Origin of the sequence: Actinomadura gamaensis (assembly GCF_042652125.1) — a bacterium.
Taxonomy (GTDB): domain Bacteria; phylum Actinomycetota; class Actinomycetes; order Streptosporangiales; family Streptosporangiaceae; genus Spirillospora; species Spirillospora gamaensis.
This window is the reverse complement of sequence record NZ_JBHSIT010000008.1, coordinates 226,766-340,420: the sequence shown is the minus strand read 5'-3', so window position 1 is coordinate 340,420 and position 113,655 is coordinate 226,766. Positions and strand designations below refer to the sequence as shown.

Genomic DNA, 113,655 nt, shown 5'->3' with positions numbered 1-113,655 from the left:
CGCGTCGCTGGACCGGCCGTCCGCCGGGACGATCGACACGGCCGGGCGGAGCGTCGCGCTGATGTTCCAGGAGCCCGCGCTGTTCCCGTGGCTGACGGTCACCGCGAACATCGAGCTGGCGCTGAAGACGCGCGGCGTCCCGCGCGCCGAGCGGCGCGAGCGGGCCGCCGAGCTGCTCGCGTCGGTGCACCTGGCGGGGTTCGAGAAGAAGCGCCCCCACCAGCTCTCCGGCGGGATGCGGCAGCGCGTCGCGCTCGCCCGCGCGCTGGCGCTGACCATCGACACCGTCCCCGCGGAGAAGCAGGGCACCGGCACCCTCTTGCTGATGGACGAGCCGTTCGGCGCGCTCGACGCGATGACCCGCGACCTCCTGCACGACGAGATCGAGCGGATCTGGCGGGAGCGGAACCTGAGCGTGCTGTTCGTCACGCACAACGTCCGCGAGGCCGTCCGGCTGGGCGACCGCGTGGTGCTGCTGTCGAGCCGTCCGGGCCGGGTCGTCGAGGAGTTCCCCGTCCCGATGGACCGTCCGCGCCGCATCGACTCCACCGAGGTCGCCGCGCTCGCCGGGACCATCACCGACCGTTTGCGCGAGGAGGTCGGCCGCCATGGCGCTTGAGATCAACGCGAAGCCGGAGGCCGCGGAGGCCGACGGAACACGGACCGGCGGAACCAAGAACGACGGAAGCTCGACCGGCGGGACGAAGCCGGAGCTGAGCCGCCAGATCTCCGGTCTGGACGCGCTGGAACTGGCCGCCGGGACGCGCCGGAACCCCCTCTCCCGGGCCTGGTCGTCGGTCTGGCCGATGGCGAGCGCCGTGCTGATCGCGCTGCTGGCCTGGCAGATCGTCGTGTGGTCGGGATGGAAGCCGTCCTACGTGCTGCCCGGGCCGGGCGACACGCTGCCCGAGCTGGGCCGCCAGCTCACCAAGGGCTCGTTCTGGGGCGCGGTCGGGCTGACCATGCAGCGCGCCGTGATCGGGTTCGCGGTCTCGGTCGTCGTCGGGACGCTCGTGGGCGCGCTGGTGACGCAGTCGTCGGTGCTGCGCCGCGCGGTCGGATCGCTGATCACCGGGCTCCAGACGATGCCGTCCATCGCCTGGTTCCCGCTCGCGATCCTGCTGTTCCAGCTCAGCGAGCAGGCGATCCTGTTCGTGGTGGTGCTGGGCGCGGCGCCGTCCATCGCGAACGGGCTGATCGCGGGCGTGGACTACACGCCGCCGATCCTGCTGCGCGCGGGGAAGGTGATGGGGCTGCGAGGGCTGAACCTGTACCGGCACCTGATCCTGCCCGCCTCGCTGCCGTCCTTCGTGGCGGGGCTCAAGCAGGGCTGGGCGTTCGCGTGGCGGTCGCTGATGGCGGGCGAGCTGCTGGTGGTGATCTCCTCGCACACCTCGCTCGGCGTGCTGCTGTCGCAGGCCCGCGAGTTCTCCCAGACCGACGCGATGATCTCCTACATGATCGTGATCCTGATCATCGGGATCGTGATGGACCGGCTGTTCGGCCTGGTGGACGGCGCGATCCGGACCCGCTGGGGCCTGGACGGCGACTGACCGCCTCCGCGCCGGGGGCGCCGCGTGCGCCAGGGTTTTCCGGCGCCGGATAACGGATCCTTGCCGGGGGCGGCGGGTCGCGTTTACCCGGGTCCGGGAAGCTTTGGGAGCGTGGGCGCTCCGTCGGTGCGGCTGTGGCACCGGGTGCTGCGCGACCCGTCGATCCGGACGAGGGTGACGGTCCGGGCCGTGCTGTTCGCGCTGCTCCTGGTGATCCCGCTGTACCTGGTGGCGATGCTGCTGGTCACCGTCGAGGCGCGGCACTCGCTGGAGAGCCGGGTCGCGCGGCGGGCGCGGATGGTGGCCGAGATGGCCCGCGCGGGACAGCTCGACCCGCGCATCGTCACCCGTCCGGGGGCACTCGTGCAGGTCGTGGACCTGACCGGGCGCGTGGTCGCGGTGAGCGACGCGATGAGGGGCCGTCCGCCGGTGCGGTTCGCCGTCCCGAGGGGCCTGGACAACCGCGTGGACGGGATCAGCTGCCACGTCAGCGCGCCCGGCGGGCGGTGCTTCCAGGTGGTGGCGCTGCGGGTGCACGACGGCCGCCGCGAGCTGGTCGTCTACGCGCTGCAGAGGACCCGTCCGTGGCTGCCGACACCCGGCCTGGCCGCGCTCACCGCGCTGATGATCCCGCTGGCGGCGGGCCTCATCGGCCTCGGCGCGTGGCGGGCGACCGGCCGCGCGCTGCGCCCGGTGGACGCGATCCGCCGCGACCTCGACGAGATCACCGCGACCGACCTGGAACGGCGCGTGCCCGAACCGTCCCGGGAGGACGAGATCCACGCGCTGGCCCGCAGCATCAACCAGACGCTCGACCGGCTGGAGCGGGCCGTCGCGCGGCAGCGCGCGTTCATCTCCGACATCTCGCACGAGCTGCGCAGCCCGCTCACCGGCCTGCGGACGGAGCTGGAGCTCGCCCGCTACGACCCGCACGGCGCGGACCTGGGCGAGACGACCGACGCGATGCTGCACAACGCCGACCGGCTGGAGCAGGTGCTCAACGACCTGCTCGCGCTCGCCCGCCTGGAGTCCGACCAGGGCCTGCGCACCGAGCCGCTCGACCTGCACGAGATCGCCGACCAGGAGGTGCTGCGCCGCCCCCGCCGGACGAAGGTGTCGGTCGTCGGCGACGCCCCGGTCGTGGTGCGCGCCGGACGGCTGGAGCTCGCCCGCGTGCTGACCAACCTGATCGACAACGCCGACCGGCACGCCGCGTCCGAGGTCACGGTGAAGGTCGGCGAGCACGAGGACCACGCGGTCGTCGAGGTCGTGGACGACGGCGGCGGCATCCTGCCCGAGGACCGCGAGCGCGTCTTCGACCGCTTCACCCGCCTCGCCGAGGCCCGGCACAAGGACGCCGGGGGAACCGGCCTCGGCCTCGCGATCTCCCGCGACATCATCGAGGCCCACGGCGGCACCCTGACCATCACCGACCGCTCGGACGGCGAGGAGGGCGCCTGCTTCGTCCTGCGCCTCCCGAAGGGCGACCCCAAGGACGGCGCGGGCCCCTAGACGCGAGCCCCAAGACGTGAGCCCCAAGACGTGAGCCCCAAGACGTGAGCCCCAAGGCGCGGGCGCCTAGTTCTCCAGGAACTCCACGATCGCCTCGGCCAGCTCGGGCCGGGTCACGGCGCTCATGTGGTTGCCGGGGATCTCGGTGTAGCGGCCGTTCGGCAGCGCTGCCGCCAGGTCCTTGGCGGAGCCGTTGTCGTGGTCGTCCGCGCCCGCCACGACCAGCGACGGCAGCGCGAGCCTCTCCAGCTCGGCGCGCGGCGTGTTCACGAACGTGTCGAGCACCCTCAGCAGCGCGACCCGGTCGCCGCCGACCGTCTTCAGGAACGCCTCGGCGCGCCACTCGGCGGTGCCGCGCTCGAACGTCCCCGGATTGCTGAGGACGTTCCGGAAGTGCTCCCCGCGCCCCTCGGTCTCGGTGATCCCGGTGAGCCCCATGCCCCCGAAGACGGCCCGCACCGGGTTCGCGCCGCGCGCGAGCATCCGCGCGGTCGTCCGCGCCCCGAGCGAGTAGCCGCCGAGGACGTAGTCGGTCAGGTCGAGGTGCTCCAGCAGCGCGAACCCGTCGTCGGCGAGCACGTCGGGCGGGTAGTTCGCCGGGTCGTGCGGCTTCCCGCTGTCCCCGTGCCCGCGCAGGTCCGGCATGATCACCCGGTAGCCGAGGTCGGCGAGCGCCTCCGCGTGCCCGTACCGGATCCAGTTCACCGTCGCGGTGGAGAAGTACCCGTGGATCAGCACGAGCGGCCGTCCCTCCCCCAGCTCCCGGAAGGCCAGCCGCACGCCGTCCCGCGCCGCGAAGTACTGAACAGGCACGTCGATCATGCCGTCCAACCTACCGCCGGCCGGACGCGCCGAAGACGTGATCCCCATCCCGCCGACCCACCCCCCGACGCGTCCGGCGGGCGTCCGGCGGGCGTCCGGCGGGGCGTCCGACGTCAGGGGGCGTGCTGGGCGGTGACGAGGGTGTCGCCGGCTCGGGTGCGGTAGTAGAGGACGGAGCGGCCCGAGCGGCGGCGGTCGGCGAGGCGGGCGTCCACGAGGATCTTCAGGTGGCGGCCGACCGAGCCGAGCGGGAGGCCGGTGAGGGCGACGAGCTGGGTGGTGCTCTTCGGGTCGTCCAGGAGGGTGAGCACGGCGGCGCGGCCCTCGCCGAGGAGACGGGCGAGGGCGCGCGGGGCGCGGACGGGCGCGGGGTCGGCGAGCTCGCCCGCGCAGGGGTAGATCATCGCGTAGCGGGCGTCGCGCTCCCAGGTCACCCAGCCGCGCGGGGACGTGACGGGCACGAGGAACAGCTGCGCGCCGGAGATCTCGCAGGGCGGGTAGTCGGCGGCGTTGACGCGCAGCCTCCCGTCGCCGAGCCAGCGGACGCCGGGTCGCAGTCCCTCCAGGGCGGCGGCCCAGCCGTCCCGGCCGAGCTGGCGGGTGCGGGCGATGATGTCCGCCTCCAGGACGCGGCGGCGGCGCGGCCAGTACGGTTCGACGGCCTCGCGCCAGACGCGGGTGAGGGTGTCGGCGGCGATGTCGGGGAGGTCGTCGCGGCGCAGGATCTCCGGCAGCGGCCCGCCCGAGGAGACCTCCATGTCGGCGCGCGCCTGGTCGGGCGCGGTGGCGCGGACGACGGCGACCTCGTCCTCGAAGGACGGCTCGAACTCGCCCGACGGCGGCGGCGTGAGGAAGTCGGCGTTCCAGCGGGTCTTCAGGGCGATGAGCCCCTCCCGGACGAGCCGGTGCGCGACCGGGTTCTCCCGCATGTGCGCGCGATGGCCGGGAAGCTCGGCCTCCAGCCACGCCCGGCGGCCGGGGTGCTCGGCCCGCTCCAGCTCCAGGTCGCGCAGGCAGCCGATCGTCTCGGCCAGCGGTGACAGGACGAACCGTCCGGTCGCCAGGGAATCCGCGTTGATCAGCCACAGGCCCATGACGTTTCGCCTCCCGGCGAAACTGTAACGCGCATCGGCCGACTCCCCGGACACTCCCGAACCATGCGCACCTATCGGGATCTGTTCCGTACGCCGGAGTACACCCCGCTGTTCGCGGTCGCTTCGGCGCACTCGGCGGGGATGGCGATGACCGGCCTCGCGCTCGGCACCCTCGTGTTCGAGGCGACGCGGTCCCCGCTGCTGTCGTCGCTGGCGATGTTCGGGCCGTCGTTCGCCCAGCTCGTCGGGGCGACGACGCTGCTCAGCGCGGCGGACCGGCTCCCGCCGCGCGCCGCGCTCACCATGACCGGCCTGGTGTTCGCGCTGGTCACGGCGCTGGTGGCGATCCCCGGGCTGCCGATGGCGGCGCTGTTCGCGCTGCTGGCCGTGCAGGGCCTCGCCGGGTCGGTCAGCGGCGGCGTCCGGTACGGGATGCTCACCGACATCCTGCCGAAGGACGGCTATGTCCTCGGACGGTCGGTGCTCAACATGTCGACCGGTCTGACGCAGATCGCCGGATTCGGGATCGGCGGAGTGCTGGTCGCGTTCCTGTCGCCGCGCGGCGCGGTGCTGGTCGGCGCGGGCCTGTACCTGGCGTCGGCGCTCGCGGCGCGGTTCGGGCTGACGGCGCGTCCGGCGCGGGGCGAGGGACGGCCGTCGATCGCCGCGACCTGGCGGATCAACGCGCGGCTGCTGACGTCCCCGGCCCGCCGCTGCGTGTTCGTCGCGCTGTGGGTGCCGAACGGGCTGATCGTCGGGTGCGAGTCGCTGTTCGTCCCGTACTCGCCGTCGCACGCGGGCCTGCTGCTCGCCGTCGCGGCGTTCGGGATGCTCGCCGGGGACGTCCTCGCCGGACGGTTCGTCCCGCCGGACTGGCGCGAGCGCCTCGGACCGTTCCTGCGGCTGCTGCTCGCCGCGCCCTACCTGGTGTTCGCGCTGGACCCGGCGCTGCCCGTCGCGGTCGTCGCGATCACGGCGGCGTCGGTCGGGTACTGCGCGACGCTGCTGCTCCAGGAGCGGCTGATGACCCTCACGCCGGACGAGATGCACGGGCAGGCGCTCGGCCTGTTCTCGTCCGGGATGCTCGCGATGCAGGCGGTCGGCGCGGCGATCGCGGGCGGGGTCGCGCAGGTCACCGGGCCTGCGGCGGCGATGGCGGTGATGGCGGCCGGCTCGGTGGCGGTCACCCTCGCGGTCGCGCCGGGCCTGCGCCCGCCCGTCCCCGCCGAGGCCGGCTGACCGCGCCACGTCGGCCCTGATCTGCTGCGCCGACCGGGCGCAGGTCGGGTGATCTCCAAGTCGCGGCCATGTTTTCCACAGGTCGGGTATCGGCCGGCGGACGCGCGGAGATCACCGTACGGTGACCGAGCAGAGCAGCGACCCGTACGACGAGCGGCTGTGGAACCGGGGCGACGTGGTCCTCCGGTTCCCGGGCGACCGCTCGGTGGGCGAGATCCAGATCGTCGCCGTCGGCGACGAGGACGACGACGTCGAGCTCCGCGAGGCGCGCGGCGAGGTGACCGTCCCGGCCGGGCACATGGCGTCGCTGGAGATGCCGGACGACACTCCGGCGGGTGACCTCGACTTCCTGGACGGCCTGCCCGAGCACGCGCTCGCAGGCTTCGCGGCGTCCGGGGTGAGCGCCGCGGGCCTCGGACGGCTCGCCCGGCAGAAGGAGCTGTTCCAGGTCGTCCTGGAGGAGCCCGCCCCGGACGACCACGCGCTCGCGCGCCTGTCGGACCTGACCGAGCTGGAGATCCTCGGCGTCGAGGACGACCGGAGCCCCGGCCGCTGGTTCGAGCGCTTCGCGGGCACCGGGCTGATGAACCTGGAGGTCACGCGGCAGCGGACCGGCGCGGAGGCGCTCGCCGGCATCGGCTCGATCGACGGCCTCTACTCGCTGCGCCTGATCACCGACGAGCTGGACGCGGACGGCCTCCGGGCGTTCGGCGCGCTCGACGGACTGGAGTCCCTCACGATCTGGACCGACACCCCGCTCGGACCGTCCCATCTCACGTTCGCCACCGAGATGCCGGAGCTGGAGGTCCTGGAGGTCAAGTCGGTCGACGGCGCGGATCTCCTCTCGCCCGAGCAGACCCTCGACGTCCTCCGGATGCTGCCGGACGTCGAGCTGAACGGCCTCTGGTTCACCGCGGAGAAGCTGCCGACCCTCACCCCGCAGGACATCGCGCACGCCGGCGACCGGGACGTCGTCGCCATCGAGGACCCGGACGCCTTCGACCACCTGGTCGCCCGCTCCGGCGACAGGCCCGTCCTCGCGTACTTCACCGCGAAGTGGTGCGGACCGTGCAAGCAGTTCGGCCCGCTCGTCGAGCGGTTCGCCACCGACAACGCCGACAAGGTCGCGACCGCCCGCATCGACATCGACGCCGCTCCCGAGCTGGCCGAACGCTACGAGATCCTCGGCGTCCCGACGCTGCTGGTGATCCGGCGCGGCGAGATCGTCGCGAGCCACGGCGGCTCGCTGCCGCGCCGCGACCTCGACCACTTCGTCAGGCACGCCCTGGCGGGTTAGGCACGTACACCTCGACGTTGCCCGCGTTCCGCCGGACGGCCAGTCGCGGCAGCGGCGCGAGCGGGCGCTTGAAGTGCTGCCGCAGGACGCGCCCGTCCAGGGCGAACAGCGACTCGTGGCACGGGCAGCGCAGCCCGTCGCCCTGGTGGTACAGCTCGCAGCCCTGATGCGTGCAGATCCCGGACACCGCCTGGAACCTTCCATCCCGCCTGGTCAGGAAGCCGGGCATCCCGCCCGCCTCGAACGCCTGCACGCCGCCCTCGGGCAGGGCGTCGGCCGCGACGACCGGATGCCAGACGCCGTGCAGCGGGGTGAGGTCGCCGTCCGGGGGCGCGGACGCGACGCCCCCGGACAGCGTGTGGTCGGCGACCGCGCCGACGGCGGCGCCTCCCACGGCCAGCGCTCCGCCCGCCAGCAGGGCCCGTCTGACCGGCGACCGGGGCGCGGGCGCTTCTTCGCCGCGCGCGGCGTGCGCGAGCTTGCGGTGCAGTTGCGTCACGAACTCCTCGCGCGGGGCGTCCGCTCCCGGACGCGCCGCCCGCAGCTCGATCGCGGCGCGCAGTTCCTCGGCCTCCGCCTCCGTCGGGCGGAACCGGCGCGGACGGCGGCCCCGCAGGAGGTCCCGCACGTGCCGGGTCAGGCCGTCGCTCATCGGTCCTCCCCGGGGCGCTCGCGGGCGGCGTCGGCCGCCAGCCGCAGCGCGCGATGCTGCATGACCTTCGCGTTCCCGGTGCTCACGCCCAGCTCGGCGGCCGTCTCACGGACCGAGTAGCCGTTCAGGAACCGCAGTTCGAGGACGCGACGATACCGCTCCGGCAGCGCCCCGAGGATGCGCCGCACCCGGTCGGCCGCGCCGCCGCCGGGACGCTCCGGCTCGTCCCGCGGCGGCTCGGCGATGTCGTCGTCCTCGATGCGGGTGATCTCGCGGCCGAGCGTCCGCCGCCAGTGCGCCGCGAGGACGGTCCGGGCCGTCGCCGCGAGGTAGGCGCGCACCTCCTCGGCCGCCGCGTTGAGCCGCAGCGGGCCGAGCGCGGCGAGGAACACCTCGGCGGTCAGGTCCTCGGCGTCCGGGCGGTTGCCGACCTTGGCGAACATCAGCCGGTACACCCACCGGACGTTGTCGTGGTACACGGCCTCCCAGTCGGGATACGCGCCGTCGCGCACCACGTGCAGGCGCGGGCAGGCATCGGCCTCGGCGCCGGCCTCGGCCGACGCGGCGTCCGGCGGCGGGTCGGCGCCGCCGCCGCGGAGCCTGCGGCGCATGGCGGATCCTCTCTCCGACGCCACGGTACGCCCGGCTCTCAGGCGAGCGTCTGGTCGCGGACGGCGAGGCCCGGCCGACCCCGGACATAACCGACCTCCCGGATGCCGAGCGCGTCGTGCAGCTTCCCGGCGGGCAGCGTCACCGGGGCGGGCGCGGGCCCCTGCCCCGGCTTCGGCAGCGGATAGGCCGTGGTCGTGGCGCTGTGGAACGTCACGTTGCCCTCGGTCTTCGTGAAGAGCTGGTGGATGTGCCCGTTCAGGCACGTCACCGACGAGAACCGCGCCAGCATCCGCAGGACGCGCGCCGCGTCGTCCGTCCCCCAGCCCCACGCCGGATACAGCGCGAACAGCGGGATGTGGCTGAACACCACGATCGGCGTGTCCGAATGCAGGCCCGCGATGTCGCGCTGCACCCACGCGATCTGGTCCTCGCCGAGATGACCGAGCTTCTTCAGGTTGAGCGTGTTCACCAGCCCGATGAAGTGGACGCCCTGGAGGTCGAAGCTGTACCAGCCGTCCCCCTGCGTCCCCTTGCCGAACGCCGCGCGGTACTTCTGCCCCGCGTCGTCGATCGAGTCGTGCTCCCCGGGGACGAACACGACCCGTCCCGCCTTGAGTTCGGAGGTCATCTGCTTGACCTGGTCGAACTGCGCGGGCGTCGCGAGATGCGTGAGGTCCCCGCTGTGCAGGACGAAGTCGGGCCGGTGCTTCAGCGCGTTGACCTGCTTGACCGCCCGGTGGAACGACCCGCTGACGTCGGTGTTCGCCGGGCCGGTGAACCCGATGTGGCTGTCGCTCACCTGGACGAACCGCAGCGTCGCGTCCTTCGGGAACGGGTCGGGCGCGTCGGCGTCGACGACCCGGCTGATCACCTCGCCGCCCGTCACGGCGAGCGCCACGGCCGCCCCGAACCACGCCCCGTGCTTGATCAGCTGCCGCCGGTTCATCTCGATCACGGCGTCACCACCACCGTCCCGTGCATGAACGGGTGGATGGTGCAGATGTAGGCGTAGGTGCCGGGCTTGGTGAAGGTGAACCGGAACGAAGCGCCCGCCACCAGAGCGGGGGACCGTGGACCGCCTCCTCCGGGAACGGTCACGGTGTGGGGGTCTTCGTCCCGGTTCGTCCATGTGACGGTAGTCCCGCGCTTCACCGTCAGCTTCGCGGGCGCGAACGCGAACCCGCTGATCGTCACCGCATCGGGCCCCGCCGCGGGCGGTTTCGCCGCCGACGAGTTCGACGGCATGCTCATGCCGCCCATCGGCGACGCCGCGGGAGTGCCCTTCCCGCCACCCCCGCAAGCCGCCGCCGACAAAAGGATCAGCGCGCCCCCGGCGGCCAACGCCGCCATCCGCGCACCAGACGCCGCGTCCATCAACGCCCCCTCCAGGAGATCCCGCCGTCTGCGGAACCCTCACGAGGAGATAGGCGAGGGGGTTACATCACCGCCGAGCGCGCCGAAGCACGTCCTCCCACGCGACCGCGCTCAACAGCAACTTGGGCCCATCTGGATCCTTGGAATCCCGAACCGCCACCGCAGCCGCAGCCCCCCGAACCTCAACACACGCCCCGCCGGTGTCCGTGCTGTGGCTGCTCTTCTGCCAGCCCACATCCCCAACCTCGACGCACTCGCCGCCGGTGTTCGTGCTGTGAGAACTCGTTCGCCAGTGAATATCAGCGACTTCAATACAGTTCCCGCCCGTACCGCCACTGTAGCTGCTCTTACGCCATCTCCTAGTCGACCAACCTGCTGCGTTCACTCGGCCTCCCAAGCTTCGCGCACGAGTTTCAGGGATTCACGGGCAGACAGGGCCACCCCCCTGATCAAGTCAAAGTTTAGTTGGTACTGCTGCACTGTGGGGCGATGCTCCGTGAGGTTCCCACCTACGTGACCCTCCGTATAGACCATGTGGGGTCGATCGGGGAAGCCGAGCAGATAGAAAGGGCCCATGATTCCTGGATAATATCCCGCATCAGCAGGCACGATATGCAGGGTCACATTGGGAAGCCCTGCGAGATCCAGCAAGTGCCGGTACTGGCCCCGCATTACCCCATCGTTCCCCAGACGCCGCCGCAGGGCGCTCTCATCGAGAACGACAATGACATTGGGCGGACTCTTCTGCAGCAACAGCTTTCCCCTGGCCATACGAGTAGCAACCAGCGCTTCCGCCTCGTCAGAGCTATAACCAGGCTTCACCGTTTCATAAGCGTACTCCGGCGTCTGAAGCAGGCCAGTAATCACATTGACCTCGAAGATGTGCCTGACCGTCGCCTTGGACTCCACTCTCAAGAATCTCTGGAAGCCGGGCGGGAGCAAGCTCAGGTCACGCTCTTCCCCTATCTCCTGCCAACGACGCACGAAAGTTCCCGGCGCATGGAAGAAAGAGTCGCAGTCTTCGGCGAAATCGCGCGAGGGGATGTTCTTGCACGCCTCGACCTGGCCGACGAGTGAAGCGTCGTAGCCGAGGCGGGCGGCCAGTTCGGACTTGGTGAGTCCCATCTGCTTGCGCCACGCGGTGAGGTCACTGGCGAAGCCCTTGATCGCCCGTCCCTCGTACGGCTCCCTACTAGCAGTCATCGCGTCTCCCTGTGGGGGTTTTGAGCACGCGGTCCAGGGGCGGTCCAGTCCGCTTCGAACCCGGTCCTGTCGCGGTCCGTTGCGGTCTGTAGCTGAGCGTAGCCGATGCTGCGAGGCTTGTGACGCACGCCACGCATGACTGACAAGGAACGCACGGCAGACAAGGCCGCATATGAGCACCCGAACCATTACCGAAGAGCAGGCGCTGGACGCCTTGCGTCGCGAGTACCCGGGCCACAACATCTGGCGGGCCCGCCGCAGGGACGGATCGCCGGGCGACTGGTGCGCCACTCTCCACGACGCGTCCGAGGGCATCGACCCGACCGTCATCCGCAGCTCCGCCGGCGACCTGTGGGACGAGTTGGCCCAGGAGCGCCGCCGCGCGCACAGCCGGGGCTCACTGTGATCACGCCTCTCCCGTCCCCCGGCCGCTTGCGCCGCCGCTGGATGCGCCATCGCCTGAACCGGATCCGCGCCTACCTACGCCACGAGGGCTGGATCGTGGACACGCGCTACGACTCCCCGATCCCGCTCATCCACGTGCGTTCGGCGTCGTCCCCGCACATCGGCGAAAGCGTCCTGGTCCTCCGGAGCCGGCGCGGCTGGCACTACCGCTCATCGAGCGGCGACTGCCTGGCGTCCCACCGCCGCCCCGACCTGGCCGCCGACCAGCTCAGCGCGATCCTCACCTACTGGACGGGCGCCGCGCCCCACCCCCACAACCACGAGAAGTGAACTGTCAGACACGAAAGGTAACGTCCCTCCCATGCCGAAATCCCCCCACGAGGCGCTCCACCAGATCTTCCGCGAAGATCGCGGACTCGCCTCCCGCCTGTTCGACCGGCTCTCCAAGGTGCCGCCGCCCGCGCTCGAGGACGCCATCGTCCTGAACACCGACCTCACCAGCATCAAGCTGGTGGAACGGCGCGCGGACACCGCGCTCATGCTCCGCGGGAGCCTTCGCGGTGAGGATCACATCCTCCTCTGCGAGGCTCAGCTCAACATCGACAAGGGCAAGCTCAAGAGCTGGCCTCACTATGTCTCCTACCTGCACGACAAGTACGACTGCGATGTCGATCTCCTGGTGATCTGCCAGAAGCCGAAGACGGCCGAATGGGCCAGGAAGATCATCAAGATCGGCCGCAACAAGAGGGCCCCGACCCTCTGGCTCAAAGCCCGGGTTCTCGGCCCGGACAACGCCCCCAAGATCACTGGCGTCGGCGAGGCCGTTCGCGACATCTACTTCGCGACGCTCTGCGCCATCACCCACGCCTACAGTCCGGCTCCAGAGGCCATACTGAAAGCGCTGGCCATGGCCTTCACCCGGATCGACGACGAGACCCGCGACGTGCTGTACCACTTCGTGACGTCCGGACTCGCCGACTCGCCCGCCCGCAACGTCTGGAGAGAACTCATGAAGGACACGGACACCTACGGCTACGCGAAGGAACTCGCCGACATGTACAGCCCCCTCGCCTACGAGGAAGGCGAGGCGAAGGGCGAGGCAAGGGGCGAAGCCAAGGGTGAGGTGAAGGGCGAGACGAAGGCCCTGCTCAGCGTCTTGGAGGCGCGCAACATCCCCCTGTCGGACGAGGTGACCGAAAAGATCGCCAACTGCCCCGACCCCGACACCCTGCTGACCTGGCTCCGCCGCGCCGCCCTCGCCACCAACGTCGAAGACGTCTTCCGCGACTGAGGAGCTTCAAAGCACCGCTCGAACGTGGCTGCGCCGCGCCCGCAGCCACGCCGCGGCCTTTCCCGCCGTCCGCTACGGCGGACACCGTTGTAACCCATCCTGGAAACCGGGAGCGCATCCGTGCCGGTGAAAGATCGCCGCTACGCCAACGAACTCCGCGAGGTCTTCGAGGGACCTGCCCGCAAGAAGGGCTTTGAGGAGGGCTTCGCGAGAGGAATGCGGAGCGCCACCATCGAACACATCCTCATGGTGCTCGGCTCGCGCTCCATCGCCGCGTGCCGGCATGACGTCGCGGAGATCGAGGAGTGCACAGAGCAGGCCACGCTTGACGTCTGGTTCGTCAGGTCCTTGTCCGCGGCCTCGGTCGAGGAGGTCTTTGGCGGCTGAGGTGGGGTGGGTGGGCCGGGTTTGTCGGGTTTGGGCGTGGTTGTTGCAAAGAGTTGTAATTGGGGTGCAAAGGGTTGTTTTTGGGGGTGTGAACGGGGCTGGAGCGGCGAGGCTTCGGACGCCGTGTGGGTTGTCCGAGGCGAGCTGGAGGAGCTATGTCCGCGCTAGGTGCCAGCCCTGTGCCCCTGGATCCGCTGTCGTCGCGGTCGTCGCTGACGATGGGGGTGGAGGAGGAGTTCCTTCTCGTCGACGCGCGCACGTTCGAGGCGGCGGCCGTGGCGCGGCGGGTGCTCGCCGACGCCGACGACGGCAGCGGGACGATGCACATGGAGGCCAGCCGTTACCAGGTGGAATCGGCTAGCCCGATCGCCTCTACTGCCGAGGAACTGCACGGTCAGTTGCTGCGGCTGCGGCGCGGGTTCGCCGAGGCGGCGGCGGCGCGTGGCTGCCGGCTGGTCGCCTGCGCCACGCCCGTGCTCCGACGCACCGGCGAGCCGCTTCTGGACGACATCTCGCGGCGGCACGAGCAGCGGGCGCGTTTCGGCGCGCTCACCGAGACGCTCGTGAACTGCGGCTGCCACGTCCATGTCGGCAGCCTCGACCTGGCCGAGGCCGTCAGCGCCGTCGATCACCTGCGACCCTGGCTGCCGACGCTGGTCGCGATCTCGGCCAACTCGCCGTTCCTGGACGGCACGGACACCGGCCATGCGAGCTGGCGGGCGGTCGCGGGGGCGGAGTGGCCCTGCGCCGGGATCCCGCCGCGGCTGGGCACGCCCGAGCGCTACCGGCGGCTCCTGGACACCCTGATCGCCTCCGGGACGATCATGGACGCCAAGATGGTCTACTGGGACGCCCGTCCGTCGATGACCTGGCCGACCGTCGAGATCCGCGCGTCCGACGTCTGCCCGACTGTCGAGGGAGCCGTGCTGCAGGCCGTCCTGACGCGGGCCCTGGTGCACGCCGCGCTGCGCGCCGGCCGGGAGGGACTGCCCGCTCCCGACGTCAGCGACGAGGTCCTGAAACTGGCGCGCTGGCGCGCCGCCCGGGACGGCCTGGAGGGGCAGGCCGTAGATCCCCGCACCGCCGAGCTCGTCCCCGCCCACGCCCTGGTCGACGACCTGATCATGCATGTGCAGGACGACCTGCGCGCGGCGGGCGACCTGGAGTACGTCGCGTCCGCCGTCGGACGGCTCCGGCGCGACGGCTCCGGCGCGTTCCGCCAGCGGAAGGTCTTCGAGCAGCGGCACCGGTTCACCGACGTGGTGCGCCACCTCGCCGACCTCACCGAGGCCCGGGAGACGTCATGAGCCGCTGGACGATGTCCGCGAACCTGGAGCTGAACCAGGCCGTGGAACGCCTGAACGCCGGTGGCGCGGACATCCTGAACCTGGCGTTCGGCGAATCGCGGCTGCCCGTCCTGGCGTCGCTGGCCGACCTGCTCGCCGCCGCGGCTCACGAGACCGCCTACGGGCCGGTCGCCGGGACGCCGGCGGTCCGCGACGCGGCGGCCGGGTTCTTCGGCCGCCGGGGGCTGCCCACCGACCCCGAGCAGGTGATCGTCACGCCGGGCAGCAAGCCCCTGCTCATGGCCGTCCAGCTCGTCGCCGGCGGGGACGTCCTGCTGCCGCAGCCCTGCTGGAACAGCTACGCGCCGCAGGCGCGGATGGCCGGCAGGACGCCGATCACGGTGCCGATCCCCCGCGAGTGCGGCGGCGTCCCCGACCCGGCCGCCCTGCGCGCGGCCATCCGGACCGCACGGGCGCGGGGCCTTGATCCCCGCCTGCTGATCTGCACCCTGCCCGACACCCCGACCGGCACCGTGGCCCCGCCCGACCTGGTGCGGGCGGTGTGCGAGATCGCCGAGGAGGCGGACCTGACCGTCCTGTCGGACGAGATCTACCGCGACACCCTCCACGACGTCCGCACCCCGCTGCTCAGCCCGGCCGAGGTCCTGCCGCACCGGACGGTGGTCACCACCGGCCTGTCCAAGAGCCTGGCGCTGGGAGGCTGGCGGATCGGCCTCGGCCGGTTCCCCGCCGGGGCGCTCGGGGAGCGGATCCGGGCCGGCGTGCTCGCGGTGGCCAGCGACCTGTGGTCCACGCTGGCCCGCCCGATGCAGGAGGCCGCGGGCTACGCGTTCGGCGACCCGCCCGAGATCCGGCACCGCCTGGCCGCGAGCGCGCGCCTGCACGGCGCGGTCGCCCGGACGCTGCACTCGATCATGGTCGCCGCGGGGGCGCGCTGCCGTCCGCCCACCGGGGCGTTCTACGTCTATCCCGACTTCGAGCCGCTGCGCGCGCCGCTGGCCGGGCTGGGCATCACCGATTCCCCCTCGCTCCAGCAGTACCTCCTGGACGAGTACGACATCTCCGTCCTGGCCGGTCACCAGCTCGGCGACGACGCCGGCGCGCTGCGTTTCAAGGCGGCCACGAGCATGCTCTACGGCCACACGGACGAGGAGCAGCACGCCGCGCTGGCCAGCACCGACCCGGTGTCGTTGCCCCACATCCGCAGGACCATGACGCGGATCGAGACCGCGCTGGCCGATCTCCACGCCCGCTGCCGCGCGGAACCGGTCGGCTGACCACGCCGACGGGGGCCGCGCGATGAGTTCCGCGCGTCGCGCCGGTCTGTCCGGGTGAGGTCCACTCGGAGAGGGAGACGGCATGGGCAAGATCATCGCGATGGAGCACGTGACGCTGGACGGCGTGATCCAGGCTCCGGCGCGTCCGGACGAGGACGCGCGCAACGGCTTCGCGCACGGCGGATGGGCTGCTCAGCGGCAGGACCCGGCCATGCAGCAGACCATGGGCGCGCGCATGTCGGACGCCTGGGCGCTGCTCGCCGGACGGATCACCTACGAAGATCTCTACGGCTACTGGCCGAAGCAGCCGTCCAACCCGATCAGCGACGCGTTCGAGCGCGTCCGGAAGTACGTGGTGTCGACGACGATGGGCGAGCCGCTGCCCTGGGAGGGATCGACGCTCCTCGGCGGCACGGACGACGTCGCGCGGGTCAAGCGGGAGCGGGACGAGAACCTGGTGGTCTTCGGTAGCGGCGTCCTCGTGCGGTCGCTGATCGCGGCCGGGCTGCTGGACGAGATGATCCTGATGATCCATCCGGTCGTGGTCGGCAGGGGCGAGCGGCTCTTCGCCGGCGAAGGGGACGAGCTGACCGGGTTCGATCTCGCCGAGTCCACCGTCACCGGAAACGGCGTCTTCATCGGGACGTACGTGCTCGCGAAAAGCTGAGAGCCCGTCCCCGGTGAGGGAGCGGGCTCTCGGACGGAGCGGTCAGGCGAGGTTGGCGGCGGTCACCGAGACCTCGATCTCCTCGGCCGCGGCCACGCCCATCGCGGCGGCCAGCTTGCGGTAGCGGGCGGCCTCGGCGGGACGGTTGCGGCGCTCCAGCGTGCGGGCCAGCGCCTCGTGCGCCCAGCCGTTGCAGGGGTCGAGGCCGATCAGGCGGCGGAAGGCGTCCTCGGCCCGGCCGAGCTGGGCGCTGTGGAAGTAGGCGCGGGCGAGCAGCTCGGCGACGGCGCCGTTGCCGGGCTCGGCCTCGGCGACCGGGGCCAGCAGGCGCGACGCCGAGATGTAGTCCTTCGCGTCGAAGAACATCTGGGCGCGCTGGAACTCGTCGTAGGTGTTCATCTGCTCCCTCCCCGGTTGTTGTTGAACCGTCAACCAGTTGGGGAGGTCGTTCATTCCACGCGGTTCGCTTACCGCGGTCCCTTCGACGCGGTTCACTCCACGGAGACGTCGTGGAACGAGAGCTGCGGGCCGTCGTGCCCGGCGTTGATCCGGCCGAGGTAGAGGTAGTGGCCCCGGTAGGACGTGTCGGACACCGTCACCCCCCGGGTGCCCGCGCGCTGGACGGTGATCGTCCACGGCGCGACGGTCACGGTCAGGGTCGCGGTGGTGCCGGCGCGGGTGATCGCCGGTGTGCGGACGGACGCCAGTTGCCGGTGGTCCTTGGTGAGGACGAGCCGTCCGTCCTCGCGCAGGGACAGGTCGTAGCCGGGCGTCCGGGCGCCGAACGGGTCGTCCGTGGGGGACGAGAAGTGGACGGCCGCGGCGTCCGAGCGGTGCGCGCCCAGCCGGTCGAAGCGGACGGTCGCGCGCAGCGTGTAGGAGCGGTCCAGGCGGGCCCAGCCCTGCCGGGTGTAGAGGTCGGCGCGGCCGTACGGGATCGTCCACCAGTCGGGGGCGGTGAAGCGTCCGCGCTGGTACTGGGTCATGGCGGCGGCGGTCTGCGTAGCGCCCATGTGCCCGGGCGCGTACGTGCCCGTGGCGAACGGGTCGGACGTCCGGCGGTAGCGGGTGCCGTGCAGGTAGACCGGATCGTCGGTGTCGATGCCGCGCACGCCGAGCCGGTACAGGTCGTCGCGGCGCGTCTGGGACTCGACGTTGAAGCAGGCGACGACCAGACCCGCGCGGACGTACTTCGCGATCAGCGAGTCCGGAAGCTGCGAGTTGATCGAGACGCGCTGGATCCCGGCGCGCCGGATCGTCTTCGGCGACACCGCCTCGCGCTCGGTGCCGATGAGGAACTGCGCGGTGATGCCCGCGCGCCTGGCCGCGACCGCGTCCGACAGCGTGTTCGTCTGCATCTGGACGTGCCCGGTGAGGTGCCGCGCGACGACGTGCCTGATGACGAGGCGCGCGGCGCGCGAGTCCTTCGGATGCGCGAGGAGCTGCTTGCGCTTGGCGTAGCTCGCGAGCACCTCGTCGAGGAGCAGCGGATGCGTGTCGCGCGCGGTGCCGCCGAACCAGGTGTGTGCGTCGATCCGCAGCCTCTTGAACTGCTTGCTCGTGCGCGCGTCCGCCCGTCCGGTCTCGGGCGTGATGCGGTTGACCGACAGGTCGTGCCAGACGCCGCCGACGCCGTCCCTGAGCACCTGGACGTCGAATTCGAGCAGGTCGGCGTCCGGGTCGCGGATGCCCGACTCGAACGCGGCGGCCGTGTTCTCCGGCGCGAGGAACGAGCCGGACGCCCGGTGCGCGATGAAGAACCGCTGCGGCAGCCGGAACCCGCCGTCCGCGCCGGCGGCGGGTGACCAGATCGGGACAAGGGCGGCCGCCGTGACGGCGGCGACGAGGGGGCGGCGCATGGCGACCTCGCAGGTGGGGGGAGCGTCGGCGGGAGCTTACTCACACCGGGTGATCCGGCGGCGACGGTCACGTGAACTCGGGCGTTCTGCCGGAATGCTCGTCTTTGTCCACGTCGGCCCCGACATTCAGTTAGATGTGCAGACTTCTGTTCACCGCACCGACACCTCACGAGGAGTTCGCTTGCTCAGGAAACTCGCCGTCACCGCCGCCGCCGGGCTCGTGGCCACCGGCATGGCCACCGCCCCCGCGAGCGCCGCGCCGTCGCCGACCGCGCCCGTCGCGCCGACCGTGTCCGCCGCGCGCTGCCACTCGCACAAGGTGCACCAGCACTGGGAGTGCATCACGCCGGGCTCCTACTGCCCGAAGGCCGCCCACCTGAAGTACGGCTACGCCTACAAGACCGGCAAGCGCTACCGCTGCGTCCGCTACACGAACGGCCAGTGGCGCTGGAAGCGCGGCTGACCCCGCGCTGACGCCCCACCCACCCGAGACGACCCACCGCCCCGCCCCGCCGGGGCGGTCCTCCTCCGCCTGCGGCGTCCGATGCCGGTTCGGTCTGGGACGCGGGCGGCGCGCGGCGGCCGGGGGACGGTGGATGGCGATCGCGTCCGCCCCACGGACGGGCGGCGCACCGGCATCCCGCCCGGGAGGAGCGTTGCGCACCCACCATCTCGCCGCCGTCGCCGCCGTAGCGGCCCTGGCGGGCGGCGTCTTCGGCTACCTCGCCCACCCCTCGACCGGCTCGGCGACGCCCGTCGCGTCCACCGCTACCACCGGCCGGTTGCACGTGGCGCTCAACATGCCCGCCGCCGACCGGACGCGCGCGGCGGCGCTCGGCTACAACCTGTTCGACGTCGGCCCTGACGAGATCGGGGCGCTGCCGAAGGACGGCCGCGCGCTCGTCTGGGTCGGGAACACCACGTGCGGCGGCTTCGAGATGTCGGCGGACGACTTCGGCGCGACGGTGAGGCGCCTCGCCCGCGATCCGCGCGTCTACGGCTGGTACCTGTCGGACGAGCCGAATCCCGCGCAGTGCCCCGGCATCGTCCGGCAGATCCGCGAGCGCGCCGACCTGATCCACCGGTACGCGCCGGGCCAGAAGGCGTTCGCGTCGCTGACCGACTGGACGATGGCGCCGCTCAAGCCGTCCGCGACGCGGCTCGACCTGATCGGCCTCGACCCGTATCCGTGCAGGTCGGACGCCTCCGGTTGCGACCCGAAGGCGATCGCGGCGATGGTCGGGCAGGCCGGCCGCGCCGGGTTCGCGCGGTCGATGATGGTCCCGGTGATCCAGACGTTCGGGCAGGCGTGCAGTTCGGGTGAGAAGACATGGAGGCTGCCGACGCCCGCGCAGCTCACCACGATCCTGAAGCAGTGGGACGCGTTGCTGCCGAATCCCGCGTTCGACATCAGCTACTCGTGGGGCCACCAGGCGGAATGGGCGTGCCCGACGCTCGCCGACTCCCCCGGCCTCCAGCAGGTCATGAAGGCTCACAACGCGCGTACGCCGTCGCGGTCGCGTCCTGTCGAGCCCTCGTCCGTGCCGTCCTGCCCGGCGACGACCGGACGGGCATGATGGGACATGATCTCTCTTCAGGGGATCGAGCACGCTTCCGAGGGGGCTCCCATGATCGAGAAGTCGGACGTCCGCGCCGCCGCCGCCCGGATCGCCGGGCACGTCCGCCGGACGCCGGTGCTGGAGAGCGACGCGTTCGGCGTCCCGCTGTGGCTGAAGCTGGAGCAGACGCAGCACACCGGGTCGTTCAAGGCGCGCGGCGCGTTCAACCGGCTGCTCGCCGCCGCCGAGGACGGCGCGCTTCCGCCGTCCGGCGTGGTCACGGCGTCGGGCGGGAACGCGGGCCTCGGCGTGGCCTATGCGGCCTCGAAGCTCGACGTGCCCGCGCGGGTGTTCCTGCCGCGCACCGCGCCCGAGGTGAAGGTCGCGAAGCTGCGCGCGCTCGGCGCGGACGTCCGGCCGGTCGGCGAGAAGTACGCCGACGCGCAGGAGGCCGCGCTCAAGGACGCCGCCGACACCGGCGCGCTGCTCTGCCACGCCTACGACCAGCCGGAGGTCTGCGCCGGTCAGGGCACGATCGGGCTGGAGCTGCTGGAGCAGACCGGCGGCGCGTTCGACACCGCGCTGATCGTGGTCGGGGGCGGCGGGCTGATGGCGGGGGTCGCGACCGCGCTGGACGGCGAGGCGAAGGTCGTCGCGGTGGAGCCGGAGCGCTGCCCGACCCTGCACACCGCCCTCGCGCAGGGCGAGCCCTCGACGGTCCCGGTGTCGGGGGTGGCGGCGGACTCGCTGGGCGCGTCCCGGGTCGGCGAGATCGCGTTCGACGTGGCGCGCCGCGCGGGCGTCGGGTCCGTGCTGGTCTCGGACGAGGCGATCGTCGAGGCGCGGCGGGCGCTCTGGGATCGGCACCGGCTGGTGGCCGAGCACGGCACCGCCGCCGCTCTCGCGGCGCTGGTCAGCGGGGCCTACCGGCCCGCGGCGGGTGAGCGGGTCGCGATCGTGGTATGCGGGGCGAACACCGATCCCTCCGATCTGGTGCGTCCGTGACGGCGATCCGGTGCGTCCGTGACGGCGATCTGGTGCGTCCGTGACGGCGGGGTGCGACCATGGCCGACATGAGTGATCTTGAGTTGGCTCCTGAGCGGACGGCGCTCGTCGCGATCGACCTGATGGAGCGGATCGTCGCGCAGCCGGTCGCCCCGCACGCCGGGAAGGACGTCCTCGCCCGGACGGTCCGCCTCGCGGACGCGCTGCGCGAGGCGGGCGGGACGGTCGTCTGGGTGCGCGTCGAGCGCCCCGGCGTGGACGAGCAGCCGCCCGGCAGCGGCCTCTCCCCCGAGATCGACGTCGCCGACGCGGACGTGGTCGTCGTGAAGCGCACCTGGGGCGCGTTCCAGGACACCGGGCTGGAGGACGAGCTGCGCCGGCGCGGCATCGACACGATCCTGCTCACCGGCCTGGTGACCAACTTCGGCGTCGAGTCCACCGGACGCGTCGCCGAGGAGGCCGGGTTCCGGACGGTCTTCGTCGAGGACGCCATGAGCGGCCTGGACGCGCACGCGCACGAGTTCGCCGTCGACTACGTGTTCCGCAGGCTGGGCCCGGTGGTGTCCACGGCGCGGGCGCTGGAGGCCGTTTCTTGCTCGTTTGCGCGATAGCTTTAGAGTAGGGGGTCGGATCGTCCTGGAAGGGGAGGGTGGCCATGGGAGAGCTGTCGCCGTCGCACTGGCTCATCGTGATCATCGTGGCTCTGCTGCTGTTCGGCTCGGCGAAGCTGCCCAAGATGGCACGCTCGCTCGGCCAGTCCGCGCGGATCCTGAAGGCCGAGATGAACGGCCTGCACGACAAGGACGAGGCCGAGGACGCGCCCCCGGCCGCGGCCCCGCAGGTCGCCGCGCCCCAGCCCGTGACACCTCAGCCCGTTGCGTCTCAGCCCGTCGCGACGCAGCCCGCCCCGCAGGCTGCGGCGGCGGAGGCTCCGCGCCTGGTCAGCCAGGACGGCCAGGCCGTCGACCGCCGGCACTGACCGCCGCGCACCGCGCCTGACCTTCCGCCACGCCCCCGGCGCCGCCGTCCCGCGGCACCGCCGTCGCGCGGCACCGGGGGCGTCGTGCTGACCAGCCGCCTCAGACGCCCGTCAGTGGGGGTCGGGGCGGGTCCGGGTGATGATCCAGTCGACCGTGTGCTGGGTGCGGGTGATCCGGCGCCGGACGCGCGGCTTGACCGGCATCGCGGACGGCCCGACCACGACCCGTCCGGGCGGCGGGACCGCCGGACGGCCCGGCACGCCCGCGTTCTCGGCCGCGACCTCGGCCAGCGCGGACAGCAGCCGGGCGGCGCGGGCCAGCTCGCGCAGCGCCTCCGCCTCGTCCTCCACCGACTCGGCGGTCAGGGCCGCCGCGTACAGGGCCTCGGCCTCCGCCATCCGCACGCCGAGCGAGAGCGTGGCCGCGTCCGCCGCCTTCTTCCCCCGTGTCATGAGCTGTGCTGCTCCCTCCGCGTTCCCCCGTCGATCCACCAGTGTCTCGACGATCAAACGTTTGCACAATCGCTTTACCGTCCGGTATCCCCGACACGTTGGATGCGCGGCGGCCCGCCGAGGTTGCCCCGGCGGCCCCGGAAAGTTGCCCCGGCGGCCCCTGCGCGGTTTCCCCGCCGATCTTGACCGACCGGTCCGGGCGATGGGGATACCCTCGTACGGGAGCCGCACGGCTCGGCAGCGGAACCCGCCCGGCGGGCGGGTCCACGGACAGCGGGGAGGCGCACCGGTGAAGGAGCGGACGCGGGACACGGCGCGGCCCCCGGAGACGCTCTCCCCCGAGCTGCTCCAGGAGGCCGCCGGGCGCTTCGGCATGCTCGCCGCCACCATGCGCCTGCACATGGTGTGGGTGCTCGCGCAGGGCGAGCAGGACGTCAGCTCGCTGGCCGAGCGGGTCGGCGGCACGGTGCCCGCCGTCAGCCAGCACCTCGCCAAGCTCAAGCTCGCCGGGCTCGTCCGGTCCCGCCGCGAGGGCCGCCACCAGGTGTACGTGGTGGACGACCCGCACGTCGCCGCGATCGTCGCGCAGATGGTCGCCCACCTCCAGGGCGACCCCGTGGAAGCGGCCCCCGTCCGTGGCCTCGGCGCCTGAGTCCGAGCCGTTCGGCCCGGCGGGCGCGCTCACCGAGGAGCCGGGGTCCGTCCCGGCGCCCCCGGACGGTTCCGGCGCGCTCCCCGACGTCCCGCGCACGCACGCGATGCTCGCCGGGTACGCCGACCGCCCGCCGCTGTCGGTGCTGCGCGGCCTGGAGACCTCCGCGCGCGGCCTGACCGAGACCGACGCCGAGGAGCGGCTGCTCCGCCAGGAGGCCGCCGCGTCCGGCGGCACCCGCCGGGGCGCCTCGCTGCGCCACCTCGCCCGCGTCGCCGCCGACCCGTTCGTGCTGGTCCTGGTGGTGCTGAGCACCGTCACCGCGGTCACCCGCGACCCGCGCGGCGCGGTGCTGATCGGCTCGCTGGCCGTGCTGAGCTGCCTGCTGCGGATGCGGCAGGAGCGGCGCGGCGGGCGGGCCGCCGCCGAGCTGCGCGCCCTCACGACCACGACCGCGACCGTGCTGCGCCGCGCCGACGCCGGATGCCCCGGCGTCGAGCGCGAGGTGCCGGTCGAGCAGGTCGTCCCCGGCGACGTGGTGCGGCTCGCGCCGGGCGACATGGTCCCGGCCGACCTGCGGCTGCTGAGCGCGACCGGGCTGCGCGTGGACCAGGCCGTGCTGACCGGCGAGTCGCTGCCCGCCGCGAAACGGGCCGCCTGGACGGGCCAGGCCCCGCCGCCCGACCCGGACGTGCCGCTGTTCGACCGTCCCGAGCTGTGCCTCATGGGGACGAGCGTCGTCAGCGGCACGGGAACGGCCGTCGCGGTCGCGACCGGCCCGCGCACCCACTTCGCCGCGCTCCAGCGGGACGTGCCGCGCGGCGCGCCGCGGACGGCGTTCGACCGCGGCGTCCGGACGGTGTCCTGGGCGCTGATCGCGATGGTCGCGGCGGCCGTCCCGGTCGCGCTGCTGTTCACCGAGCCGGGCCGCACCCCGTGGTCGCACGCGCTGCTGTTCGCGGTGTCGATCGCGGTCGCGCTGACGCCGGAGATGCTGCCGCTGGTCGTGACGACCACGCTGGCGCGCGGGGCGGCGGCGCTGACCCGCGACGGGGTGATCGTCAAGCGGCTGCCCGCCGTCCACGACCTCGGCGCGATGGACACCCTCTGCGCCGACAAGACCGGCACGCTCACGCTCGACCGGCTGTCCCTGACCTCCTGCCTGGACGGGTCGGGCGAGCCGTCGGACGAGGTGCTGCGCTGGGCCCGGCTGAACGCCTGGTTCGCCGCCGAGCTGGTCCCCGAAGCCGCCGGCGACACGATGGACGACGCGCTTCTCGACCACCTCGACGCCGATGCCGGCGGGGGCGCGGACCTGCCGGCCGGCGGCTTCCACGCCGTGGACGCCGTCCCGTTCGACTCCGACCGCCGCCGCGCGACCGTCGTCCTGCGGCAGGACGGCCGCCTCGGCCGCGACCTGCTGATCACCAAGGGCGCGGTCGAGGACGTGCTGCCGCTGTGCGACCGCGTCCGGACCGCGCCGGCGCCCGTCCCGGCGCTGGGCGCGGCCCACGACGCGGCCACCGGCGGCGAAGCCTTCGCGGACGTCCCGCTCACCCCGGACGAGCGCGACCGCCTCACCGCCCTCACCGACGAGCGCTCGGCGACCGGCGAGCGGCTGCTGGCCGTCGCCGTCGCGGACCGTCCGGCGGCCCGCCGCGACTACGCGCCCGGCGACGAGCGCGGCCTGACGCTCGTCGGCTTCGTCGGATTCCGGGACGAGCCGGACCCGTCCGCCCCGGCCGCGCTGGAGCGGCTCGCCGGGCTCGGCGTCGCGCTGGTCGTGGTGACCGGCGACCATCCGCTCGTCGCCGTCCGCACCTGCCGGGACACCGGCCTCACCCCGGGCCGGGTCGTGCTCGGCGCGGAGCTGGCCGACCTCCCCGACGCCGAGCTGGACGCCCTGATCACCCCGCCGGACGGCACGACGCCCGTGTTCGCCCGCGTCGACCCGCGGCAGAAGGCGCGCGTCGTCGGCGCGCTGCGCCGGGCGGGCCGGACGGTCGGCTTCCTCGGCGACGGGATCAACGACGCGCCCGCGCTGCGCGCCGCCGACGTCGGCATCTCCGTCACCGGCGCGGTGGACCTGGCGCGCGAGTCGTCCGACGTGGTGCTCGCGGGCCGGGACCTGTCGGTGCTGGCGCACGGCATCACCGAGGGCCGCCGCACGTTCGGCAACGGCGTCAAGTACATCCGGATCGCGGTGACCTCGAACCTGGGGAACGTGGCGTCCATGCTGGCGGCGAGCGTCCTGCTGCCGTTCATGCCGCTGCTGCCGCTCCAGGTGCTCGCGCAGAACCTGCTGTTCGACGTCTCGCAGCTCTCGCTCGCCCGGGACCGGGTCGACCCGGCCGACCTGCGCGGCCCGCGCACCTTCGACCCGCGCGACCTGGCCCGGTTCGTCGCGGTGTTCGGGCCGCTCGGCGCGCTGTTCGACCTGGCCGCGTTCGGGCTGTTCTGGTGGGTGCTGGAGGCGCGGACGGGCGCGGGCGGCGAGGCCCTGTTCCACACCGGGTTCCTGGTGGAGAACCTGCTCGCGCAGGCCCTCACCCTGCTCGTGCTGCGCGGCCGGGGCCGGATGCGGGGGTCGCCGCGCGCCAGCCGGACGGTCGTCGCCGCGGCCTGCCTGCTCGCGGTCACCGCGGTGCTGCTGCCGGTGTCCCCGGCGGCGGGACCGCTCGGGCTGGTGCCGCTGCCGCTGGCGGCCGTCCCGACGCTGGCGCTGGTCCTCGCCGGGTACGGCACGACGCTGGTCTTCGTCCGGAACCGCTACCTCAAGGCCGCCTGACCTGCCGCCTGCCCGGCCGCCTGCCCGGCCACCTGTCCGGACGCGCGCCGGCCCCGGCTCGCGGCGGGGACGCGGGCCGGGGCCGGGTGAACGGCGGTCAGTGCGACCGGCCGGTCTCGTCGGGGCTCGACTCCTGGGCGAGCTCGGCCTTGAGCCGGTCGCGCTCGGCCTCCAGGTCGGCGATCTGGCCCTCCAGCTCCTCGCGCATCTGGAGGTCCTGGCCGGAGTCGCCGAAATCCTGCGGGATCGAACCGTAGTCCGAGCCGAGGTCGGCGTCCTCACCGCGCAGCCGGCGCAGCGACGCCTCGACGTTCTCCAGCCGTTTTCGCAGGTCAGAAGAGCTCATGCCGGCTCATATTCCCGCCCGTTCCCGCACATAACGCGACGGCCCGCCGGGAAGTGGCCAAGAAAGGGTCGACGCAGGGGGTGGACGCCGCCGAGGGGTCATTCGGAGGACCGCGACCGCGGCTGATCTTTGGCGTCTGCGGTGTCCGCTGCGTCCCCGGTGTCCCGGGCGTCTGCGGCGTCCGCGGCTGAGATGGCCGCGTCGATCGCGGTGACGAACGACTCCAGATCGTGGGAGCCCTCGTACTGGTCGCCGTTCAGGAAGAAGGTCGGCGTCCCGCGCACGCCCGCCCGCCAGCCCGCCTTCTTGTCCTTGGCGACGCGGCGCTCCAGCTCCTTGACGTCCTCCCAGGGGAAGAAGCCCATCCGCTCGGAGTAGCCGAGCAGGTCGCGGTCGTTCAGTTCCAGCTGGTGGGAGAAGAGCACGTGGTGCATCTCCCAGAACTTGCCGTGGGCCGCCGCCGACTCGGCGACCAGCGCGGCGGGCATGGCGTGCGGGTGGATCTGCTGGAGCGGGAAGTGGCGGAACACCAGCCGCAGCCGGTCGCCGTAGCGCGCCTTCAGCTCGTCCAGGACGGGCTGGACGGCCCCGCAGTACGGGCACTCGTAGTCGCCGTACTCGATCAGCGTGACCGGGGCGTCCGCCGGGCCGAGCACGTGGTCGCGCTCGCCGACCGGAGGCGGCGGCTCGGGCGTGAAGTCGAGATCGGCGGCCGACGAGGACGGCGGCGCGCAGACCCCGCCGCGCCGCCAGGCCAGCTTGAAGATCAGCCAGCCGAGCCCGGCGGCCAGCACCGATCCGGCCAGGATGCCGATCTTGGCCTGGGACTGGAGCTGGGGCAGGTCGGCGAAGGCCAGGTCGGTGATGAACAGCGACACCGTGAACCCGATGCCCGCGACGGCCGCGCCGCCGAGCAGCTGGCCCCACACGAGGTTCCCGGGCAGGTCGCCCCAGTTCAGCCGGAGCGGCAGCCAGGTGCCGAGCGTGATCCCGGCGAACTTGCCGACGACCAGGCCGAGCACGATACCGATCGTCACCGGCGAGGTCGCGGCGCGGCGCAGCGACTCCGGGTCGAGCCGGACGCCCGCGTTGGCCAGCGCGAACAGCGGGACGATCACGTAGCCCGTCCACGGGTGCAGCAGGTGCTGGAGCAGGTCGTTGACCGAGACGGTCGAGGCGACCGACCGGCGCGCCCGCCGGGCCAGCTCGGGGCTCGGGTCGCGCTGGAGCGCCTGCACCAGCTCCCCCGCGCGCAGCCGCTCGGTGTCGGGCGGCGCGTACACGTTCACGAGGACGCCGAGCAGGATCCCGGCGATCGTCGGGTGGACGCCGCTGCGCAGCACCGCCACCCACATCAGGAAGCCGAGCAGCAGGTAGACCGGGCCGCGCCCGACGCTCAGCCACCGGACGGCCACGATCAGCGCGAACAGCAGGACGGCGACCGCCAGCGGCCCGAGCGACAGGTCGCGGGTGTAGAAGACGGCCACGACCGAGATCGCGCCCAGGTCGTCCACCACGGCGAGGGTGAGCAGGAAGACCCGCAGCGGCTCGGGGCAGCGCGCGCCGATCACCGCGAGCAGGCCCAGCACGAACGCGGTGTCGGACGCCATCGGGACGCCCCAGCCGCCCGAGCCCGTCCCGCCCGCGTTGACGGCGTAGTACAGCACGGCCGGGACGATCATCCCGCCGAACGCCGCCACCGCCGGGACGGCCGCCACCCGCCGGTCGCGCAGGTCCCCGACCTTGAACTCGCGGCTGATCTCCAGCCCGATGACGAAGAAGAACAGCGCCATCAGGCCGTCGTTGACCCACTCCTTGAGCGTCATGCCGAGCTCGTACCGCCCGGCCGTGACGGAGAAGTGGCTCTCCCAGAACCGGTCGTAGGTGTCGTGCCAGGGAATGTTCGCCCACAGCAGCCCGGCGAGGGTCGCGGCGAGCAGCAGCAGCGTGCTGCCGCTCTCGGTGTTGAGGAACGAGCGCAGGCCGTCCGGGACGACCCGGGCGGTCACAGGCCGCTCCGCCATCAGAGGCGGATCACGGTCTTGCCGCGCGCTCCCCCGCGCCTGGCGTCGGCGATCACCTCGGGCACCTCGGCGAGATCGACCTCCCGGCTGACGTGCACTCTCAGCTTCCCGGCGTCGATCATCCCGGCGAGCTCGGTGAGCAGCTCCCCGGACGGCTCGTTCCGGAAGTTGATCCCCTTCACGTCGCGCCCGGCCAGGCCCTCGACGTCCGCCTGCCCGATCAGGGACGCCACGACGCCGCCGCGCTTCACCGCCCTGGACAGCCGGTCCACGCCGTCCGCGTCCTCGACCAGGTCGAGCAGGACGTCGATCCCGTCCGGGTGGCCGCCGTCGATCGCGTCGAACAGGTCCTTCCCGGCGTAGTCGACGGTCTCGTCCGCGCCGTAGTCCAGCATCAGCTCGGTCATGTCGGGCCCGGCGGTCGCGATGACGTGCGCGCCCCGCATCGCCGCGAACTGCACCGCCTGCTGCCCGACGCCGCCGGTCGCGCCGACGACCAGGACGGTCTTCCCCTCGTCCACGCCGGCCGCCCCGACCAGGTTGTAAGCGGTCATCGACGCCATCGGCACGGCCGCGGCCCGACTGTAGATCATCTCGGCGGGCATCATCGCGATCGGGCCGTCCTGCCGGACGAGCGTGTACTCGGCGTAGCTGCCGAGGCCGCGCGGCGCGCCGAAGAACGACCCGTACACCTGCTCGCCGGGACGGAACCGGTCCACGCCCTCGCCCGCCGCCTCGACGACGCCCGCGCCGTCCTGGCCGAGGATCAGCGGGAACCGGACCGGGACCGCGCCCTCGAAGTCGCCGTCCGCGACCTTCCAGTCGAACGGGTTCATCCCGGCCGCGACGAGCTTGACCAGCACTTCCCCGGGCCCGGGTTCGGGCCGGTCCAGATCCATGAGCGACGGCGTCGCGCCGTACTCCGACACGGCGATGGCACGCATGCGGCTCCCCCCTGTTCCCCCGTCGGGGATGATCTACCCAGGGCGCGCCGGAACACACGACCGCGCAGGTCAGCGGCCTATCCGCGCGGTGCGCGGGAAGGCTCAGTGCTGGGGGCCGCCGCCCGGCTTGGGGCTCGGGGAGAGCGTCGGCGGCACGGTCGGCGAGGTGTCGGGGCCCCTGGTGTCAGGGCTCTTCGTGTCGCCGCCCTTCTTGTCCTTCTTGTCCTTCTTGTTCGGGTCGGTCTCGCCGTCGCCCATGCTGAAGTAGTGCGACGGCGGGTCGTGGAAGTCGGTCGCGGACGTGCCGTCCAGCGCCCCGGACATCGTGTCCTGCCAGATCGGGGCCGGGATCGTCGCGCCGAAGACCTCGCCGTAGCACTCCCCGTCCATGCACAGGTCGTCCATCGGGTACTTGTAGCCGCCGCGCGGGTCGCCGACCCAGACCGCCGACGCCAGGTCCGGCGTGTACCCGGCGAACCAGGCGGCGGAGAAGTTGTCCACGGTGCCGGTCTTCCCGGCCGCCGGACGCCCGATCCCCGACCCGGCGGCGGTCCCCTTGGTGAGCACGCCCTGCAGGACGTAGTTCACCGCGTCCGCGACGCCCTTGTCGATCACCTGCTTGCAGCCCGCGGTCGGCACCTTGAGCCGCTTGCCGTCGGTGCCCGTGATCGACGTGATCGCGATCGGCTTGCAGTACTTGCCGCGCGCGCCGAACGTCGCGTAGGCCGCCGCGAGCCGCAGCGGCGACACCTGGTTGAAGCCGAGCGTGAACGACGGGTACTCCTCCAGCGGCTTGCCGTTGGCCTGCCGCATTCCGAGCTTCTCGGCCATCTGCACGGTCTCGCAGAGCCCGACCTCCTTCTCCAGCCCGAGGAAGAAGGTGTTCACCGAGTGCCACGTGCCGGTGACCAGCGAGAACTGCTTGCCGCCCTCACCGTCGGCGGCGTTGCGCAGCGAGGCGTTCGGGTCGCCGACGCGCTTGCCGTCGCAGTTCCGGTAGCCGGTCGGGGTGAACTCGGTCGGCGCGTCCATCATGGTGCCGAACGGCATGTCGTCCTGGAGCGCCGCGGCCAGCGTGAACACCTTGAACGTGGACCCGGACTGCATGCCGATGCTCGACCCGTGGTCGGCGTCGGCGGCGAAGTTGATCCAGGTCTTGCCGCGCTGGCTGTCCGGGCCGAGGTCGCGGTCCACCGCCATGCCCTTGATCGCGCCGGTGCCCGGCTCGACCAGCGCCTCGGCGGCGGCCTTGTGCGCGGAGTTCTTCGGCGGGACGTGCCGGTCCACGGCCCTCTGCGCCGCGTTCTGCGTCTTCCAGTCCAGCGTCGTCCGGATGGTGAGGCCGCCCTGCTTGAGCAGCTTCTCGCGGTCCGCCCGGGTCTTTCCGAACGTCGGGTTGGTCAGGATCTCCCGCTGCACGTAGTCGCAGAAGAACGGCGCGGCGCTGCTCACGCAGCCGTTGCGCGCCTCGTGCACGTGGAGCTGCACCGGCTGGCCGGCGGCGGCGTCGGCGGTCGCCTTCGGGATCCAGTTCAGCTCCGCCATCCGGGCGAGCACCACGTCGCGGCGCTGGCGCGCGACGGCCGGGTGGTTCACCGGGTCGTAGGCGTACGGGTAGCGGACGACGCCCGCCAGCAGCGCCGCCTCCGGCAGCGTCAGCTTCGAGGCGTTCTTGGAGAAGTAGTGCCGGGCCGCGGCCTCGATGCCGTACGCGCCGTCGCCGAAGTAGGCGATGTTCAGATACCGGCGGAGGATCTCGTCCTTGGAGAACCTCTTCTCCACCGCGACCGCGTAGCGCAGCTCGCGCATCTTGCGGCCGGCCGAGACCTCCGTCGCGCCCTTGCGCTCGCTGTCGTTGGTGGCCTGCGTCAGCAGCAGGTTCTTGACGTACTGCTGCGTGATGCCCGACCCGCCCTGGGTGACCTGCCCCGAGCCGAGATTGCTGATCAGCGCGCGCAGCGTGCCCTTGGAGTCGAGCGCGCCGTGCTGGTAGAACCGGCTGTCCTCGATCGCGAGGACGGCCTGGCGCGCGACCGGCGCGATCTGGTCCAGCGGGACGTCGATGCGGTTCTGGTAGTAGAACGTCGCGATCGAGCCGCCGTCCGCCGCGAGGATCGTGGAACGCTCCGGCACGCCCCCGGTGTCGAGGCCGTCCGGGTCGTCCTCGAACCATCCGGCGGCGTCGCGGGTGGACACGCCCGCCGTGAACGCCGTCGGCAGCAGCAGGAGCGCGACCAGCACTCCGGCGAGCGCGCCGAACCCGAACAGGCCCCGCACGGCGCGGAACTTGTCCTGCGTCTCGTCGTCCCGTAGACCAGGCAGCACGGGCCCCAGGGTAAACGGAGGACCACGGGCGGGCCAGACCTTCGCCGATCTTCGTTCACCGATCGACGCGGCGCCGGAGCGGTCAGCCGGCGGGGTCGGCGGGGTGCTCGCGCTCCCAGGCGCGGACGCGGTCCGCGAACTCGCGGGACGCCGCGCGCAGCTCCGCCTCGGCGTCCACGCCCTCCGCCTGCGCCTGCCGGACGAGCGCGAACAGCCGCGTGACCAGGTCCGACCCGGCCACCTCGTAGGCGTCCTCGGGCAGCTCCACGCGGGCGGCGCGGCGCTGCAACTGGGCGGCGAGGCTGAGCGCGGGCTGGCCCATCGGCACCCCGTCCAGGACGGAGGCGTCCGCGCCCCTCTTCTCGGCCCGCTCGGCGGCCTTGATCTGCTCCCAGTTCGCGTTCACCTCGTCGGCGTCCCGGACGGTCACGTCCGCGAACACGTGCGGGTGCCGCCGGACGAGCTTGTCCACGATCCCGGCGGCCACGTCGTCGATGGTGAACGCGGTGTCGTCGTCCCGCTCCGACGCGACGACCGCGTGGAAGGCGACCTGCATCAGCACGTCGCCGAGCTCCTCGCGCAGCGCGCCGTAGTCGCCGGTCGCGACGGTGTCCTCGACCTCGTAGGCCTCTTCGAGCAGGTACTTCACCAGCGACTCGTGGGTCTGCTTGCGGTCCCACGGGCACTCGCGGCGCAGCGTGTCCATGACCGTGACCAGGTCGAGCAGGCGCGCGCCGGGCAGGTCGTAGGAGCCGTGCAGCACCTCGACGTCGAGCGGGTCGTCCACGACGCGCCGCCCGATGTCGCGCATCAGCCGCTCGTCGCCGTCCTGCGCGGCGATCCAGAGGACGCCCTCCCGCCGCGCCAGCTCGACCAGCGCGGCGGGGTCCGGGTCGGTGACCTGCTCGGCCCGCACCCCCGCCTCGGCGAGGTACGGCAGCAGCGGATGGTCGTTCCGCGCCAGCACGCGCGGGGTCGAGCGCAGCGCCTCCCAGGCGCGCCAGGTCAGCAGACCGGGCGCCACCCGGTGGGACGTCGCGAGCAGGATGAGACTCATCGGTCAGCGCACACCTGATTCATGGGCGGACAGCCGGTACACGACCGGGTTGATCGCGACCTTGGTCGGGTCGAAGGTGCCGAAGCGGGGGTTCACGCGGACCTTCAGCTTGCGCGCGGCCTCGCCGAGCGCCTGGTCGAACCGCTGCATCGCGCGCTGCGCCGCCGGCGAGTCGCGCGTGTGGTCCCAGCCGAACCTGTCCATCAGCAGGAGCTGGATGGCGTTGAACCGGGCCACGTCGCGCACCCGGTCCTTCGGCAGGCCCGCGGCGAGCGTGGTGGACACCGCGTTGGAGTTCGGCGTCTGGTCCATCAGGGCGATGGCCTGGTCGACGTCGCCGCCGGTCGGCTCGACCCCATGGTCCCTGGCCGCCTGGTCGCCGACCTTGAGGAAGACCAGCGCGGTGAGCGTCGCGCGGACGTCGGACTCGCTCGCCGCGTCCCCGCCCATCTGCTGCTGCTCGGGCGGCTCGGCCCGGTTCGCGCTCGCCTGCGGGTCGGCCTTGAACTCCGGCCACCAGTCCCGGACGGTCCGGTCCAGCCCGGAGACGCTGATCCGCTCGTCCCCGACCAGCGCGGCGGCGCCCGCCTTCACCGGGCCGCCGCCGCAGCCGGACAGCAGCACGACCGACAGCGGCAGCGCCGCCAGTGCCGTGATCCTCGTCGTTTTCATGATCGGCACCCTAGGCCCGCGCGGGTTCGAGGAACAGGGCCTCGACGAGGTCGGTGGCCCATTTGAGCAGCTCCTGGTCGCGCAGTGGCGTCCCGCCGAGCGGCTTGGTCTTGGGCGCCGGGACCAGCAGCGTCCGGGTCGCGGGCTTGAGCAGGCTCTTCGGGTAGAGCCGCTGGAGCCGGACCTGCCGCGAGTCGGGCAGCTCGACCGGGGCGAACTTGACGAAGTTGCCCTGGACGACCACCTCGCTGAGCCCGGCCCGGCGCGCCTTCGCCCGGAACCGCGCGACCTCCAGGAGGTTCAGCACGGGGACGGGCAGCGGGCCGAACCGGTCCTTCAGCTCGTCGGCGACGGCCGCGATCTCCTCGTCGGAGGTGATCGCCGCGATCCGGCGGTAGGCGTCCAGGCGCAGCCGCTCGCCCGGCACGTACTCGTGCGGCAGGTGCGCGTCCACCGGCAGCTCGACCTTGGTCTCCGGAAGCTCCTCCGCGCGGGACCCGCCTTCCTTGAGGTCCCGGACGGCCTCCCCGACCATCCGGACGTACAGGTCGAACCCGACGCCCGCGACGTGCCCGGACTGCTCCGCGCCGAGGATGTTGCCCGCGCCGCGGATCTCCAGGTCCTTCATCGCTACGTACATGCCCGCGCCGACCTCGGTGTGCTGGGCCAGCGTCGCGAGCCGCTCGTGCGCGGTCTCGGTCAGCGGCGTCTCCGGCGGGTACAGGAAGTAGGCGTAGGCGCGCTCCCGGCCGCGTCCGACGCGTCCGCGGAGCTGGTGGAGCTGCGACAGGCCGTACATGTCGGCGCGGTCGACGATCAGGGTGTTGGCGTTCGGGACGTCCAGGCCGGACTCGACGATCGTGGTCGCCACGAGCACGTCGAAGTTCTTCTCCCAGAAGTCGACCATCACCTTCTCGAGCTCGTGCTCGTTCATCTGGCCGTGCGCGACCGCGACCCGCGCCTCCGGGACGAGCTGCTGGATCTGCGCGGCGACCTTGCCGATCGAGCGGACCCGGTTGTGCACGAAGAACACCTGGCCCTCGCGCAGCAGCTCGCGCCGGATCGCGGCGGCGATCTGCTTCTCCTCGTACGGCCCGACGAAGGTCAGCACGGGGTGCCGCTCCTCCGGCGGGGTGAGGATCGTGGACATCTCGCGGATGCCGGTCAGCCCCATCTCCAGCGTGCGCGGGATCGGCGTCGCGGACATCGCGAGCACGTCCACCTGGGTGCGCAGCCGCTTCAGCTCCTCCTTGTGCTCGACGCCGAACCGCTGCTCCTCGTCGATGATCACCAGGCCGAGGTTCTTGAACCGGGTCTGCGCCGACAGCAGCCGGTGCGTGCCGACCACGACGTCCACGGTGCCCTTGGCGAGGCCGTCGAGGGTCTCCTTGATCTCGGCCTCGGTCTGGAACCGGCTGATCGGCTTCACGCTGACCGGGAACGCCGAGAACCGCTCGGAGAAGGTGGACAGGTGCTGCTGGACGAGCAGCGTCGTCGGCACCAGCACCGCGACCTGGCGTCCGTCCTGGACGGCCTTGAACGCCGCCCGGACGGCGATCTCCGTCTTGCCGTAGCCGACGTCGCCGCAGATCAGCCGGTCCATCGGGACCGGCTTCTCCATGTCGGACTTGACCTCCTCGATGGCGGCGAGCTGGTCGGGCGTCTCCACGTAGGGGAAGGCGTCCTCCAGCTCGCGCTGCCACGGGGTGTCGGCGCCGAACGCGTGCCCGGGGCTCGCCATCCGCGCCGAGTACAGCCGGATCAGCTCGCCCGCGATCTGCTTGACCGCCTTGCGCGCCTTCGACTTGGCCTTCTGCCAGTCCGCGCCGCCGAGCCGGTGCAGGCTCGGGGCCTCGCCGCCGACGTAGCGGGTGAGCTCCTCGAGCTGGTCGGTCGGGACGAACAGCCGGTCGCTCTTGGCGTACTCCAGGATCAGGTACTCGCGGGTCGCGCCCTGCACGGTGCGGCTGACCATCTCGACGTACCGGCCGACGCCGTGCTGCTCGTGCACCACGTAGTCGCCGGGCCGGAGCTGGAGCGGGTCGATGCCGCCGCGCCGCCGGGACGGCATGCGCCGCATGTCCTTGGTGGACGCCTTCTGCCCGGACAGGTCCGTCTCGGTGAGGACGGCCAGCTTGACCTCGTCCCAGACGAAGCCGTTCTCCAGCAGGCCCGTGGACACGTTGACCAGGCCGGGCTTCGGCTCGTTCGCCAGGTCGGTGAGGGCCGCGCCGAGCCCCTCCTCGCCGATCAGCTGGACCAGCCGCTCGGCCGGCCCGTGCCCGGCGGTCACCAGGACGACCCGCCAGCCGCCGTCCACCCACGCCTTGAGGTCGGCCATCACCTTGGCGGTGTCGCCCCGGTACGCCTCGGCAGGGTGGACGCCCAGGTCGAGCTCGTCCTCCTGGGTGAGGGCCGAGACCGTCCAGCGGTACAGGCCGAGCGCGTCGTTGTGCTCGACGACGTCCTCCAGCGACCGGAACGCCGCCGCGCCGAGGTCGATCGGGGCCGCGCCCCCGGCCGCCGCGTTCACCCAGCTCGCCTCGAGGAACTCCTGGCTGGTGCGTACGAGCTCCGCCGACCGGGTGCGGATGCGCTCCGGCTCGCAGACCAGCAGCGCCGACCCCTTCGGCAGCAGGTCGGTGAGCAGCTCCATGCGCTCGGCGAGGACGGGCGAGAACGCCTCCATGCCCTCGACGGTGTCGCCGTCGGCGATGCGGAGCAGGATCTCCTCCAGCGCCGGATGCCGGTCGGCGAGGTTCTTGGCGCGTTCCCGGACGGCGTCGGTCAGCGGCAGCTCGCGGCACGGCGGGGCCCACAGGCCGTCCTGCGCGATCTCCAGGGAGCGCTGGTCGGCGGCCTTGAAGTAGCGGATCTCCTCGACCGTGTCGCCCCAGAACTCGACCCGGAGCGGGTGCTCCTCGGTCGGCGGGAACACGTCCAGGATGCCGCCGCGCACGGCGATCTCGCCGCGCTTCTCCACCAGGTCGACGCGGTGGTAGCCCGCGTCGACGAGCTTGCGGACGACGTCGTCCAGGTCGGCGTCCTCGCCGGAGCGCAGCCGCACCGGTTCGAGGTCGGCCAGGCCCGCGACGATCGGTTGCAGGACGGCCCGGACGGGCGTGACCACCACGTCCAGCCGTCCGCCGAGGCCCTCGTCCGCGCCGGGGTGGACCAGGCGGCGTAGCACGGCGAGCCGCTGGCCCACGGTGTCGGAGCGCGGCGACAGCTTCTCGTGCGGGAGGGTCTCCCACGCGGGGAAGTGCGCCACGCGGTCGGCGTCGAGCAGGCTGCTCAGCGCGGCGGCGAGGTCCTCGGCCTCGCGGGCGGTGGCCGTGACGGCCAGCACCACGCCGCCGTCGCCGCCGTTCCCGGTCCGGCGCAGGGCGCGCGACAGCGCCGCCCCGAGGATCGGCCAGAGGGACGGCGGAGCGACCACGGACCGGGGGTCGTCCGGGCTGGCCAGCGCCGTGCGCAGGGTGTCGTCGGAGTACGCGAGATCAACAAGTCCAGAAAGCGTCATCACTGCCTGCAACGTCATCGCCCCGCCGAACAATCCGCGGCGTCGCCCGCCGCGACCCGATTCGGGGCAGCCCGAAAACCCGGAAAAGCCGATGGCCCACCGGTGTCACCACCCACCCTACGCGGCGGCTGCGACACCCCGCGCGGACTCCTGCGCACTGGGACTCCTGCGCACTGGGACTCCTGCGCACTGGGCGCCCGCGCGCCGCGTCCGCGGTTATTCGCTTCGCGGATACGACAACGGCGTCTAGAATGAGACATAAATGTCGCACCCGAGACGTTGTGGACGGACATGCGCAGCACGGACGAGATCATCGGCGCGGCGATCCGCTGCCTGAACGCCGACCCGACCGCCTCGATGGCCCAGCTCGCCGAGGCCGCCGGGGTGAGCCGCGCCACCCTGCACCGGCACTTCGCCAGCCGCGAGGACCTGCTCCGGGCGCTCGGCGAGCGCGCCACCCGGCGCTGGGAGGAGTCCCAGGACGCCGCAGGGATCGACGCCGCCGCCGCGTCCGGCGATCCCGACCGGCTGGCCGCCGCGCTGCGCGCGCTGCTGACCGCCTTCGTGGCGGACGCCGACGACTTCGGCTTCGCGCTCACCGACCACTTCGTCAACCGCGTCCCGGAGCTGGTCGCGTGGGGCTCGCGGCTGGAGGAGCGCGAGATCGCGTTCTACACGGCCTGCCGGCGGGCGGGGGTGCTGCGCGCGGACCTGCCGGTCCGCTGGGTGAGCAACACCGTGTACGGACTGATGATCAGCGTGCGGGAGAGCCTGCGGCGCGGGGATGTGGCCCGCCGCGACGTGCCCGCCCTGCTGATCGAGACCTTTCTGACCGGCGCGGGAGGCGCGCCGGGAAGCGTGGACGACGGGGGGACGAGATGACGACCGCCGAGCCGGTCGAAACGGGACCGACGGGCCGGAACATCGCGGCGACGCGCCGCGACACCGGCACCACGGGCAGCGCGGCGACGGGCCGGGACACCGGCATTACGGGCCGCGGCGCGGCGACGGGCCGGGTCACCGGCACGACAGGCCACGACGCGACGATGGGCAGCGACGCGGCGGCGGGCGGCGACACCGCGCGGGCAGCCGGGCACGGCGCCGCGCGGGCGGCGCTGCCGCCGCCGCATCCGCGCAGGTGGGCGGGGCTGGCGGTGCTCTCGGCGAGCCTGCTGCTCGTCGTGATGGACATGACCGTCCTGAACGTGGCGCTGCCGGAGATCGCCGCCGACCTGCGGCCCGGCTCGATCTCGCTGCTGTGGATGGTCGACGTCTACTCGCTGGTCGTGTCGGGCCTGCTGGTCACCTGGGCGGCGGTCGGCGACCGGTGGGGACGCAAGCGGATGCTGCTCACCGGGTTCGCCCTGTTCGGGCTGGCCTCGCTCGCCGTGCTGTGGGCCAACACGCCCGGCGCGGTGATCGCCGTCCGGGCGGTGCTCGGCGTCGGCGGCGCGATGATCATGCCGTCCACGCTGTCCATGATCCGGAACCTGTTCCCCGACCCGCGCGAGCGCGCGACGGCGCTCGGCATCTGGGCGACCACGGCCGCGCTGGGCGGCGCGCTCGGCCCGATCCTCGGCGGCGCGCTGCTGGAGGCGTTCTCCTGGCACTCGGCGTTCCTGGTGAACGTGCCGGTCATGGCGGTCGCGCTGGTCGCGGGATGGCTCCTGCTGCCGGAGTCGCGCAACCCGAGGCCGGGCCCGTGGGACGCGCTCGGCGCGCTGCTGTCGATCGTCGGCATGGTCGCGCTCGTCTACGCGATCAAGCATTTCGGCAAGGACGGCGTCACCGGCGAGGCGCTCACCGCGGCCGCCGCCGCGGTCGTCGCGCTCGGCTGGTTCGCCCGGCGCTGCCTGCGCCGCGAGCACCCGCTGCTGGACATCCGGCTCCTGCGCGGACGGGCGTTCTCCGCCGGCGTCGTCACGGCGCTGACCGTGAGCACGGCCGCCGCCGCGACGATGCTGCTGCTCGCGCAGTGGATGCAGGTCGTCCAGGGGTACTCGCCGCTGGAGGCCGGGGTCCGGCTGCTGCCCGAGGCGGTCGGCGCGGCCGTCTTCTCGCCGCTCGCCCCGGCCATCGCGAACCGGATCGGCGCGCGGGCCGTGCTGTCCGGCGGGCTGCTGCTGATCGGCGCCGGGTTCGTGACGCTGTTCCTCGGCCCGCAGCCGCTCGGCTACCCGACCGTGGCGGCGGCGCTGCTCGTCGTCGGGATCGGGCTCGGCGCGCTGGCGGTGGCGTCCGCCGTGATCATGGCGGGCGCGCCCGCCGAGCGGTCCGGCAGCGCCGCCGCGTTCGAGGAGACCAGCTACGAGCTGGGCGGCGCGCTCGGCGTGGCGATCCTCGGCAGCTTCGCGGCGGCGGTGTTCCGGCACGGGCTGCCGGTGTCGGACCTGGCGTCCGCCGGGATCACCGGCCGCGCCGCCGACCAGGCCCGCGAGTCGATCGCGGGCGCGGTCGAGGTCGCCGGGCCGGCCGGCGCGCACCTGGTCGAGGAGGCCAAGGACGCCTTCACCACGTCCCTGGAATGGACGGGCCTGGCGGGCGGTGCGCTGATGCTCGCGGCGGCCGTCGCGGTGTGGCTGCTCACCCCGCGCGACCTGGACCTCGCCGAGGCCGAGCACTGACGGGCCACCGGCGGCGGGCACGGGCGGCGGGCACGGGCGGCGGGCATGAGCCGGCGGGCATAAGTCGGCTCAGAACCCCACCAAGAAACGGCAACCGGCGGACGCTGCGCGATCTTCCGGTTACGCTGCGACGTTGTGACCGAACTGCGCACGACACCGGTCAACCCCGGCGAGCTGTTCTCCGCACGCGTCCGCCAGCACGGCGCCGAGCGTCCGCCGCAGCGGCTGCGGCTGCTGGAGGCGGGCTGCGGCTGGGGGCACGCGCTCGACCTCGGCGACCTGGACTTCGAGATCATCGGCGTCGACCTCGACCTGCCCGCGCTGCGCGACCGCACCAGCGCCCGCGCCGACCTCGACGAGTGGCATCTGGGCGACCTGCGGGCCGTCCCGATGCCGCCGCGCGCCTACGACGTGGTGCACGCGCCGTACCTGATCGAGCGGCTCCGGAACGCCGAGCTGGTGCTCGACCGGATCGTCGCCTCGCTCAAGCCCGGCGGGCTGCTGCTCGTCCGGATGCGCGACCGCGACACCGCGTTCGGGTTCCTCGACCGGAAGGTCCCCCGGCCGCTGCGCCGGATCGCCGTCCGCACCGCCGCGGGCCGCGTCCCCCTCCCGGTCCGGGCCTCGCGGCATCCGCACGCCCCGCCCGAGCCGGACGGCCCGCCGGAGCACGCGTCCGGAGGGTCGCTGCCGCCGCCCGCGCCGACCGTCTACGACCGGGTGGCGTCGCGGGCCGGGATGCAGTGGTACTGCGGGATGCGCGGCCTGGTCGTCGCCGAGGAGTACACCTCGCGGGACTGCATGACCGCGCTCGGGGCCGGGACCGGCCTGGTCGCCGCGGCGTGCCGGGGCGTGGCGACGGCCAGCCGGGGACGGCTGCCCGCCACCCACTCGGAGATCGCGCTGGTGATCCGCAAACCGCAGAACCGGTACGCCCGCGTGATCTGACCGACCGCACCGAAGGTGCGCGGACGACCGCGGGCTCGGTATTTTTCTGCGGAAACCCCTATTGACCTGGATCGGCCCGGCCCCCGCCGGGCGGGATCGGAGACCGCGGTGACCGCCGAAGCCGGCCTTCCCGACATGCTGCGCGACCTGCCCACCTGGACGCCCGACCCGGTGGAGCTCGCGGATCTGGAGCTGCTGCTGTCGGGGGTGTACCGGCCGCTGCCGGGCTTCCTCGGGGCGTTCGACACGGCCATGGTGATCGCGGGCGGACGGCTCTCCGACGGAACTCCGTGGCCGGTCCCGGTCACGCTGACCGTCCCGAAGGACCTCACCGCGCACGAGCGGGTCGTCCTGCAGGACCCGGAGGGCGTGCCGCTCGCCGTCCTGACCGTCACCGAGGCCTGGCAGGACCCGACCACCCAGGGCTGGCGCCTCGCCGGCCCGCTGGAGCCGCTGCGCGCGCCCGCGCACGGCCCGTTCCACCGGCTCCGGCGCCGTCCGGACGAGATCGAGCCCGTCGAGGGGCCGGTGCTCGCCGTCGCGACGCGCGAGCCGCTGCACCGGCGCGCCCTCGGCCAGATCCGCCAGGTCGCGGAGCGGCTCGGCGCGCGGGTGCTCGTCCTGCCGCTGCTGAGCGGCGTGCACGACGAGTCGCTCGTGCGCGCGGTGCTGGCCGTCCGGCGGGAGCTGCCGGACGGCGCGCAGGTCGTCCCGGTGCCGCTCCCCGTCCGCCCGGCGAGCGGCGACCGCGCCCAGGACGCCACCACCCCCGCCCGCGACTCCGGACGCGACGCGTCCCGCGACGGCAGCCGCGACGCCGGACGTGACGCCGGACGCGACGGTGGGCGGGACGCCGGTCACGACGACGAGCGGGACATCCTCTTGCGCGCGCAGGTCGCCGCCGCTTACGGCGCGACGCACCTGCTGGCGTCCACCGAGGTCGAGGGGACCGCGATCCCCGTGGTCGTCCCGGAGCCGTGGGCGTTCGACGCGGACGTGGAGGTGTGGCGGCCGGTCGCGCGGATCGCGCCCGACCACGTCCAGGCGGAGCTGACCGCCGAGCAGCTCGGCGACCTGCTCGACCGCGGCGAGCCGATCCCCGACTGGTTCACCCCGCCCGCCGTCGCCGCCGAGCTGGCCGTCGCGCGCCCGCCCAAGCACGAGCGCGGCCTCACGGTGTTCTTCACCGGGCTGTCCGGCTCCGGGAAGTCGACGGTGGCGCGCGGCCTGTCCGATGCGATCGTCGAGCGCGGCGGCCGGACGGTCACGCTGCTGGACGGCGACGTCGTCCGCCGCCTCCTCTCGGCCGGCCTGACCTTCTCGCGCGGCGACCGGGACCTGAACATCCGCCGCATCGGGTTCGTCGCGGCCGAGATCACCCGGCACGGCGGCATCGCGGTCTGCGCGCCGATCGCGCCCTACGCCGCGACGCGCGCCGAGGTGCGCCGGATGGTCGAGGCGGCGGGCGACTTCGTGCTCGTCCACGTCTCGACGCCGCTGGAGGAGTGCGAGCGCCGCGACCGCAAGGGCCTCTACGCCAAGGCCCGCGCCGGGCTGATCCCCGAGTTCACCGGCGTCTCCGACCCCTACGAGGAGCCCGCGGACGCCGACCTCACCCTCGACACCTCGAAGCTGACCCCGGACGAGGCGGTCGCGCGCGTCGTGGACCTGCTCACGGCCGGAGGCTGGCTCCGCCCCGAGTGATCCATCCCGAGTTGATCCGCCCCACGTGATCCGCCCCACGTGTTCCGCCCCACGTGATCCGCCCCACGTGATCCCCGCCGCCGGGGTCGGGCTTCCCCCCCGGCGGCACCGCCTCGTACCCTGTTACGAGGTTTTCCTGTATGTCTGGTAGGTCATGCCGATGCACTTTGATTGGGCGATGGCGGGCGGCTCGTTCCTCGTGGCCGTCGTCGTCGGGCTGACCGGCATGGGCGGCGGGGCGCTGATGACCCCGATGCTCGTGACGTTCTTCGGCGTGAGCCCGCTGGCCGCGGTGTCCAGCGACCTCGTCGCGGCGGCCGTGATGAAGCCGGTCGGCAGCCTGGTCCACCTGCGCCGCGGGACGGTGAACCTGCGGCTGGTCGGCTGGCTGTGCGCCGGGTCGGTGCCGTCCGCGTTCGCCGGGGTGCTCGTCGCGCGCGCCCTCGGGGACGGCGCGTCCGTGCAGGACGTGGTGCAGAAGGCGATGGGCGTGGCGCTGCTGGTCGCCGCCGCCGGGATCGTCGTGAAGGCGTGGATGAGCCGCAGGCGCGCGGACGCCGGCGAGGGCGAGGACGAGAACCCCGAGATCGCCGTCCGGCCGCTGCCGACCGCGCTGGTCGGCTCCGCCGGCGGGCTCGTCGTCGGGATGACCTCGGTCGGGTCCGGCTCGCTGATCATCGTGGCGCTGCTGGCGCTGTACCCGGCGCTGCGCGCCAACCAGCTCGTCGGCACCGACCTGCTCCAGGCCGTGCCGCTGGTGTTCTCGGCCGCCCTCGGCCACCTGCTGTTCGGCGACTTCCAGATGGAGGTCACCGGCGCCCTGCTGGTCGGCTCGATCCCCGGCGTCTACTTGGGATCGCGGATCTCCTCGCGCGCGCCGGGCGGGATCATCCGGCGCGTGCTGGCGTTCGTCCTAGTGGTGTCCGGCCTGAAGATGTTCGGGGTGCCCGCCGTCCCGCTGGCCTGGACGATGGTCGGCCTGGCCGCCGCGGGCGGCCTGCTCTGGCTGTACGGGCGGCTCCTCGCCCCGGCCCGCCGCCCACGGCAGGACGGCCCCGGCGGCGTAGGTGAACCCGGCCGTCAGCAGGCCGGAGACCAGCCAGCCGCCGGCCACGTCGGTGATCCAGTGGCGTCCTAGGTCGAGGCGCGTGTAGCCCTCGACCGCGCCGAGCAGGACGACCAGGGTGAACGCGGCGGCGATCCAGCGCGGGTTCGACGCCCAGCGCATCCCCCGTGCGCGCGCGTACTGGAAGATCAGGAAGACGCAGAAGCCGCCCTGCGCGAGCAGCCGGATCGTCGCCCCGGACGGGTAGGTGCCCGGATTGGTCGGCGGGTGGCCGCGGTCCACGAGCGCGGCGAGCGCGAGCTGCCCCCAGTACTGCGTCAGGAACATCACCGCGATCAGCACGACCGGGACCCACCGGCGGCGGCGCGCCAGCAGCAGCGTCACCACCATGGAGAAGACCGCGAAGTAGCGGGTCGCGGGCCGGTCGCCGACCTGCGTGACCTGCGCCATCAGCCGGGTCCAGCCGCCGTGCAGCCGGTGCGCGGTGATCCAGTCGTAGACCGGCCAGTCGATCGCGTGCTGCCCGAACCGGAACGCCACCAGGCGCCCGAACGGCCACGCGACGACCAGCGTCGCGCCGATCACGGCCGCGGTCAGCAGCGCGTACGCGCCCCACGGCCCGAGCGCCCGGACGAGCTCGGCGCGCGCCAGCAGGAACCGCCGCCGGACGGCCGCGACCGGGTTCGCGCCGTCCGTGCCGCCCTTCAGGGCGTCCGCGACCCGGCCGACCAGAGCCGGGCGGACGACGAACGCCAGCCCGGCGCCGGCGATGACGGCGAGCACGACGGCACCGCAGAGCAGAACTGGCATGCGGCAACAATAGCCACTGGAAACGCCCGAACTAGCCCGAAACCCCTCGCGCAGCGGCCAGTTCGGGCTGCTCCCGCCCGGCCGGACGCGGATCGTCGCGGCGCAGCAGGAACCAGAGCAGCGCCGCCGAGACCAGCCCGCCGCCGCCCAGGCAGTACGGCGCGAGCGCGGCGTGGCTCGGCGCCGCCGCCAGCAGGCCGAGCAGCACCAGCAGCCCGAAGGCGCTCTCGACGCCGCGCACGGCGAACACCATGCGGGACTTCTTGCGCGCGGTCGCGAGGCTCGCCAGCGGGAGGGTGCAGGCGAAGCACACCGCGTAGATGCCCCAGCCCGCGAGCGCCGTCCGGTTCACGTCGAACGAGCCGCCGGTGACGACCGGGCCGAGCCAGTCGACCAGGACGATCCCGCCGAGGCTCAGCACCAGCGCGATGCCGGCCATCAGACCGCACGCGCGCAGCGCCGCGCGGGCGGGCATCGGCGTGCCCTCCCGCTCGGCCTTGGCGAAGTCGCCCAGCAGGAACCAGCCCGCGCCGTTCACGAACGTCATCGCGGGCGCGAGCAGCAGCCGCGCCGCCTCCACCCCGGCGAGCGCCGCCGTGGACGCGAACGCCGCGATCATGATGCGGGCGAGCAGCAGCGCGCCCGGCCGGACCCCGGCCTGCACCGACCGCCACCAGGCGAACCCGAGGATCTCCCGCAGCGCCGTCCCGCGCAGCGGCGCGCCCGCGTACTCCTCGGCGGGCAGCCGCAGCCGCGCCAGCGCGATCGAGCCGAGGCAGCCGACGCACATCGCGCCGAGCAGCAGCTCGACCGAGCCGTCCACGCCGAGGCCGACCGCGAGGCCGACGGTGGCGAGCGTCACCACCAGGTAGGACGCGTCGTTGACCGTGAGCCGCCAGAACTCCATCCGGGCGGTGAAGATCCGCCGCCCGGTCTCGTTCAGCAGCCAGAGCGCCACGAGCAGGGCGAACAGCGCCGTCCCGGCCACTCCGGCGAGGCCCATCGCGACCGACACGACCGCGCCGACGACCGCGCCGGCGGTGACCGTCCCGGCGACCGACCAGATCAGGGCGCCCCGGACCTTCGGGTCGAACCGGTCGTACACGGTGAGCGTGTCGCCGACGAAGCTCGTCTGCACCGACGTGATCATGACGAGCACGGCGAAGAACAGCGCGTACGCGCCGTACCCGGACGCGCCGAGCGTCCGCGCCGCGAGCGACTGCACCACCAGGCTCCCGCCCGCGGTGACGAACTGCACCGCCACCGCGCCGCCCGCCGACGACAGCAGCTTCGCGGCCTTGCCCGCGAACCGTCCGCCCATCAGTCGCGGTCGAACCGCGTGAGCGGCGAGTCGCCGGACAGGATCCCGGCCCCGTTCCCGGCGACGTCCTTCTTGTCCTCGCCGTCGGCGCCCTTGGTGCCCTTGGTGCCGTCGGACGAGCCGTTGGCCGCGCCCTTCACCGAACCCTTCGACGACGTGCCGTTGGACGGCTTGCCGGACTTCCCGGCGGCGGCGAGCATCTCGTCGTCCACGATCCGGAGGTCCTCGACCGTCCGGCCGGGGTCGCCCGCGAGGTCGGCGGGCTTGGCCTCGGTCTCGCCGGCGCCGTCGCCCTCGTCGCCGGGCTGGGGCGGCGTCATGGACAGGCCGGTCTCCAGCGCCTTCGCGGGATCGCGGAACGACCCGTCGTCGCGAGACGAGCCGCGCGAGTGCGCCCCGCCGGAACGTGCCCGCCCGTTGGCGCCGCCCTGCCCGCGCCCGGACGCGACGGGCGGCCCGTCCTCGCCGACGGTGCTCTTGGGCGTCCCCGCAGCAGCCGGAGCGGCAGCGGCCGGGGCGGGACTCGCAGGGGAAACACCCAGCTCAGGCGCACGCCCAAAGCTCGAACCGGTCCCGGTTCCGGTCCCGGGCGCCGTCCCGGCCCCGGTCGCCGAGTCGGACGAGGTCCGAGGGCCTATCAGCGGGTCGGACGAGCGCGAGTCGGTGCCCAGCGGGTCGGATGGCCGCACGTCAACGCCCAGCGGATCGGACGGTCGCACGTCGGCGCCCAGCGGATCGGACGGCCGCGGAGCGGCGGCGGGCCGGTTGGCCGAGTGCCGCCCGCCCGTGGACGTGCCTCCGGCCACGCGCCGCCCGTCCGGCTCGGACGCGGGCTGCGCGCGCCGCTCACCGCTGCCGGACGCCCCGAACCCGCTGCCGCCCGCAGTGCCGTTGACAGAGCCGCCGGCAGCGCCGTTGGCAGGGCCGCCGGCAGCGCCGTTGGCAGGGCCGTTCACGCTGCCGCTGACGGTGCCGTTGACGCCGGAAGCGCCCGGACGGGCCCCGAAGTCCGCGCGAGGGGCGGGATCGACCGGACGGGAGTGGCTGGGCGAGTACGAGGGCGAGGCGGGGTTCGGCGGGGTGCTCTGGCGCGGCGCGGGGCCGCTGTACCGCTGGTCGGCGGCCTGCCTGGGGTCCTGGATGATCCGGTTGGGGCCGGTGTTGCCCGGCGGGAGCGCGGGCCGGGGGGCCGCGCCGTAGACCTCCTCGTCGGTCCAGATCCGCTCGATGCGGCGCTCGGGCCCGGACGGCCGGGGCGACCGGGACCCGACCCGGCGCAGCGGCCCGCCCGAGGTGGCGCGCAGGAAGGACACGACGCAGGCGAGGATCGCGCCGATGGCCAGCCCGATGACCGCGTTCTGCGGCATCTGGTCGGGGGTGGAGGCGCGCGGATCGGCGTTGTCCACGAACTGGACGCCGTCGTTGGCGTTCGCCCGCGCCGACAGGACGCCGCTCTCCTGCGACTGGAGCTTGGCGAGGTTCGCGGCCAGCACCCGGCCTTCGCGCGTGCTGGCCGGCGTGGTCTCCAGGTTGCGGGTGATCTCGCGCTCGCTGTCCTGGATCTTCTTCAGCTGGTTGTCGAGCTTGGCGGTCGCCGTCGCGATCGTCTCCTCCTGGTACGCCTGGACGACGGCGTTGGCGATGAGGGCCGCCTGCGGCATGTCCCCGCCGGAGGCGTTGACGATCACGACGCCGCTGTCGGGCTTGGTGGAGGTCTTGACCCGTCCGCGCAGGGACGCGGCGGTCAGCGCGGGGCCGTGCTTGGACTTGATGATCTCCGCGGCGCGGCCCAGCACCGGCGCCGATCCGGCGAACGCGGCGCGCTGGGCGGTGTAGGCGGCGTAGCCGGGTCCCGACACCACGCCCTGGCGCAGGACGTTGTTGTTGTTGGTGGGGTCGGTCACGGCGAACCGGGCGGTGGCGGTCGCGCCGCCCAGGAAGAACGCGGTCGCCGCGACCGAGGCGAGCACGCAGGCCACCACGATGAGGGACGACATCAGCCGGTAGCGCCAGACGGCCTCGACGAGACTGATCTCGGACGCGGCCGGAGGGGCGGTGCTCGGTGCGGTCATCGGGTTGCTTCTCATCCTCTGGGAGGTCGGGCGGGTCCTTGCGGAGGGTAGGCGGTGCCGGGCGGGGCTCGCACCGGGAGGTCGGGCCGGCGACCGGGTCTGGACGTCGGTTCGGACGATCGGGTCAGGAGGTCGGTTCGGGCGATCGGCTCAGGAGGTCGGGACGGTCAGGGCGGTGACGGCCTCGCGCAGCTCCCGGTGGTAGCGGGCGGTGCCGAAGCGGGCGGCGGCGTCGGACCTGGCCCTCTTCGCCCTGGTCAGCGCCGCGTTCCAGTCGTCCAGCAGGCGGCTGATGCCGTCCGCCAGGGCCGCGGGGTCGGCGGGGGGCACCCGCACGCCGGTCTCGCCGTCCACGACGATCTCGGTGAGGCCCTGCGTGGCGGAGACCACGACGGGCCGTCCGGCCAGCATCGCCTCCACGGCGACGTTACCGAACGGCTCGACCCGCGAGGGCACGATCGCGAGGTCCGCTTCGGCGAACGACTCCCACACCGAGGGCCGGAATCCGGCGAACTCGATCGCGGCGCTGCCCGCCGCCAGGTCGCGCAGCTCGCGCTCGAACCACTCGTAACCGGGGAAGACGTCGCCGACGAGGGTCAGCCGGACCGGGACGCCGCGGTCCTCCAGCAGCCGGACGGCCCGGACGGCGACGTCGGTCCCCTTGCGCGGGGAGAGCCGTCCGACCAGGACGATCCGGGCGGGCCCGGTCAGCACGGCGCGCGGCTCGGGGACGGGGGCGGGCGGCTCGTCCACCCCGTTGTAGATGATCCGGGCGCGGCGTCCGGCCGAGCCGAGCGCGGCGGCGCTCGCGCGGCTGTTGACGATCACGGTGCGGGCGAGGCGCAGCGGCGCGGCGAGGGCCGCGCGCACCGGGCCGGGCACGCCGTCCTCGGCCTCGTGGACGTGGCAGAGCGCCGGGACGCGCGCCAGCCGCGCCGCGACCAGCCACAGCGGGATGGTCACGGTGTTGACGTAGAGGGCGGCGGCGCGCTCGCGGCGCAGCAGCCGCCAGGCGGCCGGCAGCGTCCGGGCCGCCGCGAAGGCCAGCCGGAACAGCCCCGCCGGGCTCATGTACGCCTTGCGCAGGACCGGAACCGGGAGCACCTCGACCCGCGCGCCGGCTTCGCGAAGCGCCTGCGACAGGGGGCCGTCCGCCGGTAGCGTCACCAGGACGCGCCAGTCGCGGGCGAGCCCGCGGACCGATTCGACGAGCATCCGGTCCGAGCCGTAGAGATCCGGCGACGGATGTGCCAGCACCACCACGGGTCCGCTTTCTCGCTGGCCCACGCTTCCCCTTCCGCCGCATCTGGCAGGCTTTGATAGAACAGACTCCCGCAACCCTCAGATTAACTCCGCTTTACCCCTGAACGCGCGGAGCCCGTCCGGTCCTCCCCCGCCGGCCCGGGCAGCAGCCCCAGGGAACGCTATCGACGCAACGGAGGCTCCCCGTGCGCATCGCCATGATCGGCACCCGTGGTGTACCGGCCCGCTACGGCGGTTTCGAGACGGCCGTGGAGGAGATCGGCCGCAGGCTGGCCGCCGCCGGGCACGAGGTCACGGTCTACTGCCGTGGCGAGCGCCATCCGGAGGGCACCTATCTCGGGATGCGGCTCGTCCACCTCCCCGCCGTGGAGCGGAAGGTCGCCGAGACGCTCAGCCACACCTCCCTGTCCGTGGCGCACGCGGCGGGCCGCCGCCTGACCGGGCGCGGCCCGGACGCGGCCCTCGTCTTCAACGCGGCGAACGCCCCGCTGCTGCCGGTGCTGCGGGCGCTGCGCGTCCCGGTCGCCACCCACGTGGACGGCCTGGAGTGGAAGCGCACCAAGTGGAGCGGCGCGGGCCGCCGCTACTACCTGGCCGTCGAGAGGCTCGCCGTCCGCTGGTCGGACGCGCTGATCGCGGACGCGATCGGCATCCGCGACTACTACCGGGACAAGTTCGGCGCGGAGTCGGTCTTCATCCCCTACGGCGCGCCCATCCTGGAGAGCCCCGACACGGCCAAGCTCGCCGAGGCGGGCTACAAGCCGGGCGAGTTCCACCTGGTCGTGGCGCGGTTCGAGCCGGAGAACCACGTCCACCTGGCGATCGAGGGGTACCGGCGCAGCGCGGCGCGGCGGCCCCTGGTGGTGGTCGGGTCGGCCCCGTACGCCGACGAGTACACCGCCCGCCTGCGCGAGCTCGCCGGCGACGACCCGCGCATCACGTTCCTCGGCGGCGTCTGGGACCAGGACCTCCTGGACGCCCTGTACGCCGGCGCGCTCACCTACGTCCACGGCCACTCGGTCGGCGGGACGAACCCGTCCCTGCTGCGGGCGATGGGCGCGGGCGCGTCCGTCCTCGCCTACGACGTGAACTTCAACCGCGAGGTGCTCGGCGAGGACGCGGGCCGCTTCTTCGGCGACCCGGCGTCGCTCGCGCGGGAGATCGAGCTGGCGGAGGCCGATCCGGGCCTGGCCGCCGACCGCGGCCGGGAGGCCCGCAAGCGCGCCTCCGAGCGGTACGTCTGGGACGACGTCGCCCGGCACTACGAGCGGCTCTGCGAGGACCTCGCGGCCCGCCGCCTCACCCGCCGCACGGTCCGTCCGAAGCGATGACGGCGTTCCAGCCGGGCGCGTTCGTGCGCGCGCCGGGGGCCGGGAACGTCCTGGTCCCCGTGTCGTCGCGGCGGGCGGCGCTGGCCGGGGTGGCGCTGCTGACGAAGTCGAAGCCGGTCGCGGTGGCGGCGCAGTGGGCGATGTACGGCGCGGTGGCCGTGGCCGGTCCGCGCGTCCTGCCCGGCGCGCGCACGTCCTGGGACGCACCGGACGATCCGGCGCTCTGGAAGGACGTCGCCGGAAGCGTCGGCGAGTTCGACGGCGTCGCGGTGTACGAGCGTCCGCAGGCGTCGCGGCGCGGCGGTGTCGCGGCCGTGCTGCTCCGAGCGGGGCGTCCTGTCGGTTTCCTGAAGGTCCGGACGGAGCCGGGCGAGCTCGACCGGGAGGAGCGCGCCCTCCGCGCGTTCGCGGACGGATGCTCGCCGGCCTTCCGCGTCCCGATCGTGCTCGGCCGGGGCGAGGCGGCGGACGGCCACTGGATGGTCATCGAGGCGATGCCGCCGCGTCCGGCGCGTCCGGTGCGGCGGCCGGACCTCGCGGGCGTCGTCGAGGCCGTCCGGGAAGCGCTGGCGCCCGTCCTGCCGCGCGGCGCGGACGTGCCGTCGCACTGGCTGCCGATGCACGGCGACCTCACCGCGTGGAACCTGCGCGTCTGCGGGCGCGGCCTGCCCTGGCTCATCGACTGGGAGGACGCGGCGTGGGCGCCCCCGCACGCCGACCTCGTCTACTACCGCGCGACCGCGAGCGCGGCCCTCGGCGCTCCGCTGGGCGCGCTGCCGCCGGGCACCGGTGAGGCCGCCGCCTTCTGGGCCGAGCGCGTCGCGCGGCGCTCCGGCGGCGACCACGACGCGGCCCTGAACCAGCGCCTCCTGGACATCCTGCGCGCGCTCTGAACGGCGCGCAGAAGCGGCGAAGCCGCCGTCCCCGGCGTCCGGGGACAGCGGCTTCTGCCTTGCAGAGCGTCAGTGTTGCCGAGCTTCGGCGCTGCCGAGCGTCAGCGGTAGACGGCGTTGGACGCCGGGGAGGTGACGACGTTCCCCAGCGGGTCCTTCACCCGGATCTTGTAGGTGTGCCGCCCCCTGGGCGCGGACGAGTCGGTGAAGGTCAGCGTCGGCGTCGTCCAGAACGCGGACGGCTTGGTCAGCGTGCCGATCGCCTTCGTCCCGTTGTCGCGCAGGACCTCGTAGGTGAGGTTGGCGTTGTCCATGTCCCAGGTGGACGTCCAGCGCAGGCTCACCTTGCCGGCGAAGGCGGTGGCGCGCGGCGCGCTCGGGCTGATCGGCCCGGACTTGTTCGGCGCCTTGGCCCTGGTCGTGAACCGGACCAGGCCCTGCTGCGCCTTGCCGTTCACCGAGGGGAACTCACCGCCGAGCGCGATGTAGCTGGCGTTGCCGGTGATCGCCCAGGCGGCCTGGTACTGCTTGGTGAAGGTGCCCATGGCCAGCGTGGGGAACCAGTGCAGCAGGCTCGGGATCGGCTGCTTGCTGTAGTTGCTGTTGCTGCCCGGCTCGGCCTTGTCACGGCCGGTCGGAGCGGCGGTCTCGGCGAGCGTCCGGTGGTAGGTCTCCGGCTTGGTCTCCTCGAACGCCCCGAGGGACGAGCAGTCGTGCGCGTGCGAGACGCTGTAGACGGCCTTGCCCAGCGGCAGGATCGAGTAGGTCGCGCCGTAGCAGTTGTCCAGCCAGATCAGGTCGCCGCCGTTGGCCTTGGCCGCGAAACGGCCGTCGTACCAGTGGTAGCCCTCGCCGTCCGCCGCGCCGAAGATCGTGTCGCCCTGCACCTGGAGGTCGGTCACGTACGAGAACTTGGTGCCCTGCCGGGTCGGCACCGGACGGCTGCTCCACGGCGCGAGCGAGCCGTTGGAGGTGTAGAGCGCGCCGACGCCCACCTTGTCCTGGCCGTCGAGCTTCTGGAACCGGCCGCCGACCACGATGGTCTTGCCGCCGGGCGCGAGCGCGAGCGCGAACACCTCGTCGTCGTCGGCGGTCGGACGCCAGGTGTCGATGTTCGCGCCGTTGGCCGCCTTCACCGCGGCGAGCCGGGTGCGCGGCTTGCCGTTGACGTTGAAGAAGTTGCCGCCGAAGTAGACGGTGTTGTTGGTCGCGGCGATCGCGCGGACCTTGTTGGACACCACCGGCTTGAACGCGTCCACCAGCTTGCCGGTCTTGGTGTCGAACGCCGCCAGCCGCGTGTGCGGCTTGCCGTCCACCGTGGTGAACTCGCCGCCCACATAGACCCGCTTGCCGTCCGGCGAGGCCACCACCCGCAGCCCCTGCCCGTTCAGCTTGTGGTTGAAGGACGTGACCAGATTGCCGGTGCTGAGGCTGAACGCCAGCAGGTTCTGCCGCGCCACCTCCTTCTTGTCGCCCGGCTTGGTGCCCGGCGGACGCGCCTTGGTGAAACTGCCGGTCGCATACACCGTGTCGCCCACGGTCGCCATGCTCCACACCACGCCGTTCACCTGCCAGGTCGGCAGCGGGTCCGCGCTCATCGTCGCGGGCGTCCCGGCCGCCGGAGCGGTGTCGGCGATCGCGGGCCCGGCCGGAACGAACGCCGCGCCCAGCAGGGCGGCCCCTCCGGCGAGCGCGATGCCGGAGCGTCTCCTCCGGCGGGTGGACGGTACTGGTCGCGTGTGAGCCCTCACGAATCGCTTCCCTTGTGTCCCCGGAGCCTCGGTGGCGCACGGCCACCCCTCGGTCAGGGAGAGATCGTAGTACTTGTCCGCAATGCCCTCAGTGCAACCCGGCGAATATTCAGCGAAGAGGGCGGGTCCTCCGGAAGAGGACCCGCCCTCGGCCGAGTCTGACGGCTCAGCGCTCAGCCTGACGGCTCAGAGGCCGGGCCGGACGGCTCATCAGGGGGCGAGCCGGTCCGCCCGCAGGTCGTCCAGCGAGAGCCGCACCGGGACGGCCGTGTTCTTCGCGGTGTACGCCCGCACCCCGACGCCGCCCGCGCGCTGGAGCGCGGCGGTCGCGTCGGTGGCGGAGACCAGCCACGCCGCCGGCTCGGACTGCCCGGCGACCCAGACCTTCGCGCGCAGCGTGGTCGGGGCCGACCCGACCGCCTGCACGCGCACCCGCAGCCGCGTCCACGCCTTGAACGCGATGCCCGGGACGGCCTTCTCCGCCCCGATCGCGGTCTCGGCGCCGGACGCGTTCGTCCGGCTCAGCCGCAGGTACACCTTGCCCGCCGCCATCCGGACGCGGGCCCGGTACTCGCCCGCGCCGCCGATCGTGCGGGGCGTGCCGTAGGCCGCGACGCCCGATCCGGTCGGGTTCCGGTCGGCGGAGAGCTGGAAGGCCAGGTCGTTGCTCGTGGACGACACGGCCTTCAGCCCGGCCCCGCCGAGCGCGCCGGTCTTGGTCATCTTGATCCAGCCGACGCCGCCGCTGGTCGAGAACGAGCCGCCGTAGACCGTCCACGCGCCGCCCGGCGACGTCGTGCCCCAGCCGGACGCGACCGTCCGGGTGAACGAGTCGGTGACGAGGTTCTGCGGCTTCACCGCGACGCTGCCGGTGGACTCCGCCGCGACGCCCTTGTCGTCGGTGACCTTCAGCTTGACGGTGTAGCTCCCGGCCGCCTGGTACAGGTGCGCCGGCTTCACTCCGGTGCCGGTCGTCTTGTCGCCGAAGTCCCACTCGTAGGACTTGATCGAGCCGTCCGGGTCGGCGGACTTGCCCGCGTCGAACGTGCACGACAGCTGCTTGCAGTCCGGGGTGAACGCCGCGACCGGCGGCACGTTCGGCTTCTCCTCGCCCGAGCCGATCCCGAAGTGGTGCTTCAGCGTCGCCGCGGTCAGCGCGGACGGGTAGACCGCCACCTCGTCGATGTCGCCCTTGAAGTACGGGCTGCTCGGCGCCTGCGGCCAGCCCGTGACGGTGTCGCCGCCGATCCGCCAGTAGCCGTCGTAGTTCTGCCCGAAGGTGGTGCCGGCGTCCTCGGCCTGCTGCTCGCCGTCCACGTACAGCCGCATACCGGCGGTGGAGCTGAGCGTCCCGGCGACGTGGTGCCACTTGCCGTCGTTGAGACCGCTCTTGCTGCTCAGGGTCTTGGTCTTGCCGTCGTTGACGCCGAAGACCACCACGCCCTTGTCGGTCATGTAGAGCTGCCGGTCGTAGGACGCGCTGAGCCCGGTCGCCTTGTCCCCGAACCCGACGATCTTCCCGCCGGACGAAGCCGAGGTCCTGATCCACGCCTCCACGGTCAGGTCGTCCGGCGCGGGCGTCGGGGCTCCCCCGGCCGTCCCGGACGAGGTGCCGTCGAAGGTCGCGGCGTGGTCGTCGTCGCCCGCGATCGCGCCCTGCGCGTCCCGCCGGACGCCGGAGCCGACCGTCAGGTCGCCCGCGCCCGCGTAGTCCATGGCCTTGCCGGACGCCTCGCCGAGCCGCCAGTAACCCGCCGGGTCGTCGGCGGCGACGATGTCCGCGTACGGGCCGACCTTGCCGTCACCGGGCTTCGCCGGGTTCGACTTCACGGTGCGGGCCGCGTTGCCCGAGGCGTCCTTGGCCCGGACCTCGTAGGTGTGCTCCACGCCCGGAGCCGCGGTCTTGTCGATGAACGCGACGGTCGGCCGGCTCCAGAACGTCGAGGTGCGCGTGATCGAGCCGACCGGCGTGCTGGCGCCGTCCCGGAGCACCTCGTAGGTGAGGGCCGGGTCGTCCATGTCCCATGTCGTCTGCCAGCCGACGCGGACGCGCCCGCCGGGCAGCGGCGTCGCGGTCGGGGCCGGGCCGTTGGGCGCGGCCCAGCCGTCCGCCTTCGGACCGGCCTTGTTCGGGGCCTTCGCCCGGCTCGCGAACCGGACGATCCCCTGCTGGGCCTGGCCGTTCACGGACGGGAACTCGCCGCCGAGTGCGATGTAGTCGTCGTTCCCGGTGACCGCCCAGGCCGCCTGACCCTGCTTGGTGAACGTGCCGGGGGCCAGCGTCGGGAACCAGTGCATCAGGCTCGGGATCGGCTGCCGGCTGTAGTTGCTGTTGCTGGCCGGCGGAGCGTGGTCCACGCCGGTCGGGTCCGCGGTCTCGGCGAGCGCGCGGTGCCACGTCACGGGGTTCGTCTCGCGGAAGTCGCCGAGCGAGGTGCAGTCGTGCGCGTGCGAGACGCTGTAGATCGTCTTGCCGCGCGGCAGCATCGAGTACGTCGCGCCGTAGCAGTTGTCGATCCAGACGAGCTTGCCGTCGTCGGCCTTCGCCGCGAACCGTCCGTCGTACCAGTGGTGGCCCTCGCCGTCGGCCGCGCCGTAGACCGTGTCGCCCTGCACCTGGAGGTCGGTCACGTACGAGAAGTTCGTCCCCTGCTTGGCCGGGACGGGCCTGGCCTCGAACGGCAGGGTCGCGCCGGAGGTCGGATCGACCTCGCCGACGCCGACGTGCGGCTCGCCGTTGATCGTCTGGAACCGCCCGCCGACCAGGATGCCGCCCTTGGGCGCGATGGCGAGCGCCATCACCTCGTCGTCGTCCGCCTTCGGCGCCCACGGCAGGTTCGACCCGTCGGACGCCTTGACGGCGGCGAGCCGCGTGCGGCCCTGGCCGTTGACGTTGAAGAAGTTGCCGCCGAAGTAGACGGTCGTGGCGGTCGCGGCGATGCCGCGGACCTTCGCGCTGACGTCCGGCTTGAAGGCGTCCACGAGCTGGCCGGTCGCGGTGTCGAACGCCGCGAGGCGCGTGTGCGGCTTGCCGTCCACGGTCGTGAACTCGCCGCCGACGTACACGCGCTTGCCGTCCGGGGACGCCACGACGCGGAGTCCCTGGCCGTTCAGCGTGTGGTCGAAGGACGTCACGAGCTGGCCGGTGCTGAGGCTGAACGCGAGCAGGTTGCTCCGCGCGACCTCCTGCTGCCCGGCGGGCGCGCCCGCCGGACGGGCCTTGGAGAAGTCGCCGGTCGCGTAGACCGTGTCGCCGACCGTCGCCATGCTCCAGACCACGCCGTTCACCTGGACGGTCGGCAGCGGATCCGCGCTGACCGTCGGCGGCGTCGAGACGGAGTCGGCCGCCGTGCTCGCCACGGTGGCCGAGTTGTCCGGGTCGATGAGCGCGACCGCGCCGGCGAGGGCGGCCGTCAACGCGACACCTCCGGCGAGCGCCGCGCGCCGCCGGGAAAGTCGCGGGGTGAGTCGTCTACTGGGACGAACGTTCACGAGCTGGGATCCTCCGCAGAAAGGGAGCGGGGCGTCACATCAACCCCAGAAGTAACCGTCAGGTTAACCACAACGTGAGGTCGTCCGCCGCCGGCGGGGTCAATGCGCCTGAATCGTGACCGGACGTCTCGCCCGTCCGCCTAGACTCGTATTTCCTCCGGCCTCCGGCCTCCGGCCCACGAGCCCGCGCCCCGCGTACGCCCCCGATCTGCGAGGAGTCCCCCACATGCCCGTTCCGCGTTCGCTCCGAGTGGCCCCGGTCGCGGTGCTGACCGTGGCGCTGGCGCTGACCGGCTGCTCGTCGGGGAAGAAGAAGGAGGCCAAGCCCGGTCCGCCGCCCCCGGCGCCGACCGAGCAGCCCGAGTCGCAGGCCAACGCCGCGCCCGGCGCGAAGGCGGTGACCATGTCGGGCGGGCTGAAGAAGCCGGTCACCTACGACGACAAGATCACGGTCGCGGTCAGCGGCGTCCGGTACGTGAAGAACACCAAGCAGGGTCCGGGCGAGGTCACCGGCAAGACGCTGACGATCTTCACGCTGAAGTTCACGAACGGGTCCGGGCAGGCGCTCGACCTGAACGGCGTCCGGGTCGTCGCGAAGTACGGCGCGGACAAGCAGACCGCCAGCCCGACGTCCTACGCGAACCTCAACGACTTCTACGGGACGGTCAAGCCCGGCGCGAGCCGGTCCGCCTCCTACGCCTTCGACCTGCCGAGCCAGGGCTACAAGTCGGTGATGCTGGGCGTCACGTTCGACGGCAAGCACAAGACCGCCCTGTTCACCGGCGCGATCCACCCCTAGCGCGTGGGACTCCGTCGCTCCGCCCGCGCGTGGCTGGCCACGGCCGCCGCGGTCCCGGTCATCGCCGGTGGCGTCGTCGGCTGGCAGCTCCTCCGGGAGGACTCCGCCGCCACCCCCCAGCCCGTGTACACCGCGCCCGCCGAGAAGGCCGAGGCCGGCGCCGGGTCGCTGCCGGTCGGGCGCACCGCCTACAAGGTCCCGCGCGGCGCGGTGATCGTCGCGCCGAACGGCAGCGACGGCGCGTCCGGGACGTCGTCGGCGCCGCTGCGCACGATCGCCGCCGCGATCTCCCGCGCGCCCGACGGCGGGACGATCGTGCTGCGGCGCGGCGTCTACCACGAGTCCGTGACCGTCCCGGACGGGCGGCGGCTCAAGATCCAGGCGCATCCCGGCGAGGCGGTGTGGCTGGACGGCAGCTCGCGCCTGACCGGCTGGAAGCCGTCCGGGAGCCGCTGGGAGTACGACGGCTGGACGTACCGGTTCGACGACAGCCCCAGCTACACCAAGGGCGAGTCCGACGGCGACAACCCCGCCTTCCGCTTCCTCGACCCGTCCTACCCGATGGCGTCGCACCCCGAGCAGGTCTGGGTGGACGGCGTCGCGCAGCAGCAGGTCGCGTCCGCCGACGAGGTGAAGCCCGGCACGTTCTTCGCCGACACCGACGGACGGCGGCTGCTGCTCGGCTCCGACCCGACCCGGCACGAGGTGCGGGCCGCGACGCTCCAGGAGGGCGTCACGCTCAAGGGCGCGGGCTCGGTGCTGCGCGGCGTCGGCGTGCGCCGGTACGCCACGTCCATCCCGCAGCTCGGCACGGTGAAGGTGCTCGGCCCGAACATCACGGTCGAGAACGTGACGGTCACCGACTCGGCGTCCACCGGGATCTCGGTGGACGCGCCGCACGCGCGGCTGCGCCGGGTCACCGCCCTGCGCGCCGGGATGCTCGGCCTGCACGCCAACTACGCCGACGACCTGCGGATGGAGAACGTCCTCGCGCGGGGCAACAACACCGAGCACTTCCGCGCCGCGCCGGTCTCCGGCGGCATCAAGATCACCCGGTCCCGGAAGGCGGCGGTGGTCGGCGGGGTGGTGTCCGACAACCGCGGCAAGGGCCTGTGGTTCGACGAGACCGTGCAGGACATCACCGTCACCGGGCTCCGCGTCGTCCGCAACACCGACCACGGCCTGGTGCTGGAGCTGTGCGCGCGGGCGGTGATCGCCGACAACGTGGTCGGCGACAACGGCGGCGACGGCGTGAAGATCAACGACACCTCCGAGGTGCGGATCTGGAACAACGTCCTGACCCGCAACGGCCGGAACCTGCACCTCATCCAGGACCACCGCGGGGACGACCCGAACGCGCCGTCCCACGCCACCGGCCGCGACCCGCGCCGCGCCCCCGACCCGGCGATGACCTGGCGGATCGGCCGGATCGTCGTCGCGGACAACGTGATCGCGTTCGGTCGCGACGGCTCCTCCTGCCTGCTCTGCGTCGAGGACACCACGCACCAGCGCGCGGCGTCCCAGCTCGCCCTCACCGTGGACGGCAACACCTACTACCGCCGCGACTCCGGCGACCCGGCAGTGCTGGTCGTCTGGCCCGTCGGCCAGGGCGACCCGAAGAGCTTCAAGAGCGAGTCGGAGTTCCGCAACGCCACCGGCCAGGAGAAGTCCAGAGACCCGCTGCCCCTCCCGGCCGATCTCGCTTCTCTCCTCGGCAAGCCCGCCGGAACCAGGCACCAGGGAGCCTGGCGCCCCTAGGGCTTGGTCCAGCCCCTAGGGCTTGGTCCAGCCCCTAGGCTTGGTCCGGCCCCTAGGGCTTGGTCCAGGGAAGCTCCCGCCCCAGGAGCTTCTCCAGGTCGGCGTTGAAGGGCGCGTAGTGCTCCGCGAGGGCCCGGCGCGTGCTGTCCTTCAGCTCCGCGCTGGGCGCGGGGTTCCAGACCTTGGACGCCGCCTTGGGCAGCGGGGCCGAGGGCAGGCCCAGGAAGGCCGCCACCTCGTCGATGGCCTTCTGCTGGTCGGCGTAGAACTCCTCGGCGACCAGGACGTGGACGCGCTCGGGCGGGAAGTGCAGGAGCCAGCGGCGCAGGTGCGGGGCGTACTCGCTCTGCGCCCGGTACGACTGCTGCTCGTGCGCGTAGCTGCGGTAGCCGGGGCGGGTGCGGATCTTCTCCTCCTCGCCCGCGAGCCGGTCGGCCTCGGCGGCGAGGGCGTCCTCGAAGGTGGGCAGCTCCTCGGCGTTCTGGCGGCGGCGCTCGCGGTAGTGCGAGAAGGCGCGCTCGACCGGATCGCGCAGGATCAGCAGGATCCTGGTGTCGGGGACGTCGTGCCCGGCCCGCTCGGCGGCGAGCGGGTGGAACAGGTAGTACGGCGAGCCCTCGCCGACCACGACGCGTCCGCCCGCCCGGCGGGACGCGGCGCGCCGGGCCGCGATCGTCGGGAAGTGCGAGCGGTACCAGGCGTCGCCCTCCTCGTAGTGCGAGTCGAAGTAGTGGACGCCCTTGGTGTCGTTCCGCTTGGGCAGCAGCCGGGCGCTCGGGAACAGCGGCATGATCCGCGGATGTTCGAGCAGCCCGTAGTACAGCGACGTCGATCCGCCCCGCTTGGCGCCGATCAGCAGGAAGTCGGGTCCGGGCCGGAGTGCGGCGGTCGTCATCCCGTAGCGGCGGATGAGGGTGCGTCCGGCGCCGATGACCGGTTCGGGGAGGAGGTCGCGATTCACGCTGACAGCGTAGTTGCGCGCGCGACCCCGCCTATCCTGTGGGAGCGATGCCTTCCCTTTTCCCCCGTCCGGCCGTCCGCCGCCCCGCCGTGGTCCTCGAACCGGGCCACCGCTGGGCGGTGCTGCTGCCGATGGCGTTGATGCTGGCCAGCGACTACAAGCTGCGCAGCCGTCCGGTGGACGAGACGGTCGGCGGCAGCCCCGACCTCACCGTCTTCCTGGAGATCGCGGTCTACGGCCTCGCCGCGCTCTACCTGTACTTCCGGTTCGGGATGCGGCCGCCGGCGCGGCGCACGACCGGGCTGCTGTTCGCCACCTGGGCGTTCGCCGGCTACGTGGCGATGTCGGCGCTGTGGTCGCCGTTCATGTCGCTCGGCGTGGTCCGGGGCGTGCAGCTGCTGATCACGATGGCGCTGGTCCAGGTGCTCGCGACCCGCGCGACCCTCGCCGACCTGCACCGGCTCGCGCACGCGTTCGTCGTGGTGGTGCTGGTCTCGGTGGCGATCGGCGTGGCGCACCCGTTCCCCCGGACGCCGCAGACCCGCACCCGGTTCAACTGGCTGTACGTGCACCCGGTGATCGCGGGCGTCTACCTCGGCGTCGCGGTCCTGCTGGTGTTCGGCCTGCTCGTGCGCAGCCGCCGGCAGGGCGAGCGGGCGCGCGGCTGGCCCCCGCTGGTGTACGCGGGCGTCCTGCTGGTGCTGATGGGCGCGCTGGTCGCGACCGGCACGCGCGGCGCGGCGGCCGGGGCGGCGGCCGGGCTTCTGGTGCTGATGGCGACCGCGCGCGGCCCGCGCGGACGCATCGACCTCGTCGTCATCGGCGGGGCGGTCGGCGCGGTCGGGGTGCTGGCCTTCTCCGACAAGATCATGAACTTCGTCGCGCGCGGCGAGTCGGCCGACAAGCTCGCCTCGCTGAACTCCCGCACCGACCTGTGGTCGCTCGCGATGCGCGCGTACGAGGAGAAGCCGATCTTCGGGCACGGGCTGGGCGCCTCGCGCGGGCTGTTCCTCCAGGACATCGGGCTCGGCGGCGGCCACAACGCGTTCGTCAACGCCCTGGTCGACAACGGGACGGTCGGCACGGCCCTGTTCGTGGTGCTGCTGCTCACCCTCGGCACGGTGCTGGTCACGCTCGTCCGGCGCCGCGAGCTGCGCGGCGACGCCGGGACGCTGCTCGGCATCCTGGCGTTCTTCCTGGTGGACGGCATCACCACCGAGGGCCTCGCGGTGCCCGCCAACGTCTCGGGCATCTGGCTGCTGCTCCTGGTCGCCTGGACCGAGACGCTGCGGCGCGGCCGGTTCCGGCCGGACGGCCCGCGCGTCGCGATCACCATCCCGGGCGCCGTCTCGGCCCCGGACGCAGCCCTGGACACGACCTCGGACGCGGCCCGGGATGCGGCCTCAGTCCCGGGCCCGGCCCGGGACGCGGCCTCAGTGCCGCACGCGCCGCCTGCCGCGCAGGTAGAGCCCGCCCCCCACCGCCCCTAGCAGGACGAGCCCGGCCACCGAGCCGGTGCCGAGCACGCCGCCCGGCAGGCTCTCCTTCGGGGCGCGGTAGTCCTCGGTGCGCGGCGCCGGGTCGGTCGCGGCGCGCCCCGGCACCGGGCCGGCGCTCTCGGTCTGCGGGCTCGGGGCGTCCGCCAGCGGCAGCGCCAGCACGCGCGGCCGGGAACCGCTCTCGGCGATCAGCACCCGGCGGCCGTCGGGGGCGACGGCGATCGCGTCGCCCTTCGCGCCGGTGCGCAGCACCTGGGTGACCTTGTCGCGGATCCCGGCGAGCACCCGGAGGTCGCCGCCGCCGCGCAGCACGACGCGTCCGTCCGGGGCGAACGCGCCGCCGCGCACGCCGAACGGCAGCCGCCGCACGCGGGTCAGCCGGTTCCCCACGTGCGAGCCGAGCGCGGCGGGCAGGGCGTACACCGAGGCGGCGTTCGCCGTCCGCGTCACCACGTACAGCCGCTGCTCGGACGGGTCGCCGAGGACGGTCCCCGCCTCGTGCGCGCCGTCCGGGTAGGTCACCTGGTAGGTCTTGGCGGTCAGCGCCGCGTCCGCGAGCCTGGCCGGTTCCGGCACCTTGTACAGGGTGAGGGTGTCGTGCTTGGCGCCCGTCCCGTTCAGGTCCGCGAGGAAGATCGTGCCCGCCCCGCCGTCGCCCTTGACGACCGCGAGCGTGTCCCAGCCGCGCGTCCCGGGGACGGTGAACGACGCCTTCGTCCGGCCGTCGTCGCCGAGCGCGAACAGCCGCTGCCTGCGGGCGTCGAGCGTCCACCAGACGTCCGGGTGGGCGATCCCCCTGGCCAGCGCGCCGGGATCGGCGAGCCGCGCGTCCTCGGCGCGGAACGCGACGGCGGCCTGCGGCGCGGAGGTCGGCACGGGGTTCGGCGCGGCGGCCCGCGCGGGCGTCTCGGCGAACGCGGCGAGGACCGCGACGGAACCGACGAGCACGCCGGTCCGGACGACGATGGAGGCGTCTGTCCGGACACCGGCGCAGGTGCTTGATCGCACGACGTGACCTGCCTCTCCTCGACCGACCGTGTGGCATTCTTGCGCATGTGGAACCACTTGGCATCAAGGGAGCCTTCCTCGTTACCCCCCGGGTACACGGGGACAGCCGCGGCTCCTTCCACGAGTGGCTGCGCGGGGACGTCCTGCGCGAGCGGCTCGGGCACGATCTGAAGCTGGAGCAGGCGAACTGCTCGGTGTCGGCGCGCGGCGTCCTGCGCGGCGTGCACTTCGCGGACGTGCCGCCGGGCCAGGCGAAGTACCTCGCCTGCGTGCGCGGCGCGCTCATCGACGTCGCCGTGGACCTCCGCGTGGGCTCGCCCACGTTCGGCCAGTGGGACGCGGTCCGGCTGGACGAGGAGAACCGCCGCTGCATGTACCTCGCCGAGGGCCTGGGCCACGCGTTCCTCTCGCTGGAGGACGACACCACCGCGATCTACCTGTGCTCCGAGCCGTACACGCCCCACCGGGAGCACGGCGTCCACCCGCTCGACCCCGACCTCGGCATCGCGTGGCCGTCCGACGTCGAGATTGTGATGTCGGACCGGGACGCCGCCGCGCCGTCCCTCAAGGAGGCGCTGGAGTCCGGTCTCCTCCCCGACTACCAGGACTGCCTCGCCTACTACGGCAAGCTCGGCGCGACCTTCCTCTGATCACGGCCGGTCGATCACGGCCTTTCGGTCACGGTCCTTCGCTCACAGCCCGCCGGTCACGGCCCTTCGGTCACAGCCCGCCGGGACGGCATTCGGGCCAGGCCGCGCGCAGGGCCTCGCGCCAGTCGCGGAGCGGCGGCAGGCCCGCGCGGTTCCAGCCGCCGTGTTCGAGCACGCTGTTGGACGGGCGGGCCGCGGGCCGCGGGAACCGGTCGGTCGTGGTGGGCCGGACGCGGTCGGGGTCGTGCCCCAGAAGGGTGAAGACCTCGCGCGCCAGCCCGTACCAGGTCGTCTCGCCCGCGTTCGTGCCGTGGTACACGCCGGGAGGCGCGTCGGCGGTGAGCAGTTCGACGATCCGGCCGGCGAGGTCGCCCGTCCAGGTGGGTTGGCCGCGCTGGTCGTCCACAACGTCCACGGTGTCGCGCTCGGCGGCGAGGCGGGCCATGGTCGCGACGAAGTTCGGCCCGTGCGCGCCGTACAGCCAGGCCGTGCGCACGACGTAGGCCCGCTCGTAGGAGAGGGCCGCGCGCTCGCCTGCGAGCTTCGTGCGGCCGTAGGCGTTGATCGGCGCGGTCGGAGCGTCCTCGGCGTACGGGCCGTGACCGGGGAACACGTAGTCGGTCGAGATCTGCACCAGGCGCGCGCCGGCGTCGCGGCAGGCGTCTGCCAGCGACCCCACGGCGGTGCCGTTGATCGCGAGGGCCTCGGCCTCGTGCTCCTCGGCGTCGTCCACGGCCGTCCAGGCGGCGCAGTTGATCACCGCGTCCGGGCGGTGCGCGGCGACGACGTCGCGGACGGCGCCCGCGTCGGTGAGGTCGAGGGCCGCGCGGTCCAGGGCGACGGCGTCCGGGAGGCGCGCGAGCAGATCGGTGCCGAGCATCCCGCCGGCACCGGTGACCAGGCATCTCACCGCGCGGCCTCGTTGCGCTTCTTCAGCGGCTCCCACCAGTCGCGGTGGTCGGCGTACCACTGGACGGTCTCGGCGAGCCCGTCCTCGAACGCGATCCGCGGCGCGTAGCCGAGGGCGCGGAGCTTGGCGTCGTCGAGCGAGTAGCGGCGGTCGTGGCCCTTGCGGTCGGGCACCCGCTCGACCTTCTCCCAGCCGACGCCGAGCGCGTCCAGCAGGCGCTGGGTGAGCTGGAGGTTCGTCATCTCGGCCGTGCCCGCGATGTGGTAGACCTCGCCGGGCTCGCCGCGCTCGGCCACGACCTGGATGCCCCGGCAGTGGTCGGCCGCGTGGATCCAGTCGCGGACGTTGCCGCCGTCCCCGTAGAGCGGCACGGTCAGGCCGTCCATGAGGTTCGTCACGAACAGCGGGACGACCTTCTCGGGGAACTGGTACGGCCCGTAGTTGTTGCCGCAGCGCGTGATCGACACCGGCAGCCCGTGCGTCACCGCGTACGCGCGCGCGATCATGTCGCCGCCCGCCTTCGCCGCCGAGTACGGCGACCGGGGCGCGAGCGGGGCGGACTCGTCCCACGAGCCCGTCTCGATGCTGCCGTACACCTCGTCGGTCGACACCTGGACGACCCTGGGCACGCCCGCGTCGAGGCACGCCTGCATGAGCGCCTGGACGCCCTGCACGTTCGTCCGGACGAACTCCCCGGCGCTCGCGATCGACCGGTCCACGTGCGACTCGGCCGCGAAGTTGAGCACCACGTCGTGGCCGGGCACGACCTCCGCGAGCAGCTCGGCGTCGCACACGTCGCCGCGCACGAAGTCGAACCCGCCCGCGACCGGCTCCAGGTTGGCCAGGTTGCCCGCGTACGTCAGCCGGTCGAGGACGGTCACGCGCGCCCCCGCGAACGCGGGGAACGCGCCGGAGACGAGGTCCCGCACGTACTGGGACCCGATGAACCCGGCCCCGCCGGTCACCAGAACTCTCATTGCCTGATCTGCACCTTGCTGTGGTCGCCGAGGACGAGGCGGTGCGCGCGGGGCACGTTCGGCGCGGGCGTCACCTCGGCCTCGCGGCCGATCAGCGAGCACTCGATCCGGCCCACCCCGTCGATGGACGCCCCGCGCAGCACGATGGAGTACTCGATCTCGCTGTCGATCACCCGGCAGTCCCGGTCGATCGAGGTGAACGGCCCGAGGTAGGAGTCGCGCACCTGCGACCCCGCGCCGACGATCACCGGCCCGACGATCCGGGACCCGGCCACGGTCGCGCCCGCCTCGACCACGACCCGCCCGATCAGCTCGGACGCCGCGTCCACGGTGCCCGCGACCGACGGCTCGACGCCCTCCAGCACCAGCCGGTTGACCTCCAGCATGTCGGTGACGTTGCCGGTGTCCTTCCAGTAGCCGGAGATCACCGTGGACTCGACCCGGTGCCCCGCGTCGATCAGGCCCTGGATCGCGTCGGTGATCTCCAGCTCGTCCCGCCAGGACGGCTTCAGCCGCGCGACCGCCTCGTGCACCCGCGCGCCGAAGATGTACACCCCGACGAGCGCCAGGTCGCTCTTGGGCCGCCGCGGCTTCTCCTCCAGGCCGACGACCCGCCCGTCCGCGTCGAGCTCGGCGACGCCGAACGCGCGCGGGTCGGAGACCTTGGTGAGCATGATCTGCGCGTCCGGGCGCTCGTCCCGGAACCGCTGGACGATCTCCTTGATGCCGCCGACGACGAAGTTGTCGCCGAGGTACATCACGAAGTCGTCGTCGCCGAGGTACTCGCGGGCGATGAGGACGGCGTGGGCGAGCCCGCGCGGCGCGTCCTGCGGGAGGTAGGTGACCTCCAGGCCGAACGCCGAGCCGTCGCCCACCGCCTCCTGGATCTCGGCGGCGGTGTCGCCGACGACGATCCCGACCTCGCGGATGCCGGCGTCCCGGAGCGCCTCCAGCCCGTAGAACAGCACGGGCTTGTTCGCCACCGGCACCAGCTGCTTCGCGGAGGTGTGCGTGATCGGCCGCAGCCGCGACCCCGAGCCGCCCGCCAGCACGAGCGCCTTCACAGGACGCCGCCCGGCCGGGGGGAAACGAGTGGGTTCACAGCGGCTCCAGGGGGACCGGGGGAAGTACTCCTCGACATTACCGGCCCCGGAAAGCGACCCGTCCCCGGTTGCCCCTGACCACAACCAGCCAGCCCCGGCCCCTTTGGCGCCGCTTCAGAGCCCGGCCGCCGGGCCCGGGGGCCCCGGCGGCCGGCGGTCCGGCGGGCGGCCGGCGGGTCGCTAGCGGGCGGAGATGATCATTCCGGCCGCGACGGTGTTGTTGGTGGCCTCGTCGATCAGGACGAAGCCGCCGGTCAGCCGGTTGCGGGCGTAGTCGTCCACGAACAGCGGCTGGGTCACCCGGAGGCTGATGCGGCCGATCTCGTTCAGGCCGAGGGCGGTCGCGTCCTCGTCGCGGTGCAGCGTGTTGACGTCGAGGCGGTAGTTGAGGTCCTTGACCATCGCCCGCGCGGTGCGGGTCGTGTGCTTGACGATCAGCTTGGTGCGCGGGGTGAGCTGCCGGTCCGGCGTCATCCAGCACACCATCGCCTCGATGTCCTGGGCGACCTCGGGCCGGTTGTTCGGCCGGGCGATCATGTCGCCGCGGCTGATGTCGATGTCGTCGGCCAGCCGCAGCGTGACCGACATGGGCGCGTACGCCTCGTCCACCGGGCCGGCCGGGCCGTCGATGTGGGTGATCGTCGTGGTCAGGCCGGACGGCAGGTGCACCACCTCGTCGCCCGGCTTCAGCACGCCGCCCGCGACCTGCCCCGCGTAGCCGCGGTAGTCGTGCAGCTCGGGGTCGGTGCTCTTGTGCGGCCGGATCACGTACTGCACCGGGAACCGGACGTCGATGAGGTTGCGGTCCGAGGCGATGTGCACGTGCTCCAGGTGGTGCAGCAGCGAGCTGCCCTCGTACCAGGGCGTGTTCCCCGAGCGCTCCACCACGTTGTCGCCGTGCAGCGCCGAGATCGGCACGAACGTCAGGTCGGTGATGTCCAGCTTGGCGGCGAACGCGGTGAACTCGTCCACGATCCGCTCGTAGACGGCCCGGTCGTAGCCGACCAGGTCCATCTTGTTCACCGCGACGACCAGGTGCGGCACCTTCAGCAGCGTCGCGAGGAACGCGTGCCGCCGGGACTGCTCCAGGATGCCCTTGCGCGCGTCCACCAGGATGATCGCGAGGTCCGCGGTGGACGCCCCGGTCACCATGTTCCGGGTGTACTGGATGTGCCCCGGGGTGTCGGCGATGATGAACTTGCGGCGCGGCGTCGCGAAGTACCGGTACGCCACGTCGATCGTGATGCCCTGCTCCCGCTCGGCGCGCAGGCCGTCGGTGAGCAGCGCGAGGTTGGTGTACTCCTCGCCGCGGTCGGCGGAGGTCCGCTCGACCGCCTCCAGCTGGTCCTCGAAGATCGACTTGGAGTCGAACAGCAGCCGGCCGATCAGGGTGGACTTGCCGTCGTCCACCGATCCCGCCGTCGCGAACCGCAGGATGTCCATGGGCTTGCCGGCACTCGTCACGGTGCTCACTAGAAGTAGCCCTCCTTCTTGCGGTCCTCCATCGCGGCCTCCGACGACCGGTCGTCGGCGCGGGTCTGCCCGCGCTCGGTGATCCGGGTGGCGGCGATCTCCTCCATCACCTGCTCCAGCGTCGCGGCGTTCGACTTCACCGCGCCGGTGCAGGACGCGTCGCCGACCGTCCGGTACCGGACGGTCGCCTCGAACTCGGGCTCGTCGTCGCCGCGGTTGGCGAAGCCGGTCTCGGCGTCCAGCAGCATCCCGTCGCGCTCGAACACCCGGCGGGTGTGCGCGAAGTAGATCGGCGGCAGCTCCAGGCCCTCGCGCCGGACGTAGTCCCAGATGTCCAGCTCGGTCCAGTTCGACAGCGGGAACACCCGGACGTGCTCGCCCTGCCGGATGCGCGTGTTGTACAGGTTCCAGAGCTCGGGACGCTGGTTCTTCGGGTCCCACTGGCCGAACTCGTCGCGGAACGACACGACGCGCTCCTTGGCGCGGGCCTTCTCCTCGTCGCGGCGGGCCCCGCCGAACGCGGCGTCGAACCGGTGCTCCTCGATCGCGTCCAGCAGCGTCGTCGTCTGGAGCCGGTTGCGGGACGCGCGGCGGCCGGTCTCCTCGACGACGCGTCCGGCGTCGATCGACTCCTGCACCGACGCCACGACCAGCCGCAGGCCGAGCTCGGCCACCCGGCGGTCGCGGTACTCGATCACCTCGGGGAAGTTGTGCCCGGTGTCGACGTGCATGACCGGGAACGGCACCGGCGCCGGCCAGAACGCCTTCTGCGCCAGGCGCAGCATCACGATGCTGTCCTTGCCGCCGGAGAAGAGCAGGACGGGCCGCTCGAACTCGGCGGCCACCTCGCGGATGATGTGGATCGACTCGGCTTCGAGCACGTCAAGCTGGGACAGCAGGTAATCGCAGCGCTGCATGGGTGGGGGCTTCCTGACTTCGGGGCCGGTCATCGGGCGACGTCCCGGATGCCGGACAGCAGCGTCGGTGCCGACACCGGATGGCACACCAGGATATCCGGGAGGCGCGGGTCCGCCCGGTTGTAGATCAGGGGGGCGCCGTCCACGCGGGACGCGTGCGCGCCGGCCGCGAGCGCGACCGCGGCCGGGGCGGCCGAGTCCCACTCGTACTGGCCGCCCGCGTGGACGTAGGCGTCCACCTCGCCGAGCAGCACGGCCGAGATCTTCGCGCCGGCCGATCCGATCGGCACGAGGTCGAGCTCCACGGGGACGCGCTCGGCGAGGTCGTCGAGGAACGCGGGCGGCCGCGACCGGCTCACCGCGATCCGGATCCTGCCGGGATCGGCCGGCTCCGGCACGGCCAGCGGCCCCGCCTTTGCGTTCCCGGAAGCGGCGTTCCCGGAAGCGGCGGTGCCGGCCGCCCCGGAAACGGCCGTCCCGGAAGCGGTGGTTCCGGACGTCCAGCCCGACGCGGCGGGGCCGGTCGGGAGGACGGCCGCGCCGTCCTCGGTGGTGTGCAGCGTCACGCCGCGTCCGGGGAGCGCGACCGCGCCCGCCGCGAGGCGGTCACCGGTCCAGAGCGCCACGTGGACGGCCCAGTCGAGCCGTCCCTCCTCGCTGAACTCGCGGGTGCCGTCCAGCGGGTCGACGATCCAGACGCGCGGGGCGGCCAGCCGGTCGGTGAGGGCGGTGTTCGCGGTCGGCGCCGCGGACGACCCGGCGGACCGCTTGCCCGCGACCGACGCCCGCCCCTCCTCGGAGAGCACGGCGTCGCGGGGACAGCGCTCGGCCAGGCGCGCCATCAGGTACTCGTGCGCCCGCAGGTCGCCCGTGTCCTTGAGCGCGCGCGAGTCGCCGAAGCCCAGCTCGTCCCGGACGTCCAGGAGGAGCCGGCCGGCCTCGGTCGCCAGTTCGGCCGCCAGCGCGTGGTCGGTCATGCCGTCCGTCACACCCCAATTCCCGACTCAGCCGATCAGTTGGGTTAAGAATCTCATGGCAGCCGAACGGCGGCCGACACCGGGTACCCGGTACGCGCAGCGTACGCGCCCGGAGCGGGCGGCAGTACCCGCGGCGGCCCGCCGGTCAGTAGGCCCCGGAGCCGCGGACCACGGCCGACCAGGTCTTCCACATGATCTGGAGGTCCATCGCGAGCGACCAGTTGTCCACGTAGCGCAGGTCGAGCCGGACCGACTCCTCCCAGCTCAGGTCGGACCGCCCGCTCACCTGCCAGAGCCCGGTCAGCCCCGGCCGGACGACCAGCCGCCGGTACACGTCGCCACCGTACCGGGCGACCTCCTCCGGCAGCGGGGGACGCGGGCCGACCAGCGACATCTCGCCGCGCAGCACGTTGATCAGCTGGGGCAGCTCGTCCAGCGAGTAGCGGCGCAGCAGCCGGCCCACCCGGGTCACCCGCGGATCCGAACGGATCTTGAACAGCACGCCGTCGTGCTCGTTGTCGGCCAGCAGCTCGGCCTTGCGGCGCTCGGCGTCCACGACCATGGTGCGGAACTTCAGCACGGTGAACTCGCGCCCGCCGCGCCCCACCCGGACCTGCCGGAACAGCACCGGGCCCCGGTCGGTCAGCTTGATCACGAAGGCCACGGTCAGCAGCAGCGGGCTCAGCAGGAGCAGCGCCGCCGCCGCGCCCACCCGGTCGAGCAGCGTCTTCAGCGCCTTGCGGACGCCGTCCAGCTCCGGGTGCTCCACGTGCAGCAGCGGCAGCCCGGACACCGGACGGATCGAGATGCGCGGACCCGCCACGTCCATCAGCGCGGGGGCGACGGCGAGCTCCACGTCGTCCCGTTCGAGCTGCCAGGCGAGCCGGCGCAGGGCCACCCCGTCCATCTCCGGGCAGGCCAGCACCGCGACCGAGTCGGCGCCGAGCCGTTCCACCACCTGCGCGACCTGCGCGAAGTCGCCGGCGACCGGCACCTTCGCGACCGGGCCGCCGCGGTCGTTCGGAGGCAGGCACACCGCCACGACGTCCATGCCGTGGTAGCGCTTCTGCCGCAGCAGGCGGATCAGGTCCGACAGGGCGGCGCGGTGGCCGACCGCGACCACCCGGCGCATGCAGTCGCCCTTCCAGCGCCGCGCGTGCAGCCGCTTGCGCAGCCGGTACCGCGCGACCAGGCACAGGAAGACGCCGAGCGGCAGCGCGAGCACCACGTACCCGCGCGCGACCTCGATCTTGAGCGCGTAGGAGACCATCGCGACCGAGGCGATCATCAGGAACCCCGCGCGCAGCACGCGGTGGAACTCCTCGTACCCGACGCCGGTGTAGCGCGGCTGGTAGGCCCGGCACAGCGCGAGCGCGACCAGCCAGAACAGCGGCAGCGCGAGCGAGAACACCGCGTACGGCAGGGTCATCCGGTCCGGGAAGCCGGGGAAGCGGGCGGCGAAGGCCACCCCGCCCGCCAGGAGCATGGCGAGCGCGTCCAGCGCCACGGCCGCCCGCTGGTAGCCGCGCGTCCACTGCTGGACGCTCGACCGTGCCCGGACGTCTCCGGAAGTCTCGCCTTTCGGCGACCGAAGCCCGTCCATCACGGCCATACCGACATCACCGCCTTGCCCAACTTGCCCCGGAACGCGGTTCCTATCCCAGAGACGGCCGAATACCGCTCGGGGTTCACATGCGCCCACATGCACCACGTTGTGATGCATCTTACGGGCGTTATGACGCGTGGAAGACGTTCTGCGCCGCGTCGAGGCCGCTGGTGAGCAACGCCTCCACGGCGTCGCCCGCGCGCTCGACGTTCAGGTCGAGCTCCTTGCGCTCGACCGAGGAGAAATCCTTGAGGACGAAGTCGGCGGCGTCCATCCGTCCGGGCGGGCGACCCACCCCGAAACGGACGCGCAGGTACTCCTTGTCGCCGAGCGACCGGGTGATCGAGCGCAGCCCGTTGTGCCCGTTGTCACCCCCGCCCTTCTTGATGCGGATCGCGCCGTACGGGATGTCGAGCTCGTCGTGCACCACGACCGTCCGCTCGACCGGGACCTTGTAGAAGTCGCGCAGCGCCTTCACCGGCCCGCCCGACTCGTTCATGTACGAGCGCGGCTTCGCCAGCACGACGCGCGAGCCCGCGAGGCGGCCCTCCAGGACGTCCGCGCGCGACCGGTGCGACTTGAACTTGCCGCCGGCGCGCCCGCCGAGGACGTCCAGCACCATGAAACCGGCGTTGTGCCGGTTGCCCGCGTAGGACGGCCCGGGATTGCCCAGCCCCACGACCAGCCACAGATCAGTGCTCACCACGGTTCTCCGGAGAGACGGGCACGGCCCCTTCCGGTGCGGACGCACCGGAAGGGGCCGTGCTCTGGAACTGCTGAACGAGCGTCAGACCGAACCGGTCGTCACTCGGCGGACTCCTCGCCCTCGGCCGGAGTCTCGGCCTCGGCCGGGGTCTCCTCGGCCTCGGCGGCCTCGCCCTCGGTGTCGCCCGCGGACGCGGTCGCGTCGTTGATCTGCAGGATCAGCGACTCGGGGTCGGTGACCAGGGTGGCGCCCGCCGGGAGCTTCACGTCGGAGGCGTGCACCTGGGTGCCGACCTCCAGGCCGCCGATCTCGACGTCCACGGCCTCGGGGATGTGGGTGGCCTCGGCCTCGACCGCCAGCTGCACGGTCTCCTGCGCGACGACGCCGCCGGCGACCACGTCGCCGGTCAGGTTCACCGGGATCTCGACGGTGACCTTCTCGCCGCGCTTCACCGCGAGCAGGTCGACGTGCTCCAGGAAGCCCTTGATCGGGTCGCGCTGGACGTCCTTCGGCAGGGCCAGCTCGGCGCCCTTGCCGGGGATGTCGATGGAGAGCAGCACGTTCGGGGTCTTGAGGGCGAGCATGAGCTCGTGGCCCGGCAGCGCGATGTGCACGGGGTCGGTGCCGTGGCCGTAGAGGACGGCGGGCACCTTGCCGGCCCGGCGGGTGCGCCGCGCGGCACCCTTACCGAACTCGGTGCGCGGCTCGGCGGCGATGCGTACCTCGGACACGGCGAAAACTCCTCGTTGTTGCGATCCACGGCCGACCGGCACGGTCGTCCGCTACGGACAGTGCGAATCAGGCGTTGCTCGATGCGTCGTGCGCCTCGAAGACTCGTTTACGCGTTCCTCCGGGGAGTGCGGAACCTGCCCAGGTTCCACTGCCAGGGCCGCACTGAACCGACCCGGGGGCATACGCGGATTCAAAGAGTCTAGCCGATGGCCGGAACGTCTCAGGCCACCACGGCCCAAGCGGGCGCCCGCGGGACGGCCGGAGCCGGGGCTTCGGGCGCCCCACCGGGGCCTGTCCGGCCGGACGCGCGAGCGCCCGGCCCGCACGAGGCGGACCGGGCGCTCGACGCCGCTCGAAGCCGGCGGTCTGGCCGCGATCTAGCTGTGACCGCCGAACAGGCTGGTCACCGAGCCGTCGGTGAACACCTCGTGGATCGCGCGGGCGACCATCGGGGCGATCGACAGGACGGTCAGCTTGTCGAACTGCTTGTCCTCCGGGATGGGCAGCGTGTTGGTCAGCACCACCTCGGAGATCTTGGAGTTCTTGAGCCGGTCCACCGCCGGGCCGGACAGCACGCCGTGCGTGGCGGCGACCACGACCCGCGTCGCGCCGTGCTCGAACAGCGCGTCGGCGGCCTTCACGATCGTGCCGGCGGTGTCGATCATGTCGTCGACCACCACGCAGGTGCGGCCCTCGACGTCGCCGACCACGTCGAACACCTTGACCTCGTTGGCCACGTCCGGGTCGCGCTTCTTGTGGATGATCGCCATCGGCACGCCGCCGAGCCGGTCCGACCAGCGCTCGGTGACCCGTACCCGGCCGGCGTCCGGCGCCACCACGGTGACCTGGGACAGGTCGAGCTTGTCCTCGAAGTGGTCGGCCAGCAGGTCCAGCGCGAACAGATGGTCGACCGGGCCGTCGAAGAAGCCCTGGATCTGCGCGGTGTGCAGGTCCACGGTGATCAGCCGGTCCGCGCCCGCGGTCTTGAACAGGTCGGCCATCAGCCGGGCCGAGATCGGCTCGCGGCCGCGGTGCTTCTTGTCCTGCCGGGCGTAGCCGAAGAACGGCGCGACCACGGTGATCCGCTTGGCGGAGGCGCGCTTGAGCGCGTCCACCATGATCAGCTGCTCCATGATCCACTGGTTGATCGGCGCGGTGTGGCTCTGGATCACGAACGCGTCGCTGCCCCGGACCGACTCCAGGAACCGCACGAAGGTCTCGCCGTTGGCGAAGTCGTAGGCGGAGGTCGGCGTCAGCTCGACGTCGAGATTCGCCGCTACCTCTTTGGCCAGTTCCGGGTGGGCGCGGCCGGTGAAGAGCATGAGCTTCTTCTCGCCGCTGGCCTTGATCCCACTCACTTGGACGACTCCCCCTCAGAGATCGTTGCGCCGCTCACTCGCCGGCCTTGTCCTCGCCGCGGTTCCGGTCGCGGGTCCCGCCCTGCTCCATGCCGCCCTGCTCCTTGCCGGCCCGCTCCGCGCCGCCCTGCTCCGCGCCGGCCTGCTCCGCGCCGTCCGGCCGGAGGCCGTCCCGCTCGCGGGCGCGGCGCGCCGCCTCGGCCTGGGGGGTGCCGGCGCGCCTGCGCTCGACCCACCCCTCGACGTTGCGCTGCCGCCCGCGGGCGACGGCGATCGCGCCGGGCGGCACGTCGTTGGTGATCGCCGATCCGGCGGCGGTGGTCGAGCCGTCGCCGACCTCGACCGGAGCGATCAGCACCGTGTTGCTGCCGACGAACGCGCGCTCGCCGATCACGGTGCGGGACTTGGTGACGCCGTCGTAGTTGGCGAAGATCGTGCCCGCGCCGATGTTGGCGGCGGGGCCGATCTCGGCGTCCCCGGCGTAGGTGAGGTGCGGGACCTTGGCGCCCTCGCCGACGTGCGAGTTCTTCATCTCGACGTACGTACCCGCCTTGGCCCCGCGGTCGAGCCGCGTGCCGGGCCGCAGGTAGGCGTAGGGGCCGACGGCCGCCTCGGGGCCGATCTCGGCCTGGACGCACACCGCGTTGACCACGCGGGCGTCCGCGCCGACGGTGGTGTCGGTGAGCGTGCAGCCGGGCCCGACCTCGGCCCCGGCGCCCAGGCGGGTCTCGCCGCGCAGCTGGGTGTTCGGGTGGACGACCGCGTCCGGTTCGGCGGTCACCTGCACGTCCACCCAGACCGACGCGGGGTCGACGATCGTCACCCCGGAGCGCATGAGCGACTCCAGGAGGCGGTCGTTGAGCTGGCGGCGGGCCTGCGCGAGCTGGACCCGGTCGTTCACGCCCTGGGTCTCGATCCAGTCCGGGACGCGGTAGGCGCCGGCGCGGTGGCCGTCGCCGCGCAGGATCGCGACGACGTCGGTGAGGTACTCCTCGCCGCTGGCGTTGTCGGTGCTCACCCGCTTCAGGGCGCCCGCGAGCAGCGCGCCGTCGAAGGCGTACATGCCGACGTTGATCTCGCGGACGGTGCGCTGCGCGGCCGTGGCGTCCTTGTGCTCGACGATCCCGGCGACCGCGCCGCCCTCCTCCCGCAGGATGCGGCCGTAGCCGGTGGCGTCGGGCATCTCGGTGGTCAGGACGGTGACGGCGTTGCCCTCGTCCTCGTGCGTGCGCACGAGCTCGGCGAGGGTCTCGCCGCGCAGCAGCGGGTGGTCGCCGTTGGTGACGACCACGGTCCCGCGCAGGTCGCCGACCTGCTCCAGCGCGGTCCGGACGGCGTGGCCGGTGCCGCCCTGCCGCTCCTGGACGACCGGCTCGGCGTGCGGCGAGGTGCGCTTCAGGTGCTCGACCACCTGCTCGCGCCGGTGGCCCACGACCACCAGCGTCCGCTCGGGGGCGAGGGCGCCCGCCGCGGCCAGCACGTGGCCGAGCATGGTGCGTCCGCACAGCTCGTGCAGGACCTTGGAGGTACGGGACTTCATCCGGGAGCCCTCACCTGCGGCGAGGACGATGACGGCAGCCGGGTGGCTGGCACTCACTAGGAGGCTCCTCGGCATCGCGGACGGGTGGGTCGCGGGACGCGGCGGCTGTGGAGGTTCACCTTCCGTCCACCGGGTCGGCAGGACGGCGTGGCAGGTCAGAGCGCGCCCGACACCCGAAGGATACCGTCCGGACCGGACCTGTCGGCCAGCACCCGGCGGGCACGGACCGACGGGGAGGAGCAGTTCGGCTCCGGCGCAAGGATTCGAACCTTGTCTAAGGGCACCAAAAACCCTTGTGCTGCCAGTTACACCACGCCGGATCGCCCGGCGGGACGAAACGCCCCGCCGATCACGCCAAGGATACCGAAGCCCACCATCGCCTCCGGTACACCTTTTCTCAGGCGCCGAGCCATTCGGGCAGGGGCTCGCGCGCGTCGAGCCACTGCCTCGGCGGCGCCGTCCGGACGCCGAGGATCCCGCCGGTGATGGCGGCCGTGGTGTCCATGTCGCCGCCGACCGACGCGCACGTTCGGACGGCCCGCTCGTACTCGTCGAGGTGGGTGGCGACGACCCACAGGCAGAACGGGACGGTGTCCGGCGCCGAGATGCGCGACCCGTTGCCGAGCTCGTGCGCGGCCTCCTTCGGCGACTGCCGGAGCAGGTCCAGCGCCCGGCGCAGCCCCCGCCGGACCTGCTCGCCCGACCCCGGCGTGTGGTCGAGGGCGATTTCGATCACATCGCGCGGCGCCGGGTCGTCCGTGCGGGCCACGTACGCCGCGGCGACCGCGACGGCGACCGCCCCGGCGACGCCCTCCGGGTGGACGTGGGTGACCTCGGCGGACAGCTCGGCCTCGCGCGCGGCGCGGTCCGGGTCGTCGGCGAAGTAGGCGCCGAGCGGCGCGACGCGCATCGCCGCGCCGTTGCCGTAGGACCCCTTGCCCTCGAAGGAGTCGCAGGCGGCGACGCGCCAGTCGTGCCCGGACCGCACGCGGGTGAGCAGTTCGAGCGCGCCGACGCCGTAGGCCCGGCCGACGTTCATCCGCTCGGCGAAGCGGGCGGCCAGCTCGTCCTGCTCGATCCGGTCGTACCGGGCGAGGACGTCCACGACCGTGCAGGCCATCTCCGTGTCGTCCGACCAGGCCCACGGGCGGGGCGGCAGGTCGCGGTCCGGCGACAGGCCGCGGTTCGCGAGTTCGAAGAACCGGTCGCCGAAGGCGTCGCCGACCGAGAGTCCGTCCAGGGATGCCAGGGCGCGGGTGAGGGGTGCCATGCGGGCTCCGTCCGAGCGTGGGGGCTGCCGTGGGTCCCGCCCCCGAGGGGGCGGGGCGGGGCGGGGTAACCGCATGGTGACCGTAACGCGAGTTTCGGCCGCTGTGCGCGATTTTACTTCCCGAAGCTGTTTAGCTACGGGAGCGTAGGTTACGGTGACGTAGGTAAGGGCTCTCTGAGCAGGAAGAAGTGGTGACGCATGACTACAGCCCCCGTTGTCGACGCTACGGAGCGACGCAAGGGCCAGCCGGAATTCGACGCCGAACCCCAGGGCACACTCGAGAAGATCCTCGTGGGCGTCTTCACCGGCGTTCCGTTCCTCGCACTCTTCGCCGCCGTCCCGATGCTGTGGGGCTCGTTCCTCTCCTGGACCGACGTCGTCCTCACGGCGATCTTCTACGTGCTGTCGGCGGGCGGGATCACGGTCGGCTACCACCGGTACTTCACGCACGGCTCCTTCAAGGCCAACCGGGGCCTGAAGATCTTCATGGCGCTCTGCGGCAGCCTCGCCGTCGAGGGCCCGGTGATCACGTGGGTCGCCGACCACCGGCGGCACCACAAGCACTCCGACATGGAGCTCGACCCGCACTCGCCGTGGCGGTTCGGCTCGGACTGGAAGGCCCTGGCCAAGGGCCTCGCCTGGGCGCACTACGGCTGGCTGTTCGACGGCAACCGCACCAACAAGCGCCGCTACGCCCCGGACCTGCTCAAGGACCGGGACATGACCGCCATCCACCGCTGGTTCCCCGGCATGGTCGCGGTGACGCTGCTGCTGCCCGGCGTCCTCGGCGGCCTCATCACCTGGTCCTGGATGGGCGCGGTCACCGCGTTCTTCTGGGCCGGCGTCGTCCGCGTGACGCTCGTCCACCACGTGACCTGGTCGATCAACTCGATCTGCCACACCTTCGGCAAGGAGCACTTCGAGGCCCGCGACAAGTCCCGCAACGTGTGGTGGCTCGCGATCCCGTCCCTCGGCGAGTCCTGGCACAACCTGCACCACTCCGACCCGACCTGCGCCCGGCACGGCGTGCTGAAGGGCCAGATCGACATCAGCGCCCGGATCATCTGGGCGTTCGAGAAGCTGGGCTGGGCCACCAACGTCCGCTGGCCCAACGCCGAGCGCCTCGCCGCCCGGCGGCTGGACGGCCGCGAAGGCGTCGAAACGGTCGCGGATCGCACCCGCGGCGACGAGAAGGCCGCGTGACCGTCACAATTGACGGCGTGACTGAACCCGTCCCGAGGTCGCGCAGGAAGCGCATGACCGGCAAGGAACGACGCGAGCAGCTCCTCACCATCGGCCGGACGCTGTTCGCCGAGCGGGGGCTGGACGGCACCTCGGTCGAGGAGATCGCCGGCGCGGCCGGGGTCTCCAAGCCGGTGGTGTACGAGCACTTCGGCGGGAAGGAGGGCCTGTACGCGGTGGTCGTGGACCGGGAGTTCGAGCGGCTCCTGTCCATGGTGACCGAGTCCCTGAACTCGGCGACCCACTACCGGTCCAAGCTGGAGAAGGCCGCCCTCGCGCTGCTCGCCTACATCGAGGAGCACCCCGACGGGTTCCGCATCCTCGTCCGCGACTCGCACGGCGGGACCGGAACCGGCTCGTACGCGAGCCTCCTCAGCGAGATCGCCGGTGAGGTCGAGCACATCCTGGCGCAGGAGTTCAAGCGCCACGGGTACGACGACAAGGCCGCGCCGATGTACGCGCAGTCCCTCGTCGGCATGGTCGCGCTGACCGGCCAGTGGTGGCTGGACGTGCGCAAGCCCGGCCGCGAGGAGGTCGCCGCGCACGTCGTCAACCTCGCCTGGAACGGCCTGTCCGGCCTGGAGCCCCGCCCCTACCTCGATCCGAAGCGGCGCCGCAAGGAGCTGGAGCGGTTGGAGAAGCAGCGCGAGAAGGACCGGGCCAGGGCCGAGAAGGCGGAGGCGAAGGCCGGGCGCGCCGCCGCGAAGGCCGAGAAGGCCCAGCGGAAGGCCCGGCGGGACGACCCGTCCGCCGAGGGCGCGGACGGCCCCGCCGCCGAGCTGGACGACCTCACCGAGGGCCTCGCCGCGGACGAGATCCCGGCGGACGCGGCCCTCCGCGAGACGAGCGAGATCGCCAGGTACTGAGGGCCGGGTACTGATCGCCACACGCGAGAAGAGGGCGGCTCCCGCACGCGCGGGAGCCGCCCTCTCTCCTGTGCGGCGTCAGGCGTCTGTGTGGCGTCAGGCGTGCCTGGGTGGCGTCAGGCGTCCCTGTGTGGCATCAGGCGTCTGTGTGGCGCCAGGCGTCCTGTGCGGCGTCAGGCGGGTTCCAGGAACTCCAGGCGGTTGCCCGCCGGGTCGGCGGCGTAGAAGCGCCGGTAGCCGGGGAACAGGCCGTCCGGGATCACCTCGTGCCCGGCCGCGCGCAGGCGGTCGGCGAGGCCGTCCAGATCGTCCACGAGGAAGGCCGGGTGCGCCTTCTTCGGGGCGCGGAACTCGGCGTCGATCCCCACGTGCAGTTCGAGGCCCGGGCCGCGGAACCACGCACCGCCGCGCTTGGCCAGCTTCTCCGGCTTGGGGATCTCCTCGAACCCCAGCACGCCCGAGTAGAAGCCGCGCATGGCGTCCTCGCTCCCGGCCGGAGCCGCGATCTGGACGTGGTGGTAGCCCTTGATGGCCATGGGTTCTCCTCGGAGGGTGTTGGACGCCGTCCGCCGCGCGGGGTGACGCACCGCAGGGGAACGGAATCGCTTCCCCCGCGCGGCGGACGGCATCCTGCTCTAGGGACCGGTGCGCTTCCCGGCCACCACGAAGATGCGCCGGAAGGGGAACACGGTTCCGTAGGAGGTCTTCGGGTACGCCTCGCGGAGGAGCTCCCGGTACTCGCCGAGGAACTCGTCCGCGTCGGACGGGCTGAGCGCCGTCAGGACGGGCCGCAACGCCGTCCCCTTGACCCACTCCAGCACCGGGTCGTCGCCCTGGAGGACCTGCGAGTAGGTCGTCTCCCAGGCGTCCACGACGCAGCCGAGGCGGGCGAGGGCGTCGAGGTATCCGGCCGGTTCGAGGACCGGATCGGTCCGCAGCACGCCGCCGAGCCGGTCGCGCCAGCGCGCCGACAGGCACAGCTCGCGCAGCAGCACGTGGCTGGGCGCGCCGAAGTTCCCGGGCACCTGGAAGGCGAGCCGGCCGCCGTCCGCGAGCGCGTCGAGCCAGCGCGGGAACATCTCCACGTGGCCGGGCACCCACTGCAGGACGGCGTTGGACACGATCAGATCGACCGGACGCTCGGGACGCCACTCCGCGACGTCCCACACGCCGAACTCCAGGCGTCCGGGGATCTCGTGCGCGCGGGCGGCCTGGACCATCTCCAGGGAGCTGTCGTAGCCGTCGATCACGGCGTCCGGCCAGCGCTCGGCCAGCGCGGCGGTCAGCTCGCCCGACCCGCAACCGAGGTCGACCACGTAGCCCGGGCTCCGCACCCCGGCACGCGCGACCAGTTCGAAGAACGGCCTGCCGCGCTCGCCGCCGAAGGCCCCGTACTGCGCGGGGTCCCAGACGGCCGCGGGCGGCCTGGGCATCGTTTCTCTCGACATCAAGACAGATGATGCCCCGCCGCTATCTTGATGTCAAGAAAGTCTTCTCGATATCAAGACAGGTAGGGTGACCCCATGCACGACGAGGTCGATCGGCTCGTCGAGGCCTGGCACGCCGAGCGGCCGGACCTCGACGTCTCTCCGCTGCTGGTGCTGAGCCGGGTCTCCCGCCTCGCCCGCCACCTGGACCGCGCCCGCCGCGCCGTGTTCGCCGAACACGACCTGGAATCCTGGGAGTTCGACGTCCTCACCGCCCTGCGCCGCGCGGGCGCGCCCTACGAGCTGTCCCCCGGCCGCCTGCTGCGCGCCACCCTGGTCACCTCCGGCACGATGACCAACCGCATCGACCGCCTCACCGAGGCCGGCCTGGTGGAACGCCACCCCGACCCGGCCGACAAGCGCGGCGTCCTCGTCCGACTCACCGAGGCCGGCCGCACCCGCGTCGACGCCGCCTTCGCCGCCCTCCTGGAACGCGAGCACGCCATCCTCGACGCCCTCTCCCCCGCCGACCGCGAAACCCTCGGCGGCCTCCTCAGGACCCTCCTGGTCCCCTTCGACACCAACCAGGACTGACCCCGAACCGGGGGCTGTCCGGTTATTCGACGTTTTCGGCGAGCATGAGCCACTCTTCTTCGACTTCGGCGGCTTCGGACTGGAGGGACCTCAGCTCGGCGTCGAGCTCCTGGAGCTTGGCGTAGTCGGTGGCGTGGGCGGCGAGCTGCTCGTGCAGGTCGGCCTGCTGCTTGGCCAGCTTCTCCAGGCGCCGCTCCAGGCGGTCCAGCTCTTTGCGGGCCTTCCAGTCCTGGGCGCTGCTCTTGGGCTTGGCGGCGGGACGGGCCTCCTGGGCACGGACGGCCTGGGCCGCCTGGGCGGTCTTCGTGGTCGCCCCGCCGGACGCGCGGCGGGCCAGGTACTCGTCCACGCCGCCGGGCAGGAAGGAGATCTTGCCGTTGCCGAGGAGCGCGACCACGCGGTCGGTGACGCGCTCCAGGAAGTAGCGGTCGTGGCTGACGACGACGAGCGTGCCCGGCCAGCCGTCGAGGATGTCCTCCAGCTCGGTCAGGGTCTCGATGTCGAGGTCGTTGGTCGGCTCGTCCAGCAGCAGGACGTTCGGCTCGCCCATCAGGAGCCGGAGCACCTGGAGGCGGCGGCGCTCGCCGCCGGACAGGTCGCCGACCGGCGTCCACTGCCGGTCGCCCTTGAAGCCGAGCCGTTCGAGGAGCTGGGACGCCGTCCATTCGCGCTTGCCGACGGTGATCCGGCGCTTGATCTCCTCGACCGACTCCAGGACGCGGCGGTCCGGGTCGAGCTCGTCCAGGTTCTGGGACAGGTGCGCGAGCTGGACGGTCTTGCCCCGGACCAGCCGGCCGGACGTCGGCCGGACCGCGCCGTCCAGCAGGCGGAGCAGGGTCGACTTGCCGCTGCCGTTCACGCCGACCAGGCCGAGCCGGTCGCCGGGGCCGAGCTGCCAGGTCACGTGCTCGAAGATCTCGTTGCCGCCGACCTCGACCGTCACGTCCTCCAGGTCGAAGACGGTCTTGCCGAGGCGGGCGGTCGCGAACTTCGTCAGCTCCACGGTGTCGCGCAGCGGCGGCTCGTCGGCGATCAGCGCCTGCGCGGCGTCCACCCGGAACTTGGGCTTGGACGTGCGGGCCTGCGGGCCGCGGCGCAGCCAGGCCAGCTCCTTGCGGAGCAGGTTCTGGCGCTTGGCCTCGGTCGCGGCGGCGATCCGGGACCGCTCGGCCTTCGCCAGGACGAACGCCGAGTAGCCGCCCTCGTAGCGCTCGACCGCGCCGTCCACGACCTCCCAGGTGCGGTCGGTGACCTCGTCCAGGAACCAGCGGTCGTGCGTGACGACGAGCAGAGCGACGCGGCGGGACTTCAGGTGCCGGGCGAGCCAGTCGATGGCCTCGATGTCGAGGTGGTTGGTCGGCTCGTCCAGGACGAGCAGATCGGACTCGGGCACCAGCAGCCGGGCCAGCGCAACCCGGCGTCGCTCCCCGCCCGACATCCCGGCGATCGGCGCGTCGAGCGCCAGGTCGGCCAGGAGGCCGGACAGGACGTCGCGGACGCGGGTGTCGCCCGCCCACTCGTGCTCGGCGCGGTCGCCCAGCACGACCGAGCGGACGGTCGCGTCCGGCGCGAACTCGTCGCGCTGGGTGAGGTAGCCCATGCGCAGGCCGCGCGCGTGCGTGACGCGGCCCTCGTCGGGTTTCAGGCGGCGGGCGAGGATCGCGACCAGGGTGGACTTGCCGCCCCCGTTGCGGCCGACGACGCCGATGCGGTCGCCCTCGTCCAGGCCCAGCGACACCCCGTCCAGCAGCGGGGACGGTCCGTACGACTTGCTGATGTTCTCAACGTTGATCAGATTCACGGCGTCACTCAGACTACCGTCGCGCCGGGGACCGGACCGTACGCCCGGACGACCTGCTTGGCCACGCCGGCTCCGGCGAGCGCGGCGGCGAGGCCGGCCGCGTGCTCGGCGGACTCGGCCAGGAACGCCGTGGTCGGGCCGGATCCGGAGACCAGCGAGCCGAGCGCGCCCAGCTCGCGGCCCGCGTCCAGGGTGCGGCGCAGCGACGGCCGCAGCGAGAGCGCGGCGGGCTGCAGGTCGTTGGCCAGGGCCGCGCCGAGCGCGCGGGCGTCCCCGGCGGCCAGCGCCTTCGCCAGCTCGTCGTAGGCGGGCGGCCACGGCACCCGCTCGCCGCGCGCCTCCCGCAGCCGGTCGCACTCGGCGTACACGGCGGGCGTGGACAGGCCGCCGTCGGCCGTCGCGAACACCCAGTGGAAGGTGCCGGACGTCTCCAGCGGCGTCAGCCGCTCCCCCCGGCCGAGGCCGATCGCGGACTCGCCGAGCAGCGCGAACGGCACGTCGCTGCCGATCTCGGCGCCGAGCTCGGGGAGCGCCGGGAGGAGCAGGTCGGCCTTCCAGAGCCGGGCGCAGGCCAGCAGCGCGGCGGCGGCGTCGGCGCTACCGCCCGCCATGCCGCCCGCGACCGGGATCGCCTTGCGGATGCGCAGCTCCACGTTCGGCTCGACGCCGGCCCGCTCCGCCAGCAGGCGCGCGGCGCGCATCGCGAGGTTGCCGCCGTCCAGCGGGACGTTCTGAATCGCGACCTGCGCGTCCGGGGCCGCCTCGACGGTCACCGACGGCGCGTCCGCCGGGACGGCCGTCACCTCGTCGAACAGCGACACGGCGTGGAACACGTTGACCAGGTCGTGGTAGCCGTCGTCACGGAGGGGCCCGACGCCGAGCTGGAGGTTCACCTTCGCGGGAACGCGTACCGTCACTGGTTTCACGCTTACCGAGCGTACGGGAAGCGCGCCCCCGCCCGGACCTTCGAGCCGCGGGGAAGGACCGGGTCAGGAGCCGGGGTCGGCCGGAGGCGACCGGGCCGGGAGCCGTGGGCGACCGGCTCAGGAGCCGGGGGTGACCGGGCCGGGAGCCGGGGGCGACCGGGTCGGGAGCCGGGGGCGACCGGGTCGGGAGCCGGGGGTGACCGGGTCAGGAGCCGGGGGTGACCGGGAGGTTGTGGGGGTTGAAGAACGGCGTGGTCGCCAGCTCGCGCAGCGCCGAGACGGCCCGCTTGTCGCCCGCGACGGAGTACATGTGCGACCGGTCGCGCGGCTCGTCGGCGTCCTCGTCGGAGTCGTAGTAGGACACGGCCTTCACCTGCGGGTGCTCCTGGAGGTACTGGCTGGCGTTGCGCAGCCACTCCGCCCGCCGGGACCCGTAGGACGCCGGGACGCCGAACTCCCCGATCATCACCGGGCGCGGGTGGTGCTGCGCCCACTCGAAGAACTTCCGGGACGCCTCGGACAGGTCGCGGTAGTCGTAGTCCGCGCCGGGGTAGACGTCGGCGCAGATCCAGTCCACCTCGTCGTCGCCGGGGTAGTAGTCCGGCGCGATGTCGGGGAAGCCGCGCGCGGACGGGCACCAGACCCAGGCGACGTTGTCCACCTTCTCCTCGGAGAAGATCAGCCGCAGGTGCTTCCAGGCCGCGATGAAGTCCACCGGGTCGTGGATCTTGGTGGTCGGGCCGAACCGGTCCATGTCCCGCTGCCAGCGCAGGAACACCGGCTTGCGGGTCGCCTTCAGGGCGCGGGCGCGCTGCCGCACCATGTCGTCGTACTTGCCGCCGAGGATCTGCTTGGTGTCGCCCGCCGACCAGGACAGCAGCAGGTAGCGGTCACCGGCGAGGACGGCCTTGTCCGCCTCGTCCGGGAACGCGGCCTTCCAGCCGTGGTAGCTCTGCGCGAAGTCCAGCCGGCGGCCGAGCTGCCGCTCGAAGCCCTCCAGCGCGGCCATCGACGCCGACGACGAGGACGACTCGTCCGGGCCGGGCGAGCCGGACGGCGACTTCGACGCGCTCGGGCCGACGCTCGGGCTGCCGCTGGGAAGCGCCGTGCGCTCGTCCGGGTTGACCCACGCGCCGAAGTACGCGCCGCGCTGCGGCGGGGTCGGCGCGACGCCCTGCTTGACGGTGGTGGTGATCCTCGGGGTGGCGCGCGCGCCGTCCGAACATCCGGACGCGGCCAGCGCCAGCACCGCCGCGACCGCCGTCCCCGTCAGGACCCGATCACGTTTCCGTACCGCCCGGAGGGCCCCCGTCACCCGCGCGCTCAGCATGATCCTCCGCCTCTTCCGGTGCCGCGGGCCGCCCGTGGCCGCGTACCTCGCCCACAGGACGATACTGGGCGATGCGGGCGAACGCGGCCACGTCGAGCTGCTCGCCCCGGGTCTTCGGATCCACCCCCGCGGCGCGCAGCGCCTCCTCGGCTGCGGCGGCCGAGCCCGCCCAGCCCGCGAGCGCGGCGCGCAGCGTCTTGCGGCGCTGCGCGAACGCCGCGTCGATCACGGCGAACACCTGCTCGCGCGTGGCGGTCGTCTCCGGAGGGGCCGTCCGGGTGAACGCGACCAGGCCCGAGTCGACGTTCGGGACGGGCCAGAACACGGCGCGCCCGACCGGCCCGGCCCGGCGCGCGTCCCCGTACCAGGCCAGCTTCACCGACGGCACGCCGTAGATCCGGCCGCCCGGCGCGGCGGTCATCCGGTCGGCGACCTCGGCCTGCACCATGACCAGCGCCCGGCGCAGCGACGGCAGGCGCTCCAGCAGGTGCAGGACGACCGGGACGGCCACGTTGTACGGCAGGTTCGCGACCAGCGCGGTCGGCGCCGGCCCCGGCAGTTCGGTGATCTTGAGCGCGTCCGCGTGCACGACCTCCAGCCGTCCGGCCAGCTCCGGTTCGCGGGCCGCCACGGTGATCGGCAGCGCGCGGGCGAGCGCCGCGTCGATCTCGACGGCCACCACCCGGCCCGCCTCGGGCAGCAGCGCCAGCGTCAGCGAGCCGAGGCCCGGCCCGACCTCGACGACCACGTCGTCCGGGTCGAGCTCGGCCGTCCGGACGATCCGCCGGACGGTGTTGGCGTCGATGACGAAGTTCTGCCCGAGCGTCTTGGTCGGCCGGATGCCGAGCGCCCCGGCCAGCTCGCGGATGTCGGCCGGGCCGAGAAGTCCCTGAGAGTCCCCCACGCGCCCCAGTCTCCCAGGTGCCGCGCGATGCTCCGGGCGCGCCCGCCCACCGGACGGCCTCCGGCGGGGCTGCGGGGCGGTCAGGAGAACAGGAAGTGGCCGCAGTTCGGCCACTGGCCCTGCCACCGTCCGCCGACCCGCTTGTAGAGCAGCTGCGCGCGGTAGGTCTGCTCGGCGGCCGGGGCGTCGCTCGGCTTGCCCGAACCGCCCACCGACGCCCACGACGGGATGGAGAACTGGTACAGCCCGTAGTACCCGGCGGGGTTCACCGAGTGCGGGTTGCCACCGGACTCGCACTGCGCGAGCGCCGCCCAGTTCAGCTTCGCCACGTCCCCGCCGGCCGCGCTCTGCGGGCCGATGCCGAGGATCCGCGGCACGGCCTTCTGCTTCAGCTTCTGCGAGAGCACGGCCTTGACCTTCTTGCCGTGCCGCCGCACCCACGCCACCTGGACGATCTTGATCTCCGGCCTGCCCTTCCGCAGCTCCTTCTGGCTGAACGGCGGCAGCGACGACACCTTCTTCTTCACCGTCGGCGGATCGGTCGTGATGGTCTTGGTCTGCGGCTTGGACAGCAGCCGCGTCACCTTGATCGTGTCCGCCGGCGCTTCCTGCTTGGCCGGGTTCACCAGGTCGTACTTGCCCAGCGCGATGTGCGCCTGGTCCAGCACCTGCTGGACGGTCTGCCCGGTCGTCATGACCTCCGTGCGGGCCGTGTCGACCACGATCACGACCTTCTTCGGCGGCGGGCCGGACGGCGCGGCGGCGTCGCCCGCCGGGCTCGACTTTCCGGGCGGCGGCGCGGCCTTCGCGCCGGACCCGCACGCGGCGGCGAGCAGCGTGACGGCGGCCAGGGGCACGACGAGACTCGGGTGACGGCGCACGATCTCCTCCGGGGGCGGGACGGTGGCAGGAGGGGGTGCCGGCCCGGACGCGCGGGTGGGGACGTCCGGGGCGGCCTGGGGGTTGTCGTCCCGATGGCCGATGAACCTAGCGCCACCGGCACCCCGCACGCCACTGCGCGCCCGCAACGTCCCTTTCGCTCCGGTAGCCTTCGCCCTCGTCGAGTACGCGGACATCCGCACCGCGCACCGGACGTCCACAACGAGCAGGAGGCGCCCGCAACGAGCACGGGGCGTCCCGAGGAGGGCCATGCGCACGTTCAGATCGCCCGGCGTGCTGATCCCCCTGCTGATCGTCGCCGCGGCCGCGATCTGGCCCGTGGCGGTCGGCTACACGGTGCTGGCGGGCGACAAGGCCACCGCGCGCGTCCTGTCGTGCCAGCGGACGCACACCGGCAGGTCCCAGACGCTCCACTGCCGCGGCGTCTGGGTCAAGCCCGACGGCACCACCGGCTCGGGTCACATCTACAACGTGAACATGGACGACTACGGGCGCGACGTCCCGATCCGTTTCGGCCCCTTCGGTCCTTACGGCCACGGTTTCGGCCGCAGCCTCATGGCGAGGATGGGCGGTTTCGGCATCGCCATCGGCGGATGCCTCGTCGTCGCGGTGGTCTTCGCCCGCGAACGCCGCAAGAAGGCCGCCCGCTGGCGCGCCTCCCAGCACCCCTGACCCCCGCCGCCACGGCTCCGGACCGGGTGCGGCGGGCGGCGGGCGGCAACGGGCTACGGCGAAGTGGTCACCAGGGACCGAAGACGCGCTCGCCGTTGGCGGCGATGGCCTCGCAGAGGTCGTCCAGCCGCACGCTCTTGTAGTCGGCCATGAAGCGGACGGTGTGCGGGATCAGGTAGGACGCGTTCGGCTTGCCCCGGTTCGGCACCGGTGTGAGGAACGGCGCGTCCGTCTCGACGAGGATCAGGTCGAGCGGGGCGACGTCCAGGGCCTCGCGGAGCGGCTGGGCGTTCTTGAAGGTGACGTTGCCCGCGAAGCTCATCACGTAGCCGCGCTCGACGCACACCTCGGCCATCGCGGCGTCGCCCGAGAAGCAGTGGAACACCGTGCGCTCGGGCGCGCCCTCCTCGTCGAGGACGCGCAGCACGTCGTCGTGCGCGTCGCGGTCGTGGATGACCAGCGCCTTGCCGGTGCGCTTGGCGATCTCGATGTGCGCGCGGAACGAGCGGTGCTGGTCGTCCTTCGGGGCCCAGTCGCGGTAGTAGTCGAGACCGGTCTCGCCGATCGCGCGCACCTTCGGATGCCGGGCGAGCTCGGCGATGTCGTTCAGGACGTCGTCGCCGACGCCCGTCGAGTCGTTCGGGTGGATCGCGACGCCCGCGTAGACGTCGTCGAACTCGCCCGCGGTCTCGACGCACAGCCGCGAGGACGGCAGGTCGACCCCGATCGTGACGATCCGGGTGATGCCCGCCGCCTTCGCGGACGCGAGCTGCTCCTCCACCGGCAGCCCGACCAGGTCGAGATGGCAGTGGCTGTCGAAGACGTCGACCGGCAGCCGGTCGGGCAGCGGCGGGAACGCGCGCGGGGCCTCGCCGTCGGTGCCCTCCGTCCCGCTCACTCGCCCTCCAGCCGGGCCAGCTCCTCCTCGACGACCGCGTCGTCCAGCTTCCTGAACAGCGGCGTCGGCTTGGCGAGCGGCACGCCCGGCGTGATCGGACGCGACTCCCAGACGGCCTTCTCGGCGGCGTAGTCGCCGGTCAGGATCGGGTAGTCGGGGCCGCCCTCCTCCGAGACGGTCTCCAGCCGCGGCTGCGCGGCCCACACGCCCTCGCCGCCGAGCATCTCGTGCACCTTCTGCGACGAGGACGGCAGGAACGGCGTGAGCAGCGACTTGGCGTCGTCCACGACCTGGAGCGCGGTGTACAGGATCGACTGGACGCGGGCCGGGTCGTCCTTCAGCTTCCAGGGCGCCTGGTCCGACAGGTAGCGGTTGGCGTCCCGGACGACGTCCAGCGCCTCGGAGATGCCGTTCTTGAACCGGGACCGGTCGAGTTCGGCCCCGACCTTGCCGAACGCCTCGCGGCTGCGCGCGAGCAGCGCCCGGTCGGCGTCGGTGAGGTCGCCCGGCGCCGGGATCGCGCCGTAGTTCTTGGCGGCCATGTTCACCGACCGGTTGACCAGGTTGCCCCAGGCCGCGACCAGCTCGTCGTTGTTGCGCCGGACGAACTCCGACCAGGTGAAGTCGGTGTCGTTGTTCTCCGGCCCGGCGACCGCGATGTAGTACCGCAGCGCGTCCACGTCGTAGCGTTCGAGGAAGTCCCGGACGTAGATCACGACCTGGCGGGACGAGGAGAACTTGCGGCCCTCCATGGTCAGGAACTCCGACGACACGACCTCGGTCGGCACGTTCAGCGCGCCGAGCGAGCCCGGCGTGCCGCCCTTGTCGCCCTGGCCGTCGTAGCCGAACAGCATCGCCGGCCAGATCTCGGCGTGGAAGACGATGTTGTCCTTGCCCATGAAGTAGTAGGACAGGGCGTTCGGGTCCTGCCACCAGGCGCGCCAGGCCTCCGGGTCGCCCGAGCGCCGCGCCCACTCGACCGACGCCGAGAAGTAGCCGACGACCGCGTCGAACCAGACGTACAGCTTCTTGGCCGGGTTCTCGCGCCAGCCGTCCAGCGGGATCGGGACGCCCCAGTCGAGGTCGCGGGAGATCGCGCGCGGCTGGAGGTCGTCGAGCAGGTTCAGGGCGAACTTCAGCACGTTCGGCCGCCACTGGCCCTGCTTGGACTTCAGGTACCGGCCGAGCACCTCGGTGAAGGCGGGCAGGTCGAGCATGAAGTGCTCGGTCTCGACGAACTTCGGCTTCTCGCCGTTGATCCGCGACACCGGGTCGATCAGGTCGATCGGGTCGAGCTGGTTGCCGCAGTTGTCGCACTGGTCGCCGCGCGCGCCGTCGTAGCCGCAGATCGGGCAGGTGCCCTCGATGTAGCGGTCGGGCAGCGTGCGGCCGGTGGACGGCGAGATCGCGCCCATCGTCGTCTTGGGGAAGATGTACCCGTTGTCGTACAGGCCCTTGAAGATCTCCTGGACGACGGCGTAGTGGTTGCGCGTGGTCGTCCGGGTGAACAGGTCGTAGCTCATGCCGAGACCGTGCAGGTCCTGCGCGATGGCGAGGTTGTAGCGGTCGGCGAGCTCGCGGGCGGACACGCCCTCCTTGTCGGCCTGGACCTGGATCGGCGTGCCGTGCTCGTCGGTGCCGCTCACCATCAGGACCTGGTTGCCCGCCATCCGCTGGTAGCGGCTGAACATGTCGGCGGGCAGCGCGAAACCGGAGACGTGCCCGAGGTGGCGGGGCCCGTTGGCGTACGGCCAGGCGGGCGCGGTGAGGATGTGTCGGCTCGACGAGGACATGTCTCAAGGGTAGAGGGCGCGCCCGCGCCGTCCGAACCGATATCCGCCCTGTGGATAACCCCGCCGGACGGGAACGGGAGGGGAACGAGTCGGGAACGGCGCGAGAAGTCCGAACAAGCGAGCACGTCCAGGCGGACGGTTCCTGAAAGCTGACTGACGGTTCGGCGTCGTCGCACGGCCCGGCCGGGGATCGGGGGCTAACCTGCTGACCTGGCCGATGACGTGCGGAGACGCTGAGCGGGAGCGGGTTTTGGTAGACGCGGATGCGGCCCGGACGGCCGTCTCTGAACCCTCGGTCGGCGAGGCCGGGGCGCCCCGGCCGGGCCCGTTCCGGCGGCATCGGCTCGCGCTGGCGCTCTGCGCCCTGGTCGCCGCCTGCGGGGTGGGCCTCCAGTACGTCCTCATGGTGCCGCCGCTGTACTTCGACCCGTACTACGTGTGGCTCGCGGCCCGCGACTGGCCGCACATCCCGCTGGAGCAGTGGCCGTTCTCCGAGGTCCCGCACCAGGTGACGCGGGTGGGGCTGGTGCTGCCCGCCCGGCTGGCGCAGGAGGTCCTCGGGCCGGGCCAGATCGCCTACTTCACGGTCACGGCCGTCGGCGTGGCGCTGTTCTTCGTCGGGTGCTTCCTGGCCGTCCGGTCGCTGTTCGGAAACGTGGCGGGCCTGGCGTCCGTGCTGGTGATCCTGGTCAACCCGCTGTTCACGATGACGAACCCGTACGGGCACGAGCTCGGCTGGTCCACCGGCGTGATGCTGCCGGACATGCCCGGCGCGGGGCTGTTCTCGCTGGGGATGGCCGCGCTCGTCACCGCGTCCCGCCGGACGGGACGGGACCGGACGCGCTGGCTCGTCGCCGCCGGAACCGCCTACGGGCTGGCCTTCCTGAGCCGCGAGTTCGTCGCGCTGATGTTCGTCGTCATCCCGGTCTTCCTCGTCCTCCTGCGGATTCCGTGGCGGCGCAACATCACGATCGGGATCCCGATGGCGGTCGTCTTCGGGGCCGATTTCGTGCACAACCAGATCGTCTGGGGGAACCCGCTCGCCGGGATCATCTCGGCAGCCGAGCACGGCGGGCTGTCCCGCGACCGCGTCACGCGCACGCTCGCCGCCGAGTCGTTCACCCGCGCGTTCCATGATTGGAGCGCTCTCGGCTCGGTGTTCATCGCGGCGCTCGCGCTGACCGTGGTCGGCTGGGCGGCCACCCGGGACCGGCGGCTGCTGCTCGTCCTGGTCTGGTTCCTCGCCCTCGGCGTCCCGATCACGCTGCTGTCGGGGGTGCTGAACCCGCAGTCGATCTCGCTGCGCGCCTGGCTCCCCCGCTACTGGGACGCCGTCCTCCCGGCCCTGCTCGCGGGCGGTTTCGGGACGGTCGCCCTGCTGTGGCAGCGCGTTCCGGACGGTCCGAGGCGGCGGCTCCGCACCCCCGCGGCGGCCCTCGCCGTCGTGGTGGCCGCCTCGTACGTCGTCGTGTGCGTCCGGGCCGTCCCGGACCTGCCGCGCGACACCGCCTGGAACGAGCTGAGGACCTGGCTGCGCGGCCGGAACGACATCACGACGATCTACTCCGACCGGCGGCTCGCGCAGACGCTGACCTTCTACGTCCGCGATCCGTGGGGCCGCAGGACCTGGAACGGCCGCATCGAGTCCTGGCCGCACGACCACTACAGCCTGCCGGTCGAGGCGTTCAGCGCGCCCGTCCTGTGGACGCGCTGGCGCGGCCAGGAGGCGCAGGTGCTCGGCGGCTGGCGGCCCCGGCGGGCGAAGGGCTGGCAGCGCCTCTGGAAGTCGTCCGACGGCGTCCTGCAGATCTGGGACCACCCGTCCACGCTCGGCCAGGTCCCGCCGAAGCTCACCCCGGCCGACCGCTCCGACCTGCACTGATCCGCTTCGAGGACGGCCGGTCGCGGTCGGACGGCGGTAGGCGGGGTCAGTCGCGGCGCCAAGCGACCCAGCTGCCGTCCTTGCTGGTCCGCTTCGCGACGATGTGCCAGCCGGGCGGCGGCGTGCCCTTCTTCCAGGTCCGCTCCGCCGGGACGTGCCCGGGACGCCGCCAGTCCAGGATGATCAGGTTCGCCCGGTGCGCGGGCGGCTTGCGCCGGTTGCCGTCGAACTCCAGCGGCCGGTGGAGCCCGGCGTCGTAGAGCATCGGGAGCCGCACCTTCCAGGGCACCTGCCAGTCCACCGCGACCCGGTCGCCGGGCCGGGCCACGCCGTCCAGCCGGGCGATCGGGCCGAACTCGCGGACGAGCGGGCGGGCGATCTCCGCCGTGGCCGTCCCGGTCATGCCGGCCTCGACGGCGACGAGCGTCCCGGCGAGGACGGCCATGGCCGCGCGCCCGCGCAGCGCCCACACGACCAGGACGGCCAGCCCGAGCAGCACCAGCCCCGCGACGGTCGCGCGCCACAGGTGGAAACGGTGCCAGTCCAGAGTCAGGAAAGACGACTCGGGGAAATCGAACGGGGTGAAGACGTACCTGGTCAGGCGGCTTCCCGCGTACGCGTACACGACGGCCCCGGACGCGGCGGCGAGCACGACCGTCCCGCCGGCCGCCCAGCCCAGCGTCCGCCGGGACGCCTGGACGAGCACCGCGATCCCCGCCGCGACCAGCACCGGCGCGAAACAGGCCAGGTAGCGGCCGTAGACGTAGTTCCCGACCCGCACCTCGTCGGGCAGCGCGGCGGACGTGGCGACCGCGATCCCCGCGATCGACGCCAGGACCGCCAGCGCGAGCGCCCGCAGCCGCGCCTCGGTGCCGCGCCGGACGGCCAGCGAGCCGCAGCCGAGCAGCCCGATGCCGGCGAGCCCGCCGGTGCCGACGATCAGGTACCAGACCTGCCCCACGGCCAGCGAGAACGTCCAGCCGAGGCCGCTCGCACTGGTCAGCCGCCGCAACAGGTTGCCTTCGAGATCGTTGTCGCCGGCCGGGTACAGCACGTGGAACAGGTGGGCGTTCAGCTTCGTCCCGGCGAGGAAGACCGCCGCCAGCGCCGCCAGCGCGAGCGCCGACTGCCAGACCGGACGCCACCGCCGCACGGTCGCCACCAGGACGAGAAGGGCGTGGACGGCGATGATCACCACGCCGCGTGAATGGGCCGCGCACGCGTATCCGGCCAGCAAAGAGGCGCCGATCGCGGCGGCCGGCTGAATTCGCGGATTCTCACTCGTGAGCCAGGTGTGCGTGAGAAGCAGCCAGCCGAGGACGACGGCCGGAAGAACGGCGTCGGTCAGCACGAACTCGCTGTAGAAAACGGCGGCGGGCAGCAACGCCACGACATTCGCGAAAAGGCAGGACCGTCCGCGGGAGAGGCCGAACCTGCGGAGCAGCACATAGGCGAGCGGCAATACCAGCGCACCGACCAGAGCGTTCGTGAGCAGGCACAGCCGGTAAACGGTGTCCGGGTCGTGCGCGAGCTTGAACGCGGGCAGGAGCAGCATCGGATAGCCGCCCCGGTAGACCGTCCCGTAGGACATGTCGGCGGGCGGCCCGCCGGTGAGGACCCGCGCGGCGAACAGGTAGCCCGTCTCGTCCGGCGTGGCGACCGGCATCGTCTGCCCGCTCGCGAACACCAGCCGGACGCCGACCTGCGCGATCCAGCCGAACAGGAGCAGCAGGCCCCAGCGCCGCCGTCCTTCGGAAAGGCCGGAACCGGCGTCGGCCCGCGTCCTCGACGGGGCCGGCCGCTCGGCCTGCCTGGTTTCCCCGGTCGCCGCGGCGGGATCGGTCAGCATCGGACCGGCGGCCGGGCGCGGACGGTCGCAAACGGTTGATCCATCGCCTTCTCAGGCTGCCACAGCCCGGCGCCGCCAACCCCGTCGGCCAGGAAACACTCAGCAACTTCTCGGCATACGCGACGGACGGTCATCCACGCTTCACCGGGACGTCACTTTCGCGGGGACGGCGGCCCCATACGGCCATTCCGGTTCGGCCCGCTCCGGGTTCGCGCCGTGAATGGCGGGAACGACGAACGAGCCCCGGCCCGAGGGCCCGGGGCTCGCCAGGGGTGTGAGATCGCGCGGCGTCGAGAGTGCCGCCGTGCGCGGTCATGCGATGCGATGCGGCGTGCCGCGGAAATGCGGCGCGGCGGTGCGGTGAAGCGGTGCGGTGCGGTGAAGCAGTGCGGTGCGGTGAAGCAGTGCGGGGGTGCGGTGCAGTGCGGGGCGGTGTGAGGTGACCCGGCGGTCAGGCCCCGGTCTTCTCCGGGTCCGCCTTCTCGGCCGTCCCGGCCTCGGCGGAGGCGGCGGCCTTCTCGGAGTCGGCCTTCTTGCGCTCGACCGCGACCTTCTCGACCGCGGCGTCCACGACGCCCGCGGCCTCGTCGGCGGCGTCCACCAGCGGCGGGTGCTGGCGGCGGCGGATGCCGAGGATCGAGACGAACATCGCCCCGAAGATCGTCTGGAAGCTCATCACCAGCGCCGTCGCGGACGGCACGACGATGCGCAGCGAGTGCCGCGGGTCGAGCTCGCCGAAGTTGTTGACCCGCCAGTGCATGACCGAGGCGACCAGTCCGGCGAGGCCCGCGAGGGCCAGCAGGCCGCCGAGGACCAGGCCCTTCTCCATGCTCAGCCAGGAGGTCAGCTTGCGGACGCGCGTGTCGGTGGGCAGGAAGCCCTCCTGCGCGGCGTACACCTTGGTGAGGACCGCGAAGATCACCGCCTGGAAGCCGATGACCATCGCCGCGCCCGCGCCCACGAGGGTGTCGACGTCGAAGGCGATGTCGCCGATGCGGACCGGGCCGAACGACAGCGCGATCCCGGCGACCAGTCCGAGCGTCATAAAGACGAGGCCGGGGATCAGGAACAGCCAGCGCGGGCTGTAGAGCAGAAGGAAGCGGAGATGACGCCAGCCGTCCCGCCAGGTGTTCAGGTGCGGCGGACGGGACCGGCCGTCCTGCGACAGCGTGGTCGGCCGCTCCCGGATGTCCAGCTTGGCGAGGGTCGCCTTGACGACCATCTCGCTGGCGAACTCCATGCCGCCGGTCTGCAGGCCGAGCCGCAGGATCGACTCCTTGTTGAAGGCGCGCAGCCCGCAGTGGAAGTCGCCGATCTTGCTGCCGAAGAACAGCCGCCCGATGAAGCTCAGCACCGGGTTGCCCAGGTAGCGGTGCAGCGGCGGCATCGCGCCGTCGGCGATCCCGCCCTGGAACCGGTTGCCCATGACGAGGTCGGCGCCGTCGCGCAGGTCCTCCAGGAAGGGGCCGAGGGTCGCGAAGTCGTAGGAGTCGTCCGCGTCGCCCATGGCCACGTACTTGCCGCGGGCCGCGCGGATGCCGCCCATCAGCGCGTTGCCGTAGCCCCGGTCGGCGACCGGCACCACGCGGGCCCCGGCCTCGCGGGCGATCTGCTGGCTGCCGTCGGTGCTGCCGTTGTCCGCGATGACGACCTCGCCATCGATGCCCTGCTCCTCGAAGAACGCCAGCGTCTTGCGGATGCAGGTTTCGAGGGTCTCGGCCTCGTTCAGACATGGCATCACTACGGAGAGTTCCACGCGATCTCCTTCGTTACCCCTGGTGACCGTCTGCGGCACTTTCAACTACTCTCGACTTGTTCCGCCGGACGGCCCGTCATAGCTCATGATGCCCGCCGGAGACGGATGATGCGGGCCGCACCGCTCGAGAGCGCCCGTATCGTGTTGCCTGTTCGCAACTCGAAGGCCCTCTCCGCCGCGGCCGCCGGCGGCACTCTAGGGGCACAAGCATACGGGCACCTCGGCCCGGAAGGGGTGGGGGCGCTGTGACGCAGGCGGGAGAACGGGGATCCGCCGGGCCGGCCCCGGGAGCGAAGTCAGGAGGCGCCGCGATGGCGAAACCCCCGGTGGACGGGGCGACGCAGGTCCCGGCGGCGGCCGGCGGGGCGGCCCTGGACCCGCCCGCCGCCGGCGCGGGCGATCAGGTCGCCGAGACCGAGATCCAGGCCGTGATCGACGCCGCCGAGCAGGCCGCCGAACAGGACGCCGCGGCGGCCGACTCGCGGAGTGACCAGCGCGTTTCGGTCGGTGACCGGGCGCGGCGCGCGGCCTCTTATCTCGGCCGTTCAGTTCGGCGCAACCCACTGTTCACTGTGATCCTCGTCATAGCGGCGGTGCTGCGCGGGATCGCGATGGTCGGCTACCGGCCCGCGATGTTCTTCAACGACAGCTTCGACTACCTCCACGTGGCGCTGAAGCCGTACCCGCACCAGCTCCGGCCGGACGGCTACTCCTTCTACCTGTGGATGCTCAAGCCGTTCCACAGCTTCGCCCTGGTCGTCGGCGTCCAGCACCTGATGGGCCTCGCCATGGGCCTGATGGTCTACGCGCTGCTGCGGCACCGGTTCTCGCTGCCCGGCTGGGGCGCGACGCTCGCGGCCGTCCCCGTCCTGCTGGACGCCTACCAGATCCAGCTTGAGCAGCTGGTGCTGTCGGACGTCCAGTTCACCTTCCTGACCATGCTCGCGGTCACGCTGCTGCTCTGGAAGGACCGCCCGTCCTGGCGGATCGGCGCGGCGATCGGCCTGGTCATCGGCCTGTCCTGGCTCACCCGCTCGGTCGGGCTGCCGGTGCTGCTCGGCGTCCTCGGCTACATGGTCGTCCGCTGGATGAACTGGCGCGTGCTGGCCGCGACGGTGGTCGCCTGCGCCGTCCCGGTGGTGGCCTACATGTCCTGGTACCAGGCCGAGGAGGGCAAGTTCGCGATCACCGAGAGCAACGGGTTCTTCCTGTTCGCCCGGGTCTACAAGTTCGCCGACTGCCACAAGATCAAGAACCTGCCGGTGGAGGAGATGATCCTCTGCACCGAGAAGGACGGCACCCGGCTGCCCAACTCGCAGGACGGCATCTGGAACGCCGCGTCCCCGCTCAACCGCTACACCGGCACCCGCTGGGACCCAGAGAAGAACCGCCTCGGCAACGACTACGCCAAGCGCGTGATCATGGCCCAGCCCGGCGACTACGCCCGGACCGTCGCGCACGACTTCTTCCGCGTCTTCGACTGGGACCGGACGGTCTTCCCGGACAAGTCCACCTACTCGCAGTACGAGTTCGGCACCAGGGCCCGCCCGCTGCCGACCTGGCCCATGGGCAGCGGCGCGACCGCCGCCGAGGAGGCCAACGCCTACGAGCACGGCGCGGCGCGCACCCGGCTGACCCAGCCCTTCGCCGGCTTCATGCACACCTACCAGCAGTACGTCTACCTGCGCGGCACGCTGGTCGGCGTCCTGCTGATGATCGGCGTGGCGGGCATGCTGCCGCTCTGGCGCCGTTTCGGCGGCGCGGCGATCCTCCCCCTGGTCCTCGCGGTCGGGCTGCTCCTGGCCCCCGCCGCGACCGCGGAGTTCGACTACCGCTACGTCCTCCCCGCCGTCCCGCTGGCCTGCCTGGCCGCGGGCATGGCCTTCCAGCAGGACGTCCGGACCCGCTACGCCCGCCTCATGTTCTGGCGGAAGAAGCCCGCTCCCGCCTCGCAGCCCGAGCCCGAGGCGGAGATCGCCGCCGCCTGACGCCGACGACCGCCTGACGACGGCCGTGCCACGACGGCCGTCCGGCGATCGTCGACCGGCGACCGTCGACCGGCGCCCGTCGACCGGCGCGCCTGGAGCGGCAGCCGGTCGCGGCGGATCGTCGTCGATGGTCAGTACGCGTGCAGGCGGCGGAGGCGGAAGACGAGTTCGAGGTCGTCCCCCTTCCGCGTCGGGGGCACCGCGCGGCGGCGCCGCCACGGGGCCGGCCATGCCCTGACCCGGGCGCGCTGGCAGTCCGGGCACACGTGGTCGGTCCAGGGCGTGGTGCAGGAGTGGCCGTCGTGCTCGTAGGCGACCGCCTCACCGCCGTGCCCGTCGGCGACGTGCCGGACCTCGAACTCCTCGTCCCAGGTCCCGCCGCAGTTCTGGCACTCGTACACCCAGACCTCGTGGTTCGACCATGCGTCGTGCACGGCCCCACCCCCTCGGTGGACGTCCTAACAGACGGGTTCCATCCTTCTCCCGATCCGGAGCCCGAGGTGTTTATTCCCCACAATCCTACCTTTGGAGCGTTCCGCCGGTAGTGACTATTTACTGGCCGTGACGACCGCGTCGTAGACGACGCGCTTGGGCAGGCCGTTCTCCTTCGCGATCTCCACGATGGCCTGCTTGCGCGCCACGCCCGCCGCCTCCCGGTCCGCGACGGCCGCCGCCAGGTCGGACGGCTCGGACAGCCCGGCCCGTTCGGGCGCCCCGCCCACCACGATCGTGATCTCGCCGAGCACGCCGTTCGCGGCCCATTTGGCCAGCTCGGCGAGGGTTCCCCGGCGGACCTCCTCGTAGGTCTTGGTCAGCTCCCGGCACACCGCCGCCGGACGGTCCCGGCCGAACGCCTCGGCCATCGCGGCGAGCGTGTCGGCGAGGCGGCGCGGCGACTCGAAGAAGACCATCGTGCGCCGCTCGTCCGCTAGGGAGGAGAAACGGCGCGCCCGCTCGCCCTGTTTGCGCGGCGCGAAACCCTCGAAGCAGAAACGGTCGGTGGGCAGGCCCGAAACCACCAGGGCCGTGGTCACCGCGGACGGACCGGGCAGCACGGTCACCGGGACGCCCTCCGAGACGGCCGCGCGGACGAGCCGGTAGCCCGGGTCCGACACGCCCGGCATCCCGGCGTCGGTGATGACCAGGACGTCCCGTCCGGCGAGCAGCTCGGCGAGCAGGCCGTCCACGCTGGCGCGCTCGTTGTGCTCGTGGTGCGCGAGGACCCGGCCGGTGATCTCCACGCCGAGGTCGGCGGCGAGCCGGCGCAGCCGCCGGGTGTCCTCGGCCGCGACGACCGGGACGTCCGCGAGCGCCGCGAGCAGCCGCCGCGAGGCGTCCTCGGGCCGTCCGATCGGCGCCGCCGCCAGCAGCAGGGTTCCGGTGTCAGCCGTCATGCCCCCATTCTCGCCGCTCCCCACCGCCCCCAAGCCCGCCCGCTCCACCGCTCCCCGCCCGTGCCCCGCCCGCGCCCGGTCCGCGCCCCGCCCGCGCCCCGTCCGCGCCCCGCCCGCGCCCCGTCCGCGCCCCGCCCGCGCCCCCGTCCAGGCCCTGTCCACGCCCCGCCCGCGCCCCGTCCGCGCCCCGCCCGCGCCCCCTCCGCGCCGCCGCCCGCGCCGCCGCCCGTGCCCCGCCCGCGCCCGGTCCGCGCCCCGCCCGGTCCGCGCCGCCGTGCTCGCCCCGTGCTCGCGCGACACGCTCAACGCGAGCGGCCCGGACGACGCGCCGCGATCGCCTCAGCGCGCGGTGTGGCGGGGCACTGGGGGCGGGCGGGGAGGTGGAGGTCCGGAGGCGTCCCGGAAGGTCCGCGTTTGCGCGCGGGGGCTGCCCGTACGATGGGCGGATGGCGATGACGGACTTCACGCCCGCCGAGGCCGAGCCGGCCCCGCGGCATCCGCGCGCGCCGAGGCTGCGCGACTGGCTGGCGCCGCCGGTGCCGGGCGGCGCGCTGCTCGGCTGGGCGGGGCCGCTGCTGGTGACGGCGCTCGCCGCGCTGCTGCGCTTCTACCGGCTCGGCTCGCCCAAGGCGGTGGTCTTCGACGAGACCTACTACGCCAAGGACGCGCTGTCGCTGCTGAAGTTCGGCTACGAGCACACGACGGTGAAGGACGCCGACAAGATGCTCATCGCCGACCCGCACGCCAACATCTGGACGGACGGCGGCAGCTTCGTCGTCCATCCGCCGGCGGGCAAGTGGATGATCGCGATCGGCGAGCAGCTGTTCGGCGCGACGCCGTTCGGCTGGCGGTTCATGCCCGCGCTGTGCGGGACGCTCGCGGTCCTGATCCTCGCCCGCGTGGTGCGCAGGATGACCGGTTCGACGCTGCTCGGCTGCGCGGCGGGCCTGCTGCTCGCGCTGGACGGCCTGTCGTTCGTGACCGGACGCGCCGCGCTGCTCGACGTGTTCGTCATGTTCTGGGTCCTCGCCGGGTTCGGCTGCCTGGTCGTGGACCGGGACCGGTCGCGGCAGCGCCTGGCCGACAGGATCGAACGCGGCGAGACGTCGGTGTACGGGCCGTTCGTCCTGCACGGGTGGCGGATCGCCGCCGGGGTCTGCCTCGGCATGGCCGTCGCCACCAAGTGGACGGGCGTCTTCTACATCGCCGCCTTCGGCCTGATGGTCGTCTGCTGGGACTACGGCGCGCGGCGCGCGGCGGGGGTCCGCGAGCCGATGCTCGGCACCCTGATGCTGGACGCGGTCCCGGCGTTCGTGCAGCTCGTGCTGGTCTCGCTCGTCACCTACCTGGTGACGTGGTCGGGCTGGATCTTCAACGCGGGCGGCTGGGACCGGGGCAGGCCGTCGTCGAACCCGCTGTGGCGGCCGTTCGAGGCGATGCCGAAGCTGTGGAAGTACCACCGGGAGATGCTGGACTTCCACAACGGCCTGCACGACCACCATCCGTACCAGTCGTGGCCGTGGGACTGGCCGATCCTGCGGCGTCCGGTGGCGTTCTACTACACCGAGCCGTCGGGTTGCGGGGCGAGCAAGTGCTCCAGCGAGATCCTCGGCATCGGCACGCCGGCGCTGTGGTGGGGCGCGATCCTCGCCCTGGTCCTGGCCCTCGGCATCTGGCTGGTGACGCGCGACTGGCGGGCCGGGTCGGCCGTGCTGGGGTTCACCGCGGGCTGGCTCACCTGGTTCCCGTCGGCGTTCGCGGACCGGACGATGTTCCTGTTCTACGCCACCCCGATGGTCCCGTTCATGATCATCGCGATCGTGCTGGTGCTCGGGTACCTGATCGGGCCGGAGCGCCCGCCGGGGCCGCGCCGGGTGCTCGGCGCGGCCGCGACGGGCGCGTTCCTGCTGGTGGTGCTGGCGAACTTCGCCTACTTCTACCCGATCCTGTCCGCCCAGGTGATCAGCTTCGACGCCTGGCACGACCGGATCTGGTTCAAGTCCTGGATCTAGCCGCCGGACCGGCGGTCAGGACCTCAGCAGGCCGCCCATCTCGGTGATCTCGGCCTGCTGCGCCCGGACGATCTCGTCCGCCAGCGCCCTGGCCTCCGCGGACGCGCCGGACTTCCGCTCCTGCTCGGCCATGGTCACCGCGCCCTTGTGGTGCTCGATCATCATGGTCAGGAACATCCGGTCGACGTCCTTGCCGGACGCCCTGCCGAAGGCGGCCATCTGCTTCCCGGTCATCATGCCGGGCATCGCGTGCCCCATCCCGGACGTCGCGTGGCCGCCGTCGCCCTCGGCCGGGACGGACTCGCCCCACGCCTTCAGCCATCCGGACATCTTCTCGATCTCCGGAGCCTGCGCCTTCTCGATCCGTCCGGCGAGGTTCCTCACCTTCGGGTCGGCGCCCTTCGCGAGGACGGTCTTGGCCATCGCGACGGCCTGCCGGTGATGCGGGATCATCATCTGCGCGAACATCACGTCCTGCGCGTTGTGCCCGTTCTGCGAGGCCGGCGCCGTGGCGGACGGCATCGACATGCCCTCGTGCCCGGACGGCTCGTCCTTCTTGCCGGAGTCACCGCAGGCCACCGCGCCGAACCCGAGGACGGCCGCAGCCATGCCGATGGCCAGGATGCGCTGCTTCTTCATTTGTCGATCTCCACTTTTCGCGTGCTGGTTGGACCGTTCGTCGAGGACGGACGGACCTCTACAGCCGCAGCACGCAGAGCCGGTGGAGATCGGGCGGACGGCCCGATGGCGGCCCGCGCCGACGACGCAGGCGGACACCCGCCGGAAGCCGCGCGGGAAGCAGCGCGACGGACCGTCCGGCCAGGGCGACGGCCAGGACGCCGAACACCAGGAGGGCCAGGCAGACCGTCCCGCCCAGGCATCCGCCCATGTCGTGCGCCATCCCCGCATGTGCGGAGACCGCGGCCCCCGGCATCGCGTGGGGCGCGTGGTGGGCCGGCGCCGGCACCGTGACCTGGACGGGGTCGGAGAAGTGGATCGGGGACGGGCTCGCGGAGACCCCGTGCATGAGGAAGAGGCCGGCGAGCAGGGCGGTCAGGAGCAGCGTCAGCGCCGCGCCCCGAGATACCCCCCGCCCGTTCATGCTGCGATCCTACCCGCCGGGGGGAGGCGGGGGTGAAGGGAGCGGCGCGCCGGTCCTGAGGGGTGGCTCAGGAGACCGGCGCGCCGCAGATCGGGGCGTCCGCGCGGACCGGGCGCGGACGGAGGGTGCGGTGGCCGAGCAGGCAGACCACCAGGGCGAGGACGCCGCCGAGGCCCGCGCCGGCGAACGCGCCGGGCACGCCGCCGAGGTGCTCGCCGTAGCCGGAGACGAACGAGCCGAGCGCGCCGCCCGCGCCGATCGCGGCGACGATCCAGGCGAACGCCTCGGTGACCGTCCCGGTCGGGGCGAGCCGGTCCACCAGCGAGAACGAGCAGGCCAGCGTGGGCGCGAGGAACACGCCGCTGACGAACGCCAGGACGCTCATGACCGGCAGTCCCGGCGCCCAGGTGAGCGGCGCGTACCCGGCGGCGAGCAGGGCCAGCAGCCAGGGCAGCCGGACGTGCAGCTCGCCCGGCCAGTCCCGCGCGCCGTAGACGAGGCCGCCGACGAGCGCGCCCGCCGACATCGCGGCCAGCAGCACGCCGGACGCGATCTCCGAGTCGAGCCGTTCGGCGTAGGCGACGACGGCGACCGCGTACACGCCGAGCGCGATGCCCGCCATGCCCAGCGAGGTGAGCAGGACGCGCAGCCCGGACGAGCGCAGCGGCCCCGCCCAGTCCCCGGACCGCGGCTCGCCGCGCCACTGCCGCGAGGGCCGGGACGTGACGACCACGAGCGTCCCGGCGATGCCGAGCGCTCCGGTGAGCAGCAGCGCGGTCGGCGTGTTGATCGCGGCGGCGGCCACGACCAGCAGCGGCCCGACGGTGAAGAGGATCTCCTGGGCGGCGGCGTCCAGGGCGTAGGCGGCGTGGATCTGCTCCCGGCCGTCCAGCACGGACGGCCAGAGCGCGCGCAGCCCGGCCTCCAGCGGCGGCGTCGCGAACCCGGCCAGGATCACCGCGAGGACGGTCACCGGGAGCGGATCGGCCCCGAACGCCGCGAGCAGCGCGAACCCGGCGGCGGACGCGAAGGCGCCCGGAAGCAGGACCGGCGCCTGCCCGAACCGGTCCATCGTGCGGCCGAGGACGGGCTGGCCGACGGCCGTGGCGATCCCGAGCACCGCGCCGAGCGTCCCGGCCAGCGGGTATCCGCCGCCCGCGGCGCGCACGTGCAGCACGACGGCCAGCATCGCCATGCCGTTGGGCAGCCGCCCGAGCAGGGTCCCGCCGAGCAGCCGCGCCGCGAACGGCGCCCGCAGGAACTCCACGTAGCCGCGCATCACACTCCGAGGGGTCAGTCATACGTATTACTTGGACCTAGTCATACGTACCACGTGGCGCGGCCGGAGTCGAGTCGGATACCGCTAGCCTGCTCCTATGCCGATGACCAGCCGTCCTACGAGCCGGGACGTGGCTCGGGAGGCCGGGGTCTCCCAGTCCACGGTGTCGCTCGTGCTGGGCGGGAAGTGGTCGGGGCGGGTGTCCCCGGCGACCGTGGCGGCCGTCCACGACGCGGCCGAGCGGCTCGGGTACCGGCCGAACCGCGCCGCGCGCAGCCTGCGGCTCGGCTCGACGCGGACGGTGCTGCTGGTCGTCCCGACGCTGACCGCGCCGTTCTTCGGGGCGGTGCACGACGGCGCCGCGCGGGTCGCGGCGCGGCACGGCTTCGGGATCGTCGCCTATCCGTGGCCGGAGACGGCCGGGCCCGCCGACAGCCCGTTCGCCGCGCCGGACGAGGCGATCGACGGCATCCTCGCGTCGTCGCTGGCCGAGGACGCGATGAGCGGCTTCGCCGGGACGCCGGTCGTGATGCTCGACTCCGACCCGTCCGCGGCGGCCCCGACCGTCGTGTTCGGCGTCGAGGACGGGATGCGGGCGATCGTGACGCATCTCACCGGCCTCGGGCACCGGCGGTTCGGGCACGTCGCGTCGTCCATCGACCAGTGGACGTTCCACGCGCGCGGCCGGGCCCTCGCCGACGCCGTCGCGGCCGTGCCGGGCGCGTCCCTCGCCCGCGAGGACGGCGCGCTGGACGTGGCGGCGGCCAAGGACGCGGCGGGCCGCCTGCTCGACCGCCCGGAGCGTCCCACCGCGCTGGTCTGCGACGACGACGTGATGTCCGCCGGAGCGTACAAGGCGGCGCGGGCTCGCGGCCTGGAGATCCCGCGCGACCTGTCGGTGACGGGCTTCGACGACGTGCTGCTCGCCACGGCGCTGGAGCCGGAGCTGACGACCGTCCGGCTCCCCGCGGGCGAGCTGGGCGCGGCGGGCATGACCGCGCTGCTGGAGCTGCTGGAAGGCGGCCATCCCGCGTCGAGGTCGCTGCCGGGCGAGCTGGTCGTCCGGGGCTCGACGGGGCCCGTCCCGGTGGAGTAGGCGGGAACCGGTGGGTAAAGGGACGGCATGACAGCGAATCCGCCGACGACCGAAACCGACGGCGAGGGCACCCCCGGGATCCCTCGCGAAGGCACCGTCGACAGCGCCGACGGCGGCGACGGGGACCTCTACACCGAGCCGCCGCGCACCCGCGCCTGGCACCGGGGCACGCTGCAGGCGGAGAACTTCCCGGCGGACGACGTCAGCGAGTACCTCAAGAAGCCGGACACGAGCGTCTGGCTCGACCTGTGCGGCCCGCAGGACACGGCGATGCGGGTGATCAGCCGGGAACTGGGCCTGGACCCCGTGGCCGTCGAGGACGCGGTCTCCCGCCACGAGCGCACCAAGCTGGACCGCTACTCCGACTACATCTTCCTCAACCTCTACCTCCCGAAGGTCGAGGGCGCGCACATGAGGCTGTTCGAGGTGTCGGCGTTCGTGACGGAGACGGCGCTCGTGACCGTCCGGGCCGACCCCGACTTCCCGATCGACGAGCTGGTCGAGCGCTGGGACCGCAGCCCCGACATCAACCGCCACGAATTCGCCGCCAACACCGTCCCCCTGCTGCTGTACGCGCTGCTCGACCTGATCGTGGACTACCAGCTCAGCGCCGCGCAGGCGTTCGACGACGAGGCCGACGAGCTGGAGGAGCTGGTCTTCGACGACGCGTTCCCCGTCCGCGAGATCCAGGAGCGCAGCTTCCGGCTGCGCAAGAACCTGTTCGCGCTGCGCCGGGTGTCGATGCCGATGCGCGAGGTCCTCAACACGCTGCTGCGCCGGGACCTGCGGATCGTCACCCAGCCGCTCGTCCCCTACTACCAGGACGTCTACGACCACACGCTGCGGGTCGGCGAGTTCACCGACGGCCTGCGCGACCTGATCGCCAACCTCCTCGACACCCGGATCGCGCTCCAGGGCAACCGCCTCAACGAGGTGATGAAGAAGGTCACCAGCTGGGCCGCGATCATCGCGGTGCCGACCGCGATCACCGGCTTCTACGGGCAGAACGTCCCGTATCCCGGATACGGGCACCACTGGGGGTTCTGGTTCAGCTCGGCGCTGATCGTCGTGCTCGGCGGCCTGCTCTACGCGGTGTTCAAGGTTCGCGACTGGCTCTGAGCCCGTCCAGCAGGGCGCGCGCCTCGCCGGCCTCGGCGACGCCGAGCCGGGTGAAGACCTCCAGGGCCTCGGTCCAGCAGGCGCGCGCCGCGCCCGCGTCGCCGAGCGCGGCGTGCGCCCGGCCGAGCGCGACGCGGGCGCGGCCGACCTGGAACTCCTCGCCGATCTCCCGGCCGATCGCGAGCGACTGGCCGGCGCTGCCCAGCGCCTCCTCCGGACGGTCGCGCCGGAGCTGCGTCTCGGCGAGCCGCAGCAGGACGTAGGACTCGCGGGCGCGCAGCCCCTGGGACCAGCAGATCGCGAGCGCGTCGTCGTAGCGGGCGACGGCCTCGTCCAGGCGTCCGGCGCGGTCCAGGGCCATGCCGAGGGTGTAGAGCGCGTACGCCTCGCCCGCGCCGTAGCCGAGCTCGCGGGCGAGGGCGCGCGCGTCCTCGGCCCAGTCGATCGCGCGGGCCGGCTCGTCCAGCTCGACGTGGGTGTAGGCGAGGCTGGCGAGGCGCTCCATCTCCCCGGCGCGGTCGCCCACCTCGCGGCCGAGGGTGAGGGCGCGTTCGAGGTGGTCGGCGGCCTCGCGCGGACGCAGCCGGTAGAACGCGACGTGCGCGAGCAGATCGTGGGACGCGACGCGCAGCGCGGTGTCGCCGACGAGCCCGGCGAGCTCGGCGGCGCGGGCGGCGGCGCGCTCCGCCTCGTCCAGGCGGCTGGTGTGGACGGCCACCCGGCCGAGGACGTACCGGGCCCGGCCCTCGGCGTACGGCCCGGGCGCGGCGTCCGCGAGGGTCCGCGCGGCCGGTTCGACCTCGGACCAGCGGTACCCCTCCTCCAGCAGCGGGTCGAGGGTGAACAGCAGGTCGGCGGCCGTGGCGGGCGCGGTCTTCTCTCGGGCGACCTGCCGGAGGACCGAGAGCATCACGTCGAGGTGCTCGAACGTCCAGTCGCGAGCGCGCGCGGCCGACCCGAACGCGATCTCTTCCTCGGCGGCCGAGACATTCGGGGCGAAGAGACCGGGGCGGACGAGGCCGGTCACCGACCGCTGGACGGTCAGCAGGTGCGTCAGCAGCCGGACGGGCACGGCAGCGCGCTCGGTGGCGGTGTCCAGCCGTTCGGCGGTCTGCCGCGCGAACAGCCAGAGCAGGTCGTGGTAGCGGTAGCGGCCGGGCGCGGGCGAGTCGAGCAGGCCGAGATCGACGAGCGACTCCAGGACGTCCTCGACGGCGATCGCGTCGTCCGCGCCGAGGGCGGCGGCCGCCGCGCCCGCGGACAGCGCGGTCGCCTCGGGCAGCGCGAGCAGCCGGAACGCGCGGGCCTGCGCGGCGTCGAGCTGGTCGTAGCCGAGCCGGAAGGTCGCCTCGACGGCGAGCGAGCCGATCCGCAGCTCGGCGAGGCGGCGGCGGCCGTCGGCGAGCCGGGCGGCGAGCGCGCGGACCGTCCAGGACGGCCGGGCGGCGAGCCGCGCGGCGACGATCCGGACGGCGAGCGGCAGCAGCCCGCAGAGCCCGACGACGTCCACCACGGCGGCGCGTTCGGCGGCGACCCGGTCGCGGCCCGCGATCGCGCCGAACAGCTCGATCGCCTCGACCGGGTCCAGGACGTCCAGGTCCACGTGCCGCGCCCCGGACAGCCCGGCCTGCCGCGCCCGGGCGGTGACCAGCACCGAGCAGCCGCGCTCGCCGGGCAGCAGCGGCCTCAGCTGCGCGGCGTCGCGCGCGTTGTCGAGCACGATCAGCACGCGCCGGTCGGCGAGCCGCGACCGCAGCAGCGCCGCCCGCTCGGCCTCGCCCTCCGGGATCGACTCCTCGCGGACGCCGAGCGCGCGCAGGAACCCGGCGAGCACGACGGACGGATCGAGCGGCCGGTCCCCGACGCCCTGGAGATCGACGTAGAGCTGCCCGTCGGGGTGGGCCTCCCGGACGGCGTGCGCGACGTGCACGGCCAGCGCCGTCTTCCCGACGCCGCCGACGCCGCTCACGCAGACCACCGGCGGCGCGGCGCGCTCCTCCACGGGCTCGGTGAGCGCGCGGACGAGCTCCTCGGCGAGGACCGTCCGGCCGGTGAAGTCGGGCAGGTCGGCGGGGAGCGCGGCGGGCTTGGGCAGGACGAGCCGCTCCGGCCCCGCCTCCGGCCCGGGCCGCTCCGGTTCCGGCCCCGCCTCCGGGACGGGCAGCGGGCCGGCGTCCTGGTCCGGCGCGTCCAGGGACGGGTCGTTGCGCAGGATCCGCTGGTGCAGGTCGGTCAGCTCCGGACCGGGCCGGACGCCCAGCTCGGCCGCGAGGACGCGCTGGGCCACGCCGAAGGCGGCCAGCGCCTCGGCCTGGCGTCCGCACCGGTAGAGCGCGGTCATCAGCAGCGCGTGAACGCGTTCGTCCAGGGGATTCTCCCCGGCGAGGAGGCCGAGCTCGGCGACCGCGGAGGCGTGCCGTCCGAGGGCCAGGTCGAGGTCGAGGCGGGCGAGGAGCACGTCGAGGCGCCGCTCCTCCAGGCGCGTCCGCCATGCGTCGGCGTCCGGGCCGGGCACGCCGGTCAGCGGGCCGCCGGTGAAGCCGCGCAGCGCGGCGTCGAGCAGGTCGCGCCGGGCCTTCGGGCAGCTCTCCGCGTCGGCCTTCGCCACGCCCGCCTCGAAGACGCGGACGTCCACGGCCTCGTCCGGGACGACCAGGGCGTACCCGTCGCCGTCCGACCGCAGGATCTCGGGACGCGTCCGGTCGCGCTCCAGCACCTGGCGCAGCCTCGACGCATACGTCCGGACGGTCCCGACGGCGCGGGCGGGCGGCTCGTCCCCCCACAGCGCGGCGACGATCCGGTCCATCGGCAGGGCGCGCCCTCCGGCGGCGAGCAGCGCGGCGACGAACGCGCGCTGCTGCGGGCCGCCGAGCGGCAGTTCCGTGCCGCCCCGGAAAGCGCGCACCGGCCCCAGCACGGCGAACCGGAGACCCCGATCGCTGTCCATAAACTCCCATTCTGGCCCATTTGCAACTACCGCCGCCCCTTTCGGCGACCTTGCCTTCCGCCACTCGCCGACCCGCCCGCGTGCCGCTCCCCGGCCGCGGCGACCGGAGCCGGCCGCGGGCGAGCGGGCGGCCCGCGGTCCTGGGATGAGCTGCGGCGATCTACGCTTGCCCCGATGGAGACGCAGATCACGCCGTTGCGGTTCCGCCTGCTCGGGCCGCCGCGCGGCTGGCGGGGCGACACCGAGCTCGACCTCGGCTCGCCCCAGCAGCGCGCTCTGCTCGCCATGCTGCTGCTCCGCGAGGGCGCGCCGGTGTCCGCGCCGGAACTCGTCGCCGGCGTCTGGGACGGCGATCCGCCGCCGCGCGCGATCGGCACCCTGCGGACGTACGCGTCCCGGCTGCGCCGCCTGTTCGACCCGGACCGCGCGGGCGGACGCTCGCTTTCCGGCCGATCACCGATCGGTCGGGCGTCGGCCGATCGCTCGCCTTCCGGCCGCTCGCCGATCAGCCGCTCGTCGGGCGGACGGGGGTCGGGCGGCCGCTCGTCGGGCGGACGGGGATCGGGTGGACGGTCGCCGGAAACCCTGGTGACCGTCGGGAGCGGATACGCGTTACGCGTCCCAGCCGATGCCCTGGACACCGTCCACTTCACGCGCCGGATCGCCGAGGCCGACCAGGCGAACGCGGCCGGCGACCTCGCGCGCGCACGAGAGCTGCTGAGCGAGGCCCTGAGCCTCTGGCACGGCGAGGCGCTCGAAGGCATCCCCGGACCGTTCGCCGAGGCGCAACGCGTGCGGCTGACCGAGCGGCTGGTCGCGGCCCAGGTCGGCAAGCTCGACCTCGACGTCCAGCTCGGCGATCACGCCGCCGCCGTCCCCGAGCTGGAGGCGCTGATCGCGCGGTATCCGCTGCGCGAGCGGCCGCGCGAGCTGCTGATGCTCGCGCTGTGGCGGGCGGGCCGTCCGGCCGAGGCGCTCGACGTCTACCTCGACGCGCGCCGCGTCCTGGTGGACGAACTGGGCATCGAACCCGGCCCGGCGCTGACCGCGCTGCACGAACGCGTCCTCGCCGCGTCCTCCCCGACGCCCGCGACCAGCGCGCGTCCCGCCCAGCTTCCCGGCGCGGTCGCCGACTTCACCGGACGGGACGCCCACGTGGACGGCCTGCGCCGCGCCCTCGCGGACGGCGGCGTCGCGACCGTCGCCGGAGTCGCGGGCGTCGGCAAGTCGGCCCTCGCCCTCCGCGTCGCGCACCTGATGCGCGCCGACCACCCGGACGGCCAGCTCTACGCCGACCTGCACGGCGCGCACGACCGCCCGGCCGACCCGCACCTGGTGCTCGGCGCGTTCCTGAAGGCGTTCGGCGTCTCCCCGGACGCCGTCCCCAACGACCTCGACGACCGCGCCGCCCTGCTCCACCGCATCCTCGCCGGACGACGCGTCCTGATCGTCCTGGACGACGCCCGCGACGCCGCGCAGATCCGTCCCCTCCTTCCCGCCCCCGGCGCGGGGGGCGGCACGGTGATCGTCACCAGCCGCCATCGTCTGGACCTGCCCGGCGCCCACCACGTCGACCTGGACGTCTTCGAGCTCGACGAGGCGCGCGAGCTGCTCGTCCGGGTCGCCGGGCCGGAACGGGTGACGGCCGAGCCGGACGCCGTCCGCGATCTCCTGGAGGCGTGCGGGCAGCTTCCGCTCGCCGTCCGCGTCGCCGCCGCGCGGCTCGCCGCCCGCCCGTCCTGGACCGTCCGGGCGCTGGTGGACCGGCTGGCCGACCGGCGCCGGCGGCTCGCCGAGCTCCGCGTCGCCGACCTGGCCGTCGAGGCGGTGTTCCAGCTCGGCTACAACCAGCTCGCGCCCGCGCCGCGCCGCGCGTTCCGGCTGCTCGCCCTGCCGGACGGCCCGTCCTTCTCGGTGCCCGCCGCCGCGGCCGTCCTCGGCGTCCCCGACGACCGGGCCGCCGACCTGTGCCGGGCGCTGGAGCGGGCCAGCCTCCTCCGCTCGACCGCCCCCGGCCAGTACCGCTACCACGACCTCCTGCGCCTGTACGCGCGCCAGCGCGCCGAGGCCGAGGAGCCCGCCGCCGAACGCGACGCCGCCCTCCGCCGCCTGATCGGCTTCTGCATCGCCACCGCCCGGGCGGCCCATCTGACCATCAACCCCGGCGACGGCCGGGCCCGCCCCGCGCCCGCAGCGGGAGTGCGTTTCGCTGACCAGAAGGACGCACGGGACTGGCTGTTCGCACAGGGATCGGCACTGCTCGCGCTGATCGGTCAGGCGGCGCGAGCCGGCCTGACCGGACCGGCCGCCGATCTGCTGCTGATGACCGACACGCTCGTGAACTCGGGATTCCACGCGCGGGCCTGCGAGCAGGCGGCGCACGCGGTGATCGACGGCGCGTGGGAGCACCGGGACCCGCGCGCCGAGGGACGCGCGCACCTGCTGCTCGGCTGGCTGTACTACCACTCCGACCGGATCGGCGATGCCGAGGCGGTCTGCCGGGTCGCGCTGCACCGGGCCCGCCAGACCGGCGACACCTGGACCGCCGCTGACGCGCTCAGCCGCCTCGGCAACTGCGCCTACCTGCTCGGACGGCGCGAAGAGGCGCTCGGCCTCGACCGGGAGGCGCTCGCCGCGTTCCGCGCGCACGGCGACCGGCACGGCGAGGGGATCACGCTCGCGGCGATGGGCCGCGCCCTGCTCGACGTCGGGCGTCCCGCGGAGGCCGCCGAGGCCGTGACCGCCGGGCTCGCGCTGCACCGCGAACTCGGCGGCGAGTACGGCGTCGGATACGCCCTCTACCAGGCGGGCGTCGTCCTGCGGGACGTGCGGGGGCACAAGGAGGCGCTCGACCTGCACGTGGAGGCGCTCGACCACTTCCGCTCCGGCGGATACCGCGTCTGGGAAGGGCTGTCGCTGTTCCGCGTCGCCCTCGCGCGGCTCGACCTCGGCGACGCCGAGGCCGCCGAAGCGGACGCCCGGCACGCCCTGGCCGTCCTGCGCGAGGTCGGCGACCCGTGGGGGCAGGGCATGGCACTGGACGCGCTCGCCCGCGCCCACGCGGCGCGCGGTGACACCACCTCGGCCCGCGCCCACTGGACCGAAGCGCTCCGGATCCTGGAGGAGCAAGGCGTACCCGAGGCGAACGCCGTCCGCGCCCGCCTCGCGCCCTGACCACCGCCTTGCGGCGGGTGCCGAGCGCCGGCGGCCTTGCGGCGAGTACCGGGAGTCCTGTGGCGGACACCGGAGGCCTTGCGGCAGGCGCCGGGCGCCTTACGGCGGACGCCGGGCGCCTTACGGCGGACGCCGGGCGCCTTACGGCGGACGCCGGGCGCCTTGCGGCGAGGGCCGGGGGCTTGTGGCGGGTGCCGAGCGCCGGCGGCCCTGCGGCGAGTACCAAGAGTCCTGTGGCGGACACCGGAGGCCTTGCGGCGGGTGCGGGGGCTTGTGGCGGGTGCCGGGGGGTCGTCCGCAACGCCAGAGTGGACGTGCCCACCGGCACCCGGCACCGGGGGGTCGGGCCGGGCGCGCCCGTAGCCGACGGAGATCCTGACCCCGCCCCCGCCAAGAAACGAGGTCGACCGTCATCGCGCCCGGCCCGTCCTCGACAGCCTGCCGGATCCCGATCAACAACCGTTCAACGCCCGAAAACCGAAGTCAGGCAGCGGTTTTCAGGAACTTGGCGGCGATCGGGGCGGCCGCCTCCGCGCCGGTGCCGCCGCCCTCGACGATCACCGCGAAGGCCAGGTCGCCCTTGTAGCCGATGAACCAGGCGTGCGTGGGCGGGTTGTCGCCGGAGCCGAACTCGGCCGTGCCGGTCTTGCCCGCCGTCCCGGAGGGGAAGTCCACGTCCTTCGCCGTCCCCTCGGAGACGACCGCCGGCATCAGCGAGTGCAGCGCCGTCTTGATGGCCGGGTCGAGCCGGTGCGGCGGCTCGGGCTTGCGTCCGTTGGCGTCGACGGCCTGGGACGCGAGGTCGGCCGGGACGAGCCGGGGCGTCCGCCAGGTGCCGTCCGCCGCCGCGGCCGCGACGCTCGCCATGTTCAGCGGGCTCGTCAGGACCTCGCCCTGCCCGAACGCCTCGGCCGCGAACGCGGTGTCGTCCTTCGCGGCCGGGAACGCGGCGCGGACGGCGGGCAGCCCGCCCACGACCGGCGCGTTGAACCCGAACTGCTGCGCGACGGCGGTCAGCTTCTCCCGGCCGAGCTTCTGCACCGCGAGCTGCGCGAACGTCGTGTTGCAGGAGTGCGCGAAAGCCTCCCGCAGCGGGATCGTGCCGAAACTCTCGTGGTGGTAGTTCTTGAACGTCCGGCCGCCGATGTTGATCGTCGCCGGGCACGGCACCGGGGTGCCGGCGTCCATCCCGCCCGCGACGAGCGCGGCGGCGGTGACGACCTTGAACGTCGAACCCGGCGGGTAGTGCCCGAGCAGCGCACGGTTCAGCCCGCCCGGCTTGTTCGCGACGGCGAGGATCTCCCCGGTGGACGGCCGCAGCGCGACCAGCGACGCGGGCTTGCTCACGTCCGACAGCGCCTGGTTGGCGGCCTTCTGCGTCTTCGGATCGATCGTCGTCCGGATCGGCTGGCCGTCCTGCCCGCCGAACCGCTTGATCGTCGAGACCTGCTTCCCGCTCGCGTCCACGACCTGGACGGTCAGCGCGGGCGTCCCGGCGAGCCGCTTCTCGTACTGCTTGTTCAGGCCGTCCAGCCCGACGGTGTCACCCTTGCGGTACGGCGCGCCGAGCTTCTTCGCGGTGTCGTCCGGCGCCGGGCCGAGCGGCCCCACGAGCTGCTGGACGGACCCGGACGGCGAGCCCACCATGGACGACCCGTCCGCGTAGTCGATCTGCCCGCGGGCCGGCCACGCGCGCGCCGCCTGGAGCCGCTGCCCCTCCTTGAGCGTCGGGTAGAGCAGGCCCGGCGCCCAGTCCACCTTCCACTTGCCGCCGGACTTGGTGAACCCGAAGGTCCCGTCGTAGCTCCACGTGCGTCCCCCGGCGAGCGTGAGCCGCGCGGAGTACGCGCCGCCCGCCTCGCCGCCCTTCGGCTTGCCGACCGACGCGACGGTGTACTCCTGCGCGGTCGCGCCGAGGTCGTCGCGCTGCTTGGCGAGCCGGGTCGTGAAGTCGGCGGGCGCGCCGGCGGTGAGGTCGCGCATCGCGGCGTAGTCCCCCTTGCTCCACGCCGCGACGAACTTCCCGGCCGTCCCCTTCGGCCCGTCGTCGCCGCCCCCGAGCAGCCAGAACGCCCCGGCCGCCACGAGCACGACGGCCGTCACGGCGGCGGCGACGGCCGCCCACCGGGATCGGGTCATGACATCCCCCTTCGGTGCGGTGAGCCCATAGAACACCAGGCCGGAACCGGCATGTCCAAGATCGATATCGAGTCCGCAGCATGTCGGGGATTGATATCGTCGCTGGTCATGGACATCGTTGGGCATCTCGCCCACTTCGTCGCCGTGGCCGAGGAACTGCACTTCGGC

Annotated in this window: 95 protein-coding genes, 1 tRNA gene and 2 pseudogenes (2 of these 98 only partly in view); 41 read left to right on the top strand and 57 right to left on the bottom strand. The window is 73.2% G+C overall.

The genetic code is table 11. The features are described from left to right. From ACFPCY_RS27350 to ACFPCY_RS27340, 3 genes are all read left to right on the top strand, one after another. Positions 1 to 619: the 3' portion of an ABC transporter ATP-binding protein gene (locus ACFPCY_RS27350; protein ID WP_378259700.1), read on the top strand. The gene continues 191 nt to the left of window position 1, outside the view; only the last 619 of its 810 coding nucleotides appear in the window; the start codon falls outside the window, past its left edge; its stop codon occupies positions 617 to 619. Next, on the top strand, positions 609 to 1,553 hold the full coding sequence (locus tag ACFPCY_RS27345; RefSeq protein ID WP_378259699.1) for an ABC transporter permease: 945 nt from the start codon (positions 609 to 611) through the stop codon (positions 1,551 to 1,553). The genes ACFPCY_RS27350 and ACFPCY_RS27345 overlap by 11 nt, the downstream gene beginning before the upstream one ends. A 111-nt stretch (positions 1,554 to 1,664) precedes the next feature. Beyond that, positions 1,665 to 3,065, top strand: coding sequence for a sensor histidine kinase (locus ACFPCY_RS27340; RefSeq protein WP_378259698.1), 1,401 nt, complete (start codon positions 1,665 to 1,667; stop codon positions 3,063 to 3,065). Positions 3,066 to 3,131: 66 nt separating this feature from the next. Here the strand turns inward: ACFPCY_RS27340 and ACFPCY_RS27335 are convergent, their stop codons facing one another. Both ACFPCY_RS27335 and ACFPCY_RS27330 read right to left on the bottom strand, forming a co-directional pair. Next, positions 3,132 to 3,887, bottom strand: a complete 756-nt coding sequence (locus ACFPCY_RS27335) for an alpha/beta fold hydrolase (RefSeq protein WP_378259697.1) — start codon at positions 3,885 to 3,887, stop codon at positions 3,132 to 3,134. A 113-nt stretch (positions 3,888 to 4,000) separates the two neighbouring features. Then, positions 4,001 to 4,981, bottom strand: coding sequence for an ArsR/SmtB family transcription factor (locus ACFPCY_RS27330; RefSeq protein ID WP_378259696.1), 981 nt, complete (start codon positions 4,979 to 4,981; stop codon positions 4,001 to 4,003). A 63-nt stretch (positions 4,982 to 5,044) separates the two neighbouring features. Here ACFPCY_RS27330 and ACFPCY_RS27325 point away from each other — a divergent pair, with 63 nt between their 5' ends. Both ACFPCY_RS27325 and ACFPCY_RS27320 read left to right on the top strand, forming a co-directional pair. After that, positions 5,045 to 6,220 (top strand): MFS transporter, encoded by a 1,176-nt coding sequence (locus ACFPCY_RS27325; protein WP_378259695.1) that lies wholly within the window; start codon positions 5,045 to 5,047, stop codon positions 6,218 to 6,220. A gap of 121 nt (positions 6,221 to 6,341) precedes the next feature. Then, on the top strand, positions 6,342 to 7,517 hold the full coding sequence (locus ACFPCY_RS27320; RefSeq protein ID WP_378259694.1) for a thioredoxin family protein: 1,176 nt from the start codon (positions 6,342 to 6,344) through the stop codon (positions 7,515 to 7,517). Here ACFPCY_RS27320 and ACFPCY_RS27315 read toward each other — a convergent pair. The 6 genes from ACFPCY_RS27315 to ACFPCY_RS27290 all read right to left on the bottom strand — a co-directional run bounded on the left by ACFPCY_RS27315 (position 7,495) and on the right by ACFPCY_RS27290 (position 11,358). Beyond that, positions 7,495 to 8,169: a Rieske (2Fe-2S) protein gene (locus ACFPCY_RS27315; RefSeq protein WP_378259693.1), complete on the bottom strand. Its 675-nt coding sequence runs from the start codon at positions 8,167 to 8,169 to the stop codon at positions 7,495 to 7,497. The two genes, ACFPCY_RS27320 and ACFPCY_RS27315, sit on opposite strands and share 23 nt — an antisense overlap. Beyond that, the gene (locus ACFPCY_RS27310) at positions 8,166 to 8,780 is read right to left on the bottom strand and encodes an RNA polymerase sigma factor (protein WP_378259692.1); all 615 of its coding nucleotides are present in this window, start codon (positions 8,778 to 8,780) and stop codon (positions 8,166 to 8,168) included. Before ACFPCY_RS27310 ends, ACFPCY_RS27315 begins: the two co-directional genes overlap by 4 nt. A 38-nt stretch (positions 8,781 to 8,818) precedes the next feature. Next, positions 8,819 to 9,727, bottom strand: coding sequence for a metallophosphoesterase family protein (locus tag ACFPCY_RS27305; protein ID WP_378259894.1), 909 nt, complete (start codon positions 9,725 to 9,727; stop codon positions 8,819 to 8,821). Between the two features lie 5 nt (positions 9,728 to 9,732). After that, positions 9,733 to 10,032 (bottom strand): cupredoxin domain-containing protein, encoded by a 300-nt coding sequence (locus ACFPCY_RS27300; protein WP_378259691.1) that lies wholly within the window; start codon positions 10,030 to 10,032, stop codon positions 9,733 to 9,735. Between the two features lie 190 nt (positions 10,033 to 10,222). Then, on the bottom strand, positions 10,223 to 10,540 hold the full coding sequence (locus ACFPCY_RS27295; protein WP_378259690.1) for a DUF397 domain-containing protein: 318 nt from the start codon (positions 10,538 to 10,540) through the stop codon (positions 10,223 to 10,225). Then, complete coding sequence (locus ACFPCY_RS27290) at positions 10,537 to 11,358, bottom strand: helix-turn-helix domain-containing protein (RefSeq protein WP_378259689.1); 822 nt, start codon at positions 11,356 to 11,358, stop codon at positions 10,537 to 10,539. The genes ACFPCY_RS27295 and ACFPCY_RS27290 overlap by 4 nt, the downstream gene beginning before the upstream one ends. A gap of 172 nt (positions 11,359 to 11,530) precedes the next feature. Here ACFPCY_RS27290 and ACFPCY_RS27285 point away from each other — a divergent pair, with 172 nt between their 5' ends. The 7 genes from ACFPCY_RS27285 to ACFPCY_RS27255 all read left to right on the top strand — a co-directional run bounded on the left by ACFPCY_RS27285 (position 11,531) and on the right by ACFPCY_RS27255 (position 16,692). After that, positions 11,531 to 11,764 carry a hypothetical protein gene (locus ACFPCY_RS27285; protein WP_378259688.1) on the top strand — a complete coding sequence of 78 codons (234 nt, stop codon included), beginning with the start codon at positions 11,531 to 11,533 and terminating at the stop codon, positions 11,762 to 11,764. Then, a complete protein-coding gene (locus tag ACFPCY_RS27280) occupies positions 11,761 to 12,093 on the top strand; it encodes a hypothetical protein (protein WP_378259687.1) in 333 nt (110 codons plus the stop codon). The genes ACFPCY_RS27285 and ACFPCY_RS27280 overlap by 4 nt, the downstream gene beginning before the upstream one ends. 31 nt (positions 12,094 to 12,124) lie before the next feature. Further along, positions 12,125 to 13,054 (top strand): hypothetical protein, encoded by a 930-nt coding sequence (locus ACFPCY_RS27275; RefSeq protein WP_378259686.1) that lies wholly within the window; start codon positions 12,125 to 12,127, stop codon positions 13,052 to 13,054. 120 nt (positions 13,055 to 13,174) lie between these two features. Continuing rightward, on the top strand, positions 13,175 to 13,441 hold the full coding sequence (locus ACFPCY_RS27270; RefSeq protein WP_378259685.1) for a hypothetical protein: 267 nt from the start codon (positions 13,175 to 13,177) through the stop codon (positions 13,439 to 13,441). Positions 13,442 to 13,620: 179 nt separating this feature from the next. Next, on the top strand, positions 13,621 to 14,748 hold the full coding sequence (locus ACFPCY_RS27265; RefSeq protein WP_378259684.1) for a carboxylate-amine ligase: 1,128 nt from the start codon (positions 13,621 to 13,623) through the stop codon (positions 14,746 to 14,748). Beyond that, on the top strand, positions 14,745 to 16,025 hold the full coding sequence (locus ACFPCY_RS27260) for a pyridoxal phosphate-dependent aminotransferase (protein ID WP_378259683.1): 1,281 nt from the start codon (positions 14,745 to 14,747) through the stop codon (positions 16,023 to 16,025). The genes ACFPCY_RS27265 and ACFPCY_RS27260 overlap by 4 nt, the downstream gene beginning before the upstream one ends. Positions 16,026 to 16,107: 82 nt before the next feature. Beyond that, on the top strand, positions 16,108 to 16,692 hold the full coding sequence (locus ACFPCY_RS27255) for a dihydrofolate reductase family protein (RefSeq protein WP_378259682.1): 585 nt from the start codon (positions 16,108 to 16,110) through the stop codon (positions 16,690 to 16,692). Between the two features lie 42 nt (positions 16,693 to 16,734). Here ACFPCY_RS27255 and ACFPCY_RS27250 read toward each other — a convergent pair whose 3' ends face one another. Both ACFPCY_RS27250 and ACFPCY_RS27245 read right to left on the bottom strand, forming a co-directional pair. Next, positions 16,735 to 17,091 carry a tetratricopeptide repeat protein gene (locus ACFPCY_RS27250; protein ID WP_378259681.1) on the bottom strand — a complete coding sequence of 119 codons (357 nt, stop codon included), beginning with the start codon at positions 17,089 to 17,091 and terminating at the stop codon, positions 16,735 to 16,737. Positions 17,092 to 17,183: 92 nt separating this feature from the next. Further along, positions 17,184 to 18,551: a glycerophosphodiester phosphodiesterase gene (locus ACFPCY_RS27245; RefSeq protein WP_378259680.1), complete on the bottom strand. Its 1,368-nt coding sequence runs from the start codon at positions 18,549 to 18,551 to the stop codon at positions 17,184 to 17,186. Between the two features lie 181 nt (positions 18,552 to 18,732). Between ACFPCY_RS27245 and ACFPCY_RS27240 the strand changes: the two genes are divergently transcribed. From ACFPCY_RS27240 to tatA, 5 genes are all read left to right on the top strand, one after another. Then, positions 18,733 to 19,014 (top strand): hypothetical protein, encoded by a 282-nt coding sequence (locus ACFPCY_RS27240; protein WP_378259679.1) that lies wholly within the window; start codon positions 18,733 to 18,735, stop codon positions 19,012 to 19,014. 193 nt (positions 19,015 to 19,207) lie between these two features. Further along, positions 19,208 to 20,128, top strand: a complete 921-nt coding sequence (locus ACFPCY_RS27235; RefSeq protein WP_378259678.1) for a hypothetical protein — start codon at positions 19,208 to 19,210, stop codon at positions 20,126 to 20,128. Positions 20,129 to 20,179: 51 nt separating this feature from the next. Next, positions 20,180 to 21,115, top strand: coding sequence for a threonine/serine dehydratase (locus tag ACFPCY_RS27230; RefSeq protein WP_378259677.1), 936 nt, complete (start codon positions 20,180 to 20,182; stop codon positions 21,113 to 21,115). Between the two features lie 68 nt (positions 21,116 to 21,183). Further along, positions 21,184 to 21,726, top strand: coding sequence for an isochorismatase family protein (locus tag ACFPCY_RS27225; protein WP_378259676.1), 543 nt, complete (start codon positions 21,184 to 21,186; stop codon positions 21,724 to 21,726). 44 nt (positions 21,727 to 21,770) lie between these two features. Next, positions 21,771 to 22,094 carry a Sec-independent protein translocase subunit TatA gene (gene tatA, locus ACFPCY_RS27220; RefSeq protein WP_378259675.1) on the top strand — a complete coding sequence of 108 codons (324 nt, stop codon included), beginning with the start codon at positions 21,771 to 21,773 and terminating at the stop codon, positions 22,092 to 22,094. 111 nt (positions 22,095 to 22,205) lie between these two features. On the opposite strand, the gene ACFPCY_RS27215 is transcribed toward tatA, so the two are convergent. Then, positions 22,206 to 22,547, bottom strand: a complete 342-nt coding sequence (locus ACFPCY_RS27215) for a hypothetical protein (protein WP_378259674.1) — start codon at positions 22,545 to 22,547, stop codon at positions 22,206 to 22,208. A 289-nt stretch (positions 22,548 to 22,836) separates the two neighbouring features. On the opposite strand from ACFPCY_RS27215, the gene ACFPCY_RS27210 reads away from it, so the two are divergent. Both ACFPCY_RS27210 and mgtA read left to right on the top strand, forming a co-directional pair. Next, a complete protein-coding gene (locus tag ACFPCY_RS27210; protein ID WP_253874568.1) occupies positions 22,837 to 23,199 on the top strand; it encodes an ArsR/SmtB family transcription factor in 363 nt (120 codons plus the stop codon). Further along, a complete protein-coding gene (gene mgtA / locus ACFPCY_RS27205) occupies positions 23,183 to 25,987 on the top strand; it encodes a magnesium-translocating P-type ATPase (RefSeq protein WP_378259673.1) in 2,805 nt (934 codons plus the stop codon). Before ACFPCY_RS27210 ends, mgtA begins: the two co-directional genes overlap by 17 nt. A 97-nt stretch (positions 25,988 to 26,084) precedes the next feature. Here the strand turns inward: mgtA and ACFPCY_RS27200 are convergent, their stop codons facing one another. The 7 genes from ACFPCY_RS27200 to mfd form a co-directional block, all read right to left on the bottom strand. Then, positions 26,085 to 26,333: a hypothetical protein gene (locus ACFPCY_RS27200; RefSeq protein WP_378259672.1), complete on the bottom strand. Its 249-nt coding sequence runs from the start codon at positions 26,331 to 26,333 to the stop codon at positions 26,085 to 26,087. Positions 26,334 to 26,431: 98 nt separating this feature from the next. Beyond that, positions 26,432 to 28,342 carry a Na+/H+ antiporter NhaA gene (nhaA, locus tag ACFPCY_RS27195; RefSeq protein ID WP_378259671.1) on the bottom strand — a complete coding sequence of 637 codons (1,911 nt, stop codon included), beginning with the start codon at positions 28,340 to 28,342 and terminating at the stop codon, positions 26,432 to 26,434. Between the two features lie 14 nt (positions 28,343 to 28,356). Next, on the bottom strand, positions 28,357 to 29,301 hold the full coding sequence (locus tag ACFPCY_RS27190) for an NADP-dependent oxidoreductase (RefSeq protein ID WP_378259670.1): 945 nt from the start codon (positions 29,299 to 29,301) through the stop codon (positions 28,357 to 28,359). Positions 29,302 to 29,403: 102 nt separating this feature from the next. Then, positions 29,404 to 31,626 carry a transglycosylase domain-containing protein gene (locus ACFPCY_RS27185; protein ID WP_378259669.1) on the bottom strand — a complete coding sequence of 741 codons (2,223 nt, stop codon included), beginning with the start codon at positions 31,624 to 31,626 and terminating at the stop codon, positions 29,404 to 29,406. Between the two features lie 82 nt (positions 31,627 to 31,708). Beyond that, entirely contained in the window at positions 31,709 to 32,683 is a 975-nt protein-coding gene (locus ACFPCY_RS27180) for a nucleoside triphosphate pyrophosphohydrolase (RefSeq protein ID WP_378259668.1), read from the bottom strand. 3 nt (positions 32,684 to 32,686) lie between these two features. Then, the gene (locus tag ACFPCY_RS27175; RefSeq protein ID WP_378259667.1) at positions 32,687 to 33,355 is read right to left on the bottom strand and encodes a SurA N-terminal domain-containing protein; all 669 of its coding nucleotides are present in this window, start codon (positions 33,353 to 33,355) and stop codon (positions 32,687 to 32,689) included. A gap of 10 nt (positions 33,356 to 33,365) precedes the next feature. Beyond that, on the bottom strand, positions 33,366 to 36,878 hold the full coding sequence (gene mfd / locus ACFPCY_RS27170; protein WP_378259892.1) for a transcription-repair coupling factor: 3,513 nt from the start codon (positions 36,876 to 36,878) through the stop codon (positions 33,366 to 33,368). Positions 36,879 to 37,169: 291 nt separating this feature from the next. Between mfd and ACFPCY_RS27165 the strand changes: the two genes are divergently transcribed. The 5 genes from ACFPCY_RS27165 to ACFPCY_RS27145 all read left to right on the top strand — a co-directional run bounded on the left by ACFPCY_RS27165 (position 37,170) and on the right by ACFPCY_RS27145 (position 43,292). Further along, complete coding sequence (locus ACFPCY_RS27165) at positions 37,170 to 37,760, top strand: TetR/AcrR family transcriptional regulator (protein ID WP_378259666.1); 591 nt, start codon at positions 37,170 to 37,172, stop codon at positions 37,758 to 37,760. Next, the gene (locus ACFPCY_RS27160; protein ID WP_378259665.1) at positions 37,757 to 39,502 is read left to right on the top strand and encodes an MFS transporter; all 1,746 of its coding nucleotides are present in this window, start codon (positions 37,757 to 37,759) and stop codon (positions 39,500 to 39,502) included. The genes ACFPCY_RS27165 and ACFPCY_RS27160 overlap by 4 nt, the downstream gene beginning before the upstream one ends. A 135-nt stretch (positions 39,503 to 39,637) precedes the next feature. Further along, the gene (locus ACFPCY_RS27155; protein WP_378259664.1) at positions 39,638 to 40,450 is read left to right on the top strand and encodes a class I SAM-dependent methyltransferase; all 813 of its coding nucleotides are present in this window, start codon (positions 39,638 to 39,640) and stop codon (positions 40,448 to 40,450) included. 108 nt (positions 40,451 to 40,558) lie between these two features. Continuing rightward, positions 40,559 to 42,154, top strand: coding sequence for an adenylyl-sulfate kinase (gene cysC / locus ACFPCY_RS27150; protein ID WP_378259663.1), 1,596 nt, complete (start codon positions 40,559 to 40,561; stop codon positions 42,152 to 42,154). 160 nt (positions 42,155 to 42,314) lie between these two features. Beyond that, a complete protein-coding gene (locus ACFPCY_RS27145; RefSeq protein WP_378259662.1) occupies positions 42,315 to 43,292 on the top strand; it encodes a sulfite exporter TauE/SafE family protein in 978 nt (325 codons plus the stop codon). Here ACFPCY_RS27145 and ACFPCY_RS27140 read toward each other — a convergent pair. The 4 genes and pseudogenes from ACFPCY_RS27140 to ACFPCY_RS27125 all read right to left on the bottom strand — a co-directional run. After that, positions 43,275 to 43,547: pseudogene (locus tag ACFPCY_RS27140) on the bottom strand (hypothetical protein); the annotation flags it as partial. The gene ACFPCY_RS27145 and the pseudogene ACFPCY_RS27140 overlap by 18 nt on opposite strands. 514 nt (positions 43,548 to 44,061) lie before the next feature. Continuing rightward, complete coding sequence (locus ACFPCY_RS27135) at positions 44,062 to 45,351, bottom strand: MATE family efflux transporter (protein ID WP_378259661.1); 1,290 nt, start codon at positions 45,349 to 45,351, stop codon at positions 44,062 to 44,064. Beyond that, complete coding sequence (locus tag ACFPCY_RS27130; protein ID WP_378259660.1) at positions 45,351 to 47,423, bottom strand: hypothetical protein; 2,073 nt, start codon at positions 47,421 to 47,423, stop codon at positions 45,351 to 45,353. The genes ACFPCY_RS27135 and ACFPCY_RS27130 overlap by 1 nt, the downstream gene beginning before the upstream one ends. 150 nt (positions 47,424 to 47,573) lie before the next feature. Then, a complete protein-coding gene (locus ACFPCY_RS27125; RefSeq protein ID WP_378259659.1) occupies positions 47,574 to 48,710 on the bottom strand; it encodes a glycosyltransferase family 4 protein in 1,137 nt (378 codons plus the stop codon). 161 nt (positions 48,711 to 48,871) lie between these two features. Here ACFPCY_RS27125 and ACFPCY_RS27120 point away from each other — a divergent pair, with 161 nt between their 5' ends. Both ACFPCY_RS27120 and ACFPCY_RS27115 read left to right on the top strand, forming a co-directional pair. Then, positions 48,872 to 50,017: a DUF1972 domain-containing protein gene (locus ACFPCY_RS27120; protein ID WP_378259658.1), complete on the top strand. Its 1,146-nt coding sequence runs from the start codon at positions 48,872 to 48,874 to the stop codon at positions 50,015 to 50,017. After that, positions 50,014 to 50,910, top strand: a complete 897-nt coding sequence (locus ACFPCY_RS27115; RefSeq protein ID WP_378259657.1) for a phosphotransferase — start codon at positions 50,014 to 50,016, stop codon at positions 50,908 to 50,910. The genes ACFPCY_RS27120 and ACFPCY_RS27115 overlap by 4 nt, the downstream gene beginning before the upstream one ends. 101 nt (positions 50,911 to 51,011) lie before the next feature. Here the strand turns inward: ACFPCY_RS27115 and ACFPCY_RS27110 are convergent, their stop codons facing one another. Both ACFPCY_RS27110 and ACFPCY_RS27105 read right to left on the bottom strand, forming a co-directional pair. Continuing rightward, positions 51,012 to 52,661 (bottom strand): PQQ-binding-like beta-propeller repeat protein, encoded by a 1,650-nt coding sequence (locus tag ACFPCY_RS27110; RefSeq protein ID WP_378259656.1) that lies wholly within the window; start codon positions 52,659 to 52,661, stop codon positions 51,012 to 51,014. A gap of 210 nt (positions 52,662 to 52,871) precedes the next feature. Further along, positions 52,872 to 56,153, bottom strand: a complete 3,282-nt coding sequence (locus ACFPCY_RS27105; RefSeq protein ID WP_378259655.1) for a LamG-like jellyroll fold domain-containing protein — start codon at positions 56,151 to 56,153, stop codon at positions 52,872 to 52,874. Between the two features lie 226 nt (positions 56,154 to 56,379). Here ACFPCY_RS27105 and ACFPCY_RS27100 point away from each other — a divergent pair, with 226 nt between their 5' ends. Both ACFPCY_RS27100 and ACFPCY_RS27095 read left to right on the top strand, forming a co-directional pair. Then, positions 56,380 to 56,952 carry a DUF4352 domain-containing protein gene (locus tag ACFPCY_RS27100; protein ID WP_378259654.1) on the top strand — a complete coding sequence of 191 codons (573 nt, stop codon included), beginning with the start codon at positions 56,380 to 56,382 and terminating at the stop codon, positions 56,950 to 56,952. A gap of 3 nt (positions 56,953 to 56,955) precedes the next feature. Beyond that, entirely contained in the window at positions 56,956 to 58,710 is a 1,755-nt protein-coding gene (locus tag ACFPCY_RS27095; RefSeq protein WP_378259653.1) for a right-handed parallel beta-helix repeat-containing protein, read from the top strand. Between the two features lie 52 nt (positions 58,711 to 58,762). On the opposite strand, the gene ACFPCY_RS27090 is transcribed toward ACFPCY_RS27095, so the two are convergent. Further along, positions 58,763 to 59,671 carry a sulfotransferase gene (locus ACFPCY_RS27090; protein ID WP_378259652.1) on the bottom strand — a complete coding sequence of 303 codons (909 nt, stop codon included), beginning with the start codon at positions 59,669 to 59,671 and terminating at the stop codon, positions 58,763 to 58,765. Between the two features lie 47 nt (positions 59,672 to 59,718). Between ACFPCY_RS27090 and ACFPCY_RS27085 the strand changes: the two genes are divergently transcribed. Beyond that, positions 59,719 to 61,161: an O-antigen ligase family protein gene (locus ACFPCY_RS27085; protein WP_378259651.1), complete on the top strand. Its 1,443-nt coding sequence runs from the start codon at positions 59,719 to 59,721 to the stop codon at positions 61,159 to 61,161. Here ACFPCY_RS27085 and ACFPCY_RS27080 read toward each other — a convergent pair. Next, positions 61,105 to 62,178, bottom strand: coding sequence for a YncE family protein (locus ACFPCY_RS27080; RefSeq protein WP_378259650.1), 1,074 nt, complete (start codon positions 62,176 to 62,178; stop codon positions 61,105 to 61,107). The genes ACFPCY_RS27085 and ACFPCY_RS27080 overlap by 57 nt on opposite strands. 47 nt (positions 62,179 to 62,225) lie before the next feature. On the opposite strand from ACFPCY_RS27080, the gene ACFPCY_RS27075 reads away from it, so the two are divergent. Beyond that, the gene (locus tag ACFPCY_RS27075; RefSeq protein WP_378259649.1) at positions 62,226 to 62,828 is read left to right on the top strand and encodes a dTDP-4-dehydrorhamnose 3,5-epimerase family protein; all 603 of its coding nucleotides are present in this window, start codon (positions 62,226 to 62,228) and stop codon (positions 62,826 to 62,828) included. Between the two features lie 70 nt (positions 62,829 to 62,898). On the opposite strand, the gene rfbD is transcribed toward ACFPCY_RS27075, so the two are convergent. The 13 genes and pseudogenes from rfbD to ACFPCY_RS27010 all read right to left on the bottom strand — a co-directional run bounded on the left by rfbD (position 62,899) and on the right by ACFPCY_RS27010 (position 76,397). Further along, positions 62,899 to 63,738, bottom strand: a complete 840-nt coding sequence (rfbD, locus tag ACFPCY_RS27070; protein ID WP_378259648.1) for a dTDP-4-dehydrorhamnose reductase — start codon at positions 63,736 to 63,738, stop codon at positions 62,899 to 62,901. Next, entirely contained in the window at positions 63,735 to 64,715 is a 981-nt protein-coding gene (gene rfbB, locus ACFPCY_RS27065) for a dTDP-glucose 4,6-dehydratase (RefSeq protein WP_378259647.1), read from the bottom strand. The genes rfbD and rfbB overlap by 4 nt, the downstream gene beginning before the upstream one ends. Then, on the bottom strand, positions 64,712 to 65,779 hold the full coding sequence (locus ACFPCY_RS27060) for a glucose-1-phosphate thymidylyltransferase (protein ID WP_378259646.1): 1,068 nt from the start codon (positions 65,777 to 65,779) through the stop codon (positions 64,712 to 64,714). Before ACFPCY_RS27060 ends, rfbB begins: the two co-directional genes overlap by 4 nt. A gap of 219 nt (positions 65,780 to 65,998) precedes the next feature. Then, a complete protein-coding gene (locus ACFPCY_RS27055; RefSeq protein ID WP_378259890.1) occupies positions 65,999 to 67,261 on the bottom strand; it encodes a sulfate adenylyltransferase subunit 1 in 1,263 nt (420 codons plus the stop codon). Between the two features lie 29 nt (positions 67,262 to 67,290). Continuing rightward, positions 67,291 to 68,208 (bottom strand): sulfate adenylyltransferase subunit CysD, encoded by a 918-nt coding sequence (gene cysD, locus ACFPCY_RS27050; protein ID WP_378259645.1) that lies wholly within the window; start codon positions 68,206 to 68,208, stop codon positions 67,291 to 67,293. Positions 68,209 to 68,237: 29 nt separating this feature from the next. Next, on the bottom strand, positions 68,238 to 69,185 hold the full coding sequence (locus ACFPCY_RS27045; RefSeq protein WP_378259888.1) for an inositol monophosphatase family protein: 948 nt from the start codon (positions 69,183 to 69,185) through the stop codon (positions 68,238 to 68,240). 145 nt (positions 69,186 to 69,330) lie between these two features. Continuing rightward, positions 69,331 to 70,797, bottom strand: a complete 1,467-nt coding sequence (locus ACFPCY_RS27040; protein WP_378259644.1) for a sugar transferase — start codon at positions 70,795 to 70,797, stop codon at positions 69,331 to 69,333. Between the two features lie 121 nt (positions 70,798 to 70,918). After that, positions 70,919 to 71,494, bottom strand: a complete 576-nt coding sequence (gene pth, locus ACFPCY_RS27035) for an aminoacyl-tRNA hydrolase (RefSeq protein WP_378259643.1) — start codon at positions 71,492 to 71,494, stop codon at positions 70,919 to 70,921. A 101-nt stretch (positions 71,495 to 71,595) separates the two neighbouring features. Then, positions 71,596 to 72,228 carry a 50S ribosomal protein L25/general stress protein Ctc gene (locus tag ACFPCY_RS27030; protein WP_378259642.1) on the bottom strand — a complete coding sequence of 211 codons (633 nt, stop codon included), beginning with the start codon at positions 72,226 to 72,228 and terminating at the stop codon, positions 71,596 to 71,598. Between the two features lie 378 nt (positions 72,229 to 72,606). Continuing rightward, positions 72,607 to 73,587 carry a ribose-phosphate diphosphokinase gene (locus ACFPCY_RS27025; RefSeq protein WP_378259641.1) on the bottom strand — a complete coding sequence of 327 codons (981 nt, stop codon included), beginning with the start codon at positions 73,585 to 73,587 and terminating at the stop codon, positions 72,607 to 72,609. A 172-nt stretch (positions 73,588 to 73,759) separates the two neighbouring features. Continuing rightward, positions 73,760 to 75,184, bottom strand: a pseudogene (glmU, locus tag ACFPCY_RS27020) (bifunctional UDP-N-acetylglucosamine diphosphorylase/glucosamine-1-phosphate N-acetyltransferase GlmU); the annotation flags it as partial. A gap of 191 nt (positions 75,185 to 75,375) precedes the next feature. Further along, a tRNA-Gln gene (locus tag ACFPCY_RS27015) sits at positions 75,376 to 75,447 on the bottom strand. A gap of 77 nt (positions 75,448 to 75,524) precedes the next feature. Further along, a complete protein-coding gene (locus tag ACFPCY_RS27010) occupies positions 75,525 to 76,397 on the bottom strand; it encodes an ADP-ribosylglycohydrolase family protein (RefSeq protein WP_378259640.1) in 873 nt (290 codons plus the stop codon). Positions 76,398 to 76,595: 198 nt separating this feature from the next. On the opposite strand from ACFPCY_RS27010, the gene ACFPCY_RS27005 reads away from it, so the two are divergent. Both ACFPCY_RS27005 and ACFPCY_RS27000 read left to right on the top strand, forming a co-directional pair. Further along, positions 76,596 to 77,600: an acyl-CoA desaturase gene (locus ACFPCY_RS27005; RefSeq protein WP_378259639.1), complete on the top strand. Its 1,005-nt coding sequence runs from the start codon at positions 76,596 to 76,598 to the stop codon at positions 77,598 to 77,600. A gap of 17 nt (positions 77,601 to 77,617) precedes the next feature. Beyond that, positions 77,618 to 78,505 carry a TetR/AcrR family transcriptional regulator gene (locus ACFPCY_RS27000; RefSeq protein WP_378259638.1) on the top strand — a complete coding sequence of 296 codons (888 nt, stop codon included), beginning with the start codon at positions 77,618 to 77,620 and terminating at the stop codon, positions 78,503 to 78,505. A 173-nt stretch (positions 78,506 to 78,678) separates the two neighbouring features. Here ACFPCY_RS27000 and ACFPCY_RS26995 read toward each other — a convergent pair whose 3' ends face one another. Beyond that, complete coding sequence (locus tag ACFPCY_RS26995) at positions 78,679 to 79,041, bottom strand: VOC family protein (protein WP_378259637.1); 363 nt, start codon at positions 79,039 to 79,041, stop codon at positions 78,679 to 78,681. A gap of 99 nt (positions 79,042 to 79,140) precedes the next feature. After that, positions 79,141 to 79,953 carry a trans-aconitate 2-methyltransferase gene (locus ACFPCY_RS26990; protein ID WP_378259636.1) on the bottom strand — a complete coding sequence of 271 codons (813 nt, stop codon included), beginning with the start codon at positions 79,951 to 79,953 and terminating at the stop codon, positions 79,141 to 79,143. A gap of 75 nt (positions 79,954 to 80,028) precedes the next feature. Here ACFPCY_RS26990 and ACFPCY_RS26985 point away from each other — a divergent pair, with 75 nt between their 5' ends. Next, positions 80,029 to 80,526, top strand: a complete 498-nt coding sequence (locus ACFPCY_RS26985; protein WP_378259635.1) for a MarR family winged helix-turn-helix transcriptional regulator — start codon at positions 80,029 to 80,031, stop codon at positions 80,524 to 80,526. Between the two features lie 22 nt (positions 80,527 to 80,548). On the opposite strand, the gene ACFPCY_RS26980 is transcribed toward ACFPCY_RS26985, so the two are convergent. From ACFPCY_RS26980 to ACFPCY_RS26960, 5 genes are all read right to left on the bottom strand, one after another. Next, positions 80,549 to 82,327, bottom strand: coding sequence for an ABC-F family ATP-binding cassette domain-containing protein (locus ACFPCY_RS26980; RefSeq protein ID WP_378259634.1), 1,779 nt, complete (start codon positions 82,325 to 82,327; stop codon positions 80,549 to 80,551). Positions 82,328 to 82,335: 8 nt separating this feature from the next. Beyond that, positions 82,336 to 83,253: a 4-(cytidine 5'-diphospho)-2-C-methyl-D-erythritol kinase gene (locus ACFPCY_RS26975; protein ID WP_378259633.1), complete on the bottom strand. Its 918-nt coding sequence runs from the start codon at positions 83,251 to 83,253 to the stop codon at positions 82,336 to 82,338. Between the two features lie 205 nt (positions 83,254 to 83,458). After that, positions 83,459 to 84,568: a glycoside hydrolase family 26 protein gene (locus tag ACFPCY_RS26970; protein WP_378259632.1), complete on the bottom strand. Its 1,110-nt coding sequence runs from the start codon at positions 84,566 to 84,568 to the stop codon at positions 83,459 to 83,461. Then, the gene (gene rsmA, locus ACFPCY_RS26965) at positions 84,534 to 85,487 is read right to left on the bottom strand and encodes a 16S rRNA (adenine(1518)-N(6)/adenine(1519)-N(6))-dimethyltransferase RsmA (protein ID WP_378259631.1); all 954 of its coding nucleotides are present in this window, start codon (positions 85,485 to 85,487) and stop codon (positions 84,534 to 84,536) included. The genes ACFPCY_RS26970 and rsmA overlap by 35 nt, the downstream gene beginning before the upstream one ends. Positions 85,488 to 85,567: 80 nt before the next feature. Further along, positions 85,568 to 86,368 carry a transglycosylase family protein gene (locus ACFPCY_RS26960; protein WP_378259630.1) on the bottom strand — a complete coding sequence of 267 codons (801 nt, stop codon included), beginning with the start codon at positions 86,366 to 86,368 and terminating at the stop codon, positions 85,568 to 85,570. Between the two features lie 268 nt (positions 86,369 to 86,636). Here ACFPCY_RS26960 and ACFPCY_RS26955 point away from each other — a divergent pair, with 268 nt between their 5' ends. Beyond that, positions 86,637 to 87,059, top strand: a complete 423-nt coding sequence (locus ACFPCY_RS26955; RefSeq protein WP_378259629.1) for a hypothetical protein — start codon at positions 86,637 to 86,639, stop codon at positions 87,057 to 87,059. 67 nt (positions 87,060 to 87,126) lie between these two features. On the opposite strand, the gene ACFPCY_RS26950 is transcribed toward ACFPCY_RS26955, so the two are convergent. Beyond that, the gene (locus ACFPCY_RS26950; protein WP_378259628.1) at positions 87,127 to 87,957 is read right to left on the bottom strand and encodes a TatD family hydrolase; all 831 of its coding nucleotides are present in this window, start codon (positions 87,955 to 87,957) and stop codon (positions 87,127 to 87,129) included. After that, positions 87,954 to 89,750 carry a methionine--tRNA ligase gene (gene metG, locus ACFPCY_RS26945; protein WP_378259627.1) on the bottom strand — a complete coding sequence of 599 codons (1,797 nt, stop codon included), beginning with the start codon at positions 89,748 to 89,750 and terminating at the stop codon, positions 87,954 to 87,956. The genes ACFPCY_RS26950 and metG overlap by 4 nt, the downstream gene beginning before the upstream one ends. Positions 89,751 to 90,000: 250 nt before the next feature. On the opposite strand from metG, the gene ACFPCY_RS26940 reads away from it, so the two are divergent. Continuing rightward, on the top strand, positions 90,001 to 91,632 hold the full coding sequence (locus tag ACFPCY_RS26940; RefSeq protein ID WP_378259626.1) for an ArnT family glycosyltransferase: 1,632 nt from the start codon (positions 90,001 to 90,003) through the stop codon (positions 91,630 to 91,632). A 46-nt stretch (positions 91,633 to 91,678) separates the two neighbouring features. Here ACFPCY_RS26940 and ACFPCY_RS26935 read toward each other — a convergent pair whose 3' ends face one another. Continuing rightward, positions 91,679 to 93,481 (bottom strand): phospholipid carrier-dependent glycosyltransferase, encoded by a 1,803-nt coding sequence (locus ACFPCY_RS26935; protein ID WP_378259625.1) that lies wholly within the window; start codon positions 93,479 to 93,481, stop codon positions 91,679 to 91,681. 451 nt (positions 93,482 to 93,932) lie between these two features. After that, positions 93,933 to 95,237 (bottom strand): glycosyltransferase family 2 protein, encoded by a 1,305-nt coding sequence (locus ACFPCY_RS26930; protein WP_378259624.1) that lies wholly within the window; start codon positions 95,235 to 95,237, stop codon positions 93,933 to 93,935. Positions 95,238 to 95,548: 311 nt separating this feature from the next. On the opposite strand from ACFPCY_RS26930, the gene ACFPCY_RS26925 reads away from it, so the two are divergent. Next, on the top strand, positions 95,549 to 97,225 hold the full coding sequence (locus ACFPCY_RS26925) for a hypothetical protein (protein WP_378259623.1): 1,677 nt from the start codon (positions 95,549 to 95,551) through the stop codon (positions 97,223 to 97,225). Between the two features lie 131 nt (positions 97,226 to 97,356). Here ACFPCY_RS26925 and ACFPCY_RS26920 read toward each other — a convergent pair whose 3' ends face one another. Next, positions 97,357 to 97,659, bottom strand: coding sequence for a hypothetical protein (locus tag ACFPCY_RS26920; protein ID WP_378259622.1), 303 nt, complete (start codon positions 97,657 to 97,659; stop codon positions 97,357 to 97,359). A 114-nt stretch (positions 97,660 to 97,773) separates the two neighbouring features. Next, positions 97,774 to 98,619 (bottom strand): 16S rRNA (cytidine(1402)-2'-O)-methyltransferase, encoded by an 846-nt coding sequence (rsmI, locus tag ACFPCY_RS26915; protein ID WP_378259621.1) that lies wholly within the window; start codon positions 98,617 to 98,619, stop codon positions 97,774 to 97,776. Positions 98,620 to 99,065: 446 nt separating this feature from the next. On the opposite strand from rsmI, the gene ACFPCY_RS26910 reads away from it, so the two are divergent. Then, positions 99,066 to 100,631, top strand: a complete 1,566-nt coding sequence (locus ACFPCY_RS26910) for a dolichyl-phosphate-mannose--protein mannosyltransferase (RefSeq protein WP_378259620.1) — start codon at positions 99,066 to 99,068, stop codon at positions 100,629 to 100,631. A gap of 15 nt (positions 100,632 to 100,646) precedes the next feature. On the opposite strand, the gene ACFPCY_RS26905 is transcribed toward ACFPCY_RS26910, so the two are convergent. From ACFPCY_RS26905 to ACFPCY_RS26895, 3 genes are all read right to left on the bottom strand, one after another. Continuing rightward, positions 100,647 to 101,270 carry a DUF305 domain-containing protein gene (locus ACFPCY_RS26905; RefSeq protein ID WP_378259619.1) on the bottom strand — a complete coding sequence of 208 codons (624 nt, stop codon included), beginning with the start codon at positions 101,268 to 101,270 and terminating at the stop codon, positions 100,647 to 100,649. A 58-nt stretch (positions 101,271 to 101,328) separates the two neighbouring features. Further along, positions 101,329 to 101,733, bottom strand: a complete 405-nt coding sequence (locus ACFPCY_RS26900) for a DUF6153 family protein (protein WP_378259618.1) — start codon at positions 101,731 to 101,733, stop codon at positions 101,329 to 101,331. A gap of 67 nt (positions 101,734 to 101,800) precedes the next feature. Further along, positions 101,801 to 103,012, bottom strand: coding sequence for an MFS transporter (locus ACFPCY_RS26895; RefSeq protein ID WP_378259617.1), 1,212 nt, complete (start codon positions 103,010 to 103,012; stop codon positions 101,801 to 101,803). Between the two features lie 97 nt (positions 103,013 to 103,109). On the opposite strand from ACFPCY_RS26895, the gene ACFPCY_RS26890 reads away from it, so the two are divergent. Both ACFPCY_RS26890 and ACFPCY_RS26885 read left to right on the top strand, forming a co-directional pair. Continuing rightward, the gene (locus ACFPCY_RS26890) at positions 103,110 to 104,108 is read left to right on the top strand and encodes a LacI family DNA-binding transcriptional regulator (RefSeq protein ID WP_378259616.1); all 999 of its coding nucleotides are present in this window, start codon (positions 103,110 to 103,112) and stop codon (positions 104,106 to 104,108) included. 27 nt (positions 104,109 to 104,135) lie between these two features. Beyond that, positions 104,136 to 105,227: a magnesium transporter CorA family protein gene (locus ACFPCY_RS26885; RefSeq protein ID WP_378259615.1), complete on the top strand. Its 1,092-nt coding sequence runs from the start codon at positions 104,136 to 104,138 to the stop codon at positions 105,225 to 105,227. On the opposite strand, the gene ACFPCY_RS26880 is transcribed toward ACFPCY_RS26885, so the two are convergent. Next, positions 105,205 to 108,174 carry an AfsR/SARP family transcriptional regulator gene (locus ACFPCY_RS26880; RefSeq protein WP_378259614.1) on the bottom strand — a complete coding sequence of 990 codons (2,970 nt, stop codon included), beginning with the start codon at positions 108,172 to 108,174 and terminating at the stop codon, positions 105,205 to 105,207. The genes ACFPCY_RS26885 and ACFPCY_RS26880 overlap by 23 nt on opposite strands. A 174-nt stretch (positions 108,175 to 108,348) precedes the next feature. Here ACFPCY_RS26880 and ACFPCY_RS26875 point away from each other — a divergent pair, with 174 nt between their 5' ends. Continuing rightward, complete coding sequence (locus tag ACFPCY_RS26875) at positions 108,349 to 111,348, top strand: AfsR/SARP family transcriptional regulator (protein ID WP_378259613.1); 3,000 nt, start codon at positions 108,349 to 108,351, stop codon at positions 111,346 to 111,348. Between the two features lie 483 nt (positions 111,349 to 111,831). On the opposite strand, the gene ACFPCY_RS26870 is transcribed toward ACFPCY_RS26875, so the two are convergent. Further along, the gene (locus ACFPCY_RS26870) at positions 111,832 to 113,487 is read right to left on the bottom strand and encodes a penicillin-binding transpeptidase domain-containing protein (RefSeq protein ID WP_378259612.1); all 1,656 of its coding nucleotides are present in this window, start codon (positions 113,485 to 113,487) and stop codon (positions 111,832 to 111,834) included. A gap of 108 nt (positions 113,488 to 113,595) precedes the next feature. Between ACFPCY_RS26870 and ACFPCY_RS26865 the strand changes: the two genes are divergently transcribed. Then, on the top strand, positions 113,596 to 113,655 hold the 5' end (the start) of the coding sequence (locus tag ACFPCY_RS26865; RefSeq protein ID WP_378259611.1) for a LysR substrate-binding domain-containing protein. Its footprint extends 939 nt past the window's final position; the window shows 60 of its 999 coding nt (coding positions 1-60); its start codon is at positions 113,596 to 113,598; its stop codon lies beyond the right edge, outside the window.

What these genes read in the sequence shown, in the direction of transcription:
- ACFPCY_RS27345 (WP_378259699.1), top strand. Translation starts at nt 609, where the DNA reads ATGGCGCTTGAGATCAACGCGAAGCCGGAGGCCGCGGAGGCCGACGGA.
- ACFPCY_RS27335 (WP_378259697.1), bottom strand. Translation starts at nt 3,887, where the DNA reads ATGATCGACGTGCCTGTTCAGTACTTCGCGGCGCGGGACGGCGTGCGG.
- ACFPCY_RS27330 (WP_378259696.1), bottom strand. Translation starts at nt 4,981, where the DNA reads ATGGGCCTGTGGCTGATCAACGCGGATTCCCTGGCGACCGGACGGTTC.
- ACFPCY_RS27325 (WP_378259695.1), top strand. Translation starts at nt 5,045, where the DNA reads ATGCGCACCTATCGGGATCTGTTCCGTACGCCGGAGTACACCCCGCTG.
- ACFPCY_RS27315 (WP_378259693.1), bottom strand. Translation starts at nt 8,169, where the DNA reads ATGAGCGACGGCCTGACCCGGCACGTGCGGGACCTCCTGCGGGGCCGC.
- ACFPCY_RS27310 (WP_378259692.1), bottom strand. Translation starts at nt 8,780, where the DNA reads ATGCGCCGCAGGCTCCGCGGCGGCGGCGCCGACCCGCCGCCGGACGCC.
- ACFPCY_RS27305 (WP_378259894.1), bottom strand. Translation starts at nt 9,727, where the DNA reads ATGAACCGGCGGCAGCTGATCAAGCACGGGGCGTGGTTCGGGGCGGCC.
- ACFPCY_RS27300 (WP_378259691.1), bottom strand. Translation starts at nt 10,032, where the DNA reads ATGAGCATGCCGTCGAACTCGTCGGCGGCGAAACCGCCCGCGGCGGGG.
- ACFPCY_RS27290 (WP_378259689.1), bottom strand. Translation starts at nt 11,358, where the DNA reads ATGACTGCTAGTAGGGAGCCGTACGAGGGACGGGCGATCAAGGGCTTC.
- ACFPCY_RS27285 (WP_378259688.1), top strand. Translation starts at nt 11,531, where the DNA reads ATGAGCACCCGAACCATTACCGAAGAGCAGGCGCTGGACGCCTTGCGT.
- ACFPCY_RS27275 (WP_378259686.1), top strand. Translation starts at nt 12,125, where the DNA reads ATGCCGAAATCCCCCCACGAGGCGCTCCACCAGATCTTCCGCGAAGAT.
- ACFPCY_RS27260 (WP_378259683.1), top strand. Translation starts at nt 14,745, where the DNA reads ATGAGCCGCTGGACGATGTCCGCGAACCTGGAGCTGAACCAGGCCGTG.
- ACFPCY_RS27255 (WP_378259682.1), top strand. Translation starts at nt 16,108, where the DNA reads ATGGGCAAGATCATCGCGATGGAGCACGTGACGCTGGACGGCGTGATC.
- ACFPCY_RS27250 (WP_378259681.1), bottom strand. Translation starts at nt 17,091, where the DNA reads ATGAACACCTACGACGAGTTCCAGCGCGCCCAGATGTTCTTCGACGCG.
- ACFPCY_RS27245 (WP_378259680.1), bottom strand. Translation starts at nt 18,551, where the DNA reads ATGCGCCGCCCCCTCGTCGCCGCCGTCACGGCGGCCGCCCTTGTCCCG.
- ACFPCY_RS27230 (WP_378259677.1), top strand. Translation starts at nt 20,180, where the DNA reads ATGATCGAGAAGTCGGACGTCCGCGCCGCCGCCGCCCGGATCGCCGGG.
- ACFPCY_RS27225 (WP_378259676.1), top strand. Translation starts at nt 21,184, where the DNA reads ATGAGTGATCTTGAGTTGGCTCCTGAGCGGACGGCGCTCGTCGCGATC.
- tatA (WP_378259675.1), top strand. Translation starts at nt 21,771, where the DNA reads ATGGGAGAGCTGTCGCCGTCGCACTGGCTCATCGTGATCATCGTGGCT.
- ACFPCY_RS27215 (WP_378259674.1), bottom strand. Translation starts at nt 22,547, where the DNA reads ATGACACGGGGGAAGAAGGCGGCGGACGCGGCCACGCTCTCGCTCGGC.
- ACFPCY_RS27200 (WP_378259672.1), bottom strand. Translation starts at nt 26,333, where the DNA reads ATGAGCTCTTCTGACCTGCGAAAACGGCTGGAGAACGTCGAGGCGTCG.
- ACFPCY_RS27190 (WP_378259670.1), bottom strand. Translation starts at nt 29,301, where the DNA reads ATGCGTGCCATCGCCGTGTCGGAGTACGGCGCGACGCCGTCGCTCATG.
- ACFPCY_RS27180 (WP_378259668.1), bottom strand. Translation starts at nt 32,683, where the DNA reads ATGAGTCTCATCCTGCTCGCGACGTCCCACCGGGTGGCGCCCGGTCTG.
- ACFPCY_RS27175 (WP_378259667.1), bottom strand. Translation starts at nt 33,355, where the DNA reads ATGAAAACGACGAGGATCACGGCACTGGCGGCGCTGCCGCTGTCGGTC.
- mfd (WP_378259892.1), bottom strand. Translation starts at nt 36,878, where the DNA reads ATGACGCTTTCTGGACTTGTTGATCTCGCGTACTCCGACGACACCCTG.
- ACFPCY_RS27165 (WP_378259666.1), top strand. Translation starts at nt 37,170, where the DNA reads ATGCGCAGCACGGACGAGATCATCGGCGCGGCGATCCGCTGCCTGAAC.
- ACFPCY_RS27160 (WP_378259665.1), top strand. Translation starts at nt 37,757, where the DNA reads ATGACGACCGCCGAGCCGGTCGAAACGGGACCGACGGGCCGGAACATC.
- ACFPCY_RS27145 (WP_378259662.1), top strand. Translation starts at nt 42,315, where the DNA reads ATGCACTTTGATTGGGCGATGGCGGGCGGCTCGTTCCTCGTGGCCGTC.
- ACFPCY_RS27135 (WP_378259661.1), bottom strand. Translation starts at nt 45,351, where the DNA reads ATGGGCGGACGGTTCGCGGGCAAGGCCGCGAAGCTGCTGTCGTCGGCG.
- ACFPCY_RS27130 (WP_378259660.1), bottom strand. Translation starts at nt 47,423, where the DNA reads ATGACCGCACCGAGCACCGCCCCTCCGGCCGCGTCCGAGATCAGTCTC.
- ACFPCY_RS27115 (WP_378259657.1), top strand. Translation starts at nt 50,014, where the DNA reads ATGACGGCGTTCCAGCCGGGCGCGTTCGTGCGCGCGCCGGGGGCCGGG.
- ACFPCY_RS27100 (WP_378259654.1), top strand. Translation starts at nt 56,380, where the DNA reads ATGCCCGTTCCGCGTTCGCTCCGAGTGGCCCCGGTCGCGGTGCTGACC.
- ACFPCY_RS27085 (WP_378259651.1), top strand. Translation starts at nt 59,719, where the DNA reads ATGCCTTCCCTTTTCCCCCGTCCGGCCGTCCGCCGCCCCGCCGTGGTC.
- rfbB (WP_378259647.1), bottom strand. Translation starts at nt 64,715, where the DNA reads ATGAGAGTTCTGGTGACCGGCGGGGCCGGGTTCATCGGGTCCCAGTAC.
- ACFPCY_RS27055 (WP_378259890.1), bottom strand. Translation starts at nt 67,261, where the DNA reads ATGGACATCCTGCGGTTCGCGACGGCGGGATCGGTGGACGACGGCAAG.
- cysD (WP_378259645.1), bottom strand. Translation starts at nt 68,208, where the DNA reads ATGCAGCGCTGCGATTACCTGCTGTCCCAGCTTGACGTGCTCGAAGCC.
- ACFPCY_RS27045 (WP_378259888.1), bottom strand. Translation starts at nt 69,185, where the DNA reads ATGACCGACCACGCGCTGGCGGCCGAACTGGCGACCGAGGCCGGCCGG.
- ACFPCY_RS27040 (WP_378259644.1), bottom strand. Translation starts at nt 70,797, where the DNA reads ATGGCCGTGATGGACGGGCTTCGGTCGCCGAAAGGCGAGACTTCCGGA.
- ACFPCY_RS27010 (WP_378259640.1), bottom strand. Translation starts at nt 76,397, where the DNA reads ATGGCACCCCTCACCCGCGCCCTGGCATCCCTGGACGGACTCTCGGTC.
- ACFPCY_RS27005 (WP_378259639.1), top strand. Translation starts at nt 76,596, where the DNA reads ATGACTACAGCCCCCGTTGTCGACGCTACGGAGCGACGCAAGGGCCAG.
- ACFPCY_RS26995 (WP_378259637.1), bottom strand. Translation starts at nt 79,041, where the DNA reads ATGGCCATCAAGGGCTACCACCACGTCCAGATCGCGGCTCCGGCCGGG.
- ACFPCY_RS26990 (WP_378259636.1), bottom strand. Translation starts at nt 79,953, where the DNA reads ATGTCGAGAGAAACGATGCCCAGGCCGCCCGCGGCCGTCTGGGACCCC.
- ACFPCY_RS26985 (WP_378259635.1), top strand. Translation starts at nt 80,029, where the DNA reads ATGCACGACGAGGTCGATCGGCTCGTCGAGGCCTGGCACGCCGAGCGG.
- ACFPCY_RS26955 (WP_378259629.1), top strand. Translation starts at nt 86,637, where the DNA reads ATGCGCACGTTCAGATCGCCCGGCGTGCTGATCCCCCTGCTGATCGTC.
- metG (WP_378259627.1), bottom strand. Translation starts at nt 89,750, where the DNA reads ATGTCCTCGTCGAGCCGACACATCCTCACCGCGCCCGCCTGGCCGTAC.
- ACFPCY_RS26935 (WP_378259625.1), bottom strand. Translation starts at nt 93,481, where the DNA reads ATGCTGACCGATCCCGCCGCGGCGACCGGGGAAACCAGGCAGGCCGAG.
- ACFPCY_RS26925 (WP_378259623.1), top strand. Translation starts at nt 95,549, where the DNA reads ATGGCGAAACCCCCGGTGGACGGGGCGACGCAGGTCCCGGCGGCGGCC.
- rsmI (WP_378259621.1), bottom strand. Translation starts at nt 98,619, where the DNA reads ATGACGGCTGACACCGGAACCCTGCTGCTGGCGGCGGCGCCGATCGGA.
- ACFPCY_RS26910 (WP_378259620.1), top strand. Translation starts at nt 99,066, where the DNA reads ATGGCGATGACGGACTTCACGCCCGCCGAGGCCGAGCCGGCCCCGCGG.
- ACFPCY_RS26905 (WP_378259619.1), bottom strand. Translation starts at nt 101,270, where the DNA reads ATGAAGAAGCAGCGCATCCTGGCCATCGGCATGGCTGCGGCCGTCCTC.
- ACFPCY_RS26900 (WP_378259618.1), bottom strand. Translation starts at nt 101,733, where the DNA reads ATGAACGGGCGGGGGGTATCTCGGGGCGCGGCGCTGACGCTGCTCCTG.
- ACFPCY_RS26895 (WP_378259617.1), bottom strand. Translation starts at nt 103,012, where the DNA reads ATGCGCGGCTACGTGGAGTTCCTGCGGGCGCCGTTCGCGGCGCGGCTG.
- ACFPCY_RS26890 (WP_378259616.1), top strand. Translation starts at nt 103,110, where the DNA reads ATGCCGATGACCAGCCGTCCTACGAGCCGGGACGTGGCTCGGGAGGCC.
- ACFPCY_RS26885 (WP_378259615.1), top strand. Translation starts at nt 104,136, where the DNA reads ATGACAGCGAATCCGCCGACGACCGAAACCGACGGCGAGGGCACCCCC.
- ACFPCY_RS26880 (WP_378259614.1), bottom strand. Translation starts at nt 108,174, where the DNA reads ATGGACAGCGATCGGGGTCTCCGGTTCGCCGTGCTGGGGCCGGTGCGC.
- ACFPCY_RS26875 (WP_378259613.1), top strand. Translation starts at nt 108,349, where the DNA reads ATGGAGACGCAGATCACGCCGTTGCGGTTCCGCCTGCTCGGGCCGCCG.
- ACFPCY_RS26870 (WP_378259612.1), bottom strand. Translation starts at nt 113,487, where the DNA reads ATGACCCGATCCCGGTGGGCGGCCGTCGCCGCCGCCGTGACGGCCGTC.